Genomic DNA, 115,343 nt, shown 5'->3' with positions numbered 1-115,343 from the left:
CCTGCGCTCCATCGCATAACGCAGTGCGTCGGCCAGCATGCGCTCAGCCGCGCCTGTCGCGACGGCCGCAATATGCAGACGCCCCTTGTCGAGCACCTTCATCGCGGTCTTGAAGCCCACGCCTTCCTTTTCTCCGATGAGATTTTCTGCCGGCACGCGGCAGTTCTCGAAGATCACGTCGCACGTATGCGCGCCTTTCTGACCCATCTTGCGATCGATCCGTCCAAGCGAAAGACCTGCGGTGCCGGCTTCGACAACGAACGCCGAGATCGCGCCCGCGCCCTTGCCCGTCGGGTCCGTGCGCGCCATCACCGTGAAGAGCCCGGCTTCGGGCGCGTTCGTGATGAAGCGCTTGGTGCCGTTCAGCACGTAGTCCCCGCCATCGCGCACGGCCGTGGTCCGAAGCGAAGCGGCGTCCGAGCCGGCTTCCGGTTCGGTCAGACAGAACGAGCCGATCAGTTCGCCCGATGCGAGGCGCGGCAGATACTTTTCCTTTTGCGCCGGCGTTCCGTCGATCACAATGCCGGTTGAGCCGATACCGTTATTGCTGCCGATCGCCGAACGAAACGCGGGCGAAGTCTTGCCGAGTTCCATCGCGGCCAGCACTTCCTCTTCCATTGTGAGGCCGAGGCCGCCGTACTCCTCGGGCAGGCACAGACCAAAGAGGCCGAGGTCTTTCATTTCCTGCAGCAGACCCGGCGGAATCTGGTCGGTTTCCGCGACGAGCTCTTCGCTGGGTACAAGACGTTCCCGAACAAAGCGGCTGATGCTGTCGAGCAGCATGTTCAATGTTTCCTGACTGCGGATCACAGCGTCTCCTCAAGGATGCAGTTTCATCATTCTTCGATCACTTTTTTATTTTAATGTACGGGCTGGGTATATCTGCTGACGCCCGCTCCCCCTCACCGAACAGGAACGCCCCGCATGACTACAACATCGACGCTGCTGCCGCGCTGGACACTGTGGGTGCCGATCGCCGGCTGGATCGTGCTCGCAGCCGCCGCGCTGCTGCCGGGCAACGCCGTGCTGCTCGCGCTCGTCGGCGCCGCGCTGGCGGGTGCGGTCTTCGCGGCCGTCCACCATGCGGAAGTCGTCGCGCATCGCGTGGGCGAACCGTTCGGCACGCTGGTGCTCGCCGTTGCCGTGACCGTCATCGAAGTGGCGCTGATCGTCTCCGTGATGCTGAGCGCCGGCCCCGAGAAAGCGGGCCTTGCGCGCGACACGGTATTTGCCGCGGTGATGATCGTCTGCAACGGAATTGTGGGGATATGTCTGCTTGCCGGCGGGATTCGCCATCGCGAGCAGGATTTCCAGATTCGCGGCGCCAGTGCGGCGCTTGCAGTGCTCGCATCGCTTTCGGTGCTGACACTGGTCATGCCGAATTTCACCAGCGCCGAGGGGCCAGTGCTCACGCCATCGCAACTGGCGTTTGCGGGCGTCTCGTCGCTCGTGCTGTATGGCGTGTTCGTATTCGTGCAGACCGTGCGACATCGCGATTACTTTCTGGCCGACGTCTCCGATGAAAACGTCCATGCCGAACCGCCCAGCGCGCGCATCGCGTTGCTGAGCGCCGGCCTGCTGGTGGTGTGTCTCGTCGCGGTCGTGCTGCTCGCGAAGCTGCTCTCGCCTGCGGTGGAAACAGCGGTGGCCGATGCCGGCCTGCCCAAGGCGGTCGTCGGGATCGTGATTGCGGCGCTCGTGCTGCTGCCGGAAGGACTCGCGGCGGTTCGCGCCGCACGCGCGGACCGCCTGCAGACGAGCCTCAATCTCGCGCTCGGTTCAGCGCTTGCGAGTATCGGGCTCACGATTCCCACCGTCGCGGTCGTGTTTCTGTATATCGGTCAGCCGCTACAGCTCGGCATCGACGGCAAGGAGATGGTGCTGCTCTTCCTGACGCTCGTGGTCGGCACGCTGACGCTCGGCACCGGCCGCACCACGATCCTGCAGGGCGCGGTGCATCTGTCGCTGTTCGCCGCGTGGCTGTTCCTGTCGATTGCGCCTTGAAGATGCGACAGCCATTGAAGCACCCGCGTCAATGGCTGTGCGATCCCTCAGTCGACCGTTTCGGTCCAGTGCGCCGCGATCCATTCGCGGAACAGATTGAGCTTCTGCTGATGCGCGACGCTGTCCGGGTATACGAAGTAATAGCGCGTGCCGGTGGTCAGCACGGCATCGAACGGCCGCACGAGCCGCTTCGCCGCGACGTCCTCGTCGATCAGCGCGAGGTCGCTGATCGCGACGCCAAAACCCTGTAGCGCGGCGTTCGTCGCGAGGTCGAGCGTATCGAAACTGGGACCGTGGTTCGCGTCGATGTCGCGGGCCTCGACGTGATCGAGCCACATCTTCCAGTCGCGATGATCGCGTGTGGGATGCAGCAACGTGTGCCGCGCGAGATCGGCAACACTGCCAAGCGGCTTGTCGTCGAGAAGCTCCGGCGCACAGACGGGCGTCAGCCTTTCTTCGAAGAGCGCCACCGACTGCACGTCCACCCCGGGCGACGAGCCGTAGATGATCGCCGCATCGAACGGCTCCATCTGGAAATCGACGTCGTGCTGCCACGTGGTGGTCACCTGCACGTGCAGGTCGGGATACTCGGCCTGAAACTGCATGATCTTCGGCAGCATCCAGCGCATCACGCAGGTCGGCACCTTCAACGCCAGGTCCGTGCGCTGGCGCGTCAGGCGCAGCGAGATTTCCTCGATCCGCGCGAAGCTCTCCTTGACGGCAGGCAGCAGCGATTCGCCCTCGGCGGTCAGCGTGAGACCTTTTGCATGACGCTTGAAAAGCGGAAAGCCGTAATAGTCTTCCAGCGCGAGAATCTGGCGGCTGACTGCGCCCTGCGTCAGACAGAGGTGATCCGCGGCGCGCGTGAAGCTGCGATGCCGCGCGACAGTTTCGAAAATCTGCAGGGCGTTAAGCGGTGGAAGTCGTCGCATGGCGGGCGCGTTCGGCGTTGGGCTATCAGGAAAATGCATTGCAGCCCGCGTATCGGGTCGATCGGTCGACATGCGTGCCACGCCCGCAGGATACGCCATTCAAAATGCCGACACGACTGGGATATGCGCGCACACGCATGCATTCGTCTCATGGCGACGCTAATCTTCAACTGATAACCTGGCCACGAACTACGCGCGGATCACGTGATCTGGCCGACCGCTACAGCGAGCGCGCACCGCTTTAGTGCCCGGTGTGCGTTTTTTTCGCACCACGACTGACCTTTCCTCATACCTCCCCGCTGCGCGACCGGCGCAGCCGCGCTGGACGTAAACCCGCACATGGCGCTGTATCAATGCGTTCGCGGGATCGCTGCGCGCCGCCACCTGTCGCGCTTCGCCCCCGGTCGCATGAGGATACGTCATGGCTTCCATGCAGAGATTTCGTTTGTTGCGTGATTTTGGCAAACCTAGAGTGCATCAACGCGCCACACCATCGGCTGCGCCGGGTTGCAACGTTCACTACGGGAGAGACGGCCATGCATGACATCAAGAGACGACAGGTAATCAAAACGATTGGTGCAGCAGTAGCAGCGTCCACGCTGCCGATGCCGTTCATCAACGTGAATGCGCAGGAACGCAAGTTTGCCGGCCAGACGCTGCGCCTGCTGACCTGGTCCGACGACACGGGCGCCGCTGCGATGCGCAACATCGCGGCCACGTTCACCGAAAAGACCGGCGCGAAAGTCATCGCCGACCGCGCCGACGGCACCTCGGGCATGGTCGCCAAGACGAAGGCCGCGGGCGACCGCCCGACCTACGACGTGATCACGCTGGCAGGCGTCGGCGCTTCGGGCCTCGGCGACGCGGGCCTGCTCGTCAAGCCCGATCTCAACAAGCTGCCCAATCTCAAGGACGTGCCCGAGCAGTACCGCACGGGCGCGAACGGCTTTGGCGTCGGCTATCTGCTGTGGTCCGACGGCCTGATCTACAACACGTCGACCGTCAAGACGCCGCCGTCATCGTACGAGGCTTTGTGGGACCCCAAGTACAAAGGCCGTATCTTCCTGCCGCCGCCGGAATGGGCCGAAGCGGTCGATCTCGCGATTATCGCGGCCAAACTCGCGGGCGGCTCGCAGCAGAATATCGAGCCGGGCTTCAAGAAGCTCGCGCTGCTGAAAGACCACGTGATGACGCTCGGCGAAAATCCGAATCAGGTGGCTGACCTGTTCCGTACCGGTTCGCTCGACATGGGCGGCATCTATTCGCCGGCGTTTTTCCCGGCTCAGATCCGCAAGCCCGAGTACAAGATGGGCGTCACGTACGGCATGAAGGAAGGCTTCGCGACGCAGTTGATGTTCACGGTGATTCCGAAAGCACACCCCGGCGACATCGACCTGATCCACGCGTTCATCAACCATTCGCTCGACGCCGGCGTGCAAGGTCGCATGGCCGCCGACGTGCTGAACGGCCCGGTGAATTCGAAGGCACAGATTCCGGCCGAAAGCCGCGCGTTCGTGCCAAGCCCGCAACAGATCGCGGAAAAGGCTGTCCTGCACGACGACAAGGCGCTCGCCGTCGTACAACCCGCGTGGATCAAGCGCTACACCGAAATCTTCGCGGCATGACCACGATGCCCGCGCTTTCGTCGCAACGTGCCAACTCCGGCGCACCCGATGCGCCGGACGCCGGCACGGCGGGCGGTCTGCTCGCGCGGGCCCGTCCGTGGATCCTGCTCGCGCCGATCCTCGCGTTTCTCGCGGTGCTGGCGGCTGCCGCGCTCGTCGTGCTGCGGATGAGCTTCGGCACATCCGGCAATGAATGGCACGGCTTCACACTGCAGAACTACGCGGACCTCGCCGACAGCTACTTCCTGAAGTCGTTGTGGCTGACGTTGCGGCTCGCGTTCCAGAGCATGGTGTGCGCCGTGCTGCTGGCGATTCCGGTCGCGCTGGCGATGGCGCGCACCGAATCGCGGCTCGCGCGCCGTCTGCTGCTGGCGGGCGTGCTGCTGCCGCTGCTCGTGAATCTGCTGCTGCAGGGATATGGCTGGCTCGTGATTCTCGGGCCGGCGGGTCTGCTCAATCACGCGTTGATCGCGGGCGGTCTCGTCGACCGTCCTGTGCAGTGGCTCTATCGTGAGCATGGCGTGCTGCTCGGGTTGATCCAGACCGCGTTTCCGCTCGCCGTGCTGCCGCTTTCGAGCGCGATGCGCGCCGTGTCGCGCTCCTATGAAGAAGCCGCCGCCACGCTCGGCGCCACACGCATGCAGACGCTGCGTCACGTGATGTTGCCGCTCGCGATGCCCGGCCTCGTGTCGGGTGCGCTGCTTGTCTTCGCCTACAACGCGAGTGCGTTTGCCGTGCCGCTGCTCCTTGGCGGCCGCCGCGTGCCGATGCTCGCGGTGCTCGTTCACGATCAGGTCGCGCCGCTTCTGAACTGGCCGGCCGCTTCTGCATCGGGCATCGTGCTGATGGTCGCGACGCTCGCCGTGATGGCCATCTCGCAGCGACTCGTGCGCCGCACGCAACGTCTCGAAGAGGAGCCGAAAGCATGAGCACCGTCGCCCGTTCGCGCACGTTCCGTCTGCCGACGACGATGCCGGGCCGTCTCGGCAAGGTGTCGAGCCTGCTGGCCGCAATCGTGCTGTTTCTCGCCGCGCTGCCGATTCTCACGATGATCACGATGTCGTTCAGCGCATCGGACACGCTCGATTTTCCGCCGCACGAATACAGCCTGCAGTGGTATCGCGCGGCATGGCATACGTTCGTCTCGCCCGACGCGAGCGACGTGCTGTCGATGGGCAGCGCGCTCACCACCAGCCTGATCGTCGCAATCGCGACGATGATCATCGCGACACTCGTGTCCGTACCGGCCGCCTACGCGCTGTCACGCTACCGTTTTCGCGGCAAACCGGCGGTCGAACAACTGGTGGCATTGCCGCTCGTCTATCCGCTCGTGATGCTCGGGCTTTCGCTGCTGCTGGTGTTCAACGTGCTGCCGGTCGAACTCGGTGTGTTCAGGCTCATCATCGCGCATGTGATTCTCGCACTGCCGTTCACGGTGAAGAACTGCGCGGCGTCAGTCGCGACGATCGGCCCCGAGTTCGAGGAAGCCGCCTGCGTGCTGGGCGCAAGCCCTCGCCGCGCGCTGATCGATGTCGTGCTGCCGCTGATGAAGCCGGGCATTCTCGCCGGCATGCTGTTCGCGTTCATCATCTCGTTCAACGAATTCACAGTGACGTTTTTCCTCTACGGCATCAATACGATGACGCTGCCCGTATGGCTCTACAGCCGCACCGTGTCGTCGCTCGATCCCACCGTGTTTTCGTTTGCGGTGTTCATCGTCGCAATCGATTTCGCGTTGATCTGGGTGCTCGAAAAACTGATCGGCGACGAAGGTGTCGCGCTCTAACCTGCGCAAGCTTGAGGAATCACCATGACGCATCTGACCTTGCAATCCGTGACGAAGCGCTTCAACGGCTCGAGTGCTGTCGACAGCGTCGACCTCAGCGTGCCCGATGGCAAGCTCGTCTGCTTCCTCGGCCCGTCGGGTTGCGGCAAGACCACGCTGCTGCGGATCATCGCCGGCCTCGAAACGCCGACCTCGGGCAGCGTGATGTTCGCCGGCAAGGACGTCACGCATGTGCCTGCGAACCGGCGCGACTTCGGCATGGTGTTCCAGTCGCTCGCGCTGTTTCCCCATATGAGCGTCGCGGAGAACATCGCGTATCCGTTGCGTCTGCGCAAGATGGACAAGGCCGCGCAGTCGCGCCGCATCGCCGAACTGCTCGAACTGATCCAGCTGCCGCACATGGCGAACCGGCCGGTCACGCAACTCTCCGGCGGCCAGCGCCAGCGTGTGGCGATCGCGCGGGCGATTGCTTCTTCGCCGAAGCTGCTGCTGCTCGACGAACCGCTCTCTGCGCTCGACGCCAAGCTGCGCGAAGCGATGCAGGTTGAAATTCGCCTCTTGCAGCAACGCCTCGGCATAACCACGATCATGGTCACGCACGACCAGCGCGAAGCGATGACGATGGCCGACGAAATCGTCGTGATGGAAAAAGGCCGCATCGCCCAGGTCGGCAAGCCGCTCGATATTTACCGCGACCCGGTGAGCGAATTCGTCGCCGATTTCATCGGCCTCGGCAACATCCTGCCGGTTACGCACGACGGCCGTGGCGGCGTCAGCCTGCCAGGCGGCCAGCAGATCATCGTGGCGAATCCGGCGCGCGTCACTGCTGCGGCCAGCGATGAAATCCGCCTGCTGATCCGCCCCGAGGACGTGTGCGTCAAACCGGCTTCCGGCGAGAAGAGCAGCAATCACCTCGCGGGCACCGTGACATTCATTCGCGACGTGGGCGCCACGCTCGAAGCGACGATCGACTGCGCGGGCTTTACACTCACGGCCGCGACCACACCGCGCGAGACGCCGGGCCTTACGACCGGCATGCCCGTGCTTGCCGAACTGCCTGCACATGCGTGCAAGCTGATTGCAGCCCGCACCACGCATTGACACTTCTACACCAACGTTTTCGACAGAGGAACGACTCATGACCACCCTTCACTCCCTCAACGCACGCGCGCGCCGCATGCTCAAGGCGACGGCTGCGACGCTTGCACTGACCGGCGCCGCGACGCTTTCCGCGTATGCGCCGGCCGCGCACGCCGACGCCATCGACACGATTGCGAAGACCGGCGTGGTGCGCGTCGGCGTTTTCATGGACTACCCGCCGTTCGGTTCGATCGGGCCGGACATGAAGCCGATGGGCTATGACATCGACGTCGCGAACCTGATCGGCAAGGCGCTCAATGCGAAGGTCGAACTGGTTGCCGTCACCGGCGACAACCGGATGGCGTATCTCGCCGACCACAAGGCCGACATGCTGCTCTCCGTCGGCCAGACGCCGGAGCGCGAAAAGGTCATCGACTTCTCGAAGCCGTACGCCCCGTATTACCTCGCCGTGTTCGGGCCGAAAACGCTGAACGTGAAGAACGCGAACGATCTCGCCGGCAAATCGATTTCGGTTGCGCGCGGTACGCTGGAAGACCTGAGCGTCACGAAAATCGCTCCGCCGACCGCGACAATCAAACGTTTCGATGACCCGAACGGCGCAATTTCTGCATTTCTTTCTGGTCAGGTACAGTTGATGGTGGTCGGCAATGACGTGGGCGCGACGATTCTCGCCCGTCACCCCGCAATCGATCCGGAGCAGAAGTTCGCGCTGTTCAGCTCGCCGGATCACGTCGGCCTCAACAAGAACGAGCCGCGCCTGCTGAAGAAGGTCGATGAAACGATCGCAAAGGCACGCCAGGACGGCACGATGAACGCGATTTCGCAGAAGTGGCTGCGCACGCCGCTGCCGGCCGATCTTTAAGCCGATAGCGCAGGCCCGGACCGCTCCTGCCGGACCCGGGCCTCACCAGACGATGACCAGTACCTCATGAGCTACGTGTTCGACTTCAGCGGCTTCGATATGTACGCGGGCATGCTTGCCCGCGGCGTCGGCGTCACCCTTGGGCTCACCGCCGTATCGACGGTGCTGGGCGGACTCATCGGCATTGCGGGTGCGGGCATCAGCATCGGCGGTCCACGCTGGTCGCGCACGGTTGTCGCGGCCTATGTGGAACTCATCCGCAACACGCCGTTCATCGTGCAGCTCTTTTTCATCTTCTTCGGGCTGCCGGGGCTCGGCATTCATATCGACGAGGTTTCGGCCGCGATTCTCGCCATGTCGGTGAATCTCGGCGCGTATGCGGTTGAAATCATTCGCGCCGGTATCGATTCGATTCCGCGCGGTCAGGTGCAGGCCGCGATGGCGCTCGGGCTGCATGGTCGCCAGGTGTTTCGCCATGTCGTGCTGCCACAGGCAATAGCGAACGTCTTTCCCGCGCTGCTAAGCCAGGTGTTGATCGTGATGCTGGGCTCAGCGGTCGTCTCGCAGATTTCCGTGCCCGACCTGACGTATGCCGCGAACTTCATCCAGTCGCGTAATTTCCGCTCGTTCGAAAGTTACGTGATCATCACCGCGACGTATCTGTTCCTTTCCATCGCGTTGCGGCTGCTGATGAACCGTCTTGGCGCGCGCCTCTTTGCGGGCCGCATGCCGCGCTCCACACCAGCGCCGCGCGGTCTCCTGCGTCTTGTCCTTGCATGGCGCACTGCGCGCGCATTGCCTTCGGAGCGTTTGTGATGATGGAATTTACGCTCTGGGACATCGCCCGCAACCTGCTGCTCGCAGCACGCTGGACCGTGCTTCTTTCGTTGATCGCCTTTGTGTGCGGCGGCGTGGTCGGCCTCATCCTGCTTGCCGCACGCGTGTCGCCGCTGCCATGGCTGCGACGCGTCGTGGTGCTTTACGTCGAGCTGTTTCAGGGCACGCCATTGCTGATGCAACTTTTCCTCGCGTTCTTCGGGCTGCCGTTGATGGGCATCGACGTTTCGCCCTGGGTCGCCGCGACTGTCACGCTCACGCTCTATACGAGCGCGTATCTCGCGGATATCTGGCGCGGTTGCGTCGAAGCAGTGCCGCGCGGCCAGTGGGCTGCGGGCGCGAGTCTCGGCATGACGCACACGCAGCAGCTGCGCTATATCGTGTGGCCGCAGGCGCGCAGGATCGCAACGGCGCCGACCGTCGGCTTTCTCGTGCAGGTCGTGAAAAGCACAGCGCTCACGTCGATCATCGGCTTTGTCGAACTCACGAAGACCGGCACGATGATCACCAATGCGGTGTTTCGTCCGTTCCCGATCTACGGCATGGTCGCACTGCTCTACTTTGCGATGTGCTTTCCGCTGACCTGGTATGCGCGTTCGCTGGAACGCAAGGCGCGAGTCGGGCAGCACCGGTAAACGTTCCGCGTCTGCCCGGCGGCATGACTATCCCGCGCGTGCTTGCGCGCTGCTCAGGTGCGGACCGTATCGCTGGCTGACGCGCCAGCCGGCGATGTGGAAACCGTCTGCGCTGTCCGTGGCCCGGTCGAAGGTTCCCCTGGCACCCGACGTTCAGCGTCCGGCCTGCGCCCGGGCGTACCGTCTGCATCGGCCGCTGGCCGACTGGTGTCCTCGCCACCATCGCCGGATGGCGACGACGCGTTGGGTCCATTCGACGGCGTGTGAAGCTGCATGTGCGGTACGGGAATCTCGATCCCCGCCTCGTCCATCTTGCGCTTGAGCCGCGCGTTAAAGGCGCGCGCTACGCTCCACTGCTGTAGCGGCTTCGTTTTGATCTGCGCTTTCACGACCATCCAGTTGGTCTCAAAGCGGTCGAGCCCCCACACTTCGACGGGCCCCAGTATCTCGTTCTTGAGGCGAAAATCCTGCATCAACTCGGCGCCTGCTTCCGTGATCATGCGCGTGACCTCCTCCAGATCAACGGAGAACGGCACCCGCACTTCGAATAGCGCGTTGGCAAAATCGCGCGACAGGTTCTTCACGATCTTGATCTGCGAGAACGGGACGGTGTGTACCGCGCCTTGACCGTCGCGCAGCCGGACCGTGCGAATCGTCAGGTCCATGACAACGCCAGCATGGCCGCCATCGATCTCGATCCAGTCACCGACCGAGATCGTCTCCTCGACAATGATAAAGAGCCCTGTGATCAGATCGGTTACGAGCGTCTTGGCACCGAAACCGACGGCGAGGCCGATCACGCCCGCACCGGCAAGCAGCGGTGTCAGATTGATGCCGAGACTGGCAGCGGCGATGATGGCCGCCAGGCTCGCTACCGTCACGAAAACTGCGTTGCGCACAATCGGCAACATCGTGCGTGCTCGCACGCCAGGATTGAGCGCCTTGTTACGCGAACTGCTCGGGCCCAGTGTTTCAAGAATTGCGGTGTCGATCAGAATCCATATGAACCAGGCCACGAAGACCGTGGCGACGACTGCAACCAGCGCATGTTTGAAAGCGGGTGTGATCGCACTGTGCTTGATCAGGCGCGCAATCGGACCACTCCACAGGTCCAGTTCGAACTGGATGAACGCGACCCACATCAGAAGGATGAACAGCGTGCTCGCGAAGCGCAGGAGTCGCATCAGATGCGGCGCCCTGCGCTGTCTGGGCGTATCTCTTCGACGCGTGAAATGCAGCAGGAGTGCCGACGCGAACAGCGTGAGCACAAGTAACAGCGCACTGAAAAGCGAAAACTGCAATACGTTCCCATCCGCGCCGCGCGCATCGACGATTGCGACAATCGATGCGATTGCGATTACGAGAATCGGGATGTGCCACAGCGAGGCGAGGATATCGAACGCTTCCGTCGCGAGTTTGTGATCACGCCTTCGCGCATACGGGCGATTGCGTATCAGATGCGTGACGGGCCGCCGGTAAGCGAGTGCGAACCAGGCGATGAGGAGGACCGCCGCCACATTGGCGAGGGTCGACACGAGCCCGGAGAGATTCACGCCCAGCAGCTGCGTGACTTCCGGGTTGGCCGTAGCGTCGCCGAGCGCGCCACAGGCGCCGATCGCGAAAAGCGGCCAGAAGCTTCGGGCGAGCAGTTGCTGGACCGCAATACGCCGGTGCGCCGAACTGAAGACCGAGAACACGATCATGCAGATCGCCGAGAAGATTGAACCCACAACGATCGCGTAGGCAATCACGACGCCCAGCGTGCGGCCAAGCGCATCGGGCATTCCACGCACGAACAGCACCACCGCCAGGAACGCGAGGATCCATGGTCCCGCCCGCCGCAATGCGAAGTTCAACAGTTCTATCGACGTCGGATTCGGCTTTAACGTGACGTCCCAGCCATAACGTGCGCGAAGGCGCCGCTGCAGATAAATCAGCAGGCCCGCGCACACACCCCAGACCGAGAGCGTCACGGTCATGCCGCGTAAAACGACGCCGGGCGACTCGCCGCTCTCACCCGACACGATGGCCCGCAGCTCGTTTGCCGCCACTTTGGAACGGGCCACCCAGTAGTGCAGCGGTGTGCGCCCTGCGTTCAGATCCGTCTCGACAGACGCAATGCCTGATGCAATCGCGCCGAGCAGATCGCTGTTGGCCTGTCCGGGCAGCCCGGGCGTCGGCGCCGCGGGCGCGGCACTTTGGGTGCCTTCACGAAGCCCCTTCAAATGGGCGACAAGCGCTTTGCGCTGTGCGTCGTTCTCGAGCGTGCCGATCAGGGTGTCCAGCGAACGTGCGAGTTCAGCCTGGCTGGCGGGCGAAGGTGCCGATGCAGCCTGTGCGGTCGAGGCCGGCTGCGCTGGAGTACCGGTCGCCTTGTTGACGAGGTTTTGCAGCGCAGCGGGTAGCGGCGCGGCTAATGCCGGATTACTGGCCGTCGTAAAGAGTACGAGGCAGCTGACTGCGCTCAGCCACAGGCAGGCACACCAGAGCGCGCGCAACGTGCGTGCGCGCAACAAGCCTGCATGCAAAACAGCGCGAATCCACGGTCTTGCGAAGGCCACGGCATGGCGGGTTTCACATTGCACAAATGCGGTCATGGAGATCCCTTACAAAAGGTCACCCCTGTGAGAGCCGGGTCACGGGCTAACGCTCGCGCGCAACGCCCAGCCGCGGTCTATCTGCGCTTCGTGCCGCCACTACGGACAATTTGTTTGCACCAGCATGAAGCAATGCCCTTCGGCTCTCTCGCACCAGGGTTAGCGTATCAAGCGCCGCCATGTCATCTGCAACGCGGGCCTCGCGTGCGTCGGAGCATCACAAACCCCTGGACCGCCGGGGTCCGGGTCCGCGACGCCGGCTTCGCTGCAACTTTTATTATATTGACTTCGAGCCGTTTCCACGGAACGAATCGCGAGACCAGTTACATAAACGCCGTTGACAGCGGCGCCATCGCCAGTTATGCGATGGCGTTCTGACCGACGTACCTGACACATGGCTTGCCAGCCACGACAACGCGGCGACTCCGCCTTCGATTTCATGCTCAATGACAGACTATCCTCCGCCCCCTATCGTCCTTCTTAATTAGTTGTGTAATCTACTATTTTTAACGAAAAGCCTAAATTTCAACGGATCTTTGCCGACAACCGTTTTGTTGACTACGCATCCAGACCGTCAACGAAGTCTGGAAATATCCGGGCGACATGCCCACTCACTGTCGATCAGGTTACGCATGCAGAAGTTCAATGGCTCGATCAGGTTGAAGGTATACGCGGCTCTCGGGGTCTGCCTGGCGATTATTTTCATCAACGGCGCAATTGGGGCGCGAGGAGCACGCGCGCTCGCGGAACGCACCGAGCGCGGCTATTCCCATGAAACGGTGCCGGTGGAAGACCTCGCGGCAACCCAGATCAACGCGCTCAGAATTCGCATCGCACTCGCAGCGTTGCCAGCCCAGCACGATTCGAACGAACGGAACCAGGCAGAATTACAGATTCGCGAACTGGAAAAGAAACTGATCGATTCATGGACCGACTACTACCCAGGCCGGGTGAGCGACGGTACTGAGCAAACAGTCGCGGACGGGATCGCCTCAGCGCTCAACGCGTTCCGCTCGCTTGTCGACACTACGCTGGCCGATATCAACGCGGGGAATGCTGATGGCGCCGCAGCAACCGTGAACAGGCTCGGCCCCATCAGCGTCAGCCTCTTTGACGGGCTCGAAAAGGATTCCGCCATGCAGAATGCCAGGATCAAGGAATCCAGGCAGAAGAGCGAGGATCTCTATGTTCTGGTGAGGTGTCTCGAATGGGGATCGTTTTTCGTGGGGTTCGTGGTCGTCGTCTGCGCCGCGGCGTATCTCCTGAAGGTGATCCTCGGCCCGCTCAGGTCCGCAGTGCATGTGGCCGAACGCATCGCTGACGGCAAGCTCGACAATGACATTACCATCGCGTCGAACGACGAGTTCGGCAATATGCTGCATGCGCTCAAGACGATGGACCGGCAACTGACCGATGTCGTACGCGGTATCAAGGACTCCAGCGAGTCAATCTCGGTCGCCGCGGGAGAGATCGCCGCCGGCAACACCGATCTCTCGTCTCGCACGGAGCAGCAGGCTGCCTCCCTTGAGGAAACAGCCGCCAGCATGGAACAACTGACGGCGACAGTGCGCCAGAACGCCGAAAACGCGCATCAGGCGACAGCGCTCGCAGCGAGCGCCACTGAAATCGCCAGTGCCGGGAACGCCGTCGTTGGCCGCATGCTGGCGACGATGGGTGACATTTCAACCAGTTCCGCGACGATCAGCGACATCACCACGCTCATCGAAGGCATAGCGTTCCAGACGAATATCCTTGCGCTCAATGCTGCGGTTGAAGCCGCACGCGCGGGCGAGCAAGGTCGCGGCTTTGCCGTTGTCGCGGGCGAGGTGCGGAGTCTCGCCCAGCGCGCGTCAAGTGCGGCGAAGGAGATCAAGGATCTTATCCAGCACTCAGTGGAGACGGTACGCGTCGGATCGGATCAGGCGGGAGAGGTCGGGCGCACGATGGACCAGGTACTGCAGGCCATCAAGCGCGTGGCAGACATCAACGCCGAAATCTCGGCTGCATCCGAAGAACAGCGCCGCGGCATCGAGCAGGTGAATCTTGCGGTCGGTCAGATGGACGAAGTGACGCAACAGAATGCCGCACTGGTCGAAGAGGCCTCAGCGGCGGCCCAATCGCTCGACCAGATGGCCGTGCAGCAGAAACACGCGGTGGCCGTCTTCACGCTCGGCGATCGCAGCATCAACCCAACACTGGCTCTCCACGGTATTGGGGTGGGCTGAACAGGTGGATGACAACGCTTCGCCAGACGGCGAAGCGCGGGCTATCGTCAGGCCCTCGGATGCTCTCCAGCCAGCGTCGCCTTGTAGAGCGTGTCGCTTACGCTCGCAAAAGTACCCGATACGCTTGCGCTGTCGCTCGCGCCACACGCATCGTGAAGTTCGGCATGAAGCTGCTCCCACTCGGCTGCTTCCAGATGGCAGAGCGCCGCAGGCAGGATGACGCTTTCTTCGCGGCCTCTCGCGTACCAGACGAGATTGGCATAGCGGGCCAGGGCCGATGACAACCCGGTCAGCGCCGCGTTGCTGTCGAGCGGGCGCGCGACGTTCGATTCGAGCTCGTCAAGCAGATCGCTTTCCCGGCGGCTCAGCAGCAGAAGTTCATCCACTTCAGCGCAGACTTCTGGCGCGCGGTTCCGAACCCGACTGAAGAGCCGCGTTTCCTTGCAGCGTTGAAGGGGGTGCACGGTCTGTCGTACGTACGTGATCACGGACCGCATGGCTAGCCAGTACGGGTGCAATGCGCCCTCGTCTTCCGCGTGCACAGTGCCCAGAAGACATAGCCATCTATGTAGCAGGCTGGAGAGCCGCTGATACTCGGCCCGCAGTAACTCGACAGCCGGCGTGCGGGCAGGCGCGCACGCCGGCCCGAACATCAGCACGGGAAGCGTTGCATGTTTCAGCAGTTCGTCCGCGGTGGAACCCTGCAATCCGCGAGCGGGATCGTGAGTGACGACGATCGCGTCGCATCCGGCACGCGCGGCCGCATTCAGGATCTCTTCGCCTGCCCCTGCTGTAAAAAGGTTCGCGCCCAGGTAAGGCGCAACCCCGAGCGCCCGTGCGGCGGCGTCCGCGCGGGTCAATGCCTCGCCTGCCGCGTGCTCACCCTGCAATTCCGCAAACGGACTGTCAGGGATGGGCTGCGCATACCAGAAGCTCACGCGGGCGCGCATCGAATGCGCGAGGCAGACCGCCTGGATGGTGGCGCCACAGCTGTGGTCACTCGAATCAATGGATACGCCGAGATGCCGGAACATGGAATTTCTTGTGTATTTACAGTAAACGATTGCAGGCCCAATGGTAGAAAACTATGGCGTCACATTCCCCTCCCGCGCGGAGGGGGGCACGCATACCCTGCGAAGAACAGAATGGGGGGGCTCGACAATCGATTTCCCTCCCCCCCGCGGCAAGTTTTGAGGTGCAGCCAGACCGATGACAAATCAACTACCCGTTGCTAACCCGGAACTGGCCCTCAAGATCTGTCCTCCGCGTGCACCACGACACATGCTCACGCGCACGCGCCTGAGCGCGGAAAGTGGGCGCTTTCGCGAATGTCCGGTGACGATCGTGCAGGCGCCCCCGGGCTTCGGGAAAACGTCACTGCTGATCCAGTGGCGCCACGAATACCTCATGCGCGGCAGCGCAGTGGCGTGGCTCTCGGTTGACGGGCGCGACGATCCGCGGCGCCTGCTCGTGGGTTTGACGCTGGCCGTCCGGACGGGCTCCGGGCGCGCAACCTTCGGCAGACGTCTACTGGAAGGTGGCGCCGCGCCAGACGCGCCACTCGAAGGCGTCACCGCATGGCTTGCCGATGTCGCGCGCACCGCGCTCGACATCGTCCTGATACTCGACGAAGCGGAGCAGTTGCAGCCGGCGAGTCAGGAGGCGCTCGGCCACCTGCTCGACAACCTGCCCGCCAACCTGCGCGTCGTGGTTGCCGCGCGCGGTGGTTACGACAAGGTCATCTCGCGCCTGCGCCCCTACGGTCTTTGCGCGACGGTCGATGCCTCGTCGCTTCGTTTTCGACTCGATGAAACGATCGCGCTGATTGCGAGCCGTTTCGGTGCCGAGGTCGGTGCGGACGCAAGCGCGAGGCTGCACGACATCAGTGAGGGCTGGCCACTCGGCCTGCAACTCGCGCTTTCCGCCATCGCGGATACACAGGATCCCGTCTCCGCCATCGACGCCTTCGCCAGCAGCGCTGGCGGCATTCGCGAACAGTTCGTGATGGCGCTGCTCGAACGGCTCAGCCCCGAAGACGCCGATTTCCTGTCGCGCGTCTCGATCGTCGAGCTCATGCACGCCGATCTCTGCGCAGCGCTCACCGGCATGCCGGACGCAAGGCAACGGCTCTTGCGGCTTGCCAGCGAGACGCCACTTTTTTTCAGTGCACAGGGGCGTGGCGAGTGGTTCCGGCTGCACTCGATGGCTCGCGAGGCGTTGCGCGTGCGCCTGGCCGCACTCCCGGACACGTTACGGCTCGATCTGCACAGGCGTGCGATGCAATGGCTGGCCGACGCGGGCATGATCGAAGCCGCTGCGCGCCACGCCCTCGCATGCGGGGAGACCGAGACCGCCTACGCACTCGCACAGCGCAGCCTCCATGAAGCCTTGACGCAGGGGCGTCTCGTCGACGTGCTCGAATGGCTGGACTGGCTGCCGGAGCCCGTGCTGGACCAGCATCCGCGGATGCGGCTTGCGATTGCGTGGGCGTTGGCGATGAGCGACCGTCATCAGGAAGCGCAGATCCAGGCGCAGGCCATTTCGCGCAGCGCCGAGCCCGAAGAGGCAGTGCAATACGAAGTCGATCTGATCCTGAGCGCGGCGGCCTATTTCGCCGACGAACCCGACCGCGCGGCTCGCATGATGGAGCGTTGGGGCGACACGCCTCCGTCTGAAGACGTCTGGCTGCAACAGGTGCATGCGAACCGGCTTGCCGCGCGGGCAGCGATGCTGGGCGAATACGCCGCATCGCGCCATCTGCTGCGACAAACGCCGCGTGGTGAATCCACGGTCGCCTGCCGCTACGTGAGCCGCTGGCGCGATTACATGACAGGCTTTGGCTATCTGCTCGAAGGACAGATGCTGCTCGCCGAGCGCACCCTGCGCCCTGCGCTCGTCCAGGCGGACGACGACCTTGGCCGGCGACACCCGTTTTCCTGCATGATCGCGGCGCTCCTTGCCGCGACCCGGTTCAAACGCGGCGATTTCGACGAAGCCACTGCGCTGCTGGCTAACCGTCTCGATATCCTGGAGCGGCGCGGCACGCCCGACGCGGTCATCGTGGCGTACCGGACACTTGCACGTATTGCCGCAGCCGCGGGCGCCGACCATCGGGCGCTTGACCTGCTGGGGACGCTTGACGCGATCGGCGCTGCACGCGGCACGCCGCGGCTTTGCGTCGCCAGCCTGACCGAACAGATCCGCCTGCATAGCGGACGCTACCGTGCCGCGACATGCCGGACGCTGGTCGAACGCATCGACCAGATCGTGGCGCGGCACGCGTCGCCCGATGACCTCGTCAAACGTCGCACGCTGTGCCTGCATCAGGACATCGCGCGCGCCTATGCCGACATATCCGCCCAGGACTGGGAGGCCGCCGCACGAAATCTGGCGCGCGCCCAGGCCGGCGCCGAGGCAATGAATCATGGCGCCGTGCGGGTCGACGTGATGACGTTACGGGCTTTCGTCCTCGATAGCTGGGGGAAACCCAACGCCGAACTGCTAAGGGAGGCGACAGGCCTCGGCGAGTCATACGGAATGAAGCTGGTGCCACTCGACCTGCACCCTGCAGTCGCCCGATGGGACGACGTCCCCGGAGGCAATCGTCAAACTCATCCGCACGTCGGGGTGCATCCATCCGCTACAGAGGCCGCCGCACCTGTCGCGGAAGGCGCCGGCGGCCACCGTGCGATCCCCAGCATGACCTTGACGCCGAAGGAGCGCGCGGTGCTGGAATTGCTCACTCGCCACCTCACCAACAAGGAAATCGCGCTCGCCCTCGGAATCGGCCAGGAAACGGTGAAATGGCATTTGAAGAATCTGTTCGTCAAACTCGATGTGACTTCGCGCAAGCAGATTGTTTGTCGCGCACAACTCATGGGTCTGCTTCAGGATACGGCCCGGTTGAGTCCAGAAGCAGCTGAATGAACAGGCAAACCGTGTCAGTGAATCCTGCGCGACATAGTTGATTTTTCAATTAAACTGAAATTCGACACTTTTCCTGACCGCATCCCGGCAAACCCTTAAGGGAAATCCTGACGGTTTTTTCCGGTTCAAAAAAATATAGATGTGAAATCAACCAGTTTTTTGTCACCAATGAACAACACAGCCGGAAGTGGTGGCCATCGCGAAGCGTATGACGTTCGCCCTGAGATGCCTGAAAGCCTTGCGCAGTAAGGGGAAGCGGGCTTTTCCCGGTACTGGAATTACGGGAAACCCACCCCCTCTCCGATGGGGGGGAAAGATGCGATGCGGTTACGTATGCTCTCAATCTAACAGCAGCGCGGATCCACAGGGGCTTGCCGCGGTGCCTCAGATTGACCATCAATACGCCGGAGACCGCATGAAGTTAAAGATTACAGGGGCAGCAGCACTGCTCGCATTTGCAGGTGTCGCACACGCGCAGTCGTCAGTGACGCTGTACGGAACAGTGGACTCGGGTCTGCTGTGGCAAAACACTGCAGCCGCGAATTTTCTCCCGGTCGCTTCAAAGAACCCTAATCTCGGGCACGTTGTCCGCTTGAAGGACGGCGGCATTTACTCCAGCCTCTTCGGCATGAAGGGCACCGAAGACATCGGCGGCGGCTACAAGATCAACTTCCGGCTCCAGGGCTCGTTCGACAGCGGCACCGGCAAGTTCCAGCTGAGCGACACGGCCGGTGCGCCCGCCATGTTCAACCAGATTGCAACGGTAGGCGTATCGGGCGCGTTCGGTAAATTCGACGCCGGTCGCCAGCTTGCACCGATGGCTTACGCCCTCGCAGACACGGACGTGCGCAACGCGTGGTTCTTCGGCAGCGTTCTGACCGCGTGGCTCACGATGAACCAGCAGTCGGGCTGGCCAGGCAACAGCACGAACGGCCAGATCGGTGCGCTGTACGACAGCAATGCGCTCGTCTACAACTCGCCCTCCTTCTATGGCGCATCGGTCGCGCTGGAATATGCTCCGGGCGGTGTGGCCGGTCATTTCCAGGGCGGCACGCGCGAGTCCGCAGTGCTGAAGTATTCGAACTACGGCCTGAATGCCGCTGCCGTCTACTACAACGGGCACGACGCGAGCCCGTACCCGTACCCGACTGCAGGAAACCCGGGCGCGACCCCGATCCCGGCTACGGGCGTGAACAACAACCGCTTCGTCTACTTCGGCGGGAAGTACACGTGGCACGGCCTCTCGGTCTCCGGTTCGTTCAGCAATGGCCGCAACCCGGCGAACGAGAACGGGAACCTCGCGGCGGGCGTCGCCTCGGGCGATTTCGACATGTGGACGGGTGGCATCGGTTATCGTTTCTCGCCTGCACTCGAAGTCACGTCGGGCATCTATTACGTGAAGGACGACAAGCATAACCAGAACCAGTCGGACGCCTACGTGCTGGGTGCCGACTACAGCCTGTCGAAGGCGACGACGCTGTATGGTCAGGTGGGCTACGTTTCCAACCGTGGCACGATGAACCAGACGCTCGTGTACGGCCAGCCGGTCGCGGTGGGCAAGAACACCACCGCTGGCATGATCGGTATCCGCCACTCCTTCTAAGGCTGAACGCCAGCCATCGCATGAAGTGGCGGGTCGTAGATACGCCCTTCTTCGGCATTCAAAGCCGCCTCGTTCGAGGCGGCTTTTTTTCTGTTCCGGATATGCCCGACAACGCCCGGGCGAACGCATCCGCATGCCCTCGCAGCCAGCGCACGAGATGCTTGCGAGTTCAATCAGTGTATGATTTGCGGGCTCTCTGCCACCGGGCGTCGATCGACTGGTCAGGCAACGCAGGGAACGCGCAACTTCCCGCAATCTCACGTTAAATTTTCATGACGAAGACCGATCCGACACCAGATGAATCCCTGACCTATCGGCTCAAGGCGCTTAGCAAGATCGCCGACCGGATGAGCAGCGAGTTGTCCCGCGGGAAACTTGGCCTGCCCATGCCAGAGGCGATGATCATTGGCGTGCTTGGCGCCTTTGGGCCGCAGACAGTCATGGACATCTCACGCCGCTCGAACCTCGACAAAAGTCAGGCAAGCCGCACGACTGAGACATTGATCGGAAAAGGACTGCTGTCGCGCACGGCGAGCGATCAGGATGGTCGCAGCGTCATCATTTCGTTGATGCCGGAAGGACGGAAGATTTTCAGGAAAATTGCCCCGATGGTGGAAAAGCGGGACACAGAACTGTACCGGTGTCTGAGCGAACCGGAGATGGACGCACTGCGATATCTGCTGGACAAGCTTCTCGAATCGCACGGATGGCAAGCCGAATAACGCCTGTCACGCATACCGGCCGGCTGTCCGCGGGTTCACATCTGAACCCGCACTTCACAACGACACTGGCCAGCCGGCAGTAAAGCCGGCTGGCCGTCGAAGTTACTGCGTGCCGAATGCCGGTTTCCCGACCGTCAGCTTGTTGTTCACCGAAGTCACGCCTGCGACTCCACCCGCGATTTCCGCGACCTTCGCAACCTGCGCAGTATCTGCCGCGGTTCCGTTCAGCGTAACAGCGCCGTTCTTCGCCGTGACACTGATATCCCCGGCGCTGATCTCCTTGTGCTTCGAGATGGCCGCATAGATCTTCTTGCGTAACGCGCGATCTGCCTTGCGGCCGGTCGCGGCCGGCGCCGCGCTGGACGCGACCATTGCGGAAGCACCGGCAGGCGCCGCCGCTGCACCGGAAGCCTGGTCGCCCTGCGACCACGCGTTCATGGACACTGCAACGATGCACGTGCCGATCGCCAGCCTGAGTCCCCTGATTTTTTGCATTCACGTCTCCTGTTGTCGTGGGCCGTCGGCCCCGTAGATTGCCGGGCAGGCGCCCGGCGGATTCCGCTTTGACTGGATCAGGCTTTCGCTACCATGACGGGCCGGGTCAGGCCATGAGGTAGTAGTCTTTAAACCTGTCTCTCAACTGGTTCTTGAGGACCTTGCCAGTCGCGCCGAGAGGAAGCGCCTCGATAAATACGACGGCATCGGGCTTCCACCATTTCGCCACCCGACCGTCAAAGAAATCGAGCAGCTCAGCGCTTTCAAGCGCGCTCCCCGGTTGCTTCACGATCAGCAGCAACGGGCGTTCGTCCCACTTCGGGTGCCTCGCGGCAATGCACACTGCGCTCGCCACTTCGGGGTGCAGGCTCGCCACGTTTTCGATGTCGATCGAGCTGATCCATTCGCCGCCGGACTTGATGACGTCCTTGCTGCGGTCGGTGATCTGCATGAAGCCGTCGGCATCGATCTTCGCCACGTCGCCCGTCGGAAACCAGCCGTCGCTTAGCGGCGACGCCTCGTCACAACCGAAATATCCCGTCGTCACCCACGGACCGCGCACCTGCAGGTCGCCCGCCGCGCGGCCGTCCCACGGCAACGCTTCGCCGTCGGGGCCCACGATTCTCATGTCGATGCCAAACACGGCGCGGCCCTGCTTTGCCTGGATCGCATAGCGTTGCTGCGTCGGCAACGACAGGTGATGGCCCTTGAAACTGCAAACCGTGCCGACCGGGCTCAGTTCCGTCATGCCCCACGCGTGCAGGACATCGACGTGATAGCGCTCCTGGAATTCTGTCGTCATGGCAGTCGGGCATGGTGCCCCGCCGACGATCGTGCGGCGCATGGCAGTAAACGTCGAGCCACGCTCGGCCACATGTCGAAGCAGACCCTGCCACACGGTCGGAACACCCGCGGAAAGCGTGACCTGCTCGGCCTCGATCAGCTCATAGAGCGATTTCCCGTCGAGTGCGGGCCCCGGAAATACGAGCTTCGCGCCGACCATGCATGCGATATACGGCAGCCCCCACGCGTTCACGTGGAACATGGGGACGACCGGCAGGATCACGTCGCGTGCCGAGCAGTTCAGCGAGTCGGGCAATGCCGCTGCATAGGTGTGCAGAATCGTCGAACGATGGCTGTACAACACCCCTTTCGGATTTCCGGTGGTGCCTGACGTGTAGCACAGCGACGACGCGGTGTTCTCGTCCAGAAGCGGCCACGTAAAGTCATCGCCGTGCCCGTCGATGAGGTCTTCGTAGCACATCAGCATGCCCGGCAGATCGGGCGTGGCCGGCATGTTCGCGCGATCGGTCATCGCGACGAATACCTTTGGACTCCTGATACGCGGCGCGACGGACTCGATCAGCGGCAGGAACGTCAGGTCGAAGAAGATGACGCGATCGTCAGCGTGATCGATGATGTAGGCGAGCTGATCGACGTGCAGTCGCGGGTTGAGCGTGTGCAGGACAGCACCGGAACCCGACACCGCAAAGTACAGCTCCATGTGACGGTAGCCGTTCCATGCCAGCGTACCGACGCGCTCACCCTCGCCGATGCCGAGGCCAGCAAGTGCATTCGCGAGGCGTCGGGCGCGTTGCGCCAGATCGCGATAGCGATAACGGTGAATGTCGCCTTCGACCCGTCGCGACACGATTTCCTGCTCGCCGTGATGCCGCTCGGCGTGGGTGAGGAGCGAGGCGACCAGCAGCGGCTGCTGCATCATCAATCCATGCATGGGGTACCTTCCTGAATTATCTTGTTCCGCATTGCTGCGCGTGGCACTGCAGAGGCGAAGCCTCGTCGACAGTGAGTTCGAGTGTGCCGCCGACGTTCCGGACGGGAATCTTGTCCAGATTCAGACCGTCCATCCCCGGCATGCAACCGGTCACGACGTTGAAACGCAGGCCGTGCGCGGGGCAACGAAGCAGGTGCCCGTCGAGCTGGCCGCCCGCAAGCGATGCGCCGTTGTGCGGGCACGCGTTTTCGATGGCGTGGAGATCACCTTCGATGTTAAAGATCACGATGCTGCGGCCATCGACGAAAGCAAGCTTGCGCTGTCCTGGCGCGAGTTCATCGGCCGGCCCGACGGGTATCTGGCGCGACATCATCTGTTCTCCTGATCGCCCGTCGAGCGCAACATGGCATCCACGATTGCGCCGGGCGAGTATGCACCTGACAGCGACAGGGCCGAATTGATCACAAAATGCGGCACGCCACTCACGCTGTCAGCCTGCGGGGAATCTGGGCGTGCCATGCTGTCCCCGCGTCGCGCTGCCGCCAGGTGTTCGGCGAGCTCTGCCGCATCGAGGCCGCACGCGAGGCCAATTCGCTCGAGCACGTCCGGGTCGCCAATATCTTCGCCGTCCATGAAGTAGCCGGTGAAGAGGCGGTCGATCAGCGGCGCAGGCGAAAATCCCGCGCCCGTCGCAACGGCCCACGAAACGAGGTCGTGCGCTGCCCGCGTGTTGGGCATCACCTCGATCCTGTCGAACGCCAGCTGGACGCCAGCGGCGTGCGCGGCCTCCTGGACCTGTGCGCGCCGCGCTGCGACCGCGCCAGGACTTCCCAGACGATTCACATAGAACGCCTGATAAGGCACGCCACCTGCCGGCATATCCGGCAGCAACTGATGCGAGTGCCACCGCACCTTGACGGTGACATCCGGGCGCAAGGTGGCGAAGCGGTTGACGGCCGCGTCGAGATTGCGCTTGCCAATCAGGCACCACGGGCAGACAAAATCGAAGTGGACATCGACCGTCAGTGACGCGTTTCTATTGACAGGCGTGCCCTGCTTCGTTGTCCCGTTCATGTCAGAGAAGCTCACGAATCAGGGTTTCTGCCTGCGGCCACTCGCCGTAGCCGGCCGCCGGGTTCAGATGCCCGACCTCGCCGAGGTCGACGAGGCGGCTGCCCCAGTCCGCGGCCATCGCCGCAGCACGATCGAACGCTCCCAGCGGATCGTTGCGGCTGGCGCCCAGAATGCTCGGGAACGGCAACGGCTTGCGCGGATGCGGCAGCCAGCCATTCGCTTCGAGCGCGTCGAGCGTCGGATAGCCGGCGGGCATGGGCATTTCCACGTCCGCGGGCGTCGCGAGCAACGCGCCCTGGATCGGGCGATTGTGGCGCTGCGCCCATTGCACGGTAATCATCACACCGGCGCTATGAGCGACCAGTACGATCGGGCCATCGATCTTCGCGATCGCCTCGTCCAGTGCCGCGACACGCGCCGCACAGCTGAGCTTGTCGTGCTCGAGCGGCGGCACCGAAGCTGCCTTGGGCAGGCGCGCCTGCAACAGCGTCTGCCAGTGTTCGGCGACGTGGTCGCGCAGACCCGGCACGATCAGTACGGTCGGTTCTGTATTGAGAGTCACGATGCGGATCCCTTCAGGTTAGTACGGCCGGTCGCCGACAATGCCCGCGCGGTCCATCTTGCGATGGCACGGCGGGTAATCCATCACTGCGTAGTGCTGTGTGCTGCGGTTGTCCCAGATCGCGATGCTGTTCGGCTTCCAGCGCCAGCGCACCTGGTGCTCCGGGATATACGCCTGGCTGATCAGATAACGCAGCAGTTCGGACGCGCCCGGATTGGCGTCCTGACCGAAACGCACGCGCGCCGGCGTGTGGAAGTTCGTGAAGTGCGTCGTGAACGCATTGACGAACAGAATCTTCTCGCCCGTGTCGGGGTGCGTGCGCACGACCGGATGCTCCGCGTCGGGGTACTGGGCCTTCAGTGCATGGCGCTTCTCGATCGGCATCGCCGCACCGAAACTCGCCTCGATGCTGTGGCGTGCGCGCAAATCGGCGATCTGCTCCTTCACGTGCGCGGGCAGGTTCTCATACGCGAGCACCATGTTTGCCCACATCGTGTCGCCGCCGACGGGCGGACATTCGACGCAGCGCAGCACGGCGCCAAATGGCGGGGCTTCCCGCCACGTGGCGTCCGAGTGCCAGGAATTTTCGTAGCGGTCGTTGGGCTGGTCCGGCGACTTGTAGATACGCACGAGTCCCGGATGCTCAGGGTCGCTGCCCGCAACCGGGTGATCTTCCAGTTCGCCGAAGCGGCGCGCGAAACTGACATGTTCAGCGCGGCTGATGTCCTGATCGCGCAGGAACAGCACGCGATGTTTGACCAGGTTCGCGCGGATCTCGGCGAAGAGCCCATCGTCATGGATCGCATCGGCGAGCTTGACGCCGACCAGTTCAGCGCCGAGGGCGTTGGTGAGTTGTTCGACACGCATGGTGCCCTCCCTAGATAACGAAGACCGACGAGCCCGTCGTCTTGCGCGTTTCGAGATCGCGATGCGCCTGCGCGGCATCCTCGAGCGAGTAACGCTGGTTGATCTCGATCTTGATGCGGCCGGCCGCAACGTGGCCGAACATTGCGGCAGCGAGGTCCGCTTTTTCCGCCGGGTCGGCGATATAGTCGGCGAGCGCCGGACGCGTCAGATACGGCGAGCCTTTCATTGCGAGGATCTGCGGGTTGAATGCAGGGATCGGGCCCGATGCCGTGCCCACGCAAACAATGAGACCACGGCGCTTGACCGAATCCAGCGTGGCTTCGAAGGTGTCCTTGCCGACGCTGTCGAAAACGACGTTGACGCCAATGCCATCGGTCAGCTCGCGCACGCGCCGTGCGACATCTTCATGGCTGTAGTTGATGGTGTAATCGCAGCCATGCGCGCGGGCGACTTCCGCCTTCGCGTCGCTCGACACGGTACCGATCACCGTGACCCCGAGCAGCTTCGCCCATTGCGAGACGATCAGCCCGACGCCGCCAGCGGCCGCGTGCAGCAGGACCGTGTCGCCGGCCTTGAAGTCATAGATGCGTCGCATCAGATACGACGAGGTCAGGCCCCGCATGGTCATGGCTGCAGCCGTTTCGCACGCGATGCTGTCGGGCAGCTTGATGAGCGGTGCGGCCGGGCACAGGCGCTCGGTGCTGTACGCGCCAAGCGTGTTAATGAAGCCGGTGTAGGTGACGCGATCGCCCACCGCAACGTTCGTGACGCCCGCACCCAGCGCTTCGACCACACCGGCTGCTTCCACGCCCATGCCGGCAGGCAGCGGGACCGGATACAGTCCGGAGCGGAAATAGGTATCCGCGAAGTTCAGGCCAACTGCCTCATGGCGCAGGCGAACCTGCCCCGGGCCCGGATCGCCCACTTCAACGTCTTCGTAACGCAAGACCTCAGGGCCACCGGTTTCATGAAAGCGGACTGCTTTCGCCATGATTCGTTCTCCAGGTTGTTTCTTGATCTACTAAAAGGATTGCGCCTGCCGGAGGACCATCGCCTCCCGCCGCAGGCGTCTGTTACTGCATGACGTCCGGGTACTGCCGTGCTCCAGCGCGACGTGGCTAGTGTCCGGCCTGCTCACGCAGTGCGTTCACACAGTCGAGATCGCGCCTGTAACTGCGGCGGCCGATAGCGAACGCGACAGCGGCGAGCAGCGGTGCAAGCGGCACCAGTTGCAGGGCGCCGAGCAGGCCGATGCGGTCTGCGACGATGCCCGTGAGAATCGCCGCCGGTGCGAGGCCCAGCAGGTTGTTCGCGAGTGTCAGCGTGGCGAATGCCGACGCGTGGATCGACGGCGGCGTAAGGTTCGCTACCATCGCACCCGAAGGCCCCGTCGCGCCAGCACAGAAGAACATGCCGCAACCGATCAGGACGAGCTGCACCGGGCCGGCCGGCAGCTGGAAAGCCGTGCCGAGCAGCACGCAGCACAAGAGGCAGTACGCGATCGCGGTCAGCCACTTTCTTTGTGCAACCTTCCTGTTGAGACGGTCGGCCAGATTGCCGCACACGATCATGCCAAGGCCGGTTACCAGCACAAACACCGCGGCACTCATGGCTGCCTTGCCAGGCGCCATACCGTAATAGCGGTTCAGGAAGCTCGGCATCCACGCCCACACGGCCGCCGGTACGAGCAGATGAATACCGCTGCCCACGTAGGCGCAAACGACGGACCGCGTGGAAAACAGCCCCTTCACCAGCGCGCGGAAACTCATGCGCACGCCGAGGTCATCCTTCTTCGCGGCGCTCGACGGTTGCAGTTGCGCCAGTCTTTTCTCGGTGACAACGCAACGATAGACGACCACGAGCACGATACCGAGGCAGGCCATTGCGCCGAACGACCAGCGCCATCCGAGGTGGGTCCCGACGGCACCGCCGATCGCCATGCCCAGCACGGAGCCAAACGCGCCGCCCGCCATGAAGGTACCCGTGAGCGTGGCGCGCAGACGCGCCGGAAAAATACTCAGAACCAGCGCGATGCCCACGCTGCCGTAGGCCGCCTCGCCTATCCCGACGAATGCACGCGCAATCAACATCTCGCCGTAATTCGTCGAGATCGCACAGCCAAGGGTCGCGAGACTCCACAGCGCTGCCATCAGTGCAATGCTCTTGACGCGGCCCCAGCGATCCGCGAGAACCGAAAGCGGAAAGGTCAGCACGCCAACCATCAATGCAACCACGCTGCTGAGCGAACCCAGCTTCGTGTCGGAAAGGTTCCACGCAGACTTGATAAACGGAAAGACTGCGTTCAATACCTGACGCGACATATAGTCGGAAAGCAGCAGACCGATCGTGAGTGCGCAAACCACCCACGCATAGACCGGTATGTCCGACTTCGTTGCCGTTAATTCGCCCGTTGCGGGCTCAGCGTGCTGCAAAAGCATTTTTGTCTCCATCCATCTCTCGGCATCTCTTTCCTTTTGCCCGCAAGGGACCAAAGGGGCCGATATGTGTGTCGCTTCCCGAACCGGGTCCGGGAGCCTCCTTCTCTAACCGCCACCGGCACGATGTCGTGTCGATGGCGGCGCCCCCCTGTTACGCTGCGCGCAACGGCCGGCTCTTCACGCCCGGCTTGCGGTTCGGCGCCATGCCGTTGGCCGCGAGCGTCTCCTCGACGCTCTTGTACTGCACACCGATCTTGTAGATCGCGCGCGCTTCCTTGCCCGTCGCGATCTCGCGACCCAGTTCGCGCGCTACGCGCACGCACTGTTCGATCTGCTGCACCGACGTCATCCGGTTGCCGTGCTGGTCGATGATCGTGTCCTCGATGCCGCAGCGCGGATGCAGACCCATCGCCATCGCCATCATGTTGAACGGCAGGACGTTCTTCAGGAGCGATTCGGCCGTCAGCGTGCCGCCTTCAGGCGCACGATGGACGAAGTTGAAGAAGTTGAACGGGTTCGGGCCGTCGAAGCCGCCACCGATGCCAATCCACGTCAGGTTCAGCGGACCCTTGTAGACGCCCTTGCGCACGAGGCGATCCAGCGTTTCGAGCGCGTGGATGCCGGTGAGCTGGAAGTGTGGCTGGATGCCCGAGGCCTGCAGGCGTCGCAGATGCTCTTCCACCCATGCCGGGCCGGCCGGCACAGTCATTTCGCTATATGCGGTATGGAGAAGCGGGTTCGCCAGCGAAGTGCCTTCAAGGTACTCCGGATACAGCAACTCCATGATGTTCATCTGCGTCGTATTGATCGCGACGGTCACCTGGTCCGGCTTCGGTTCGAGGTCGGCGAGCATGTGGCGCGTGTCGTCGGAAAGCCACTTCGCTGCCTGTCCGTCGTCTTCCGGTGCGAACGAAATCGAGCCACCCACCTGGATGATCATGTCCGGCACGGCTGCGCGCACGCCTGCGATCAGTTCATTGAACTTCGACAGACGCTTGGAGCCCTTGCCGTCCAGTTCACGCACGTGCAGGTGAAGCACCGTTGCGCCTGCGTTGTAGCAGTCGACGGCCTTTTGAATCTGCTCTTCCATCGTCACCGGAATGTCTTCAGGAAAGTCCTCCGGCATCCATTCCGGGCCGTACGGCGCGACGGTGATGACTACCTTTTCCTGATTTTCGGGGTGCAGCGAGTCGTCGAAGAATTGCATCGTTTCCTCCAGATATAGTTGGACTTTCCACCTCCGCGCCAGGGCCATTCTGGACGCGACGGAAAATGAATCAGTGAGGCGAAGATACGGCAATCCACCAAAGCAGTTTTCGTTTTTGGTGACATTGTTTTATGATTCGACGACACTAGGCGTTAACACCAGTCCTGTGCAGACAGGCCGCGCTCCGGCAAAAAAAGGAACAAAATCAGATGCAAACCATGGTGAGATCGTCGTCGATGCACGGCTATTTCGACGTGACGCGACGTCTCGGGCTCAATCCCTATGAACTGGTGCAGGAAGTCGGTCTCGACGCGGTGGCGATGGCGAACCCGGATGACCGGATTCCGGCCGACGGCGCCTGCCGGCTGCTGGAAATAACGGCGGAAAGAGCGTCGTGTCCAACACTCGGGCTACAGATTGCGCAAACGCGCCAGCAGTTCGGTAGTGGAGTTGTCAACATTCTGCTCGCCCACAAGCGCACGCTACGCGACGTGCTGCTGGCCGCTGCCCAATATCGACATCTGCTCAACGAAGCGCTGGGTATTCACGTCGAAACGACCGGCGACACGGTAACGATCCGTGAAGAGCTTGTCGCAGAACCGGGCACGCGGACCGTGCAGGCGATGGAGCTGGCAGTGGGCGTGCTGTCCCGTCACTCCAGCGCGCTGCTCGGCGCCCACTGGAAACCGCACAGTGTGCATTTCACGCATCCGGCGCCGGGTGACCTCGCCTTCCACCGCCGGTTCTTCGGATGCCCGATCACGTTTGAAAGCGACTTCAACGGTTTCGTCTGCTCGACGGAAGATCTGGACTTTCCGAATCCAAATGCGGACCCCGTACTGGTCCGTTACGCGGAAAGTCTCGCCAATCCGCTCAACGCGATGGCGGCCGATTCGATTGCGCTGGAAGTGCGCAAGGCGATTTATCTGCTGTTGCCGCTCAGTCAGGCCTCGGTCGAACTGGTCGCGCGGCAGGTGAACCTGACAGTGCGCACGCTGCAGCGCCAGCTCGATTCGACCGGTTCCAGTTTCTCGGGCATCGTTGAAGAAGTGCGGCGTGACCTCGCCGTGCGCTATCTCCTCAACCCACGCTATCCGATCGGCCGGGTCGCCGCCCTGCTGGGTTACACCAACCAGGGGTCGTTCACGGTCTGGTTCCAGGGGCGCTTTCAGATGACACCCCGTGAATGGCGCAGTCGCCATAGAAGCAGCCCATAGTTCCCGCGGTCAGACCTCCGCCCCCAAAAGGGCCTGCATGGCTCAGGGCCGGTAACATTCACGCCTTTTTTAGCTGTGCGCGAGACGGTGACGGTCGGCTCAGTCCAGTCGAAAGACCTTTACCGTGTTTGTCAGCAACTCGGTCTGCTGGTGCTGCAATTTCACCTGCTCGACGGTGGCCGCAACGTGCGCCGCATTTTCGCGGGTGGCCTCGTCGATGCCGGCAATGTTGTCGCCCACCTGGTCGATGCCCGCACGCTGGGCGTCCGTCGCCTGCGCCATCTCGTGAACGATGGTGGTCAGATGCGTGACACTTTCCAGTATCCCCGCGATGGTGTTGCCCGCACTCTCGACGAGCGTGTTGCCGGTCCGTGCACGATGGACAGATTCGCCGATCAGTGCGCGGATCTCCTTGGCGGCGGCTGCACTGCGCTGCGCCAGAACACGGACTTCTGCCGCTACCACCGCAAACCCGCGCCCCTGCTCCCCGGCCCGGGCGGCCTCGACGGAGGCGTTGAGCGCGAGGATATTCGTCTGAAACGCGATGCCGTCGATCACGCCGATGATGTCCGTGACGCGTTCGCACGAGCGGTAAATCTCGCCCATGGTGTCAATCACGGCATCGATCGCCGCACGCCCCTCGGTTGCGACTTCGCTCGCTGAACCCGCGAGCGCGCGCGCGGAGGTTGCGTGGTCTGCGTTCTCGTGGACACTTTGCTTCAGTTGTTCCATGGCCGCGACGATGCCCTCAAGGGAAGACCGTTGCTGGTCGGTGCGCTCCGAAAGGATCGCATTGCGCTCGCCGATGCTGGCCACAGCCTCCGCGACTTCGCGGGCGCTATTGCGCACCTGCAGCAGCGTCTTGCGAACCATCCCGAGCGTCGAGTAAAAGGAGTCGCCCACGCTGCTGGCAGGGCGGACCGGACACTCACTCAACGTAATGAAGCCGGACTCGCGCCCAATGCCCTGAGCCATCATTTCGAGCTCGCCCGCAATCCGCGCGTCACGCTCCTGGCGCACGGAGATGGCCGCGAGAAACAGCGTCTGGAGCCACAGAAAGGCCCAATGCTGCGCCACCACATCAAGCCCTGTCCGCGGGAACGCATTCACGTCCCAACCCCAGGCCTGGAAATAGTTGAATGCGAGTTGCTGCACGGATATGAATCCCGTGGCGAGCAGAATGACCCGAATGTCGCGGTAAGCGAGCAGCAACGACAGCAGGATGAACACCACGAAGTGAAACTCATCCTGCCCCTTCCCGATGTCGATCATGACGGCCGCGCCGCCCATGAAGGTCATCGCCGAAACCAGTCGGGTAGCCAGATGTCCGGGCATGGCAAACGCGAAGGCCGTCGACAGAAGCGCAAATGGCAGCCCGACTGCACAAGCCGGCCCGAGGTTGTCGAAATGCCAACCGATACCCAGCGAACCCGCGAGCATGATCCAGTTGACGACCGCACAGGCGCGGTCCGTGCGTTTTCGCGCGACCGTGATAGGACTGTTGACACCTGCTGTGCCGCGATCGGCGGTCGGGCTGGAGCGCCGCGGGCTGACGTGGACTTGCGGCCCGGCGATGGCTGCGCCTGTGAGACTGCCTTGCATGACGTATCGACTCCTGAAATTCCGCTAGAGAGGGCGACGGTCGCTGACGACGACACAACCAGCGAACCTATGCGTCCGGGCGGCGAACTGCGCGCCTGTCCGTCACATTTAACGGAAGGCAGCCGCGGACACTGCATAGGGGAATTCCATAAGTTGATATAGCAACTATTTTGCTTGTATAATCAACTTTATTGGTGCCGCAGAGTTTTCGTGCTTTTTGCCCGCTGCAAGCGGGGAAATGGGCAGAGGGCAAGCCCGCCGGGCTCCTGCTTTTCCGCTGGCGTCAGGAAGCAGCCTTTCGAACCGTGCCCTTCGATGTGAGATCCGCCCTGGCTGGGCGTTTTTGCGTCGTCGCCTGTTTGCGTGCAGCAGGTACGCCGGCGTGATCGATGAGATAGACCGAGCGGTCTTTCGCGTCCCTGATCCACGCTGGCGGCCGCGCGTGGCCGCTCCAGGTGGCGCCGGTTTTGGGATCGCGATACCTTGGCGGCCGCTTTGCGGTCGAGGCCACCTCCGCCTTCTCCGCCTGCCTTGTCCTGCTGGGTGGCTTGATCTCTTTCGCGCCCGAGCGGCTGAAATCGACACCCGCACGCATGAGGAGCCTGACCGCCGGTGACTCGTCGGAGGTAACCGGCGTTTTCGCAGCGCGCTTCGAGGCCACTGCCTTTTTTGCGGCCCCCATCGCTTTTGGAGCCACCGCACCCTTGCGTGTCGACGGCTCGCCCAGTTCGTCCGCGGAAATACCAAAGCGCTTCATTTCGAGTCGAATTCTGGCGATCGCAGCCTCGCGTTTCTGGCTTTCCAAAGCCTCCTGTTGCAGCCGCTTTATCTCTGCCTGAATCTCGTCGTAGGACCTCACTGCAGTTCCCCCGCGTTGTTTTAAGTGCCGGAATTATAGGTTTGAATTCGCGATCCGGGTAAAGCCCCCAACGTAGCGATCGTATCGAACCACGTCGACAGGAATTCTGGCCGAAACGTTGATTTATCAACGACATTGAATGGACGGGAGGAATCGGACACCGGACGATAAGCATGGGGCCAAAAACGACCTCAATCATTCCCTTCGCGCCTCGAATCGATCTACCAAACCTGAAATTACCGATTTCATTTCCGAAATCAAAGCGACCCACGCTTCATCGAGATTCCCCAAGCAATCAAAGACTTACAGAAATCACGCGCACATGGCCCAATCCTTGCAGTTGATTAAGCTTGCTTTTGGCACGCGCACGCGCGCACATGCTGGATCGCCTTGACTCATCCGTCACGGCACAGCCTGTCACCGATAAACCCATCTATCCTTTACACGGCAATGACCCACACTGAACGAAAAGACGTAGACACCCGGGCCGTCGCGGCAGCCGGCTCCCACCATGACAAGACTGAAGCGACGCAAAACGGGCGAAGCGCGAACGACCGGGCTCAAGCCGCAGCGAACTGGGCGTGGGCGCGCGATACGGCTCACTATGACTGGATGGATTCGCATGCCCCTTTCTTCGAGCGTTCGTAAGCGTTCCTGAGCCTGCGTATCCAGCGCCTGTTTTCAGAAGTGTGAAGCACTATCAGTCTCCAGCCCTTTTCTGGTTCCTGGCTGGTCCGTTATACGAGAGATGAGACAACTCCACCATGGCCTTTGCACCGATCCGTTCATTGCTGATTGCCAACCGGTCCGAGATCGCGATCCGGGTGATGCGCGCGGCCGCCGAGATGAACATTCGCACCGTCGCGATCTACTCGAAGGAGGACCGGCTCGCGCTGCACCGCTTCAAGGCTGACGAAAGCTATCTGGTCGGCGAAGGCAAGAAGCCCCTTGCAGCCTATCTGGATTTCGAGGACATCCTGCGTGTGGCCCGCAAGGCCAACGTCGACGCGATCCATCCCGGGTACGGCTTTCTCTCCGAGAATCCCGATTTCGCGCAGGCCGTCATCGATGCAGGCATCCGGTGGATGGGTCCGTCGCCCGAGGTCATGCGCACGCTCGGCAACAAGGTCGCGGCGCGCAATGCGGCGATCGCGGCCGGCGTACCGGTCATGCCCGCCACTGCACCGCTTCCGCAAGATCTGGACGAGTGCAAGCGTCTTGCCGCGGGCGTGGGCTTTCCACTGATGCTGAAGGCAAGCTGGGGCGGCGGCGGGCGCGGGATGCGGGTGCTCGAACGCGAACAGGATCTCGAAACCGCGCTGCCCGCGGCCCGACGCGAAGCGCTCGCCGCTTTCGGCAACGACGAGGTATACGTCGAAAAGCTCGTGCGTCACGCGCGCCATGTCGAGGTACAGGTGCTGGGGGACACGCATGGCAACCTCGTCCATCTGTACGAGCGCGACTGCACGGTTCAGCGACGCAACCAGAAGGTCGTCGAACGTGCGCCTGCGCCCTACCTGGACGCCGCAACCCGCGCAAGTCTGTGCGAGTCTGCGTTGCGCCTGATGCGCGCGGTGGGCTACAGCCATGCCGGCACCGTTGAATTCCTGATGGACGCCGACTCCGGCCTGTTCTATTTCATCGAGGTCAATCCCCGCATTCAGGTCGAGCACACGGTGACCGAAATGATCACCGGCGTCGACATCGTGAAGGCGCAGATCCGTATCACCGAAGGTGGCAGGATCGGCATCACCGACGACGAAACCGACGAATCCGGCAACGTCCTTACCCGCGCCGCCGGCGTGCCCGCGCAGGCGGCGATCCCGCTCAATGGTCACGCACTGCAATGCCGGATCACCACCGAAGATCCGGAGAACGGCTTTCTGCCTGACTACGGGCAACTCACGGCCTATCGCAGCGCGGCCGGCTTCGGGGTGCGCCTCGATGCGGGCACGGCGTACGGGGGCGCCGTCATCACCCCCTACTACGATTCGCTGCTGGTCAAGGTGACCACCTGGGCACCCACCGCGGCTGAATCGATCCGCCGTATGGACCGGGCGCTGCGCGAGTTCCGTATCCGCGGCGTGGCTTCGAACCTGCAGTTCCTCGAGAACGTCATCAATTATCCGGCGTTTGGCCGCGGCGAGCTCACCACCCGTTTCATCGATACGACGCCCGAACTGCTGGCCTTCACGAAGCGCCGTGATCGCGCCTCGAAGCTGCTGCGATATCTGGGTGAAGTGACTGTCAACGGGCACGCGGAACTGGTCGGACGGGCACTCCCCGCGTTGCCGCTGGCGAAACCTGTTTTGCCGCGAGTCGACGGCAGCGGGCCGGTGCCCGCCGGCACGCGGGACCGGCTGCGCGAGCTGGGCGCGGAGAAATTCTCACAGTGGATGCTGGACCAGAAGCAGGTGCTGCTGACCGACACCACGATGCGCGATGCGCATCAGTCCCTCTTCGCCACGCGCATGCGCACCGCCGACATGCTGCCCGTCGCGCCGTTCTACGCGCGCGAACTGTCGCAACTGTTCTCGCTCGAATGCTGGGGCGGCGCGACCTTCGACGTCGCGCTGCGCTTTCTGAAGGAGGACCCATGGGAGCGTCTCGCGCAACTGCGCGAACGCGTGCCCAACATCCTCTTCCAGATGCTGTTGCGCGGCTCGAACGCGGTCGGCTATACGAACTACGCGGACAACGTGGTGCGCTTTTTTGTCCAGCAGTCGGCCAGCGCGGGCGTCGACGTTTTCAGGGTGTTCGATTCGCTCAACTGGGTGCGCAACATGCGCGTGGCGATCGACGCGGTATGCGAGAGCGGCGCGCTGTGCGAGGGCGCGATCTGCTATACAGGCGACCTCTTTGACACCTCGCGCGCGAAGTACGACCTCAAGTACTACGTGGACATTGCACGCGAGCTTCAGCGCGCGGGCGTGCACGTGCTGGGCATCAAGGACATGGCCGGCATCTGCCGGCCCCAGGCCGCTGCCGCGCTCGTGAAGGCGCTCAAGGAAGAAACCGGCCTGCCCGTCCACTTTCACACGCACGATACCAGCGGAATTTCAGCCGCCTCGGTGCTGGCCGCGATTGGCGCGGGCTGCGACGCAGTCGACGGCGCACTGGACGCCATGAGCGGGCTCACGTCGCAACCCAATCTGTCCAGTATCGCCGCCGCCCTGTCAGGCAGCGAGCGCGACCCGGGTCTGAACCTCGAACGGATGCACGAAGCGTCGATGTACTGGGAGGGCGTGCGCCGCTACTACGCGCCATTCGAATCGGAGATCCGCGCCGGCACGGCCGATGTATACCGGCACGAGATGCCGGGTGGCCAGTACACGAACCTGCGCGAGCAGGCGCGCTCGCTTGGCATCGAGCATCGCTGGACAGAGGTCTCGCGCGCCTATGCCGACGTCAACCGGATGTTCGGCGACATCGTGAAGGTCACGCCGACCTCGAAGGTGGTCGGCGATATGGCGCTGATGATGGTCGCCAACGACCTGTCGGCGGCCGACGTATGCAACCCGGCCAAAGAGATCGCTTTTCCCGAGTCGGTTGTCTCGCTGTTCAAGGGCGAACTGGGTTTCCCGCCGGATGGCTTTCCGGCAGACCTGTCACGCAAGGCGCTCAAGGCCGAGCCGCCCACGCCCTACCGGCCGGGCGACCAGATTCCGCCCGTCGATCTCGAAGCAGCCCGGGCCGAGGGTGAAGCCGCGTGCGAGCAGCCGCTCGATGACCGCCAGCTCGCGTCATACCTGATGTATCCGAAACAGGCAGTCGAGTACTTCCAGCACGTGCGAACGTACAGCGATACCTCCGTGGTGCCGACGCCCGCCTTCCTGTATGGCCTGCAACCGCAGGAAGAAGCGGCGATCGATATCGATGCGGGCAAGACGCTGCTGGTCACCCTGCAGGGGCAGCACGCCGATGCCGAAGACGGCATGGTCAAGGTGCAGTTCGAACTGAACGGCCAGTCGCGGACCACCCAGGTCGAGCGGCGCGCGACGGCGCAGACCGGAGCCGTTCGCCAGAGCCGGGCCGCCGCAGACCCGTCGAATCCGCTGCATGTAGCCGCGCCGATGCCGGGCTCGGTGGTCACGATCGCCGTGCAGCCGGGCCAGCGCGTCAGCGCCGGCAGCACGCTGCTTGCGCTGGAAGCGATGAAAATGGAAACGCACATTGCCGCCGAGCGCGATTGCGAAATCGCCGAGGTGCGGGTGCAGGCCGGCGATCGCGTTGCCGCCAAGGACCTTCTGATCGTGCTGAAAGACGCCTGAGGAACCGTCGCGCGCCACCAGGCGGGCCCGGCCCGACCGGTGGTGCGCGTGTGCCCTCCCGCCGTGGGAGGGGGCAAGCGCGAACACTCGCATTATTGTTGTGTGTCAGGAGACAACACGACCGCAATCCGCTGACCACGCTGGCGTTTCAACGGCGTTGCAGCGTCCACGCCAACCTCGATTGCGAGGCATGACGGCAGCGTTTTCCCCTGCCGCAACGGTTGCAATTCCGGCCAGCTACGCGCCCCCGCTTGCGGAAGCGCGCGTCATCGGGTTGCACACATCGATTCGACCCGAGGCAATCGTCGGCGCCTGTCGCACCCCGCATCGTGCCGCTTCGTCCGAAGCAGGCCCGGGCCCGACGCGCTGATCGATTCGCGAGTGAGTCCATCCATTCAGTAACAACTATTTGAGAGACAGATGAACGAAATCGGCGGTTACGACTTTGAAGACCTGGAAGCAGGCATGAGCGCCAGCTTTGCGAAAACCATTACGGAGGCGGACATCCTGCTCTTCGCGGCCGCATCGGGCGACATCAACGCAGTTCACATCAACGAGGAGTTCGCGCGGACCACGCCGTTCAAGGGACGCATTGCGCACGGGATGCTGTCCGCCAGCATGATTTCGGCGACCCTCGCCGGGCGCCTGCCCGGCCCGGGCACCGTCTACCTCGGACAGAACCTGCGTTTCAAGGCGCCGGTCCGGGCTGGCGATACCGTGCATGCAACGGTCGCCGTGAAAGAGCTGCAGCCGGAAAAGAGCCGCGTCGTGATGTCGACCGTCTGCACGGTGGCAGGAAAAGTGGTGATCGACGGCGAAGCGGTCGTCATGGCGACGTCCCGTGCGCGGCGTGTGGCCGAATGCGCGGACAGTGCCGGAGAGCCTGCAATCACGAGTGAGTCAATCGAGGCGCAACGATCATGCCGTTAAACGTACCGACCGAATACCTACAGGGATTCATCACGTCCGGTCAGCAGTTCTGGCGCACCATGGCCGGCCTGGATACGAATGGCGCGCCTCTCGACGACGCGTCCGCTGCATTGCAGCCCCTGAAAACGCTCACCGCTCCCGTGGCGCTGCTCGAAGCACATTCGGCGTACTGGCCACAGCTGGCGACAGTCTGGACCCGCACGCTGGCGGGCACGATGGGCGCGGAAACGGAGCCCGTGATTACGCCCGAGCGCGGTGACCGTCGCTTTGCTGCCGAAGACTGGCACAAGAATGCCTGGTATAGCCTCCTCAAGCAGAACTACCTGCTCAACGCACGGTTGCTTGAAGATATCGTCGATGCAGTCGCCACGACCGAGAAAGACAAACGGAAGTTCAAGTTCTTCACGCGCCAGCTCATCGACTCGCTGAGCCCGGCCAATTTCGCTGCGACGAATCCCGAGGCGCTCAAGCTCGCGTTCGAATCCAGCGGCGAGAGCCTGCGTGACGGCTTCACGAACCTGCTTGCCGACATGCAGCGCGGCAACATCTCGATCACGGACGAGTCCGCTTACGAGGTCGGCCACAACGTGGCGGCGTCACAAGGCTCGGTCGTGTTCGAGAACGATCTGTTCCAGTTGATCCAGTACGCTCCGCTCACAGAGAAGGTCGCGAAACGACCGCTTCTGATCGTGCCGCCGTGTATCAACAAGTTCTACATTCTCGATCTGCAGCCTGAAAATTCCTTTGTGCGCTTTGCCTGCGAACAGGGCATGACCGTGTTCATGGTGTCGTGGCGCAATCCGGATGCCACGATGGCGCAAACGACGTGGGACGACTACGTCGAACACGGTGCGTTGACAGCGCTGAACGTTGCGCAGTCAATTACCCGCGCCGACCGTGTCAACGCGGTGGGCTGGTGCGTAGGCGGCACCATTCTGTCGTCGGCCACGGCAATCGCCCGGGCACGCGGTGAAGACAAGGTGGCGAGCCTCACGCTACTCACCACGATGCTGGACTTCGAGGAACCGGGCGAACTGGGCGTCTTCATTGACGAAGCAGGCGTCGCACAACGCGAGAGCGCGATCGGACGTGGCGGCATCTATTCCGGCAAGGAACTCGGGTTCACGTTCCAGACATTGCGGGCAAACGACCTGATCTGGCCGTACGTCATCGGCAATTACCTGAAGGGCAAATCACCGCCGGCATTCGACCTGTTGTACTGGAACGCCGACAGCACGAATCTGCCTGGGCCCATGTACACCTGGTATCTGCGCAACATGTACCTGGAAAACAACCTGCGCAAGCCGGGCCGTTTGACGATGTGCGGCACGCCAGTCGACCTCGGGAATATCGACACTCCGGCCTACGTGCTGGCAACCGAAGAAGATCACATCGTGCCGTGGCGCTCGGCTCATCGATCCACGCAACTGCTTGGCGGGCCGACGCAGTTCGTTCTTGGCGCAAGCGGCCACATCGCGGGCGTCGTCAATCCTGCGTCGAAGAACAAGCGGAGCTTCAAGGTCAGCGATGACTCCACCGCCGATCCGGATGCGTGGCTGGCTTCCGCCGAAACGCGGCCCGGCAGCTGGTGGAACCACTGGATCGAGTGGCTGACGCCCTACGCTGAAGAATCGGTCAAGGCGCGCGTTAAGCCTGGAAACGCCGTTCACAAGCCGGTCGAGCCGGCCCCTGGACGCTATGTGAAAGTACGTACCGCCTAGTTCGCATTCTGGCTGGGACCTGCAAGGCCGCGAAGCGTTTGTCGCTTCGCGGCCTTTTTAGCATCAGACGTTGTCACCCGAACGTGCGGCGTCCGGCAGATCCCGCAGATAGGTACGCCGGCAAAGCATGAACGCCAGCGCTGCAGGAATCGATACGAGTTGCGCAAGCTGAAGCGCGCCAAGCAGGCCGATCCTGTCCGCCAGCACGCCGGTCAGGAACGGACCGGGCGCTGCGCCCATCAGGTTATACGCCAGCGCAAGAATCGCGAGAGCGGTCGCGTGTACGACAGGATTCGCCAGGTTCGCAACCGATGCGCCCGCTGGCCCCCACGGACCGGCTGCCACCAGTGCGCCGAGTGCGATCAGGATGATCTGCGCGTTGCCAGCCGGCAGGCGGAAGGCAATGGAGAGCACCACGCATGACAACAGGCAAAAGCCAATGCCAAACGAGACCTTGCGGGCAGGCGCACCACGGCCCGCCCAGTCGGTCAGCACGCCGCACAGCGTCATCCCGACGCCGCTCAGAATAAACATTCCCGCGGCGGACATCGCCGCCTTCCCCGGCGCCATCCCGTAGTAACGGTTGAGATAACTCGGCATCCAGGCGAGCAGTGAATACAGCGCGAACGACTGAAGCCCGCCGCCGAAGTACGCGCAGATCAGCGCACGCGAGCCGAACACAGCGCGCAGCGTCTCCCCAACGGAAAGACCTGTGCCGGTACCTGTGCGCACAGCCGCGCTCTGGTGAGCGTGGCGCGCGAGCCTGCCCTCCGTGACGGTCAGGCAGTACACGGCGGTCACGACCAGCCCGAAGGCGGCCATCGCGAGAAACGCCTCGCGCCAGCCGTAGTGGGCCGCAATGGAGCCGCCCAGCGCGGTGCCGAGCACTGCGCCGAAAATCCCGGCCGATGTAAAGGCGCCCGCCAGTGTCGCACGCACCTTTGGCGGAAAGACGCTCATGATCACCGCGAGCCCGACGCTGCCGTAGGCCGCCTCGCCCACGCCAACAAAGAACCGCGCGGTCAGCATCTGGCCATAGTTCGCCGCGAACGCGCAGCCCAGTGTCGCGACACTCCATACCACCGCCATCAGCGCGATGCTGCGCGCGCGGCCCCAGCGGTCAGCCAGCAGCGACAACGGCATGGTCAGTATTCCGACCATCAGCGCGACAACGCCGCTCAGGCTGCCGAGTTGCGCATCGCTCAGGGTCCACGCGGCCTTCAGTTGAGGAAATACGGCGCTCAGTACCTGCCGCGACATGTAGTCGGAAAGAAGCAGGCCAAGTACAAGTGCGGTGACGGCCCACGGGTAGGCCCGCGAGCGTGATGATGTACCTGCCAGACCGGTGTTGCCGGTCCCGGATAAATTCAGTCCCATTGAGGATCTCCTCCTGTTGTATATGGCTGTTATGAGCTCTGGTGGGCGGAACGTGCATGCACGCTCTTTTAATGCGGGTATTTCCGGCGCTCCTCCTGATAGCGACTGACGAGCCGGCTTCGTCGGTGCGACGATCAATAAGGCACGTCGCCGATGATGCCGGCGCGTTCCATCTTGCGGTGACACGCGGCGTAGTCCATTACAGCGTAGTGCTGCGTGCAGCGGTTGTCCCAGATTGCAACGCTGTTTCTGGCCCAACGCCAGCGCACCTGATGCTCCGGGATATACGCCTGGCTGATGAGCCACGCCAGCAGCTGGCTGCCTCCCGGGTTGTAGTCCTGTCCGAACCGCACCCGGGCAGCCGTGTGGTAATTCGTAAAGTGCGTAGTGAAGGCGTTGACGAACAGGATCTTCTCGCCGGTATCCGGATGGGTCCGCACCACCGGATGCTCGGCGTCCGGGAACTGCGCCTTCAGCGCGAGGCGTTTCTCGATCGGCATCGCCGCACCGAAGCTCGCCTCGATGCTGTGCCGTGCGCGCAGCTCCGATATCTGCGCCTTGATGCGCGCCGGCAGATTTTCCCAGGCGAGCACCATGTTTGCCCACATGGTGTCGCCACCCAGCGGCGGACACTCCACGCAGCGCAGCACGCAACCGAACGGCGGCGCGTCACGCCACGTGGCGTCGGTGTGCCAGACGTTTTCGTAGCGGTCGTCTGGCTGGTCCGGTGACTTGTAGATGCGCACGAGGCCCGGATGGTCCGGGTCGCTCCTCGCCACCGGATGGTCCTCCAGCTCCCCAAAACGCCGCGCGAACGCGACGTGCTCGGCCCGGGTGAAATCCTGGTCACGCAGGAACAGTACGCGGTGCCTGAGCAGCAGCCCGCGTAGCGCGGCGAAAAGACCATCGTCGTGGATCGCGTCGGCGAGCTTGACGCCGATGATCTCCGCGCCGATGGCACACGTCAGCTGTTCAACACGCATGACCGCCCTCGCAGATTGCATCTATCCAAAGAGCGCATGACATTCTGGATTCCTCAGTTTATTCGACCCTGTCGCGCATTGTGCGTCGCCAATCCGCTGGCAGGAATCAGTCGCCGTTCCGCTTCACATACAGCGACTTGCGTGGCGCCGACAGCACACGCCGGACCATCGGTTCAAAAAACGACAACGGCCGCGTGTCGTAGTCGGTCATGAACGCGGCTGCATCGTATTTCTGGCAAAACTCAGCCGTCCGTTCGAACAGTTCGGGCTCGCTCCTGAATTGCTCCCGAAGGTGGCGGTCCTGACCCAGATGCTGGAAGAAATAGTAGCCCTGGAAAATGCCATGCTTCTCGACCATCCACAGGTTCTCGGGGCTCACAAACGGCTTGAGGATCGCGGCCGCGACGTCAGGATGATTGAAGCTGGCGAGCGTATCGCCGATATCGTGCAGCAGCGCGCACACCACATACTCCTCGTCGCGGCCGTCCCGATGAGCGAGCGTCGCTGTCTGAAGCGAATGCGTCAGACGGTCAACAGGAAATCCGCCGCAGTCTCCTTCGAGCAGTTGCAGGTGCGCCATTACGCGATCGGGTAGCGACTTGGTGAACGTCGAGAATTCAGCGAGGATGAGGGCCCAGTCATCTGCCGTCCCGTTCTCCATATGGCTGAAGGCCGCGCGCGCATCCACGTCGTTTTCACTCATTCGAATCTCCTCGGGGCACCTGACGCCCCTTTTCCTGCATGTTGTTCGAAGCGAGCGCCGTCAGGCGCGGCGCATCAGACTGAAGCTTTGCGCGGAAGGACCGAAGTCCGGCTGGCTGGCAAGGAACATCGCGACTGGAACGACGTCCTCCGGTTCCTTGACCCACTCCTCGTTGAACTGGCATTTGCCGCCGAAGTCGGTCATCGCGGTACGCACCGGTCCGGGAATCAGTTCATTGACGCTGATGTTCGCGTCCTGGAGTTCCAGCGCGAGGGTCTGGGTGAGCAGCCACATACCCGCCTTCGAACTGCCGTAGGCAGATAGACCGGCATTCGGACGCTGCCGCAGTCCCGAGCCCATCAGGATGATCTTGCCCGCCCCGCGCCGGCGCAGATGCGGTATTGCCGCACGCGCGGTATGGAACACGCCCGTGAGGTTCACGTCGATGACCTGCTTCCAGAGTTTCGGATCGGAATGTTCGATCGTCCCGGTCACGGTGCCGACACCTGCATTGGCGACGACGATGTCCACGCCGTCGAACGCCTTGACTGCTCCGGCAAACAAAGCCTCGACGGACTCGTAATCGATGACGTCCGAGGCAATCGCAATTGCCCGCCCGCCCTGTGCGTTGATCAATGCGGCGGTTTCATCGATCTCGCCGCCCGAGCGTGCGCTGCACACGACAGCTGCACCCGCTTTCGCGTAGGCCAGCGCGATGGCGCGTCCGATGCCGCGGCCTGCGCCTGTGATCACAGCGACCTTTCCTCGTAACGCTTTGTCTTCTACCGGATTCATTGAGCTCTCCTGACGCATCGAATGATTTCAGGGAGCTTACCGGTGAGCACTCGCACGGCGGTACTCCTGAAAACCCAGCCCCCCGTCGCTGGGGGGAGCCTTCCCGGTAGCGACGCCGGTAGTCTTTTGCCACGGGCCGGCTCAGCAGTTTCCATCATGCCGGTTCTGGCGTGATCGCAATCTGAAAGGAGCAGTCGTATGACACTGGAAAACAGGATCGCCCTCGTGACGGGCGGTGCGCGAGGTCTCGGCTTGAGCATTGCACTGGCGTACGCGCGTGCGGGCGCCCAGACAATCATTTGCGATATCAACGAAGAGAACCTGAACGCCGCGCGTGAGGAAATCACTGCGGCGGGGAAACACGAATGCGTCGCGAGGATTTGCGACGTATCGTCCAGCGCGCAGGTGGCGGACCTGTTTGCGTGCATCAAGGCCCGCTTTGGCCGGCTGGATGTGCTCGTCAACAACGCGGGAATCGGGCCGATCGGTCCCGAGGATGACGCGCGGCGCAACCGGCACTGGGATTACATGACAACGCCCATGCCCAGACAGGCGCTGGGTTTTACGAGTTCGATGTCAGACGAGCAATGGCACCGCTACTGGGGCGTCAACGTTCATGGCGTGTTCTACTGCACGCGCGAAGCATTGCGGATCATGGAGCCCCGGCGCAGCGGCAAGATCATCAACATTGCGTCGATTGCCGGGATGTCCACGATCAGTGCGCACAGTCCGCACTATTCGGCGACGAAAGGCGCGGTGATCACGTTCACGCGGACCGTGGCGGCGGAAGTGGCCGGCGGGAACATCTACGTGAATGCGATCGCGCCGGGCGGCATCCAGACACCGGACTTCGAGAAATACTTCGTCCGGTCCTCCGAGGAGCAAAAGAACAGGCTGATGCAACTGATCCCGCTCGGCCGCTTCGGCAAGATGGAGGAATACGCGTCGCTTGCCGTCTACCTTGCGTCCGACAATCACTATCTGGTCGGTCAGGTCATCTCGCCCAACGGCGGCGCGGTCTGAGACGCAGCCCGCTCTCGCAGGCCCGGCTCTGTCCGACGTTTCCGCGCGCTCCGGCGACGAACGTCACTGCCAACAACCGCGTGTTTCCCTGACAGAAACGCCGCTGCGGCAGTGTTTCCGCAGCGACGTTTCTGCACCCCCGCACGGCGAAGGTCTTCGCGCCTAACGCGCCGCGTTCGTCGACTTGCGCATCTTCGCGACATCGTCCGGCAGCACAGCGGGCGCGTTGTTGTTCCAGCCCGCCCGGACAAACGTCAGCACATCGGCGATCTGCTGGTCGTTGAGCACCGGCGCGTACTTCGGCATTGGGTACGGCGCCGGAATGCCGCCCACCACCAGGTCACCCGTGCCGTTCAACGTCACGTTGACGAGCGACGACGCGTCTTTCTCCAGCACGTTCGGATTGCCCGCCAGCGGAGCGAGCATCGGCGCGAAGCCCCGTCCGTCGACGCCGTGACAGTGCATGCAATACGCGGCATAAACCTTCGCGCCTGGATCGAACGCCGGACGGTTCAGCGACACCTTCGTCGCCTTCGGGTCATATGCATACTGCGCGCCGCCGTACCCACCCGAAGCCGGTAACGACTTCAGGTACTGCGCCATCGCGGTGACGTCGGTGTCGTTCATCGCCTGCGTGCTGTTATTGATCACGCTCGTCATGGAACCGAACGCCGACGCATGCGCGTTCGCGCCGGTTTTCAGGAACGTCGAGAGATCCTGCTCCGTCCAGCGGCCGAGCCCGACGTTGTGTTCGCCCGTCAGGTTCGCGGCAAACCAGCCGTCGAGCAGGCCGCCCGTCAGAAACGCGCTGCCGCTCTCATCGAGCGCCTTTTCCTGGAACGCAAATCCGCGCGGCGTGTGACACGATCCGCAATGCCCCAGCCCCTGGATCAGATACGCACCGCGATTCCACGCGACGTCCTTGCCCGGCTTGTCCTGATACACGCCGCTCTTCAGAAACACGACGTTCCAGAGTTTCAGCGGCCAGCGCATGTTGAGCGGCCACTTGATATCCGGCTCGCGGTTCGCCTGCTTCACGGGCGCAACGCCGTTCATGAAATACGCGTAGAGCGCGTGCATGTCGTCGTTGTTGACTTTCGCGTACGACGGATAAGGCATCGCCGGATACAGGTTATGGCCGTCCTTCGCGACGCCTTCACGCATCGCGCGCGCGAAGTCTTCCTCGGTATAGCGGCCAATGCCGGTGTCCGGGTCGGGCGTGATGTTCGTCGTGTAGATCTGGCCCATCGGCGTGTTCATCGGCAGACCGCCCGCAAACGGCTTGCCGCGCGGCGCCGAGTGACAGGCAAAGCAGTCGCCGAGCTTCGCCACATATGCGCCGCGTTGAATCAGCGCGTCGTCGGCTGCGTGGGAAAACATCGGCAACGCCAGACCGAGCGCCGCGGATAACGCTTTGAGTGTGATATTCATCGACGTTCTCCGCTCAGGCCGTTTTCAGCTGGCTGCCGACCGGCAGTTGCCGGATCCGCTTGCCCGTCGCTGCAAAAATTGCGTTCGTCAGCGCGGGCATCAGCGCCGCCGTACCCGGTTCGCCGATCCCGCCGGGCGCTTCGGCGCTCTTGACGATGTGCACTTCGATGGGCGGCGTCTGGTCGATGCGCAGCATCCGGTAATCCGTGAAGTTGTTCTGCTCGACGCGCCCATCCTTGATCGTGATTTCGCTGTAGAGCGCGGCCGTGATTGCGAAGATCGCACCGCCCTGGATCTGCGCCTCGACCGTGTCCGGATTCACCACCATGCCGCAATCCACCGCACACACCACGCGCTTGACCGCGACTTCGCCCTTGTCGACGGCTACGTCGACGACCATCGAAAAGAAGCTGCCGAACGCATGCATCACCGAAACGCCGCGCCCCAGACCTTGCGCCACCGGACTGCCCCAGCCGGCCGCCTGGGTTGCGACGTCGAGCACGTTACGCGCGCGCGGCGATTTGCCGAGCAGATCGCGACGATATTTAACGGGATCGATTTTCGCTGTCACCGCGAGTTCGTCCACGAAGCTTTCGACGACGAACGTGCCGCGCGTAGCGCCCACACCGCGCCAGAACGCGGTCGGCACTGCATGCGGCTCCTCACGCACATAGTCGACCAGCTGGTTCGGCAGGTCGTAAGGCAGGTCCGACGCAACTTCAACCGCATCGGGGTCGATCCCGTTCCTGAACGCCGGCGGTGCGAATCGCGCAAGAATCGACGAGCCCACGATGCGGTGCTGCCATGCAACCGGCTTGCCGTTCGCGTCGAGGCCCGCGGAAATTTTGTCGTAGTAGTACGGGCGGTACATGTCGTGCTGGATGTCTTCTTCCCGTGTCCACACGACCTTGACCGGCACGCCAAGCTGCTTGCCGATCTTCAGCGCCTGAGTCGCCATGTCGAACTCGAGCTTGCGCCCGAAGCCGCCGCCAATCAGATGGTTGTGAACGACGATTTTCTCCGCCGGCAGGCCCGTCACGGTCACTGCCGCATCGACGATGCGCGTCGGCACCTGCGTGCCGATCCAGACATCACAACTGTCGGGTCGCACATGGACCGTGCAGTTGACGGGTTCCATCGTCGCGTGCGCGAGGAACGGCTGCTGATAGACGGCATCGACACGCGTCTTCGCGGAGGAGAACGCGCCCGTCACGTCGCCTTCCTTGCGCGCGACCGCACCGGGGCGCTGCGACGCTTTCGCGAGATCGTCGACGATCTGCTGCGTCGAGAGCTGCGCGCCCGCGCCTTCGTTCCATCTGATATCGAGCGCCTGCACGCCACGCTTCGCGGCCCATGTGTGGTCGCCGACCACGGCCACGCCGTTGTCGAACTTCACGACCTGACGCACGCCCGGAATCTTTCGTGCGTTCGTATCGTCGACGCCTGCGAGCGTGCCACCAAATACCGGACACGTGGCAATCGCCGCATAGACCATGTCGGGCACACGTACGTCGAGACCGAACACCGCCGTGCCGTCCACCTTCTCCGGCGAATCGAGGCGCTTCGCGCCGGTGCCGATCAGCTTGAAATCCTTCGGGTTTTTAAGCTGCACGTTTTGCGGCGCCGGCAGTTTCGCGGCGGCATCGACGAGATCGCCGTACGCCACGCTGCGGTTGCTGTCGGGGTGCACGACGTTGCCCGCCTGCGCGTGACAGGTCGCGGGATCGACCTGCCACTGCTGTGCGGCCGCGCTGATCAGGAGCACGCGCGCGGTGGCGCCCGCGCGCCGCATCGGTTCCCAGGCGTACCGGATCGACGTCGAGCCGCCCGTGAGCTGGCCGCCGAGCAGCGGGTCCGTGAAGAGCTTCGCATTGGGTGGCGCGTGATCGATCGTGACGCTGTCGAGCGGCACTTCGAGTTCCTCCGCGATCAGCATCGGAATCGACGTGTACACGCCCTGGCCCATCTCGACCTTCGGAATGATGAGCGAGACCTTGCCGGTCCGGTCGATCTGCACGAACGCATTCGGCGCGAATACGCCGTCCTGCGGCGTCTCGACACCATCGCCGCCGATCACCGATTTGCGTGACGCCTGATCCTGGCTTGCCGCCGGCAGACTGAATCCGAGCAGCAGACCGCCGCCTGCCGCCGCGCCGAACTTGAGAAACGTGCGACGGGACACGCCATGCGATTTTTCACCGCGCGTGCCGTCGTTTTTCGCATCGAGCAATCCTTGCGACATGTCACGCCTCCTTTGCGGCTAACCTGATGGCCGCGCGGATGCGGTTGTACGTGCCACAGCGACAGATGTTGCCTGCCATCGCGGCATCGATATCGGCATCGGACGGGTTGGGGTTCGACGCGAGCAGCGAGGCCGCGGACATCACCTGTCCGGACTGACAGTAGCCGCATTGCACGACATCGATCTGACGCCACGCGGTCTGCACTTTCTTGCCCGCAGGCGTGTCGCCGACGGCTTCGATCGTCGTCACCTTGCGCTCGCCCACCGCCGCGACCGGCAGCACGCACGAGCGGACCGCGACGCCGTCGAGATGGACGGTGCACGCGCCACATTGCGCGATGCCGCAGCCAAACTTGGTGCCAGTCAGCCCGACGAGGTCGCGCAGCACCCAGAGCAACGGCATATCGCCTGGTGCATCGACGGTATGAGTCTGTCCATTTACGGTAAGCGTTGTCATAAGCGACTCCGGATTGTGGGGCTATTGTTCTGGTGTGGAGAGAAATCGCGCTGGCGGGCCGGAATTTATTCCGTCGGCCATTGCTAATACGGGACTATGCTGGTGAACAGCGCGGGGCCTGCGCCAGACATTCAGCGGGACTGCAATGAACGGCAATGAAGGAAGAGGCGAAAAGATTGTAGCGCCGACTGAAATTGCGTGTTGCCTGACGGCGCACCAACGCGTTTACCGGCAAGCTGTCAGAATCGCCGTTGACGAACTGAAAGGAGAGAACGATGAACGAAGCGCGCGCGATTCAATTCCTGAACACCATTCGCAGACCGCTCCTGTCGCTGCACAAGTCGATTCTCGACCACGAGCGCGCGTCGTATGAGAAGGAGTTTGGCCCGACCACGCCGGCGGCGTTTCTTCAGATACTGATCAACGGCTCCGGCTTTCGCTGGATCACGCCGCTCTCGACGCTCATTGCGAACATCGATGAAGTCGTCGACGACAAGGAAGCCACGCCCGCCGACCGGATAGCCGCGGCGGAAGCGGTGATCGCCCTCTTCACGCCCGGCGACCCGAACGCGGTGTTTCTGCCGCGCTATCTGCCGTTGCTGCAGATGAACCCCGACCTGCTACACGCGCACGGTCAGGTCGCGCAGGTACTGCGCGACGCGGCAGGCGCATAGCGCGCCCTCGCATGTGCGGCGTTTGTGTCAGGCAAACGCCGCTCAGGTCGTGCGCCCCGTCAAGACTGCATCGCATGGGGTCCGCGAGTCCCGAATATCCTCACCATTGGTTTTTCAGTCTCAAGCGACGAAAAACCATGCGTTATGTCGCACAAAGCATGCTTTGCTATTGACAACGCCGTCACCATGCCCCTCAAGTTGCGCTGAAGGCCCTTGTTTTAGGGGATTTTATGCATCGCGCGTCCATTTGAACGGTTCGAACGGATCGCTCGTGTAGAAATTCAACCTTATTTGTCGCGATTGTTTCCGCGCAGCGTGCAATCAAAGGTGAGGTTCTGCGGGAGGCCCTTCGACGCGTCGCGTGGGTGGCGCTGCATGGTTCAACGCCGCTTCGCCTGACTGGGACAATGGCTGCCTCCGATCCGTTGCTAGCGCAACGAACGGCTTCGCGGCTTTGCATCGCCAGCTTGACCGACATCGTTCAGCTTGCGCCATAACGTCGTCTTGCTGATGCCGAGCATCTCGCACGCCAGGTCGCGGTCGCCGTTACATGCGTCGAGTGCCGCACGAATCTCGTCGGCCTCCACGCGGCGGCTGCGCTGACGTAACGTCAGGCTCGCGGCTTCACGCGAAGCGCGCTCGAACAGTTCGGGCGCAACCGAACGCAGCACTTCATCCGACAGTTCGCCCGCCTCCGGGTCGCCGAGCTCGACTGCAATCCGTTCAATCACGTTCTGCAGTTCGCGCACGTTGCCGGGCCACGTGTGTTCGCTCAACGGAACATGAACCGCGTGCAGCGCGGCGGCCGCGTCTTCGAGGTTGCGAATCTGACGTGCGAGGCGCGGCTCGCGGCGCGAGGCCTGCACGAGCAGCTCGGCGGCAAGCGGCATGATGTCCGCCTGTCGCTCGCGCAGCGGCGGCAACGCGATGTTGAGGATGTTGATCCGGTAGTACAGATCGGCGCGAAACTCGCCAGCATCGATGCCTTCCGTCAAACCGCGATGCGTCGCCGCGACGATGCGCACATCGATGCGCGTCGGTTCCGTCGAACCCAGGCGCACGACTTCGCGCTCCTGCAACACCCGCAAGAGGCGGCTTTGCAGCGGCAAGGGCATCTCGCCGATTTCGTCGAGAAAGAGCGTGCCGCGATGCGCCGCTTCGATCAGGCCCGCCTTGCCGCCGCGCCGTGCGCCGGTAAACGCGCCCTCTTCATAACCGAAGAGTTCGCTTTCCAGCAGCGCTTCGGGAAACGAGCCGCAATTGATCGCGACGAATGGAAAATCGCGCCGCGCGCTGGCCTGATGGATGCTCTGCGCGACCATCTCCTTGCCCGTGCCGCTTTCGCCGCGAATCAGAACCGTTGCATCCGACTGCGCGTAACGCCGCACGAGGCTCCGTACCCGCTCGATGGCCGCGCATTTGCCGACGATATCGTCGAGCGTGTAGCGCGCCGCGAACTGTTGCGTGCGTTGCCGCGAGCGCAGCGTGCGGTCGAGCCGTTCGACCGCGCGCGATTCCTGGAACGTCAACACGGAGCCGGTCGTGACGCCGTTGTCCGCGAGTGGGCCGCGATGCACGACATAGCTCACGCCGCGCACCGTTTCCAGCGATTCGCCTTCGGCGTCGGGCACCGCATTCGCGATATCGGGCGCAAGATCGAGCAGCAGTTTGCCGGCTGCGGCGGCGGGATCGATACCGAGCGTGAGCGCGAGGCGCTGGTTGATCGCTTCGATGCGACCCTGCGCATCGAGCGCGACGACGCCGTCACGCAGATGCTGCAATACGCTGTCGAGGCGCAGCCGTCGCACCGCTTCGCGCCGCGTGGCCTGCGCCACTTCGAGCGCGTTATCGAAGGCGACGCGCACCGATGCGCGCGAATACAGAAACACCGCGCCCATGCCGGCTTTCGCCGCGAGGTCGGTGACAAGCCCCGGCCCGACCACCGTCTCGACGCCGCGATCGCGCAGATCGAGCACGCACGTCTCCGCGTCCTGCGCGGATTCGTAGGACGCGAACACGACGTCGATGCCATACGCGGAGACGAAGCGGCGCAGCTCGCCTGGCGTTTCTCCGTGCGTGACGAGCGCGACCGACGCGCCATCGCGCCGCGCGCGTGCCAGCGCATGCATGACGTCAAAGCCAGTGGGCGTGACGAGCACAACCGGCACGTTTACGCGCGCCTTCAGATACGTCCCGTTCGATCCGGCGGCAACGACGATGTCGGGCCGGTCTGAGCCGGCCGCCGCGATTTCGTTGACGGCGTCCTCGAAACCCGCCGAGATGAGCCGCAACTCGGCGCGGCCGTCGTACTCGCCGGCGATATCGCGGTACAGGTCGCGCAGCTTGCTGATGCCGATTGCCCACACGCGTGGACGCGGGCCGGACAGGGGAAACGGCGTCATGATCGTTCGGGCTTCGTGGAGGCTGGATTCATCCTTTGATTATGCACCGAACTTTCATCTGTGAAATTCGATATTTCATTTAAGAAATGAGATAGCGCAGAGGCGAACGACCCGTCCCGTGCCCTGCGCGACGTGCATCGGAGCAACGACAGGCGGCCCCGGCAAGTCGCTTGCCGGGGCCGCTATATCTCGCGCTACGCGTTGGAGCCTGAACGAACCGATGCTGAACCGATGCCGAACCGATCCCGCTAGCTGCGGCCCGACGGCAGATACGGCATCGGATCGACCGGCTTGCCGTCGTGACGCAACTCGAACAGCACGGAGACGCGCGTGTTGTTCTCGTTACCCATTTCGGCGATCTGTTGCCCCTGATGCACGACGTCGCCCGTTTTGACGAGGAGCTTGCGGTTGTGCGAGTAGGCCGTCAGAAAGTCCTTGTTGTGCTGGACGATGATAAGGCTGCCGTACTCGTTGAGGCCGGTCCCGGCATACATGACCTTGCCGTCGGCGGCGGCCCGCACGGGGTCGCCCGGCTTGCCCGCGATCTCGATACCACGCGTTTCGCCCGCCTGAAACGGCTCGACGACAGCGCCCTGCGCCGGCCACGCGAGCGCCACGCTCTTCGCGGCGCGTGCGGTCTGCGCTGCCATCTCGCGCGAACCCGCGGAGTTCGACGCTGCGCCCGAAGCGACCGGCTTGCCGTCCGCGGCAACGGTCACCGTCTGCTGCGTCACGATGCGGAGCGTCTGGCCCTTCTTGACGTGCGCCGACGCGCTCAAATGATTCCACGCCAGCAGATCCTTCACGCTGCAATTGTTCTTCTGCGCGATGCGCGCCAGCGTGTCGCCACGTTTGACCCGGTAGTGGGTCGTTTTGGTCGTCGTGACGGTGCGGGTGGCGACCGCATCGCTTGCCGCCTGCTGCACCTGTGCGGCTGCATCGGAAGCCGCTGCGGCAGCCGCCGCAGCCTGCGCACTGGATGCCGCGCTATCCGCCGAAGCGCCCTCTTGCCCCACGTTCGCACAGCCGCTGATCGCCACGGCAACCCACAAACCGGCGAGACCTGTTCTTGTCCTGTCGAAGCGACTTCTCAACATGTTCGACTCCTGCGTCTTTCAGTGGCCCCGCTTTTCGTACGTTGCGCAGAAGGCGTGCTTTCACGTATTAGCGTTTGTGCGTACGGCAACGTGGAAAACTCACATCGTTGTGTCCGCAACCAGCCTGCGCCGGTCCGCACGTGAAGCCGCCATCTCATTCCCGCAACAGGAACACTTTCCTCATACGAAAAGGGCCAGATTCACGATTAAATTTCACGCAGCATTGTAATGGCCGCTTCACAATCTGCGCGCTGCCTGAACAACTCGATACAAATGCTTACGAAGAGAATATTTCGACCGGCTGAAGTCCATATCGCCGCAACCTGTGCGCGAAAAACGGAAATCCACCGGACGTGGGGTGCGATCGTGGCCCCGTGACTCGTCCAGCACGGCGCAGGCGTTCAGGTCAGAAACCTGTCCGTCTGCTGGCACGACCGCCTCTTTCTTAACGGCAGCATGCTCACGAACTTGAGGAAAGGCGTGAATGCATGCGGCTTTGCGCGACGGTGCTAGCTGTAGTACTCGCCCGCGTATTTCACGAAGCCGACTGGGTGATGGGTGAAGTGCAGCACCGGCAGCACAGGATTGCGGTTGTCTTCGGTCGGATAGGCGCTGGCTTCGGAAATGTATTCGCCCTGCACTTCGACCGGCTGTCCAGCCTTGAGGCCCGGAATTTCCTGCGCGAGCCCTTCGTTGTCGCCGAAGCGCACGGCGACGAACACTTCGGTGCCGACAAGATTCTGCTGGCCGCCCTCGAACTTCACGACCGAGTCGATCTTCACGATGAAGTGCTGGTGGTTCGCGCCGTTGTGATGTTCAGGCGCGGCGAAAACGCGTGAGATCGTCCCTTGCACGCAGGCGAGCGGCGCACCCAGCGAATAGACGAAACGATGATGCGGCAGGATCTGCGTGGCGCGGTTGCTCATGACGATCTCCCCAACGTGACGGGCCTGTGCGAACGGCATCATGACGGCATAACAGCGCGTGTTGCGAACCCGTGTATCGGGTCGCGCCACACGCGAAATCGTTTGAGCAGCATTGCGTACGCGAGTTTCAACGCGCGCTCGTCCGCATCGTCATGCGCGCACGATCGTCACGCCCAGCGCCTCGAGCGGCGCGGTGAGCGCAGCGGGCGTGTCCTCCTCGACGACCACCGTGCTCGCAGCGGTAATCTCCGCGATCATGTACGCCGACGCCGCGTTGAGCTTTTCCGCCGACGCCAGCACGATCGTTTCCGCCGCATGCGCCGCGAGCGCGCGCTTCATGTATGCCTCTTCGAGATCGCCGGTGCTGAACCCGGCTTCCGGGTGCACGCCGGTCACGCCCATGAAGTACACGTCCGCGCGAATGTGGCCGAGTGCTTCGAGCGCGGCCGCGCCGACGGCCACCATCGAATGCCGGAACAGCCTGCCGCCGATCAGGATGACTTCGAGTGCGGTGTGCTGCGCGAGTTCGACCGCGACGCTCGGGCTATGCGTGACGATCGTCGCGCGCAGGTCGCGCGGCAGGTGGCGTGCGAGTTGAACGGCTGTCGTGCCGCCGTCGACGATCGCGATCTGTCCGGGGGCGATCATCTGCGCGGCGGCCCGGCCGATTGCGGCTTTGGCCGTCGATTCGATGCCCTGTCGCCCCGCGAAATCCACCGCCGCCGGCGACGACGGCAACGCGCCGCCGTGCACGCGCTGCAGACGCCCATCGCCCGCGAGTTCGCGCAGGTCGCGACGCACCGTGTCCTCCGATACACCGAACGCCGCGCTCAACGTTCTGGCGACCACCTGGCCCTCGCGGGCGAGCATATCGAGGATCAGCTGTTTTCTTTGCGACGTGAGCATGGGAGCGGACTCTTGCTGAAAATTGGACGCACGAAATTACTTGTTATTGCATGAATATGCACGATATCATGAATTTTGCCGGTAGCGAATCCGCATAAGAGGACATTTCATGAACGAAACTGCAGAGCGCGTACGCATCGTCGATGTCGAAGTCCTTTCCGACGACTGGTATGTACTGAAGAAAACGACGTTCGATTTCCAGCGCGCCGACGGCACCTGGCAGCGCCAGAGCCGCGAAACCTACGACCGCGGCAACGGCGCGACGCTGCTGCTGTACGACCCGGATCGACGCACCGTGGTGCTGACGCGCCAGTTCCGGCTGCCCGTTTTCGTCAACGGACACGACGGCATGCTGATCGAGGCGCCGGCCGGACTGCTCGAAGCGGCCTCGCCCGAAATGCGGATTCGCGCCGAGGTCGAAGAGGAGACCGGCTATCGCGTACACGACGTGCGCAAGGTGTTCGAGGCTTACATGAGCCCGGGCTCGGTGACCGAGAAGCTGTACTTCTTCGTCGCGCAGTACGACCCTGCTTCGAAGGTGAGCCGTGGCGGCGGCGTAGCCGGCGAAGGCGAAGACATCGAAGTGCTCGAATACCCGATCGCCGATGCACTGGCGATGGTTCGACGTGGCGAGATCGTCGATGGCAAGACCATCATGTTGTTGCAGTACGCCGCGCTTGAACTCTTCGCGCGTTGAGTTGCGGCTGTCGGGTTCGCTGAGCGCAATGCCTGAACCTGTTAACATCGGCCGCCTGGATTACGCGGTGAAACTGCGGTGGCGGCCAGGAACTTACGTTATCACCACCGGTCAGTTCTACCGGTCCTGCAGCCGTTTTCCGATCGTCTGACCAGCCGGCTTGCGTCGCTCCGCATTGCGCCTGCCGCGCTTCCGTCGCATTTTGCGTTGCCTCGCGCGCCCCTTCGGCAGCGCAGGCAGCATGCGATACGGGCTCCCCTATTCAGCAAACTTCATGCTGGCAGTCACGCGTCGGGCGTGCGTCTGCGTGAGGTCGTTATGGCAACACTTATGCAACAGTCGCAACACCGCTTCATCGAGCTTGATTTTTTTCGTGGGCTTGTGCTCGTCATCATCGTGGTCGATCACATCGGCGGCAGCATCCTGTCGCGATTCACGCTGCACGCATGGGCGCTCTGCGACGCGGCCGAAGTGTTCGTGTTCCTCGGCGGCTTCGCTACGGCGACCGCATACGCCGCACTCGCCGAACGACGCACCGATGCGATCGCCCGCAATCGCTTCCTCAAACGTTCGCTCGAGATTTATCGCGCGTTTCTCGTGACTGCGGGCCTGATGCTGCTCGTGAGCGCAGTGATGCTCGCGTTCAGCGTCGACGCGCCGAATCTGCCGACAAACGATCTTGATGAACTGATCGACGCACCGCTCGCATCGCTCGGCGATATCCTGCTGCTGCGCCGTCAGCCGTATCTGGCATCCGTGCTGCCGATGTACACGTTCTTCGCGCTGATGGTGCCCGTCGCGCTGCCGCTTGCGCGCAGCAAGCCATGGCTGCTGCTCGCGGGCAGCGTCGCGCTGTGGGCCGCCGCGCCGCATCTGGCCGGCTGGCTGCCGGGCGCCGAAGACACGCCATGGGACTTCAACCCGCTCGCGTGGCAGCTGATGTTCGTGCTGGGCGTGATCGCGCGCTGCCAGCCGGTCTACCCGCGCATCACCGCGCATCGCATGGGCTGGCTCGTCACGCTGCTGGCCGCGGGCGTTGTCGCGGCGGCGGCGTATTACAGGCTCGCGATCGAAACCGCCCCGCTCGACGCAAGCTTCAAACAGAATTTGATGTGGCTGCGCGCCGTGAATTTTCTGGCGATCGCATGGCTGGTCGCCAACGTCGTGCGCGTCGGCTGGGCCGGCAAGATCGCGCAGAAGCTGCCTTGGATCAGCCTGATCGGCCGCAAGGGTCTCGTGTGCTTCGTCGCGGGAACCGTGATTTCGCTCGTCGTCGATTCGCTGCTGTACCAGGCAACGGATGGCCTCCTCGACGTCCCGCTCGGTCTCCTCGCCGACGCGATCGCGGTCGGCTCGCTGCTTGTGGTCGCGCATGCGGCGGAGCCGGTTTCGCGCTTCTTTGCGTCGTGCGTGAGCCGTCAGCGAAATCGCACGCGAAGCGTCGCGGGTATCGGGCACACAACGCGTATGGCACGCCCCGCCCCTGCGACTAGCGCACCCAGTCGTTCCACAGCACCATCAGCACGGTCATCAACGCCGGGCCTATAAAGAGCCCGAGCAGGCCGAACGTCTCCGCGCCGCCCAGAATGCCGAACAGCACGAGCAGAAACGGCAACCGCGTCGAGCCACCGATCAGCACCGGGCGCACGAAATGCTCGGCGATAAATACGATGACGAAGCCGACCACCGCAAGGCCGAGCGCGGCTGCGACCGCGCCCTGGGTGAACAGCCAGAGCGCCGCGCCGCAGAACACGATCGGCGCGCAAAACGGCAACATCGCGGCAACGGCCGTCACGAGGCCAAGCAGCGCAGCATGCGGCACGCCGACGAGCGCATAGATAATCCCAAGCAGTGCACCTTCGCCGAGCCCGACCACGACGAGACCCGTGACCGTGCTGCGCACCGCGCTCACCATGCGCTGGATCAGCTGCGCGCCATCCGGGCCGAACGCACGGTGCACGCCCGTGAGGAGCGTACCGGAGAGCTTCGGGCCCGCCTGCAGGATCATGAAGAGCGTCACGAGCATGAAGCCGAACACGACGAGCACGTGCACCGCGCGCGCGCCGAAATGCCGCCCGAAGGTCAGCACGGCCTCGCTGTGCAGGCCCTTCATCGCGGCCGAGCCGCGCAGCGGCAGTTCGAGATTCGTCTGCCACCAGGTGGTGATCTGGGCGACGCCGAACGGCAGATGACTGACGAAGTCCGGCACCGGAATGCCGTTCTCCTGCGCGTCGCGAAACCAGGCAAGAAGATCGTGCGCCTCGGCGAGCGCCTGGGCGATGCCAAGCCCAACCGGTAGCACCACGAGCAGCGAGACCGCCGTCGTGAACACGAGCGCAATGATCGTCGTGCGGCCCTGAAACAGGTTGTGGCCTTCCACGCGTTTGAGCACCGGCCAGAGCGCAATCGCGATCACGATCGCCCAGACCACGGCGGGAATGAACGAGCGCACGATCCACAACGCCAGCAGCACGAGCGCCACGTACAGCACCTGCAGCCCGATCTTCTGGGCTTTCCGGCGGCTGGATTGCGGATCGGGCGATGCGGGCAGACGCTGGTTCATGAGGCCTCAAGGCTGAATGGATAACGGCGCGCGATGCGCTCAAAAGGCACGACGCCTTCCGGCGCGACGCGCGAAGCGATCCTGCATCTTAAAGGATGCCCGGCGCGCGTTCCGGGATGGGCGCGCAGGCGACCCGGCGCCCAATCGGGCACCGGCAATATGTCGCGCCACAAACAACACTGTGTTGCAAAAATATGCCATATCGCGCAGGACGGGCGGCGAGCCGTGTCGTTTCGTCCCGCAAACTGGGAATGACGCCATTGTTGCCATTATTGGAACGGTGTTTCAACGGCTGCACAATGTTCTTCTTGCGCGCGCGGGACTACATTCGGGCACACCCCACAACGGAGCCGACCATGCAGTCCATAGCGTCCCTATCTCTGAGCGGAACAGAAGGCGTGCACATCGATATTCTCGAGCGCTCCGACACGACGCTGGTCATCCGTTGGGTCGAGCCGGGCCGCTGCCACTACGGCGAGCAGCGCTGGCGCCGCCGCTCGGCGCATACCTCGGGCACCTGCGCGCTGTCGCGCAGCAAGATCCGGCGCGGCGACGCCGTCTTCAAGCCGGCCGAGCGCCCCGCGCCTTCGAACGCAGCGGCAATGATCTCCGCCGAAATCCTCGGCAACCTGCTCGACGCCTGATCCGGTTTCATCCCGGCAGCCCGCTCGGGTATTGACTCACGCAGGCAGGCCGATGACGTGGCCACAATATTTTGCCGGTGGCAGGTTCGCCTGCGACTGCGCTTCGACGAGCGCTTCGATGCGCGCCGCGATATCGGCGTCGAACGCAGCAGCTTTCGGCCCCGATGTATCGACGTGCAGCAGCATCTGCTCGCCGGCGGCCACTGGCACACGGCGGGCGTCCGTAAACATCTCCAGATAGATATGCAGCCGCTTCGCGTCGTGCGCGAGCACGCGCACCTCGACGCGCACCGGGGCGCCTTCCTTGATCTCGTGCATATAGTTGACGTGCGCCTCGAGCGTATAGATCGACCGGGCGCGCGCCCGGCGGGTCACATCGTCGAGTCCGATCCGGTCGATCAGCACGTCCGTCGCGTAACTGAAAATCAGCAGATAAAACGCGTCGCGCAAATGGCCGTTGTAGTCCACCCATTCGGCGCGAACCGTGTCGCGATACACAACCAGCGGCGTTTCGTCGGGCATGGGATTGTCCTGTTCCAGTCCGGGCAGAGATGAGTCACCCGTCGGCCACATCGTAAACCGTCGGCGTCATGTGCTGCAGCGAGCCCGGCTTCTTCGCCCTGACCTGCGCGGACGCCAGGAGACGCGCCACCGGCTCGCCCCCATTTGAACCGCGTCCCGGCGGGCGATTGCGGCGAACGGTCGTGTGCGGTACCGTGAGACGGATCGCGCCGCCGGATTGCGGCTCACATGCCGCCGGCCCGGCGCGTCGCGAACTCCACCGCATCGCATCATCCGCGCAACGCTGTTTGGGACGGGACCATGGCAGAAAACGATCCGACGCTATCGATTGCTCCGCAGCAATTCTCCACCGACGTCATGCTCGAAAAATACGCCAAGGGCGACGAGCAGACAGTCGGCGATGTCTACCGGCGCGTCGCGCGCGGCGTGGCGATGGCGGAGCCGGAAGCATTGCGCCCGGTGATCGAGGCCCGCTTCGTCGACAACCTGCTGCACGGCGCGCTCGGCGCCGGCCGCATCATGAGCGCGGCGGGCAGCGGCCTCGCGGCGACGCTCATCAACTGCTTCGTGCAGCCGGTCGGCGACTCGATCCAGGGCGTCGACGACGAAGGCCTGCCCGGTATTTACGTCGCGCTGTTGCAGGCCGCCGAAACCATGCGGCGTGGCGGCGGCGTCGGCTACAACTTTTCCGCGATCCGCCCGCGGGGCGCGCGCGTTCACACCACGAGTTCCTCGGCATCCGGACCATGCAGCTATATGGATGTGTTCGACGCGTCATGTCGCACTGTCGAAAGCGCCGGCTCGCGGCGTGGCGCGCAGATGGCAGTGCTGGATTGCGATCACCCTGACCTCATCGAATTCATCGAAGCCAAGCATTCGAAGGGACGCTGGAACAACTTCAACGTGTCGGTCGCCGTGACGGACGCGTTCATGCGCGCGGTCGAAGCCAATGCGCCGTGGCAACTCGTGCATCGCGCGGAGCCTTCGCCCGCGATGCGCGCGGCGAACGATCTGCGCCAGCGCGAAGACGGCTACTGGATCTACGCCGAGCAACCCGCGCGCGAAATCTGGGACAAGATCATGCGCTCGACGTATGACGTCGCCGAACCGGGCGTCGTGTTCGTGTCGCGCATGAACGAGGACAACAACCTGCGCGCGATCGAAACGATCCGCGCCACGAATCCGTGCGGCGAGCAGCCGCTGCCGGCGTATGGCTGCTGCAACCTGGGGCCGCTCAACCTCACGCGCTTTGTCGTCGATCCGTTTGCGCAGATGCACGGCGGCACGCCTTCGTTCGACTGGGAAGCGCTCGCCGCGCGCACACGCACGCAGGTGCGTTTTCTCGACGACGTGCTCGACGTCACGCTCTGGCCGCTCGACGAACAGCGCGACGAGGCTGCGGCGAAGCGTCGTATCGGCGTCGGCCTCACGGGTCTGGGCGACACACTCGTGATGCTCGGTCTGCGCTACGACGCGCAGGAAGGCCGCGATTTCGCGGCCCATGTCGCGCAGCTGATGCGCGACGAGGCGTACCGCGCGTCGGTCGAACTCGCGCGCGAACGCGGCGCGTTCCCGCTTTTCGATGCAGCACGTTATCTGGAAGAAGGCACGTTCGCCTCGCGCCTGCCCGACGACCTGAAGGATGCGATCCGTCGTCACGGCATTCGCAACAGCCATCTGCTTTCGATCGCGCCGACCGGCACGGTCAGCCTTGCGTTCGCGGACAACGCGTCGAACGGCATCGAGCCCGCGTTCTCGTGGACCTATACGCGCATGAAGATCATGGCCGACGGCAGCCGTCAGCAGTTCGCCGTCGAAGATCACGCGTGGCGGCTCTATCGCGAACTCGGCGGCGACGTCGACGCGCTGCCTGAGTATTTCGTCAGCGCGCTGGCGATGTCCGCGCGCGACCATCTGGAGATGATGGCGGCCGTGCAACCCTTCGTCGATACGTCGATTTCGAAGACGGTGAACGTGCCCGCCGATTATCCGTTCGAGGATTTCGAGAGCCTCTATTTCGACGCGTGGAAGAGCGGCCTCAAAGGGCTTGCCACGTATCGTCCGAACGAGACGCTCGGCGCCGTGCTGAGCGTCTCGCCCACGGAGTCAGCCACGCCCGACGACACGCCCGGTGCGGCGGATCTCGACCCGCTGCGCGTGACGATCGACCATCGCCCGAGAGGGGAACTGCCCGCCATCATCGAGAAGGTCGAGTACCTGACGCAGATCGGCAAGAAGTCGCTCTACGTGGCGGTATCGTTCATCGAGGTCACCGGGCGCATTGCCGGCGAAGACATCACCATCGAGCGCCCGATCGAAATCTTTATTCCGGCCGGCCAGCGCGACGAATCGCAGCAATGGATCACGGCGACGATGCGCTCGCTGTCGCTCGCCGCGCGCGGCGGCTTTATCGCGCGCAACCTGCAGGACATGCGCAAGGTGTCGTGGGATCGCGGCCAGGTTCGGCTCGGCGAAGTGCAACGGCCCGACGGACATCGTTCGCCGCGCTGGCACGACTCGGAAGTCGCGGCGCTCAGCTACGCGATCCAGCAGATCCTGCATCGTCGCGGCTTTCTCGACGCGGACGGCAATCAGGTGCCGTCGCGCCTGCTCGCGCGCCTGCCGCGCGGGCAGATGGTCGACACCACGCATGCAGCCACGGCCAACGCGCGGCACAATGACGTCAGGGAGGACTCCGGCGCTGGTTCCGGCCCGGTTGCTGGCGCACCCGCCGCCGCGCCGACGATGCTCGGCAGCAAGTGCGACTACTGTGGCGCGAACGCCGTCATCCGGAAAGACGGCTGCGATTTTTGTACGGCCTGTGGGGAAATCGGCGCGTGCGGGTAGACGGATTTTCCGCGACCTTGCGACGAATGGCGGTTGTCCCACAGACTGGATTTACCAGACTGTCATCCTGTTCTCTCGGGAGAGCTGTGTTGGGAGATCGCCATGTCCGTATATGTTGATGAAGCGTTCCGGCCGTGCGTAACGGAGTGCGCAACGGTCGCTTTTCGTGTCTGTTTTGATGACCGCGTACAGGTTTTTGAAGTGAGCGCGGAAGCGTTGATGGCCTACTGCGGCGCTGCCAGCAAGCGGCGCGCCGACCTGCTCGTCGCGTTCGAAGACGCGCTCTACGAGATTCTCCGGGTCGCGGAAACCAGAAAGTCCTTCCAGTCGACTCCGGTCAGACTGGGTCTCGAAGAATTCAGGACGGTCCTGCACTAAGGGATTCATTCAACTTCGCGACTGGCTCCGCTGGAGCCAGTCGCTTTCGTGTTGTCCGTTTTGCTCGTTTACGATATATTTTGCTCTATTGTGATCGATTCACGGTTTCGAGCAAGCGCGCAAAACGGAGCAAGACCATGCAGCGAACACGGCAGGACGCGATCGAAGGGCTTCTTCCGGACGAACGGCAACGGCTGATTCTGGCGCGACTTCAGGCGCAGGGCCGCGTGCTCGCCTCCGAACTCGCGACCGAGCTTCAGACTTCCGAACACACCGTGCGCCGCCATCTGCGCGACCTCGCGAGCGCCGGTCACTGCAAGCGGGTCTATGGCGGGGCGATCCTGACCTCGCCTGCCGGCGTGGCGGCCTCGGTCCGGATGCAGGAGGGCGTCGATCGCAAGGCGCGTCTTGCGCGTGTCGCGGCGTCACTTGTCCGGCCGAAGCAGATCGTCTTTCTCGATGCGGGTTCGACCAACGTCGCGATCGCGCAGGCGTTGCCGGACAACGCGGACCTCACCGTCATCACCAACTCGGCGGAAGCGTGCATGCGCATGCAGGAGCGGCCGGGCTTCGACGTGATCCTGATCGGCGGGCGCGTCGGCCGGCGCACCGCGGGCGCGACCGGTGCGACCGCCCTGCTCCAGATCCAGCAGATCCGCGCCGACCTGTGTTTTCTCGGCGCGTGCGCGCTCGACCCCACCGAAGGCATCGCAGCGTTCGAACCCGAAGAGGCCGAACTCAAGCGGGCGATGGTGAAGGCGAGCGGCCAGGTCGCGATCGCATCCACCTCAGAGAAGCTGATGACCGCTGCGCCGTACATCGTCGCGCCGGCTTCCGCGATCGACTTCCTGGTTGTCGAAGCGGATCTTCCGGCCGGGCGTCTCGAAAGCCTCCGGGCCATGTTCGATACCGTGATGGTGGCCACCTCATGAAACCCGTCAACGAACGTATTGCGACGCTGGCGGTGTTCCTCGCCAACGGCTTCGGGATTGGCGCGTGGGCAGTCGAAGTCCCGCGCATCAAGGAAACTCTCGCACTCAGCGACGCCGCGCTCGGTATCGCGCTCTTCGCGTTCGCGCTCGGCGCGATCGTCGCGATGCCGCTCGCCGGTCGGCTCGCGCCGCGCTTTGGCAGCGGCCGCGCGACCGCGATGCTCGGCGTCGCGTTTGTCATGGCACTGCCGCTTCCGGCGCTCATGCCGAATCTCGCGACACTGTGTTTCGTGCTCCTTCTGCTGGGTGCGGCGAACGGCGCGCTCGATGTCTCCATGAACGGACACGCCAGCTCGATCGAGGCGCAATGGCACGCGCCGATCATGTCGTCGTTCCACGCGGCGTGGAGCGCGGGCGGCCTGCTCGGCGCCGCGTCGGGCGGCATGCTTCAGAAGGCAGGGATTGGCGTCGTGGGCGGCCTTGCACTGCCGGACCTCTTCATCGGCGCACTTGTTGCGGGTGCCGCCCTGTTCGCGCTGCGCGACGTCGGCGCGCGTTCGAGCGCGCCCGCCGGCGGATTCGCGTTGCCCGACGCCGGCGTCCTGAAGCTCGCCGCGCTGGCGTTCCTGTGCATGATGGTCGAAGGCGCGGTGGCCGACTGGAGCGCCGTGTACCTGCGCTCGGCGCTCGCCGGCGAGGCCAGCACGGCGGCGCTCGGTTATTCCGCGTTCGCGCTCTCGATGGCGGCCTGCCGTGTGATCGGCGACGTGTCGGTTCATCGTTTCGGACCGGCGCGCGTGGTCGCGACGGGCGGTCTGATCGCTGCCGCCGGCCTCGCGCTCGTGCTGGGCATGCCGAACATCGTGACCGCGTGCGTCGGCTTCGCGATGGTCGGCGTGGGGCTCGCGAATATCGTCCCGGTGATTTTCAGTGCGGCGGGCCGCTCGACACTGACGCCGGCCATCGGCGTATCGATGGCGGCGACGGCCGGATATGCGGGCTTTCTGGTCGGGCCGCCGCTGATCGGCTTCGGCGCGGGCGTGGTCGGTTTGCGGCTTGCGCTCGGGGTGCTCGTCGTCGCCGCGCTTGTGGTCTGTCTCACCGGCGCCCGGGCCGTCAGTCATACGCGGATCGGGGCTGCGGCGAATCAGGTCTAGCGGGCCGCGGCCACGCCCGGGTGGCCGCCAGATCAGATGCGTCGTTCAGGCAGAACGGCTTCAGGGCTCAACGCCGGCGGGGGTTCCGGCCGGCCCGCAGGTCGCAGGCCCGGCGCCTCGCCGGCAGAAATCTTCAACAGAAAGGACAAGGCCGGATTGACGGCAGAATTATCTCAGGTCATCTTTCTGTCGCCGGCATGTAAAACTGACCCGGCAGAATCCCGCACATAACCAGAAAATGCGCAAAACGGGGTATGAGGGTGACCATAAAATACAGGGTGCTGTTTCTCTGTCGGGAGAATTCGTCCCGCAGCATCATGGCCGAGGCGTTGCTACGCGAGCTGGCGGGCGACCGGTTCGAAGCATTCAGCGCGGGTGCAACGCCCGCGGCACGGGTGCATCCGCTTGCCATTGCACAACTGCGGCCAGGCGTATCCGACCTGGCTGTTCTCAGTCCCAAAAGCTGGCACGAGTTCACAGGTGACTGGGCGCCGCGGATGGACCTCGTCATCGCGCTGGACGATTGCGTCGATGGATTCCATGCGCCGGCATTCCCTGGCGAGCCCCGTTCGATTCGCTGGCACTTTGCCGATCCGCTCGCGGAAGGCATGAGCGAAGCCGGTCAGTCACGCGCCTTCGAAAAAGTATTCTGGCAGATCGTGCGCCGCGTCACGGTGTTCATGACTTCGCCGCTTGAAGCGCGGTCGACATCGGGATTCGCGACGAACGTCGCGTCTGTACCCGGCGCAAACGAGATGCTCTGCGCGGGTTAATGCGCCGCGCCGCGTGATGCGGCGCGCGCCTTGATGCCTTCGGCGACACACTGCTATCCGCTCCGCTGCATGGCCTTCGACCTCACGGGGATCTTCATTAGCATTCCAAATTTTCTGTTAATCGTCATCCAAAAAACAAGTGAATAACCGGTTTGCAAGGGGATCACAAATCGCTAAAAATCAATGCAGGAGGCCTTTTTAAAAATTGTTCGCCGCTTTCCAGTCCGGACAAACTGCGCTGCATCAGCCATTCTGGCGTATTTCCTGTCGATAAAAGAAACAGATTGGGTTCTACAATTTTCGCAACGGGCGTGCGCAATCCTGGCACTGCGCGATATCGGCTGGCTGGCGATCGAGCTCGCGCTGCTACCCGAGCAGCGCGACCTCTAAAGCGGGGCTTTTACGACGTCCGGATAGCGTTCCTTTGCTGCCCAGGCGTATTCGTTGATCAAAACAGATGCCGCAGACCGATCTGCACACCCGTTTCATTCTGTCCACGATCGGGCGTCAGGAATGTACCTGTCGTGATACTGGCGCCTGCCATCTTGTACTGCGCGCCCTTGTCATTGTTGAGTCGCGAAACGACGCCATACAGCCGGGTCGTTTTCGAAAGGTCGTAGTTCACGATCGCGCTCATCTGGCTTGCGTCATTGCCGAGCGACGAACTGTCCTTGATATAGGCATATCCAGCGCCCACGGACAGGAACGGACTGAAGCGGTAATCGGCCGAGAGCGACCACGTGGTGTGATAGTCACCCGGCGTGTTGCCGACCGGGCCCGTTGCCGGGTCATACTTGCCTGCGGGATTGGCCAGTGCGTTGCCGGTCGTGGCAGAAATCACATCGTTGGCCCTGAACCAGCCGAGGTAGATTCGCCCCCAGCCATAGTCGACGTTACCGCCCGCCATGATTTCCTGAACACGAAATGAGTTTGTCGCATTGGCTGCGTTCAGGTAGGCGGCGGCGAGATAGACCGGGCCCTGGGTGGATTGCACGCCAATCTGATAGACCGCGTTTCCAGCGAGGGACCCAGGCTGGCCGCCCACGGAATAGTGCGCTTCAAGCTGGGTTCCGAAGAGTCGCGGTGAAATGTAGCTGATGTCGTTGTCGACGCGCGCCTGCCAGTTCGCGAAGTTGTTGAAGCCCGAGCCATACGTGGCCGCGCCAAACGCATCCAGATTTCCACTCCATGCGAACATCGGCGAATTTTGCCGGCCGAACCTGAATTCGCCATAGGGCGCCGCGACGCCCACCCACGCCTGACGGTCGAAGAAGCGATACGGATTCTGCTGCTTTCCCGTCCCCGGATCAAATCCGTTTTCCAGATCAAACGTGGTGCGGTACCCGCCGCCCATATCTTCCGAACCGCGCAAGCCCCAGCGGCTCGTCAACTCGCCGTTATTTCCCAGTACATACAGCGACGTACTCTTTCCGCCCACATTCGCAGACTGATAGCCCGCGAACACATCCATCACCCCGTACAACGTCAGCGACGACTGCGCGTGCACTTCGCCGGCAGCAAGCATGGCTATCGTCGATGTCATTAGTAATGCCAATTTTTTTCTTTTCATCACGTCTCCTGTCGCCTTAAGATTTATTTTGAAACCGGACGGATTACTTTCCCGGTTCGGTAGCCAGCAGTCGCTTGACGACCAGCGCGAGCGGCACCGTGAAGCAGAAGTGGGACATGAAGCCACCAATGATCACGATCGGGTCGTAGTAATTCGGATGATTGTCGGAAGCAATCATGATCGCCACGTGCATCACGATCCAGGCGAGAATCGCGTAAAACAACGCAATGAACGTCGCTTCGTAGCCGCGCCGGCGGAAATACGGCCAGATCAGGGAGAACAGAATGCCCCACGCGCTTGCGAAGACAAAATGAATCCCGGTGCCAAGGAAATATGCCCAGATACCAAGCGACTCCTGCACGGCCTTGCCAAACACGAGACCCGTTGCGTTGCGCGGAATACCCGCGAGCGGCATCAGATGCTGCACGCCGACCCAAACAAGCGCCTCGTAAATCCAGATGATCACAGCGCCCGTCAGGCCGCCGATCACGCCGGCGCGAACGATGGCCTTGATACCCGGTCTGTCCGCACCGTTCACCGACCCCCGCTGGCTCAGTTCGTTACCGCTGACACTAAAGTTGCCGCCCATGTCTACTCTCCTCAAAAGAACCTGCCGGGATGCGGTTGTGCCTCTTCACGAGCCCTTCGCACGACACCCATGTTGGGATACGAAGATATAAATCGCGTCAGTTCGAACCTGGAGCGGGTAAACCAGATACGCGCGGAATCATGGCACCTCTAACCATCGCAGATGGCATCTTTCGGATGGCTTCATAGCGGCTGCGAGCCGCGTCGCATAAAGCGTCACAGGATTCGCGCAGGTGCGCGGCAGTCGCTGGTCCGGCTTCGCAAGCGTCAGCGCGGCATAAAGAAAACAGATGGCGCTGCGATGAAATCGCAAAGCGCCTGTAAAGCGTGGTGCGAGTGCAAGTGCATCGCTATACTGACGATGCTGAAGAAGCGTTCGTCCACGCACAAGACGAACCGGCCATAAGCGGGGCAACGTGGCGTGAGAACTTCATTTGCGCAATCGGCGGACGTGTCACGCATTCCTTGTGCGGCACCCGTCGAGTGTGCTCCATTAATCCAGATCCGCGAGTCGCAGCATTCTCATGAGCAACAAGGATCTTCTTAACCTCGCGCAACTGCGCGCGTTCAGGCTCGTCGCCGAAACAGGCAGCGCAACGCGTGCCGCCGCTGCGCTTTTCCGCGCGCAATCGGCTGTGACACGTTCCGTGCAGGAACTCGAGCTGGCGCTCGGCGAACCGCTCTTCGACCGTGGTCCGTCGGGCATGCTTCCGACGCCTGTCGGCCGGGCCGTCCTTCAGCGATGCGAGCGGATCTTCGCGGAACTGGAAGAGCTCGCACAGTGGTGCTCCGCGCGGCAGGCCCGCAGGCGGCCAACGGCTGAAGGCGCCCTGCCCGCCTATCTGCTCAACACGCGGCGGCTTCAGTTGTTCACTGCGCTGGCGCGTCACCGGCATATGCCGAGTGCCGCGAAGGCCTTCGGCATCAGTCAGCCCGCCGTGAGTACCGCGATCCGCGTGCTGGAAAGCGGCTCCGGATTAAGTCTCTTTCACCGCAGCCCGCGCGGCATTCTGCTGACCGTCGAAGGCGAGACGTTTCTGCTGCATGTGCGTCGCGCGTTGAACGAACTGCGTCACGTGCCCGACGATATCGCCGCGTTGCACGGCAAGATCCAGGGCGCGGTGACGGTCGGCGCGCTGCCGCTCGGACGCACGCTGATCCTGCCGAAGGCGATCGCGCGGATGAGCGCGCAGCATCCCGGCGTGCGGGTCGTTACCGACGAAAGCGCCTATGAAGCGCTGGTCGCAAGCCTGCGCGCGGGCGACGTCGATTTCATCCTCGGTGCACTGCGCGACAACGACGCCAGCAGCGGTTTGAAAAACGAGCGGCTGACTTCGGAGGATATGGTGGTGCTGGCTCGCCGCGGTCACCCGCTTGCAAACGCGCGCGATCTGACGATCACCGACATGCGGGACGCGCAATGGATTCTGCCGCGCAGCAACGCGCCAACACGCGGACTGTTCGAAGCGCAGTTCAAGCGGATGAAGATAAAGCCGCCGATGCCGACCGTCGAGACCGCGGACCTCGCCGTAATTCGCGGGCTGCTGCTCGGTACCGACATGGTGGCGGCGCTATCGGCGCAGCAGTTGCACTACGAAATTCAGTCCGGCCAGCTGGCCGTGCTCGATGCGAAGCTGCACAATACGCGACGCGAAATCGGCTTGACCGTGCGCGCGACGGGTAGTCCGTCGCCGGCTGCACGTGCGTTGATCGATGCGATCCGTCTGTCGGTCGTGGACGTCGCGCGCACGATCGGCGTCGCGCACGTCTGAATGCGGCAGCGAGGGCGTCAGATCAAGCCCGCTCCATGCCATACCGCCGCCTGGCCGCATCGGCCTGTGGTGACGCCAGGAACGACAGCAACGCCTTCGCGGCTTCAGGCCGCCCTGATATCGCGCACACGGCCCCGGAAAAAATCGTAGCGATCTGGATTTCAGGCGGCAGCGGTCCAACGACATCGATGCCCGACACATGCATCAACTCGCTCAACTGCTGGAAACCGAGCTCGACTTCCCCACGCGCCACGAGCGTACCAACCGGGACACCCGGCGGCGCCTGCACAATGCGCGGCGCGATGGTCTCCGCGATGCCCCAGCGTTCGAATAGCCGCGTCAGGTGCACACCGCTCGGCCCCGTCGAATAGCCAATGCTGCGTGCAGCGAGGACCGCATCGCGCATCGCGCGTTCGCTGCCGATATCCGGACGCGGCGCACCGCACGCCACTGCAACCGCCACGCCCGAGCGGGCCACGTCGACACGGCCTTCGGGATCGATCCGGCCCGCTTCGGCGAGCCGGTCGATCGCGTCGCTCGCCAGTACGACGACGTCGAACGGTTCACCTTCCTGAACGCGGCGGATCGCAGCAACGCCGCCCGCCGGTTCGATCGCCACTCGCTGCCCGGTTTGCCGCTCCCAGACTTCGCTGAGTTCGGCGAGCATGCCCCGGGTGGCCATCGAAGAAATACCGGTGATCGCTTCGCGCATGGCGGGACCATTGACCATGTTTGCCGCCCTTTTCAATCGATGTAGCGCAGCCCCGCCTGCCGCAACGGCTCGCGCATGCTATACATGTCCAGTCCAAGCACGCCGGTTGCCAGTTTCGCGCGCTTCTCGTCTTCGTTCGCTTCGCGTGCAATCGCCTTGTCGAGCACCTTGCGCGCCGACGCTGCCGGCACCACGACTACGCCGTCATCGTCCGCGACGACCACGTCGCCCGGGTTCACGAGCGCGCCGGCGCACACCACCGGAATGTTTACCGAGCCGAGCGTCGCCTTGACCGTGCCCTTCGCTGAGATGGCCTTGCTCCACACCGGAAACTGCATCTCTGTCAGCACGCTGATGTCGCGCACGCCGCCATCGATGATGAGCCCGCGCGCACCGCGCGCCTTGAAGCTCGTCGCGAGGAGGTCGCCGAAGTAACCATCGGTGCAGTCCGTCGTGACGGCGGCAACGACGAGGTCGCCTGGCTGGATCTGCTCTGCCGCCACGTGCAGCATCCAGTTGTCGCCTGGTTGCAGCAAAACGGTGACGGCCGTGCCGCCGGCGCGCGCGCCAACGTAAATGGGTCGCATATAGGGCTTGAGCAGACCCGTGCGGCCCATTGCCTCGTGAACAGTCGCGGTGCCGAGCGCGCCGAGCTGTGCGGCCACGTCACCTTCCGCGCGCTGGATGTTGCGATACACAACGCCGAGTTCATACATGATCAGGCTTCCTTCTTTTTCAATGCAGCGTCGAGACGTGGATACACGCGCCGCGCGTTACCCTCGTAAATCTTGTAGCGCGCTTGCGCGTCGATGTGCGCGGCCTCGATATAGCGCTTCGTGTCATCGAAATAGTTGCCCGTCTCCGGATCGATGCCACGCACCGCGCCGATCATTTCGCTCGCGAACAGGATGTTGTCGACGGGAATGACGCGCGTCAGCAGGTCGATGCCCGGCTGGTGATAAACGCACGTATCGAAGAACACGTTGTTGAGCAGATGATCCTTCAGCAGCGGCTTTTTCAGCTCCTGCGCGAGTCCCCGAAAGCGTCCCCAGTGATAGGGCACCGCGCCGCCGCCGTGCGGAATCACAAAGCGCAGTTGCGGAAAATCGCGGAACAGGTCTGACGTGAGGCATTGCATGAACGCGGTCGTATCCGCGTTCAGGTAATGCGCGCCGGTCGTGTGAAAGCACGCGTTGCAACTGGTGCTCACGTGGATCATGGCCGGAATGTCGTACTCGACCATCTTCTCGTAGAGCGGGTACCAGTAGCGGTCCGACAGCGGCGGGCTCGTCCAGTGCCCGCCCGACGGGTCCGGATTGAGATTGATCGCCACGTTGCCGTACGCCTCGACGCACCGGACGAGTTCAGGAATGCAGGTGGCGATATCCACGCCAGGACTTTGCGGCAGCATCGCGGCGGGCACGAAATGATCGGGAAACAGCTGGCTCACCCGAAAGCACAGTTCGTTGCAGATCGCCGCCCACGTGCTGGAGACCTGAAAATCGCCGATGTGGTGCGCCATGAAGCTCGCGCGCGGGCTGAAAATCGTCAGGTCGAGGCCGCGTTCGCGCATCAGCTTCAGCTGGTTGCCTTCGATCGACTCGCGCAGTTCGTCGTCGCCAATCTGCAGTTCCGAGACCTTCGGCATTTCTGACGGACTGCCGATGCCCGCAATCTGGCGGTTGCGCCACGCCTCCAGCGCTTTTGGCGCGGTAGTGTAATGGCCGTGGATATCGATGATCATCGTCGCTCCGGACAACGGTTGTGATTACCGGCGCGCGGTCACGAATGCCACGCGCGCCGCCTTCCTTAGTGTGCAGCGGTGGGCTGCGCGCTCGCTTCGCTGACGCGCGTGCGCTGCGCCAGCAGGATCGCGATTGCAGCCAGCACGGCGGGAACGGCCAGCATCGCGAGGATCGCGCCGAACTGCCAGCCGAGCCCAAGCAGCGCGCCGCCGATCGCCGAGCCAAAGATGCTGCCGAAGCGGCCCATGCCGAGCATCCAGCTGACACCGGTGGCGCGTGCGACCGTCGGGTAACGGCTCGGCGCAAAGGCGTTGAGTCCGGTCTGCGCGCCGCTCATGCAGAAGCCCGCAGCGAAGACCAGCAACGTCAGCGACGACGACAGCGCGCCGATCCACCCCAGCGCGAGCACGCACAGACCGCCGCCCACGTAGGCCGCGCTGATCACGGGCGCCGGACGCACCTTGTCCATCAGGAAGCCAACGCAGATCGCGCCGATCGTTCCGCCGATCTGGAACATCGCGGTCACGTTCGCAGCGGTCGTGACCGTGAGGCCAGCGTCCTTCATCAGCGTCGGCAGCCAGCCGGTCAGCAGATAGATCACGAGCAGACCCATGAAATACGTCACCCACAGCGCGGCCGTCATGAAGCCGTACCCTTGTGAGAACAGCACGCCAATCGGCTTGCGCGTCGGCAGCGGCGGTTCACTGGAGACGAACACTTCGTCCCCGGCAAAACGGGCACCGCTCACGCGACCGAGCACCGCGCCAATCCGCGCCGGCGACGCGCCGCGCACTGCCAGCAGACGTGCCGATTCAGGCAGCAGCCAGATCTGCAGCGGGATCAGTACGAGCGGCAGCGTGCCGCCGAAGATCAGCACCGAGCGCCAGCCGTGCTCCGGAATCAGCCAGCCAGCAGCGAAACCGATCAGCGCAGAGCCCAGATTGAAGCCGGTGAACATGATGGTTATCAGCAGCGCACGTTTGCGCTGCGGTGCGTACTCCGAGAGCAGCGTCGTCGTGTTCGGCATGGCGGCGCCAAGGCCGATGCCTGTCAGCAGACGCAGGACTGCCATTTCCATCGGCGAATGCGTAAACGCCGTTGCGATCGTGAAGACGCCGAACAGAAACACCGAGGTGATCAACACCCACTTGCGTCCGATACGATCCGATGCGGGACCCGCCGCCAGCGCGCCGATCACAAGACCGAGCGGCGCCGCGCTCATCACGAGGCCAAACGTGGGGCGCGAAATACCCCAGTCGTGAATGATCGAGGGCGCGACGAAGCCCATGATGGCCACGTCCATGCCATCCGCCGTGACGATGACAAAGCACAGCGCCACCAGCAGCCACTGGTAGGGCGAAATGGCGCGGGCGTCGATAAACGCCTTGATATCGATGGTTTTTCCACTTGTCATGGCTGTTCTCCTGTCTCCTTCAATCTGGTTTTATGGCGCGACGGCGGTCGTCGTTGTCATGCTTTCCGCCCGTCAGCGCTTCTCTTTTTCCGCACTGTCCCAATCCAGCTTTCCGGCTGCCTTGCCGGCCACGGAATACAGCGCGCCAGGCGCGTTGCGGGTGCGCTGAAACGCTTCCAGCGTTTCGCCGCGCATCGCGGCGTAGATGTGCAGGTTCGATACGCCCGTCACCGCGCCCAGCTTTTCGAGCATGAAGAAGATGACGCCGTAGTGCAGCAGGCCGCGCCAGTCGCGCCGGCGAATCAGGTCGCGCTCTTCACCAGTCAGTCCGGCTGCCTCGAAGCTCGCTTCCGGATCGCGCAGAAACGCCTCGCGATGCGACGGCTCGACCATCCGGTGCAGGTAATCGTTGATCCGGTACGCGCGGACGGCGATTTCGATCGTGAACGGGTACGTGCCTTCCAGCTTCTCGATGCCAGCCAGTTCGCGGGTCATGTGACGCTGGTGACGTTCGATCGCCGCAGGTTCCGTTTCGCCGCCCTCGCCTTCGTAGATGGCGGTCGCGATACCCGCCATCGAAGGCAGGTAGTAGCTGCGATGTGTGCAGACGACGTTCGCCGGCATCGCGCCGCGCATCGTCAGCCACATCACCACTTCCGAACCTTCGTAGCCGCCCAGCGCCGCGTATTCCGCGATCGTCATGCCGGCGAGCTGCTCGGGGTCGCGCTCCAGCAGATCGAGAAAGCGCTGGTCCCATTCCGTGTTGTTGAAACCGGCACGCTCTCCGTGCACCTGATGCGACAGGCCACCGGTTGCGACAATCGCGACCTTCAGGTCTTCCGGATAGCTTTCGATTGCGCGCCGCAGCGCCTGCCCCAGTTTGTAAAAGCGTCGCGCGGAGGGGACCGGCATCTGCAGCACGCCCATCTGCAGCGGCACCAGTTTCACGGGCCATTCGGGCTTGTGCGGGCACAGCATCGAGAGCGGCGAAAAGCAACCGTGATCGAGCGCCTTGTTCTGGAAGAAGGACATGTCGAACTCATCGGCCATAAGCGACGTGCCGATGTGCGCGGCGAGCCCCGGATGGCCGTTGATCGGCGGCAGGTCGCGCGCACCGCCGCCCTCGTCCGCCACGTGCCACTGCGGGCCGACACCCAGCGCGAACGCCGAATAATGGTCGAAGAAAAACGACGTGACGTGATCGTTGTAGATCAGCAGGAGCACGTCGGGTTTGCGGTCGGCGAGCCAGTCGGCAAGCGGCGCGAAATTCTCGAAAATCGGCGCCCAGACGGGGTCGTCGCGCTTGTTCTTGTCGAACGCAAAACCGATGGTGGGTGTGTGCGACGCTGCAATGCCGCCAATGATTCGTGCCATGCCGTACTCCTTAAAACCCATTCATACGTTCGGGCCGATCGACCTGTCGGCCCCGGCGAATTGCCGTGGGCCGCGGAGCGCGCCGTTACGTGTCTGGGGCAGAAGGTAGTCAGACACCCTGTCCGCTGGAAGGGTGGGTTAACGAGATGCAATGACGAAAAGATGCCGTTTCCGGCTGTTCAGGCTGTCGCGCCAGAGAATGGCGATCCGCTCCCAGATCAGGCCCATCAAGGGCTTCAGGCAGTTTCCGGGGCGTTGCGGGACGACGTCCGCCGCGGCTTTGTCGAAACACCAGCCGATAAATAAAACAGATAGACAGGAAATCAAGTCGCAAAAGGCGTGACGCTGGCCGGCGGCGAAGTCTCGCAGGCCAGCGTGGCTGTGTCGACGAATCGTGCGGTGGGGAGGCGACGTGGAGAATATCGCGAGAGTAGTGAGCAGCCGTGACCCGCACGCCTTGCGCGCACGGGTTCAGCTCATCTCGATGAGCGCGGGCCGCCCACCATCACGAAGCGATCGCCACCACGGATCGCCCCGACCGGTGTGGGCGCGGCTTTAACTGGCCGCGTCGTACGCCCAGGTGCCCGCGACGTCGATCTGCGTCTTGACGGAGTTCGCGAGGAAACACGCTTCGTGTGCTGCATGATGCAGATGATGCAACGCGTCGTCGGTGGGCATCTTTTCGCCCTTGAACGTGACGAGCGGTTTCAGCACCACCCGCGCGACGACTTCCTTACCCTCGTCGTTCTTCGCCATCGCGCCTTCGGCTTCGTCGCGATACGCCGCGACCGCATAGCCTTCCTGAGCCGCGATCGACAGAAACCACAACATGTGGCAACTCGATAGCGCAGCCACAAAAGCCTCCTCCGGGTCGACTGCGGCGGGGTCCGAAAACGGCACACGCACGACATGCGGCGAACTCGAAGCAGGCACGACCGCCCCGCCGTCGAACGACCAGCGATGCGCGCGGCTATAGCGATTGTCGGTAAATTTGCTGCCGTTACCGGTCCATTCGACGACTGCGGTGTGTAGTGCCATGTAAACCATCCCCCGGTGTCAGAAAACTGGAGCAGCGACAATGATCAGATCGGCGTGAGTACCGGTTCGCCTGCGAAATGGCGCGTTGCGTTATCGATGAAGTTGCGCACCGTCGCCGCAATTGATTCCGGCGAAGTACCGGCGACATGCGGCGTCAGCACGACGTTCGGCAATGCGATGAGCGCTTCGGGCGGATGCGGCTCGCTTTCGTAGACATCGAGCCCGGCGCCCGCAATCGCGCCCGCCTTCAGTGCCGCCGCGAGCGCGGCCGTATCGACTACGCTTCCGCGCGCTACGTTGACAAGAAAGCCCGTCGGCCCAAGCGCATCGAGCACGGCCCTGTCGATCAGATGCCGGGTCGACGCGCCGCCCGGCGTCGCCACGATGAGGTAATCACTCCAGTGCGCGAGCGCCAGCACGCTCTCGAAGTAGCGGCTCGTCGCGCCGATTCGTGGCTGGCGGTTGTGATAGCCGGTTTCGAGATCGAAACCGGCCGCACGCCGCGCGACCTTCTCGCCGATATTGCCGAGGCCAACGACGCCCAGCCGCTTGCCCGACACCGTTGGACGCATCGGCAACGCATCGCGCCACACGCCGTTACGCGTGGCGAGATCGCGCTGCGGTACGTCCCGCACGACCGCCAGCAGCAGCGCGAAGGCGTGATCGGCGACACAGTCGTCGTTTGCGCCGGCGCCGTTCACCAGCACGATGCCGCGTGCGCGTGCGTGATCGACCGCGATGTTTTCGTAGCCGGCGCCGAGCGCGCTGACGAATTCGAGCTGCGCAAGCCGGTCGAATTCAGCGGCGGTGAGCCCCGTCGTGCCGTTGGTCAGCACGGCCCGGATCGTCTCGCCGTGACGGGCGATGGCCTCAGTGCGCTGCGTGGGCGTGGGTGCGTGGATGAGATCGAACGATGCGGAGATGTCCGCGAGACTGCCCCCGTCGAGGGGAATCAGGACCAGCAAGGAAGGCTTCATGACCCGGCGAGAATTCTGGTTGAAAGACGCTGGTTGAGAAAGCTGTGGCAGGCGAAGTATACCCGCGTCACCCGATCTGGCGGAGGTCGGCTTCTCGCCGGAGCACTCGCGGCGCACAGCCCGAGCTGGCATTCCGGCGACCTTCGTACCCCGTAGCCCACAGGCGGGCCGGCTCCTTTCTTCGCCGATATCGGGACCCCGAAACCGATGCCGGGACGGCCCCAAGCCGCCTCCGAACCTGCATCGCCCGGCGCTTCGATCCCGTCTGCCGCGCTCCATCCGACTGAATAGTCGCTTCCCGAGCTTCTGGCGGCTCCGAACTCGTCTTAAAATAGTCGCACTTTCGACTACGGACGCGTCATGCCGGATAACCTCAGTATGCAAGGTGAATTGCGCGGTCGTCCGCTTGCGAGCGACGACACCGAAATGTTCGAGCTGGCGCCCGTTTCGCTCTGGCTCGAGGATTTCAGCGGCGTGCAGGCGCTCTTCGACGGCTGGAGAGCAGAAGGCATCACCGATCTGCGGGCCTGGTTCGCGGAAGATCTCGCGCGCGTGGCGCAATGTTCGTCCCGTATCCGGGTGATCAAGGTCAACCGGCGCACGCTGACGCAATTCGAGGCGGCCGACCTGAGCGTGCTGACCGACAACCTCGCGAGCGTGTTTCGCGACGACATGCTGAAAACCCATATCGAAGAGCTGTGCCAGCTGTGGGACGGTCAAAATCACTTTGTCAGCAAGACGGTCAACTACACGCTGGGCGGCCGCCGGCTCGATGTGCTCGTGAAGGGCAACGTGCTGCCAGGCCACGAGGCGCGCCTCGACCGCGTGCTGGTGGCGGTCGAGGACATCACCGAACTGGAAGGCGCGCGCCGCCGCATCGTGGATGGCGAACTGTATGCGCGCGGCCTCTTCGAGCATTCGCCGGTATCGCTGTGGGTCGAGGATTTCAGCGCCGTCAAACGCCTGCTGGACGAGGCCCGCGCGGCGGGCATCGTCGATTTCCGCGTGTTTACCGATGTGCATCCGGAGTTTGTCGAGCGCTGCATGCAGGAAATTCACGTCATCGACGTGAACCAGCACACGCTCGAAATGTTCGCGGCACCCGACAAGAAAACGCTGCTCGCGCGCCTGCAGGACGTGTTCCGCGACGACATGCGCCCGCATTTTCGCGAGCAGCTGATCGATCTGTGGGAGAACAAGCTGTTCCAGCAGCGCGAAGTGCTCAACTATTCGCTGGAAGGCAACGAGCTCCACGTTCATCTGCAGTTTTCCGTGCTGCCGGGCCACGAACGCCACTGGGACCTCGTGCTTGTCGCGCTGACCGATATCACCGCGCGCAAGAAAGCCGAAGCCTACCTCGAGTTCCTCGGCAAGCACGACGTGCTGACCAAGTTGCGCAACCGTTCGTTTTATGTCGATGAGCTGAACCGCCTTGAACGCAAGGGGCCGTACCCGGTGACGGTCATCATGGCCGACCTCAATGGCCTGAAACGCATCAACGACCAGCTCGGCCACGCGGCCGGCGACGCACTGCTGCGCCGTGCCGGCGAAGTGCTGGCGAAGGCGCTTGAAACGCCGTTTCACGCGGCGCGGATCGGCGGCGACGAGTTCGCGATCCTGCTGCCCGGCACCGACGAACGCGGCGGCGCCGCGATGATCGACACGATCAGGCAACTCGTCGATTTGAACAACCAGTTCTATCCCGGCTCGACGCTGAGTTTCTCGATGGGTGCGGCGACCTGCCCGCAGGGCGAGCGGATCGAATCCGCCGTGCAGCGCGCGGACCTGCTGATGTACGAAGAGAAGCGCGCGCACTACGCGAACCGGAACGGCGACGCGTCAACGGCCTGAAGCCGCGCGCGCCGCCCTTCAGCGGCGCGCAGTTGCCGTTACGTTTGCGAACCCGGCGCGCGCACCGCTTCGCCATACGTGCTCACGATCCGGCGGTCCTGTTCGGCTACGGAGAACAGCTCCCACTCCAGCCCGTTGACGTCCACACTCTTCGTGTAGCCATCGCAGGCGTCGTCTTCGAAGCCGACATGGCGTAACTGGCCGGCTTTTTCCGGCGTCTCGTTGATCGAAAAGTTGAGCAGATCGGTGCGCCACATGGCGTAGAGCCCGGGCACGACGGCCGTCGGCGGCTGGCCGAGGCGCTCGCTATATTCGGCAATCGATGCGTCAAGACTCGCTACGGCGAGCGCGATGTGAAAACGTTTCATGATGAAGGTCTCCGGTCGAAATAGCGTGACGCCATCGTATCGGTGGTTCGAGACCGTAACCAGTTGCCGGATCATGCTGGTATCAGCGTTACCCGTATCGGGCGTTCACGATGCACGGACACGTGGACGCATCTGCACTGATTCACAGGAAACCGGTCCATGCTGTCTCATGTGTTTATCGGCGTTACCCGCTTCGAGCGCGCGTTCGATTTCTATGGCCCGCTCATGCACGAACTCGGCCTGCAACTGAAGTTTCGCGACGACGCGAGGCCGTGGGCCGGCTGGGTCTCGCCTGACGCGCCGCGTCCGCTCTTTCTGATTGGCGCGCCATTCGACGGTCAGCCGGCCACCTGCGGCAACGGCGCGATGATCGCGCTGCTGGCACGGGACCGCGCCAGCGTGGATCGCGCGCACGCCGCGGCGCTCACGCATGGCGGCGCGTGCGAAGGGCCGCCGGGGCTGCGGCCGGAATATCACGCGCACTACTATGGCGCCTACTTTCGCGACCCGGACGGCAACAAGCTCTGCGTGTGCTGTCACGACGCGCCGGCACAAACATAGCGCCCCTAACACAGCACGCCGTGACATCGGCGCGATGAAGTGCGATGAACGCGCGCCTACGCCGCTGTTACGTGACGCAACGTGGGCGCGGGCACGCGCGGCGGCGGCACATCGAACGTCGTGCGCACGCGCCGCACTTCTTCGACGGGACTGCAACCGAAGAGCCGCTTGAATTCGCGGCTGAACTGTGACGCGCTCTCATACCCGACGCGTGCCGCCGCCGCGCCCGCGTTCAGGTTGTCCTGCACCATCAAAAGACGCGCGTGATGCAGACGCGTTGCCTTCACGTACTGCATCGGCGACGTCGACGTGACCTGCTTGAACTGCGCGTGAAATACCGCGAGGCTCATGCCGGCTTCGCGCGCGAGCATATCGACGTCGAGGTTGCCCTGGTAATCCGCGTGAATGAGGCGCAGCGCTTTCGCGATGCGGCCAAAGTGATGCTGGTGCGTGAGCGCCGCGCGCAGCGCGTCACCCTGCTCGCTCTTCAGCACGCGATAGAAGATCTCCCGCACGATCGATGCGCCCAGAATGCGCGCGTCGAGCGGCGAGACGAGCGCTTCGAGCAGACGCAGCACCGCGTCGCTCAACGGCTGGTCGAGCGCAGTCGAATAGATGCCTTTCGGCTCGATGCGCTGCATGCCGCGCGTGTCGTTCAGCGCCATCAGCAGTTCGGCGATCGTGGTGAGATCGACGCGAATCTTGATCGCGAGGAGCGGTTCTTCCACGCTGGCTTCCGTTTCGCTTTCGAACGGCAGTGGCACCGAGAGCACGAGAAACTGCTGGGCGTCGTAGACGAATACGTCGTCGCCGAGATAACCGCGCTTGCGGCCCTGGCAAACGATGACGATGCACGGTTCGTACATCACGGGCATGCGGGGCGTCGAGCGGTTCGAACGCATGAAACTCACGCCTTCCAGACACGAATGTGTGTAGCCTTCCGCGGGCGCGAGCGTGCCAAGCAACCCGACCATGCGCTTCTGCGCGGGGCTGATGAAGCCGCTACACGTGCCGGTTGCCGGTTGAGTCGAGTTCATGACAGGGACTGTTCAGCTCAGGAGAATAAGGCTCCAAATCTAGCACCAATCCATCGTCAATGTGCACGCCCAGGAGAATCAGGCAAACCTTCAAGACGATCAGGTCTTTCCCCGAATGACGGCGGTCCCTAAGATGGGAACCCTGCCGGCACGCCCGGCACACCATCGGCACTCCCCCTCGACACTTGCTGTCGCGCCTACATTTTTCCTGGAGGTCCTGTGAACACGACTCATGCCTATGCCGCGCTCGACGCCACTTCGAAGCTCGTTCCGTTCGAGCTTCAGCGCCGCGCGCTGCGTGATCACGACGTGCAGATGGACGTGCTGTTCTGCGGAGTGTGTCACTCCGACCTGCATACAGCGCGCAATGAATGGAAGAACACGGTGTATCCGGCCGTGCCGGGTCACGAGATCGTCGGCCGCGTGACGGCCGTCGGTCCGCAGGTTTCGAAATACGCGGTGGGCGATCTGGTGGGCGTCGGCTGTCTGGTCGATTCGTGCCGCACGTGTCCGAGTTGCAAGGAAGGTCTCGAGCAGTATTGCGAGGTCGGCTTTGTCGGCACATATAACGGCGCAGATCGCGAAACCGGCGAGAACACGTACGGCGGTTATTCAACGGCGCTCGTCGTCGATGAAGCGTTTGTGCTGACCGTGCCGGAGAATCTCGATCCCGCAGGCGTCGCGCCGCTGCTGTGTGCGGGCATCACCACGTATTCGCCGCTGCGTCAGTGGGGTGCGGGTCCGGGCAGGAAGGTCGGTATCGTGGGCCTGGGCGGCCTCGGCCACATGGGCGTGAAGCTCGCGCATGCGATGGGCGCACACGTCGTGCTGTTCACCACATCCGCGTCGAAGATCGAAGACGCGAAACGCCTCGGTGCCGACGAAGTCGTGATTTCGAAGAACGCGGACGAGATGGAAGCGCATACGAACAGCTTCGACCTGATCGTCAACACGGTGGCCGCGCAGCACGACCTGAACCCGTTCATCAACCTGTTGAAACGCGACGGCACGATGACGCTGGTTGGCGCACCGGAGCACGATCACCCGTCGCCGCAGGTGTTCAACCTGATCATGAAGCGCCGCCGTCTTGCGGGTTCGCTGATTGGCGGCATCGCGGAAACGCAGGAAATGCTCGACTTCTGTGGCAAGCATGGCATCACCTCCGACATCGAGATGATCCCGATGCACAAGATCAACGACGCGTATGAACGCATGCTGAAGAGCGATGTGAAATACCGCTTCGTGATCGATATCGATTCGATGCGCAAGTAAGCACGCCGCCGAAGCGGAGTCTTGCAGTTCGATGCAGGCCGCGCGGTCCGATCGCGCGGCCTGCTGCTTTCCGGCGCTCATGCCTGAGCGCATGACGTCGTTGTCCCTTCGCGTTCAAAACGCGCGTGATGCATCCGCGTCACGTCCCTGTCGTTAGCACTTCAATACTGCTTCTCCTGAATCCAGGAGGAACAGGCAAATCGTCCGGAGCCTCAGCCATTCCCTGAAGCACGGCAGGTCCGTACGATATAAACAACTGCCCGAGCATCCGTATTGCGTCACACGGCTGGCCTTTGGCACGTCTCTAGTCCGTCCTTGACGAGGAGATTGCCCGTGATCGATCGTATTCAGGCGATGCGCACTTTTACCCGCATCGTAGATACCAACAGCTTTACCCGCGCGGCCCAGTCGCTCGACATGCCGCGTGCCACTGTCACCACGATTGTCCAGAATCTCGAAGCGCTGCTCGGCACACAACTGCTCGTGCGCACGACACGGCGTCTCAGCCTGACCGTCGAAGGCGCGGCGTACTATGAACGTTGTGCGCAGATTCTTGCCGACATCGACGAAATGGAAGCGAGCCTGCATCAGGCCACCGACCGGCTCAGCGGCCGTCTGCGCGTCGAGATGCCGGGCGCGGTGGCCACGGCGCTCGTGCTGCCCGCGCTCGACGATTTTCATACGCGCTATCCGAACGTCGACCTCACGATCGGCGTGAGCAACCGGCCGGTGGATCTCGTCGGCGAAGCGGTGGATTGCAGTATCCAGCTGGGCGCGCTACCCGACTCGGGTCTCGCCGCACGCCGCCTCGGCACGCTCGAGCACGTCACGTGCGCGAGCCCGGCGTATATCGAACGCTACGGCATGCCGACGAGCCTCGATGAGTTCGACAGCCACGTCGCGGTCAATTGCATGTCGGCGCATAACGGCCGCGCGGTGGACTTCGATTTTGAAGTTGGCGGCAAGGCACTCAACGTGAAGGTGAACGGCTTCGTGAAAGTGACCGACGAGCTCGCGTATCTGACGTGCGGCCTGCGCGGGCTCGGCTTGATCCAGCCCGCGCGGATCGCGGCGCAACCATATCTCGACTCGGGCCAGTTGCGCGAAGTCCTGCCGCAATGGAAGCCTTCGCCGATGCCGGTATCGGTCGCGTATGTGAAGAACCGTCAGGTGTCGCCACGCGTGCGCGCATTCGTCGACTGGCTCGCCGATCTGTTCGAACGCACGGAGCACGCAAGCGAGGACATGTCGCGCGTACGTCAACTCCTGCGCGGCGTATATCCCGACGAAGTGAGGTAATCAAGAATACGGTGGCCGCGCGCATGGCGGCCAGCCGAAGGCATGAAACGCGGTCGCTTTAACGAAAGATGTCTCTCGCAATGACCGGACTGCTGCATGCGCAGGCAGTCCGGCGTTTTACGGCAATTACGACTCTTCCGACCACGCGTTGTTTTCGCGCGCCATCAATGCCGACGAAGCCGCCGGCCCGAACGTTCCAGCCGTGTAATTGCGCGGCTTGTCGCCCGAACGCTTCCACCCTTCGATGATCGGCTCGACCCATGCCCACGCGGCTTCGAGTTCGTCGCGACGCATGAAGTGCGTAAGGCGGCCACGGACCACGTCGATCAGGAGGCGCTCGTACGCTTCCGCGCGACGCTCGGTGAATGCCTGTTCGAGATCGAGATTCAGGTTCACCGGCAGCATCTTGAGGCCACTGCCCGGCTCTTTTGCGAGCATCTGCAACTGGATCGACTCGGCCGGCTGCAACTGGATCACGAGACGGTTGCCATAGTTGCGCGGCCCCGCGGGAATAATCGCGAACGGCAGGTCGGCAAACTCGATAACGATCTCCGACACCTTCTTCTGCATCCGCTTGCCGGTGCGCAAATAAAACGGCACGTTCGCCCAGCGCCAGTTGTTGATATGCGCGCGCAACGCGACGAACGTTTCCGCGCGGCTGTCGGCCGGCACGTTGTCTTCCTGCAGATATCCCTTCACCGGCTCACCGCCGACCGCGCCCGCGGTGTACTGGCCACGCACCGTGTCGCGGGCGATGTCTTCGTCGGTCATGCGACGCAGCGAGCGCAGCACCTTCAGCTTTTCGTCGCGCACAGCGTCAGGATCGAGCGACACCGGCGGCTCCATCGCGACGATGCACAGCAACTGCAGCAGGTGGTTCTGCACCATGTCACGCAGCGCGCCGGTTTCGTCGTAGAAGCCCGCGCGGCTGCCCACGCCGACGTTTTCCGCCACCGTGATCTGCACGCTCTTGATGTACGGCGCCTGCCACAACGGTCCAAAAATCGCGTTGCCAAAGCGCAGCACCATCAGGTTCTGCACCGTTTCCTTGCCGAGATAATGGTCGATGCGATAGATCTGCGTTTCCGCGAAGTGCTGGCCCACCGAATTGTTGATCGCCTGTGCCGAAGCCAGATCGTGACCCAGCGGCTTTTCGAGCACGACACGCGAATGTTCGTCGACGAGGCCCACGGCCGCGAGGTTGTCGCAAATCGTCGTGAAGAGCGCGGGCGCGGTGGCAAGATAGAACACGCGACGCACGCCGGGGCGTGACACTTCGGCAAGACACGCGTAGTCGGCGGCGGAATCGACGTCGATGCGCACGTATTCGAATAGCGACAGGAATTTGTCCCACGACACCGGGTCGAGCGCCTTGTGTTCGACGAACGGCTTCGAATGCTCTTCCATGAACCCGAGATATTCGTCGCGTGTCCAGTTTTTACGGCCGATCGCCAGAATGCGCGTGTTCGCGGGCAGATTGCAGTGCTGATGCGCCATGTACAGCGCAGGCAACAACTTGCGGGCCGACAGGTCGCCGCCGCCCCCGAAGATGATCATGTCGAGCGGCAAATCGGGCGAGGCGTGGGTAGTCTGGGTCGTCATAGTGCAATGCACCGGTAAGAATGTCGGTCAGAAGCAGAAAAACGCACGGCACGCCGGGCGTTTTTTCGCGAACGCCTATGTTGCAACGTTTTGAGATTGTTTGCACGCGCGGCGCGCCGCGGCCGTGGTCGCTGATCCACGATCTGGCTTGCGCTCCTTGCGATCCAGGCGAGAGGCGGAAGAATCGCAGGCACGCGGCGCGAAAGCTTTGTCAGCCGTCGCTTAACGCGGCCCGTGCGACGCGGCAGGCGGCCAGATCCCACGCCGCGCAGCCGACCGTCTTGAACACGACAGGCGTGCCGCCCGCAACGGGAGACGTGTTTTTTGCCAGCACGGAAGCAATCGCCGTCACCGCGTTCCAGTCGACGCCGGCCTGGATGTAATCGCCGGCTTCGTGCTTCGCGCCCGCAAGATCGTCGACGAAAAGCGCGCTTCCGAGCACGGTGCGCGCGCCGATTTCCACCGCATCCGGCGTGAACGCGCCGACGCCGATCACGAGCCGGTCCGCGCGCGGCGCTTCGTCGTAGACCGCGATCTTGCTGGTGGTCAGCGTGATCACAAGATCGACGGAATCCGGCACGTCCGTGTCCAGCGCTGTCTGCACGCGTGGTGCCGCCGCGCGATGCGCGTCGCAGAACGCTTCCGCGCGCGCCGCGGAACTGCCGCGCACGCGAATGAGCGCATCCGGAAACAGCTCCGCGATGGCTTCCAGATGATTGCCCGATTGCGTGCCCGCGCCGATCAGCAGAACATCGCGCGGTGCGGCGGGCAGAAACGTCTGGATGCCGAGCATCGTCATCGCGGCGGTGCGGCGGCCGGTGACCGTCGGGCCGTCGAGGATGAAGCGTGTTTCGCCCGTATCGGCGTCGCTTGCCATCACCTGGCCGTGAATGGTCGGCAACGCGCGTGTGCGGTTCGTCGGGCACACGTTCACAAGCTTGTGAATCGCGAGATCGGGCGCGGTGGCCGGCATCGACAGCATCACGCCGCCCGCGTTCAACGGCACGACGAGCCGCTCAGGGCTCGCGATGCGGCCCTGCGCGTAGTCCGCCGCGGCCACTTTCAGTGCATCGACGAGCGACGCGTACGGCGTAAGCCGCGCGGTCTGCGCGGCATCGAAAATGCGGGTCGTCATACTCGTGGGGTCCTTTGCTTCGAAGCATGCGGCGCGTTAGCGCACCAGAAAGCCGTAGGTCAGCGGGTCACGTTCGTCGATGATCCAGTTCGCGAAGCCGCAGATATAGGCATCGCCGGCAATCTCCGGGATGACGGCGTCGAAGCGGTCGAGTTTCGTTTCGGACAGCACGCGTCCGCGAAAAATCGTGCCGATCACCGATTCGTTGACGAGCGTTTCGTCGCGACCGAGCTGGCCGCGCAGATACAGTTGCGCGACGCGCCCGCCCGTTCCGGAACCCGTCGGCGAACGGTCCACTTCACGGTCCGCGAACACGCAGCAGTTTGCCTGCGTCGAGCCGGCGAAGCGCGGTTCGTTGTCGATGATCGTGCCGTAGATATGATTGATCTCGGGGATGTGCGGATGCTCGACCTTGAACGCCGCGTTCGCCGCGCACTTCACTTCCGCGCCGAACTGGATCAGGCGCTCGACCTCGGCTTCGCGCACCGCGAGGCCGAACGGCTTGCCGGACGTGTAGAAATAAAACGCGCCGCCAAACGCGATGTCGCCCGTGACTTCGCCGAACGTCGGCGTGTTCACCGTTACGTCGCGCTGCCAGATGAACGACGGCACGTTGACGAAGCGCACACCGCCCGCATGATCGCCATCCCATTCGACGAACGCTTCGATGAAGCCGCACGGCGCGTCGATACCGACACGCGTCTCCGGCTCCGTGCGCTCGATCCAGCCAAGGGAAACAGCGGCCGTGGCGAGCGCGATCACGCCATGGCCGCAATGGTCGCTGTAGCCCTCGTTGTGAACGAAGATGATGCCGAAGTCGGCGCCCTCGCTTACCGGCTCGGTCAGATAGCCGCCGTACATGTCGGCGTGGCCGCGCGGCTCGAACATCAGCGCGCGGCGCAGCGGTTCGCCATGTTCCTTCAACCACGCACGGCGCTCGACAATCGTCTTGCCCGGAATCTTCGGCAGTCCACTTGTGACGATCCGGAACGGCTCGCCGCCGGTATGAACTTCAACGGTGCTGATCACACGATTCAACTTCATGATGCAACGGCACTCCTCTTTGCGATCAACGCCTGTCCAGCTGTCATCCTGCTCTCCTCCAACTTTTTCGATGTATCAAAACTGCCGCGTGAACGTGCGGCTTCAATCCGGCGTCGCGCCCGGTGCGCGAGTCGACTGGATCAGGAACAGCAGGTCGCCTGTCTCGATCGCACACGGCGGATCTTCATAAAACGACCGTACGCGCCCGTCGCGCGCAAGGCCGATCACCAGCGCGCCTGGCACCGCGTTGCTCTGGCATCCCACTTCGTAGGGCTGTGCAAACCGTTCCACCAGATTCACGCGCCCGCGCGACGACAGCAGATCGTTGACGAACGGCACGATGTACGTGCTGCTGACGGCGTCGGCCATCAACAGACCGCCGATCTTCGTCGACGAGATGATGACGTCAGCGCCGGCCTGACGCAATTGTCGCTGAAACGTCTGCTCCTGGATGCGCACGACGATCTTCGTTTCCGGCGCCACGCTGCGCACGGTCAGCGTCAGCAGGATCGCGGTGGCGTCTTCCTGCACGGCGACGATCACGGCTTTCGCCTGTCGCGCATGCACCTGTTGAAGCAGATCTTCCCGCGACGGATCGCCGAGCAGCCCCGCCACGCCGAGCGCGGTCGCGGCTTCGAGCGCGTGTTGCTGCGAATCGATCACCACGATCGAATCCGGATGGACGCCGCTTTCGAGCAGTTCGCGCACCGCCACCGATCCGCTCAGGCCAAAGCCGCACACGACGATATGATCGCGCAACCTTCTTTGCAGGCGTTTCATGCGGTATTCCTCGATGACGCGTTGAATGACGAACTGGTACGCGGTGCCCAGAAAGATAAACCAGATGATGATGCGAATCGGCACGATGAAGAACGCATCGATGAGCCGCGCGCGGTCTGTGACGGGCACGATGTCGCCGTAACCGACCGTCGCGACGGTGACCATCGTGAAGTACATCAGATCGATGATGCCGAGCACTTCCCTGTGTGCATCGCGCAGGCCGTCGCGATCGAGATACAGCACGACGAACGCGAGCACGCAGAGCGCCACGACGAGATAGAGCCGCAACATGAGCACGCGTTGCGGCGAAGCAGCCGGGCGCGTGAAGAGCGTACGGGCGCGCGGCGGCATCCACGTGCGACGGGCACGTCGCGGCAGACGGAAGCGGGATGGTTTGCGTCGCTCTTCGGACACGCGGCGCTCCAGAACCATGGGGAAAACTGATTCTACGACGACTGCCGGCCAATACGGTGAACGCAGGGCCGGATCGCTGCACACGATTCCATTCTGCCCGCGACTGGCGAGGTGTGGTTCCCCGGAAATCGCGGCCAGTCGCGACCGCTATTGATCGCTCGATTCCTGGTTTTTATTCTCGTCGAACATGGCGCGGCAGCCGGGGCTCAACTCCGACAGGTGCTGCTTCATACAGGCGATGATCTTCTCCCGGTTGGGGATTTCGGCCTTGCAGAAATGGAGGGCGTCGCCGCGACAGGCTTTGTGCTGCTGCTCGCTCGATGCCGCGGCGGCCGTATCCGCAGCACACAGCGAAGCAGCCAGCAGGGACGCACCAAGGCTCAGCAGGATGGATTGTCGATTCATGTTCTCGTCTCCTGATTCCTGATGACGGCTCACGCCGGGCGTCTGCCTGACGTGATGTAGCGCTGGTAGCAGGATCCGGACCCGATTCCGCCGCGTACCCGACCGTCAGCGTCGATCGCCCGGACGACGTATAATGGTTAACACCTAGGTATTAACCATTAATCACTCGATCATGTCCACCCAGTCTGTTTCTTCCCGTTCCACCCCTGCATCGCGCACTGCGCCTTCCTCGTTCAAGGCTGCGTTTCTGAGTTTCGCCCAGGACATGTGGCATTCATACATGCGCCACAGCCAGTACGAAATGCAGCTTTCCTCCGGCAATCCGCATCGTCTGCCGCAGGACATCGCCCGCCAGGGCCGCCGCACCAGCCAGCGCTAGACAACGCGGGCGGCGCGGCCGCTCACGTCAGCGGCCCGAACCGGGCGCCTGAGCGTCAGGCCACGCCCCGCATAGAACCGTTTCACCGTCTCGAACGGCAGCCACACGTCCGCCTGAAACGGCGCCACACCCGACGGGTTGTGAAACCACACGCCACGCTCGTCCCTGCCGTGCAGCAGGATCAGATGTCCGCCGCGCGTTTCGTTATGCCGCTCCGGATACCGGATTTCGGGGCTGACGGAGGCGATCGCCAGCGTGTCGGCATCGATACGCGCGGCAATTTCCTCGATGCCGATCTGCGGCAGTACCTCCACCTGCAACCCGAACGCCTGCGCAGTCCACTGCGCAAACGGACGGTAAATCAGGCCGTCGACGCCGCCATCGTTGCGCATCCGATACACCTCGTGGCGCAACGCCTCGTCCAGCATGGCCGCCCGGGACGGATGCCCGATTCCCCAAAAGTCCAGCGCCGATTCAAGACAGGTCAACCCGCACAGGCGCTTCGCCCAGAACCGGTAGCGCTCCGGTTCCGTAAAACCACAACCGCGCCAGCCGGGGTCGTCGCAGGGATCGGCGGCGTCCTCGACAATCGCGCGCACCCATTCCGGACTGCCCCATTGCGTGTAATACGGCACATCCGCATGGCGTAAAGCCATTCCCGTTTTTTCATCCACTCGCATCATTCCCGTAATTCAATAGCGGATTACCCCATATTAAGCGCCGCCTTACATCCTTTATGATCCCGCCCGGGATGACGGGCTGGCCGGGCGCGCCGCCACAAGCGGCACGTCCACCGTAATCCACAAACGGAATCCAGATCAATAACCGCAGGAAACCATGAAAATCATTAAAACAGCAGGCGCGCTGGGCGGCGCAGTCATTGCACTCGCTTCACAACAGGCTTTCGCGCAAAGCTCGGTCACGCTGTACGGTGTCGCGGACGTGAGCGTCCGTTATCTGACCAACACCAATGCCAGTAACGATAACCGTCTTTACATGACGAACGGCGCTGTCACGAACAGCCGCTGGGGCGTGAAGGGCTCGGAAGACCTCGGCGGCGGCCTGAAGGCGATCTTCCGCCTTGAAAGCGGCGTCAACCTGCAGGACGGTTCGTTCGCGGACACCGGCCGCATGTTCAATCGCGCCGCTTACGTCGGTCTCGACAGCAAGTACGGCACGGTCACGCTGGGTCGCCAGAAGACGCCGCTCTTCGACATCCTCGCCGATGTCTACGATCCGCTGACGGTCGGTAACTACTTCGAAAACGCATGGCTGCCGGTCGCGCTCGGCGCAGGCCTGTATGCGGACAACGCGATCAAGTATTCGGGCACGTTCAGTGGCCTGAGCGTCGAGGCGATGTATTCGTTCGGCACGAACTACGAATCGACGGGCGCAGGCGGCTTCTCCGGCCAGATTCCGGGTCACATGGGCGCGGGCAACATGTACGGCCTGACGGTTTCGTACGTGATGGGCCCCGTCAGCGTTGCAGCCGGCGCGCAGCAGAACAGCGATAACTCGAACCACAAGCAGACGGTCTTCAACGCGAACATGGTCTACGCGTTCAGCACGGCCAGGGTCTACATCGGCTACCTGCATTCGAAGGACGATACGGGCTTTGTCGACAGCGTCCTCGCGCAGCAGAACCTCGTGCCGGGCGTCGACATCCTGAAGGGCTCGGGCCGCAAGGACGACGGTCCGTTCGCGGGCGTGACGTGGCAGGCAACGCCGGCGCTCGCGCTGACGGGCGCGGCCTACTACGACCACATGAACGACGCGGCCATCGGCGGCGGCCAGCTCGGCAGCGGCAACCGCTACACGCTGGTCGCACTGGCTGAGTACGCGCTGTCGAAGCGTACGGAAGTCTATGGCACGATCGACTTCAACAAGGTGTCGGGTGCCGCCGACGTCGAACTGCCGGGCCGCGACAACCAGACCGGCATCGCAATCGGTCTGCGCACGATCTTCTGATGGAGGCCGCGGCGCGCGTGCCATCGAGGCGCGCACGCTGCGGTAACGCCAGCCCGGTCGTTTGTATCGCTTCGCGACCGGGCTGGCGCGCAGCGCGTCACAACATGCTGCGCGGCCGCTTCATCGTCCCGTCGAAAAACCGTTGCAGGCGGAATTCCGCCAGATCGAGCGACGGCCTGCCTTCGTCGATCCACTCCGCCAGCAGCTTGCCGACAATCGGTCCCATCGCGAAACCGTGGCCGCAAAAGCCCGTCGCGATCGTGAGGCCGCGCACGTCTGAAGGCGCATCGATGACGGGAATACCGTCGGGCAGCACGTCGATGAGACCGGCCCACGCCTCGGTAATCTGGGCATCTTTCAATGCGGGGAACAAGGCCTTGAGCTTGCCGAGCGCACGCGGTGCATGACTGCGCTCGGGCTGCGGCTGCGGATCGCGCGGATGCAGCACCCGCTCCGCGTCTGCGACGCCGCCGGGCAGACGCTCGCGCAGATCGCGCAACAGCGCGCCGTTCAGATGGAAGCTGAATTTCTCGCGCTGCTTCCACAGTTCGGGCAAAAACCATTTCAGCGCCCGCACATGGCCGAACGTCATGTCGACGTCGACCTGCATGTCGTCGGCGAGATTGATCATGCCGTTCGCCCGCTGGCGGATGCCGAGGCCGTGGCCCCAGAACGTCGACGCCGTCACCTGCGGCAGCACGTTCGTGCGCATGCAGGTACCGCGTACCGCCTGCTGCGGCAGTTCGAGGCCGAGCGTTTTCAGGAGCCGCCAGCTGCTCGCGCCGGCCGCGCAGATCAGGCGCGACGTGCGGATCGTGCCGCGTTCGGTTACCACGTCCGTAATCGCGCCCGCTGCCCGTTCGATCGCCACCACGCCGCATCCTTCGAAAAAGCGCGCGCCGCCTTCCATCGCGCGCGCGGCGAACGCCGGCGCGACGCGGCGCGGTTCGGCCTGACCGTCGGTCGGCGTGTAGAGGCCGCCCAGCACCGTGCCCTGCATGCCGTGCACGTGCGTGTCGATCTGCGCGCGGTTAAGAACACGGGTGTCGAGCCCGTACTGACGCGCGACGTCGGTCCATTGCTGGAACGATACCCAGTCGCTTTCGTCGCTCGCGACGTACATGCAGCCGCCCTGCCGCCACTCCAGGTCGAAACCGAGCTCGCGTTCGAGCTGTTCCCACAGCCGCATGCCGGCCATCATCAGCGGCACTTCGGCGGCTTCGCGTCCCTGCTGGCGCACGAATCCCCATGCACGCGACGACTGTTGGCCCGAGATCCGCGACTTGTCGAGCACGACCGCCTTCAGCCCGCGCGCCGCGAGGTAATACGCCGCGGCGCAACCCATGATGCCGGCGCCGGCAATCACGACGTCGGCTTCGGTGGGAAAGGGTTCATCGGCGCGGGTCAGCCCGGCGTGCAGCGGATAGGTTGTCGTCATCGTCTGGTCAGGAGAATAAGGCGTGCGGCGGCATCTTCGCAGGCGCGCCACCTGGCCGCAACCCTGAACCCACACCGGCGTGGGCTTCACGATCCGCCCGGCACACCCGGCAAACGCGCGCCCGCACCGCCGGTCATGACAAAAACGGCGGCTGAACATTACATTTATGCGATTTAGATACTTTCATCGGTAAAATAGCGCGCTTGACCGGCCGATCCCGATACCCGGCAAGGGCGCGCAGACTCCCGAAACGCCCCGATTTGCGCGGTGTCCGACGATAGCGGATACTCACAGGCCGGCAGCCTGGCGGTCGAAGTAACGCGTCTGAAGTAAAGTGGACGAGCCTGACAGTTTCAGGCCGGCCCGTTCGTCCGCGCCGTATCCGCACCGTAATGCCGCCGGATGGTCCGGCACCCGTAGCGTCCTCATCCAGTCACGACAACTCATATCGACGGACACGCACGCAGTATGGCCAACGAAGCAACTTCCCCGGACTCCATCGCCGTCGCCGAGCGCGTGCGCGAGCTGATGAGCCGGCACGGCATTGGCAAGCGCCAGCAGACGACCGAACTGTGCCGGATCCTCGATCTGAGCTTTTCGCAGGGGCACCGCAAGCTGCGCGGCAACAGCCCGTGGACGCTCTCGCAGATCAAGAAAGTCGCTGAAGCCTTCGGCGAGCCGGCCGCGCAACTGTTCGGCGCGCAGTCGCTCGATCCGGGTATGGTCGGCGCGATCGCGCAGGAAGCGGTGTTCTCGATCGGCGCGATCGACCTGGCGTGCACCGCATGGGTCGGCGCCGCGCTCGAGCCGGGTAGCCGCCCGGAGTTCATCGCGTTTTCGAAGCTGGGGCAATGGCGCGTCGTGCGACACGACGGTGCGCTCTATCAGAACGGGTTCGAGGTACACAAGATCGAGATCTACCCGCGGCGCGCGGAGACGGACAAGCCGCTGATCGCGGTCGTCGACGACGACGCGTCGTCCGCCGACAACCTGCGCGACTATCTGGAGCAGAGCGGCTTTGGCGCAGCGGCGTTCTACGGCCTCACCGCGTTCACCGAGGCGCTGCAGACCCAGGTGTTCGACGGCGTCGTGATCGACTGGCTGTTCGGCACGCAGACATCCGCGCTGGCGATCCGCGCGGTGCGTGGCTCGGAGAATCCGGACGCGCCGATTTTCGTGCTCACGGGCGAACTGCTGACAGGCAAAGCCAGCGAATCGGAAATCAGCGAGGTGATCCGCAACTTCGACGTCGCGTGTTACGAAAAGCCTGCGCGCATGGCGATTCTCGTCGCCGATCTGTCGAAGCGCCTGAACCGCATCTAGTCCGGTCGCTGAATGACCGCTGCGCGGCCCGCCCGCGTCACACGGTGTGACGTGCGGCCAGCGCGCGCTGCACGGCGGCACGCAACTCCTCGAAGTGAACCGGTTTCGACAGACAGTCGAAGAACGGCCCGCGCGCATCGGCGTCTGGCGCATCGGCGCTGACCGCGATCACGGGCGCATGACCCGCGGGCGCATCGCGCGCGGCGAACGCTTCGACAAACGCGTAGCCGTCCTTTCCCGGCATCGACAGATCGAGCAGGATCACGTCGCAGCGATGCGTGTCGAGCCAGAAGAGCGCGGCATCCACGGTCGCGCATGAGGCCGCGTCGCAATGCATGTGTGCGACCATTTCGCTCAGCGATTCGCGCACGAGCGGGTTGTCGTCGACGATCAGCACGCGGGCCGGCGCACCTTCGGCGACTGCACGGGCTGCGGCATCCGGCGTCCGCGCGCCCGCCACAGAAACGACCGGGATCGCCACCCGAAACGTCGTGCCTTCACCCACGCGGCTCTCGACGTGAATGCTGCCGCCAAACAGGTCGACAAGCCCCTTCACGATCGACAGGCCCATGCCCGCGCCTTCAAACCGCCGCGCGCGCGAAGCGTCGAGCTGCGTGAATTCCCTGAAGATCTGCGGAATCTGCTCCTCGGGCACGCCGGGCCCCGTATCGCTGACGAAGATCGACAGCAGCGTCGGTCCCTGCACGAGTTGCAGGCGCACGCCGCCCTTCTCCGTATAGCGGATTGCGTTCGTGACGAGGTTGTTCACGATCTGCCGGATGCGATGCGGGTCCGACTCGACAGGCCCGGCCAGTCCCCCCGCGTCGCTGTCGAACGCGAGGCCTTTCGCGCTCGCGGCTGGGGCGTTCTGGTCGGCAATCGAGCTGATCAGCTCGCGCGGATCGAACTGTTCGTGTCGCAATTCGAGCCGGCCCGCGCCGAGACGTGCGTAATCGGTCAGATCCTTCATCTGCGCTTCGAGTTGCCGCGCCGCGGTTTCGAGCCGGCGGATCACCTTGCGATCGGCTTCCGAATGAAAGTTGAAGCCGAGCAGTTCGATCGACGACACGATTGCATGTAGCGGCGTGCGCAACTCGTGACTGATCATGCCGAGGAACGTGTCTTTCGCGAGACTCGATTCGCGCGCGGCTCGACTCGCCTGGTGTTCCGCGGCGAGCGCGGCGTGCTGCTGACGGATCAGACGCGTACGGCGATAGCCGTTCAGCACGAGCAGCACCGTCGCCGCCGACGAAAGCAGCAGCAGCACCATGCCCGCCGCGAACAGCAGACGCCGCTTGGCAAGGAAATCGTGATTCATCGCCTCGCGATCGGAGACGTCCGCATCGCGACGGCTGAGCGCGAGATCGTTGACCTCGTCCCAGTGCGCGCGCAACGCGCTCACGACCCGGTCGACGCGGCCCGGATCATGTTCCAGCGCCTCGATGTCCGGATCGAGCAGATCGAGGAGCGCCGTGATCTTCTGGATTTCGTCCTTCTGGCGTGCCGCGAGCGCGGGGCGTGATGCGAGCATGCGCGTCGAGCCGGCCATCACGTTCAGCTTCGACTGGAGCACCTGATAGCTCAGCTGAAGCGCGGCGTAATCGCGGTCGGCGCCGGTCCGGTAGAGCAGCAGCTGCGTCTGGAAACGCGAATACGCGATCTGCAGCTGCGCGGCGTCCCAGTAGAAACCGTCGTAGGTGCCGGTTGTCTGAAGCGTGACGCGCGGATTGAGCAGGTTGGCGTAGAGAAAATAGCCTACCGCCGCGATCGGCGGCGCGAGCGCGGTCAGCCAGATCACGACGAACAGGAAGCGCCGCCACGAACGCCCGGGCACGGGCATTTCATCCGGCGGCGGCGTGTTCATTTGACGACGATCGACTTGATCTGCCATGCGAATTTCGCGTCGCCCACCGCGCCCTGAAGCTCTGCCGGGAACGCGTCGCGCGGATAGATGAGGAAGAGCGGCCCGAAATCGCTGACTTTCAGACGCTTGCCGTTCATGCTGTGCGCGAGGATCACGCCGTATTTCGCTGCATCGGTGACGGGCACCGTGCAGGTGTAATCATCCAGCGTATGGATTTCCAGCATCGTGCCACGCGCGCCCACCTTCGCGAGAACGTCCGACAGCGACGGACCCGTGAACGTGGATTTCGGCGTCCATGCCGTGGATGTCGTGATTGAATGCGCCGGCAGCGCCAGCAGTTCTGCTTCCGGGAAATGGAAAACGGAGTGCGCGGCGTCGTTCGTCTGTGTGATCGCGCCCCTGACGTCGAGGGTCAACGGCGCAGCGCATGCGGAGCGTGCGACAGCAGCGAGGACAAGGAAGGCCCACAGCAGGGCTTTCGGGTAACGCATGGTCAACGATCCTTTTGTCTTTTTATGGTTCCGGCGCGAACCCAGCGGGTTTGCAGAACCACCGGCATCACGTCGCCGCATGATAACCAAAAAGAGATAACCAGGGCACTCGCATGGTGCCCCCGAAAGCGAGCCAGCCCCCTGGACGTTCGCAGACCCTGCGTCGCACCAGCCAGATTCGCTAGTGGTCGGCGTGAAGGGACTGGAAATGCAGGTGCGCGCCGCCGCGCGATCAGGCTGCCGCGCTCACTGCATGCGCGCGGCGCAGGCGTTCGCGGCTGTTGCTCAGATGCATCCGCATCGCGGCACGCGCGTCGTCCGCATCCTGACGCTCGATCGCGCGATAGATCTGCTCGTGCTCGTTCAGCACGTTGCGCAGATGCTCGATGTGATCCAGCTCGGCAATCTCGGCAGACCCCAGCCGCGTGCGCGGGCTCACCGCGCGACCCAGCTGGCTCAGCACATCGAAGAAGTAACGATTGCCGCTTGCCCGCGCGATCTGCAAATGAAATTCGATGTCATGCGCAAGCACGTCCGTGTTGCCGCGTTCGAGCTCAGCGCCGAAGCGGTCGAGCGCGCTGCGAATCTGCTGGAGATGCTGCAGCGTACGCCGCCCCGCCGCCAGCGCGGCCGAAGCCGACTCGACGTCGATCCGGAACTCGATGATGGCCATGACGTCGAGCATGCTCGAAAGATCCGCTGCGGGAAGCTGCATCCGCTCCTCGTTCTCCGGCTCCCGCACGAACGTGCCGATGCCGTGGCGTGTCTCGACCACGTTCGCCGCCTGCAGCCGTGAGATCGCCTCGCGCACCACGGAGCGGCTCACGTTGAGCTGCTTCATCATCTCCACCTCGGTGGGAATCCTGTCTCCGGGCCTCAAGGCCCCGCGCCGGATCTCGTCGGAGAGGGTGGCCACTACCTTTTCAGTCAGGCTCGTCATCGCTGGTTTGCTGGCTGGTCTACACAAAATTGAAGTGTCACGCTCGAAAGACGTCATCTGACGTCTTCGCTATCGGCCATCATAGCGCCCGCATCGCGCAATGGCGATGCCCCTGCCGCAATCGACTCGCCATTCAGGCGCGAAACGTCTCCGACCGACACCTCATCGAACGCTGGCTTGGCAGCGTTGTCGGACAACGTATAATCAAAAGACAACACCGAAAACGACAGTGCATCTATCAGGAGTGATTCTATGTCCACGTCCCCGACCGTGGCGCCCCAACGCGCGCGCGGCAGCCTTGCGGACCTCGTGGTGAACTACGTGAAGGAGCAGGTCGCGTCGCAGGTCCTCAAACCGGGTGACCAGCTGCCCACCGAGGCGGCCTTGATGTCGCTGCTCGGCGTCAGCCGCACCGTCGTGCGCGAAGCGATTTCGCGCCTTCAGGCGAGTGCCGTCATCGAGACGCGGCACGGCATCGGCAGTTTCGTGCTGGAACCGCGTCACCAGCCGCTCGGCCTCGACATGGTCCCCGCGACGACGCTGAACGACCTGCTGTCCGTGCTTGAACTGCGCATCAGCCTGGAAACGGAATGCGCGGGTCTCGCCGCACAGCGCGCGAAAGAGCAGGACATCGCGAACATCCGCGCCGCCCTCGACGCCATCGAGGAGACGAGCCGGGCAGACGGCGACAGCACCGCCGCGGATTTGCGCTTCCACGTCTCGGTGGCGCGCGCCACAGGCAACCGGTATTTCGTCGACATCCTGACGCAGATGGGCGCGGCGCTGATTCCGCGTCACCGCATCGATTCGCCGGGTATCGCCCAGAGCGATCCGGCGGCGTACATGGCGCGCGTCAATATCGAACACGAAAGCATTCTGGACGCGATCACCCGGCGCGACCCGGAAGGCGCGCGGGCCGCGATGCGGATGCATCTGACGAGCAGCCGCGAACGCGTGCGCCGCGCAAGCCCGATGCCGGAAGAAAACGCGGAAGGCCTTGCCTGACCTGTCCAGCAATCTCACACAAGCGGCCACTGGCCGCTTTTTTTACGCGTGCGCGCCACCGGTTGCGTGACGGGAAACGGATCGTGGCGCTCATTGCGCCCAGGGCTCACGGACCAAAATAAATCGACATCGGTCATCAGATCACAAACAGGAATTAACCCGATGCCACCGTCCGTCACACCCAATAAATCCTTATTTTACAAGCCTTATAGCTCATATAACAGGGTAAACACTACATTGGAAATTACAGCACCAAAAGAGTAGACTGTCATCAGACAACTAACGACGTACCTGCGCACGGCACCTCTACCGTGACCCGCCCGCGTCCCGTTGCGTTCTGTTGGGCCGCCACACCGCCCGAAACTGGAGACGTTCTTGACATCTGCTCTCGCCACTGCGACCGGCCCGCTGGATTCAGCGGTCTCCAAGGTCAAACGGCACATACTCCCGCTCTTTCTCGTGATGTTCATCGCGAACTACATCGACCGCGTGAACATCGGCTTCGTGAACGCGCACATGCAGACGGATCTGGGCATCGGCGCGGCTGCCTACGGGCTCGGCAGCGGCCTCTTCTTCGTCGGCTATGCGCTGTTCGAAGTGCCGTCCAACGTGCTGATGCAGAAGTACGGCGCGCGCGCCTGGCTCACGCGCATCATGGGCACGTGGGGCATCGTGGCCGCCGCGATGGCGTTCGTGTGGAACGACACGTCGTTCTACGTGCTGCGCTTCCTGCTGGGTGTCGCCGAAGCCGGGTTCTTCCCGGGTGTCGTTTTCTACTTCACGCAATGGCTGCCGCAAAAGGAACGCGGCAAGGCCGTCGCGGTTTTCCTCTCGGGCTCGGCGCTCGCGTCGGTGCTGTCCGGCCCGGTTACCGGCGCCCTCCTTTCGATCCGGGGCTTCGGACTGCACGGCTGGCAGTGGATGTTTCTCATCGAAGGCGGCTTTTCGGTCGTGCTGTGCGGCGTCAGCTGGATGCTGCTGAAGTCGCGCATCAGTGATGCCACCTGGCTCACGGCCGACGAGCGGAAGACTCTCGCCACGTCGATCGCCGCCGAGCAGGCCGAGCGCGACGCCCAGGGCGCCGCCCGCCTGCCGGTAGCGAAGCTGCTGAAAGATCCGCAGATCCTGTTGTTCTGCTTCCTGTACTTCGCGATTCAACTGACGATTTACGCCGCCACGTTCTGGCTTCCGACGATTATCCGGAAGATGGGCGGTCTGTCCGATTTCGAAGTGGGTCTTTTCAATGCGATCCCCTGGCTGATTGCGATGTTCGCGATGTACTGCTTTGCGGTACTGTCGGCAAAATGGCGCTTCCAGCAGGCATGGCTCGCGGCAGCGCTCGTGATTGCCGCGTGCGGCCTGTTCGCCTCGACGTCGGGCAATCCGGTTCTGTCGTTTGTCGCAATCTGCTTTTCCGCTATCGGGTTCAAGGCCGCTGCATCGCTCTTCTGGCCGATCCCGCAGGGTTATCTCGATGCCCGTGTGGCGGCCGGCGTGATCGCGCTCATCAACTCGGTCGGCAATCTCGGAGGATTCTTTGCACCCGCCGCGTTTGGCTACCTCCAGCAGCACACCGGCTCGATTACCGGTGGCCTGTACGGGCTGGGCGTGGCGTCGCTCATCGCGGCGGCAGCCGGCTTCCTTGCCCGCAACCGTCTCGTGAATCGCGACGCGCCGGCAGATATCGTCCACAGCAAGGCACACTGACCGCCCTCGGCGGATGTTCAATACACAACCGGCTGACTCTCGCCAGCCGGCTTCGCAAACCTGACAGGTCCAACGCTCATGTCCACTCCTTCCCTGCAATCGAACGCCACGCCCAAAGTTATCGAACTGCGCGTCGTGCCAGTCGCCGGCCGCGACAGCATGCTGCTGAACCTGAGCGGCGCGCACGGTCCGTTCTTCACGCGTAACGTGGTCATCCTGCGCGACAGCGCGGGCAACACCGGCGTGGGTGAGGTCCCCGGCGGCGAGAGCATCCGCAAGACCATCGACGATGCACGCGCGCTGGTCGTCGGCCAGTCGATCGGCAATCTGCAGGCTGTGCTGAACAAGGTGCGCACCCAGTTCGCCGACCGGGACGCAGGCGGACGCGGGCTGCAGACGTTCGATCTGCGCACGACCATTCACGCAGTCACCGCCCTCGAAGCCGCCCTGCTCGACCTGCTCGGACAGCATCTGGGCGTGCCTGTCGCCGCGTTGCTCGGCGAAGGCCAGCAGCGCGACGAAGTCGAAATGCTCGGCTATCTGTTCTATATCGGCGACCGCAAAAAGACCGACCTGCCGTATGCAGGCGGCGCGGAAGGCCGCGACGACTGGGAGCGCGTACGCACCGAAGAAGCGATGACGCCCGAAGCGGTGGTGCGCCTCGCCGAGGCTGCACAGGCGCGCTACGGCTTTAACGACTTCAAGCTGAAAGGCGGCGTGCTCGCGGGCGACGCCGAAATCGAAGCGGTGACTGCACTCGCGGAGCGCTTCCCCAACGCCCGCGTCACGCTCGATCCGAATGGCGCATGGTCGCTCGCGGAAGCGATCCGTCTTTGCCGCGACCAGCACGATGTGCTCGCGTACGCCGAAGATCCATGCGGCGCGGAGAACGGCTATTCGGGCCGCGAAGTCATGGCCGAATTCCGTCGCGCGACCGGTTTGCCGACGGCCACCAACATGATCGCCACCGACTGGCGCCAGATGGGTCACGCGATCCAGTTGCAATCCGTCGACATTCCGCTTGCCGATCCGCACTTCTGGACCATGCAGGGCTCGGTGCGTGTGGCGCAGATGTGCAACGAGTGGGGCCTGACCTGGGGTTCGCACTCGAACAACCACTTCGATATTTCTCTCGCGATGTTCACGCAGGTCGCGGCCGCCGCACCCGGCAAGATCACCGCCATCGACACGCACTGGATCTGGCAGGACGGGCAGTTCCTGACGCGCAACCCACTGCAGATCGTCGGCGGCAAGGTAAAGGTTCCGGAAAAGGCAGGCCTCGGCGTCGAACTCGATATGGACGCGCTCGAAAAAGCGCACGCGCTGTACCAGCAGCACGGCCTCGGCGCGCGTGATGACGGCATCGCCATGCAATATCTGATTCCGAACTGGAAGTTCGACAACAAGCGGCCCTGCCTCGTGCGCTGAGCCAGACGTTCCCCCGGCAGCGGCCCCACTCGCGGTTCGGATCACGCGCGTCCAGAACCCGATTCTGGCATCGCGGGTGGCAATCTGAATCCATCTGCCGTTGTCTGCCGTATATCGGTCAGGGCAGCGCAATGATGCGTGGCCTGCTGGGGGACCGGGATGAAACACACGCTACGTTTTGCCGCTGCTGCCCTGATACGGGCAGCATCCAGCGCCTTTGCAGCGAACGTGACCCCTGGCATGGGTCCGCTTGCTGCAAAGGCGCTGTCATTTTCACGGCCGGCTCGCGACTGACGTCCATACCCTGTATCCGGGCGTCGCCAGACCCTCGTTCATCAGGCCCTCCGGATACGCTGCTTGCGCCTCGCCGCTGTGCAAGCCGGTCAGCCTGTAGCGGTGCCTGAAACCTCGACGCTGATACCTCACGCGCCGGCCCGTTGGAGATACATCATGCAAAACGTGACGCTGAAAGTGGTCCTGGTTTGTTCCGCCGCTGCCTCACTCTTTGCGAGCACTACGACGTTCGCGCAGGGCGGAGGGAACGGCAACGGCGGCAGTGGCGGTGGCGGCTCGCATGGCGCGGCGACCGCCGGCATGACCTACCACAGCGAGCCCGTGAACAGCCCGTGGAATCAGGACCCTTCACGCATGAGCCAGCGCGGAGGGATGGCCGATGACAGCATGCCCGGCATGATGCCCGACACCAACGCGATGCCTGCGAAGCCGGTGCAATGACCCCTGCATGCACGTAACGACTGCAGGACATTGCCCAACGTGCGGCCCGGCAATTTTTGCCGTCTGCGAGACGCTGTCTGCAATTCGTCAAATTGCCCGCAGAATCCGCTTCGTTTCGCCGGATTGGATAGATGGGTGAGCGGCTAGACTTCTTTTCATGGAGCGAATCCTTGCGCCATCGACGCGGTCCCCTCCGCGTTGCGTTGAACCGTACCGTTGACCGTTTTTCCAGTAGTGGTTGTAGATGCATCGGCACTTGCAGTTCGTGGATGAAGTGCATTTAATAAAAGTATCTGGCGTTTGCAGCACGCAACACTAGAAGGACCGGATGTCAGCAACACGCAGTCGAAGTAGCAACAACAGCGTTATATGTGATGGCGATACACCGGCGGGCTTCCACGAGCCCGCACGGCTTTCCATCCTGTCGAGCCCTGTTCCCCTGTGGGACAGGGCTTTTTTTTGTCGTCGGGCGCCAGTTGCAGCGGATACATTCCTGCGCCGTACGCTTTAAGTCTGTCTTAATTGTCGGCGATCATCATGCCTCTACGGACTGAGGTCCGAGACCGCCCGTTCGATGTTCAACGCATTACCGGCGGGACCCTGCATTACCGAGGAAGCGAGGAAGGTTCAAACGATCATGTCTGGAAAATCGCACACCCGCAAACATTCGCAACCGGCCATGTCGCCGCTGTTGCGCGCGCTCACGTTTAGCCGGGCCGCCCACGAGCCTGTGACACAGGCCATGCTGCTGCAGTGTTATACCGGCCTCGACGCATTCCGCCGCGGTCACGGCTCGCGAGCGCTGTTCACGACGCTCGGCCGGCAACTGCTCGTTGCTGACGAACTGTGTCACCTCGGCTTCGAACGCAACGACCGGATGGCGATCCAGGAAGCACACGCTGCGATGATGCAGATCGATGCGGTCGCGCGCGAGAATGGTGTGTGGGTGATGAGCGATGCCGATTACGCGTGGCTATGTTTTGCGCTCGACGTGTTTGCACGCCAGCTGGCGGCTGCGTCGCTCGAAAACATCGCGATGGCCGAAGCGAAAATGCTCGAAGGATTGCTCACGGCTGGACGTCTTCCGGCGCTCGCGGAAGCGTCGTAGCAACGACGCGTTCCGCGGCTTGCCGGCTGTTCGCCGGCGCGCTTTCGCTCAATGGCCGGGCGTGCCGGTTTCCAGCGGCGCTGGCGCGGCCAGCTCGGGGCGCGATGCCTGCTTGATCAGCAACGCGACGCACGAAATCACGCCGGCCAGTGCGACCACCGCGAAAATGCCCTCGAACGAGAAATGTCGACGGCTCAGCTCTGCAACGAGGAAGGACCCGGCGATGCCGCCAAAGCGGCCCACGCCCAGCATCCACGCGACGCCGGTGCCCCGGCCCTGGGTCGGATAGAACGCCGCGGCGAGCGCGGGCATCGACGATTGCGCGGTATTCATCAACACGCCCGCCACGAATACCGTCAGCACCAGCAAGCCGACGTTGCCCACTGCCTGTCCGATGCAATAGACGCTCACTGCCGTGAGCGCGTAGCACACGGCGATGATCCGGTTTGCGTTGAAGCGGTCCATCAACAGGCCGCATACGACTGCGCCCACGCCACCGAGCGGGAACAGCGCCGAAATCAGCGTCGCGCGCTGCGGGTTCAGGCCGGCCTCTTTCAGCAGGATCGGCATCCAGTTGATCGATGCGTAGAAAATCACGAGGCCCATGAAGTACGTGAGCCACAGCATCACCGTGCCGACGATATACGAACGCGACAGCACGAGCCCCGCACCGCTCTTCCCCGCCACCTGTGGCGCCTGCTCGGTCATCACGAACGAGCCTGCCTCAGCCGCCGCGCTGGAAATACGCGCAAGCACCGCACGGATCTTTTCGACAGGATGGTTCTTCGCCACCATGTAGCGCACGGATTCGGGCAGCTTGAGCAGCAACGCCAGCGCGAGCAGCAAAGGCGTCACGCCACCCAGCATCAGCACGGCGCGCCATCCGAAGTGCGGAATCAGCCACGCTGCCAGAAAGCCGCCACATGCCGCGCCGAGCGGAAAGCCGCAGAACATCAGGTTGATGACCGTCGCGCGCCGGTGGTCCGGGCAGAACTCGCCCATCATCGTGACGGCGTTGGGCATCGCCGCGCCAAGACCGATGCCGGTTACGAAGCGCAGGACAGTCAATTGCTGGATGTCGGTCGAGAACGCCGAACCGAGACATGCCACGCCAAAGAGAATGACCGCGCCAGTCAGCAACAGACGCCGTCCCAGCCGGTCCGAGAGCGGTCCCGATACGAGCGCGCCACACGCGAGGCCGAACAGCGCCGCGCTCAACACAGGCGCGAGTGCCGGCTTGCTGATGTTCCACTCCGTGATCAGCGAAGGCGCAATAAAGCCGATCGCCGCGGTGTCGAAACCGTCGAGCAGCACGATCACGAAGCACATGAAGAAAATGAGCCACTGAAATCCCGAGAACGGGTGCGCATTGATAAACGTCTGCACGTTGACGGCAGTGTTTCGATTCACGTCTCATCCCCTGTGTGTCGACAGCGTGTTGGCGCCGTCGACGTTACGATTCTGAACGGCGGGCAAGCGTCACACCCTACCCACACCGGCCGCATGCTGGCTATTCGGGCCTTCACCGGGTTGGCCGGCGGGTGGACTGGAATCAGCACTTTCATCGGCTCATCCCTTCGAAATTGTTCGCCGTAAGAACACGAATTCTATTATTGAACAACAAGGGATTGTAGGGAGGCATCTGATTGACGGTCAACGCGGGATAACCCGATCGAGCAGCACGTTGTGAACGCCCGGTTTCGCGCTGCGGCGCTGCGGCGTTGCTGTGAGCGCCCAAGGATTGCTTCCGCACATGACACGCACTGTTGTCTCCTGCCCCCTTACTCGTCTCACGCGCTGGCTGCACAATCGTGTTGCAGGATCGTGCGGGTTGAGGCTGGACGACCGGCGTCTCGTCGCGCGAACGCCGACGCTTTGGCGCAAACGTGAACACCATGAAGGACACTGCGAATGCTGAACCGGGACTCCATCAACTCGGGCGCCTATCTCGACAGCTTCGATTCGCTGCCTCGCGAGATACTCTGGACGCAGGCACGCATTGACGCTTCGCTGGCGCAGACCATGGCGCGCCGCCCGGAAGGCAGCGACGTCTGGGTGTTCGCCTATGGCTCGCTGATGTGGAATCCGATCTCGCGCTACGACGCCCGGCGCGTTTCGACGCTGCATGGCTGGCACCGAAGCTTCTGTCTGCGCATCACCGCGGCGCGTGGAAGCCCCGAAAATCCTGGCAGAATGCTCTCGCTCGAGGCAGGCGGCAATACGCAGGGCGTCGCCATTCGCCTGTGTCAGGCGACGCTTGAGGAAGAACTGCGAATTCTCTGGACCCGCGAGATGGTCACGGGCGCCTATCTGCCGACATGGGCGCCAATCACACTCGACGATGGCACGCGTACATCCGCGATCGCGTTCGTGGCCGATCCCACCCAATCGCAATACGAAGCCGATGTCGGCACCGCGACAATCGCGCCGCTCATGGCCGTGGCGACCGGTTCATTCGGCACGAACGCGGAGTACGTGTTCAAACTGCAATGGGCGCTCGCGGAATGCGGCATGAACGATCCGTATGTCGATGAGATCGCGAGTGAAATCACGCGGCTTTGCGGCGTGAAACATGAAGATGCGCGCGAGTCTCGCGGAGCATCCGGCGAGACTGCGATCTAGCGAGACTGAGTGCGCGGCGGCGCTTCAGGCAACTGGCGTGGTCGCGTCAATGCTGCACGGCATGCCCTGCAGCGGCCGGGGGCGTTCAAGCCATTGCGTCGATGCCCGTCGTTTTTTTGGCCTTCTGCGTTTCCTTGAGCGCCGCGAGTTCGCGCTTGACCATCTCACGCACCTGCTCCATCACCTTGGCGCGCTGTTCTGGCGTCATCGCCTTCAGGTCTTTTTCCGTAATTCCGAGCTTCGCCAGAATCTGCTTCTCCATTTGCTGGGACGGTGTGCCTGTGATGTAGTCGGTCAGCTCGGAAAGCAGTTCCTGGAACGAAGGCTTGTTCGATGAGGTGCCTGTCGCCGGAGAGCCCAACTGACTGCCTTGAGTCGCACCGCCAATGCCGCCAGCCCCGTTCACCGTATTCGAGTATTGCATGGTCCTAAACCCCCGTTTTCTTGTTCAAGTCTAAGGATGGATTCAAGCGGCACACTATTACAACGTCGTTACGATGTCATGTTTTTCCCGGGCCTCCACATAGTGGAGCCTTCCATGCGCCTTCAGGCTGCAACGCGAGTGGTAGGGCCCACGCATTACTGGCAAAGCGAGAACGCCTCGCGCGCCGCGATATCGCCATTGCCGTAAATGCCCGCGACGGTGCAATCGTCCGCGACGCATTCGAACGTCGAATCGCCGAACGTCAACACGAAGTGCCGCAAGCCACCTTCGAGCGAAAACGCCGGGCCCCACGAGTCGGCCACGAGCGATGAACACCTGACCTCATGTGCGCTATAACCGCGCAGACCTTTTGACGCGAGAAAGTGGGCGGGCAGATCGGCATCGCGTGGCGGGCCGAACTGGTGAAACGCGGCCGACATGAATGCGACGACGCAGAATGGATCGTCGTCGCTAAACGGACCGAAGCGCTCGAAGTCCGCTTCTGCGATGCGATAGACAATCGCGACGAGCCGCTCATTGGCCAGCACGAACGGCGCGCTGTTATCGCGATCGGGATGGGGAATGTCGTCCATCAGGACGACCTGATCCTGCTCGCTGGTTTGCGGTGCGTGGCTCATCGGTTGTTTCGGTGCTCCGTGACGGGTTCATGCAGTCCATCGCCAGGGCGCAGACAAAGCCACCGGAAAACGCTGCGCCGTAGAGTGTAAAGGAATCCGGCTGCGTCGCATCTGCATGCAATTTCGCATGCACTATGGCGAACCTGTGTTGAATGGGTTGCGCGTGCCGGTCACCAGCGCCAGCGCACACCTGCATCCCCCGCGACAATGCTGCGATGTTCGCCGTTCACGTTCGTCGTATAGCCCGCGTTCGCAAAGACGCTGCCGCGCGCACTGACTTTCGCGACGATGCCGAGCTGAAACTGCGCGGACGTCGCCGATACGCTCACCGGAATCACCGTGTTGCCCGCGAACGTCACGCTATCCGTGCCGCCGAAGGTGTGCCACAGGTTCACACGCAGATACGGTTGCCAGGCCGTACCCGCGGCGTCGAAGCGGCCGGCGAGCCGCACGCCAAGCCTGCCCGTGAGACCGCTTGCGGCATGAAACGACACGGTCGAAATGCCGTCGTCGAGATCGCTGATCGACGTGTGCTGCCAGATCAGTTGCGCTTGCGGCTCGATGGCGACGACCGACGACAGCGCAACAGGCAAGCCGCCTTCGATCGAAGCACTGACCGTATGCCCGTGCGTCGTCGCGCCGATGCCCTCGTTCGACGACGGATCGAGGGTGAGCGTGCTGCCGGCCAGGACAGCATCCGTGTACCAGCCACCAGGACCGATGTGCGTCCAGTAGCCGCCGATGCTGTAAGCGTTGATCGCGAGGTGTCCGGCGGCGAAATCCGGAAACCCGAGCGCGAGGCCGCTTACGTCGCCGTCGGCACGCGCGGCGCCCACGAAGAACCCATAGTGATTGCGATGACCGTTCGCGGTGAGATCCGCGTACACGTCGTGCCCGACCTGCACACCGCCAATCCCGCCACTGAACTCCGGATCGACTCCGCCGCCGTTCTGCTGCGTCGCGTGTTCGCCCCATACGCGCGCCCACGCGGCCGGCAGCGCGCCCGTCTCGCCTAGCAAGGACTGCTCACCCTGCCGGTCGTGGAACGTGCCGATCTGCGCGAGGCCGAGTTCGCGCGTCAACGCCGGCATCCCGGCGTAGACAGGCACTTCCATCCGGTAAAGCGGCACAGCCGTGGAGCCCGTCGGCGGGGGCGCCGGCAACGAGGGCGTGCCCTCGCTGGCCTGAGGCGTTGGAGTTGGAGTTGGAGTTGGAGTTGGAGTTGGAGTTGGAGTTGGGGTTGGGGTTGGGGTTGGGGTCGTAGTTGAAGTCGTAGCCGGCGCAACAGGCGCAGGCGGGAGACTCGAACGCAGATACCAGTTATCCGCGGTTCCGGCGCTCACGCCGCCCTTGAACAGGTAATACACGTAGGCGCCGGCGACGAGCGGCTTCGGCAACGTGAACGCACCTGCGGTTGTCGTCGCGCCATTCGTTGCCTGTACAAGCAGAATGCCGTCCATGACGGTCAATCCGCCCAGCCCGCCGAGATTCGTCACGCCGAGCGTCGTGTTGCCCGAGCCCGTGCCCTGCACGATCACGAGCCGGTCGGCAGGCGAGTTGTCCGCGCCCAGCACCGTCTGCAATAACAGCCGGCCGTTGTTGCCGGTGTAGTTGCCGTTCACCACCAGTGCATCGGTCGTACTCGTGCCGCCGTTCGTGAGATCGATCGTGCCCGCGTTGTTGACGTTGACAAGGTGTCCCGCGACCGCCGGCATGATCGAAGGATCCCCCAGACCGCCGGCGTACAGCGTGCTGGTCGCATCGAGGTTGAGTGTACCTGTCTGCGTGCCGCTGTCGCCGAGTGTCAGCCCGTTACTGTCGAGCGTGAGCTGGCTGCCGTTCGTCACGTTGACCGTCTCCCAGTTGATGAACCGGCTGAGGCCGCTCGCCTGCGTGTGATCGAACGTCACGACATCGTTGCCGGGGCCGCCATCGAACGACGGCACGCCCGCGAGGTTGGTATCGGTCAGCGACGTCAGCGTCGCGGCGTCGTTGCCGGCATCCATGCGTATAAAGCCCTGGATCGTGCCCGCGCTCCAGTTGAGCGTGTCGTTACCGACATCCAGGAAGATGGCCCGACCGCCGCCACCCACAAGGTTGCCGGTATTGTTGACCACGAGGTTGATTGGCCCGTTCGACGCGATCGCCTCGGTCGTTGCAGACGTCAGCGTGCCGCTGTTGTTGACCGTCGCATCGACACCTGCGAACGACAGCGTGACGTTTCGCGCCGAGATCGTGCCGGCGTTGGTAAACGTACCGCCGCCGTTTCCATCGACACCGTTGGCCTGTTCGCTCACGATGCTCGCGCCCGCGACGTTATTGAACGTCACCTTGCCCACGACGAACACGCCGAGCGCGCCCGGCCCGCGCGCGATGATGGATCCGCTGTTCGTGATCGCGCCAGGCGTCGGATCCTCCGAGTTGATGCCGTGCGCGTTCGCGCCGGTCGTCGTGATCGTGCCGTTGTTCGTGATCACGTTGTTGCCCGGCGCGGTACCTGCGCGCGCCAGCATGCCGAACGCGTTGTCGCCAGCGGTCGCGATCGAGCCGTTGTTGACGAGCATGTCGTTGATCGAGAATGTCGCCATGCCGGCGGATCCCGCGCCGGTGGTGGCGAGCGAGCCATCATTCGTTAGCGTACTGCCGCCCGCATTCGCGACATCGGCCATTGCGTGGGCACTCGGGCCGCCCGTCTGGATGACACCGGCGGTGTCGTTGAGCAAGGTGGACGCTGCTGCGCTCGTGAACAGTCCGGAACCGCTGTTTCCACCGACGACGATCAGCCCGCGATTGATCAGGGTGTTCTGGCCGACGCCGCTACCCTGAGCCGCTATGCCGTTGAACGTGTCGCCGGTTACACGCAGGGTGCCGAGATTCGTCACGCTGCTCTGGTCGGATACCGCAATGGCGGTTGCACCTGCCACATCGAGTTCGGCGTTGGGCAACACGTTCACCGTGACGTCCGTGCTGCCGGGCACGGCAGTAACCGGTGTGTTCGCAGGATTCGGCGTGCCTGTGCCGCAGGTGACTGTCTGCCCGCTGACGGGCGATGTGACGTTGCATGCGGCCAGCGCGTAATGGAACGGGACCAGCGCGGATGTCCCGAATGCAATGGTGACGGCGTTGACGAGCCTGGCGGGTACAAAGATCGGACGTGCACGACACATGCGCCCCTCCCTTATACGGCATGGAAACCCGTTCGCTGTTCCGGATCGCGACAACCAGCGATACATATGCGCCGGTCGCGACGTTGCTGCCATGTCACTGGATAGTTCTGGCCGGCGACTCGTACCGGCGTATTGGCCAATAATAGACATAGGAATGCCGAAAGGCGAACCGCCGTAGCGGGTGGCAGCGGTGCGCCTCATGTTGCCGATAAAACCGTCCAGCCGTTCGATTCCCGTACCCGTTCCTTTCCGAATAAAAAAGGCCCCTGCACCGTTACCGGTGGAGGGGCGAGTCCCATGTCAAAGGAGGTGTCATAGAGGAGACGGATTGATCGTACCTTCGCGCGGAACGCCCGCCAACGAACGGTTTCGTATATCCATATCGCCACGCGATACGGTGCGAAATGCGACGTGGTGCAGCGCGACGCAGGGTGCCTCGCGTATATCGTTAGCATAAAAAACACGTTCGCAGTAACGCCCAGGATCACTAACATGGCGGATCAGTCGGGCTTGTCCGGCCTGCACGCGCAGCCCGCCGTGCAGCGCATGCAGCCGCAACGCAAGGAGCACCGCATTGACCCGCTTCAATCACACCCGGGGGCCTCTCATCGTCGGTATCGGGGGCACGACGCGCGCTGGATCGTCGACCGAACGTGCCCTGCGCATCGCGCTTTCTGGCGCTGAAAGCGCCGGTGCGCGTACGCATCTGTTCGGCGGGGCGTTTCTGCACAGCCTGCCGCACTACGCGCCGGAAAGCGCCACGCTAACCCGCGAGCAGCGCGAACTGATCGAGGCCGTGCGCGAGGCCGATGCCGTCATCATCGCGACGCCGGGCTATCACGGCGGCGTCTCCGGGCTCGTCAAGAACGCCCTCGATACGCTAGAAGCGCTGCGCACTGACGAACGTCCTTACCTGGATGGCCGCGCGGTCGGGTGCATCGTCACCGCCTACGGCTGGCAGGCGACCGGGTCGGTGCTGGGTTCGCTGCGCTCGATCATCCACGCATTGCGCGGCTGGCCGACGCCCCTTGGCGCCGGCATCAATACGCTCGAAACCCGCTTCGAGACGGAAGACACCTGCTCCGATCCGAAGGCCGCTGAACAGCTCGCGACCGTGGGCACTCAGGCGGCAACGTTCGCACTGGCGTTCGGCGCACGACGACCCTCGGCACCCGCACCGCTCGACGAGCAGGAAAACGCTGCGGCAAGGCCCCTGCGCGCCGCTAACGTGCTGTCGCTTGCCAACTGACCCGAACCGGCCCGCGCGGGGTTTACGACGCCGCGCCGGGCGTCTTCCCGGGCCGCCGGCCCTCGCTGGCACAGCGTGTGCTATCACACATAAGGCGGGCCGCTCGCCGGGCTATGCGTATGCCACGCAACATACGGAGGGCGCATGCGCGCAGCATAGTGTGATCACGCGCATACGACACCGCCACATCCCGATCACCGATGACCGTTCGAGGCCACCCCTGATTTGCTTGCGACGAAAGATTGGTTCACTCGCTACGCGGCACGGCCTACGCTTGTCCCTGCCCGCCCAATGATCGATCGTCGCACTTCGCGTGAGCTGAAGACGCAAGCGGGCACGATCACCGGCAAGACCATGAACCGACTCATTCACTACAAAGGCTACGAGGTTGCGACGGCAGCACAGCGCCTCCCCAACGGCCTCTTCGCCGCCAACCTGACCATCGAGAAAGCCACGGCGACACCCAGTCATGCCTGGTCGTTCGATGCCCTCGACTACTTTTTCGACGAGGAACACGCACTCGCCTACGCGTTCCGGTGGGGACGCCTGTGGATCGACTCGCACCGGTAAAAGTCAGCGAGGGGCATGCGGGCCAGCGGCCACGGGTCGCTTCGACCCGCGTTTTCGGGCGTTGTGACAGAATAAGCGCCATGTCCGTCTGCCCGCCTCGCCGCCATGTCCGACACCCTGACAGATGCTGCCGAAGATCACGCCCTGCGCCACTGGACCTTCCTTGACCCGACACATGTCAGGATCGGCTCCGAGGCACACAAGCAGATGTTCTGCCGCATGCTGCTGGAGACACACAATCCCTACCGGCCAGCGGTCCTCGACTGGCCGCCCCTTCCGCCCGACGCGCTTCACCGGCTCGTTTCGCTTCCCATCTGGGATATCGCCGTTCAAACCGAAGGGCGCGCCTCGATCCGCGTCGCCACCTATGCTGCGCAACTGAGCGATCCGCTGCTGCGCGAAGCGATCGAAATGGACGCCGCCGAGGAAGCGCGCCACAAGGTCGTGCTGTCGAAGCTGGTTGCGGCCTACGGCATCGAACTCGCGCCCGAACCCGACTATCCCGCGCCGCGCGATGCCGAATGGGCATGGATGTTCACCGGCTACAGCGAGTGCATCGACAGCTTCTTCGCGTTTGGCCTCTTTCGTTCGGCGCAGCTGTCGGGCTATTTCCCCGAGTCACTCGTCGAAACGTTCGAGCCGGTCATCCAGGAAGAAGCGCGGCATATCCTCTTCTTCATGAACTGGGTGGCGTGGCACCGCCGCACGATGCCATGGTGGCGCAGGCCATGGCATTCGGTGCGCGTCGGGGCGATCTGGTTCAAGCTCGTGTGGGATCGCGTGGCGATCGCGAAAGGCATCGACGCGAACGGCGTGGCGCACGATTCGAATTTTCTGGCGTCTAACGGTCGCACGCTCGGCAAAAAGCTGACCACGCGCGAACTTGTCGAGTTGTGCCTTGCCGAAAACGAACGGCGCATGGCCGGCTACGACGCCCGGCTGGTGCGGCCCACGCTCGTACCGTGCCTCGCGCGCCTCGCGTTGCGCTTCCTGAAGTAACGACACAGGGCGGCCGCCACCCGGCACGGCGAGCGGCGAGCGCCGCCACATCTCTGGAGACAGCATGACATGGACGGTCGATGAACAACTCGCGCTGACGGCTACTGAGGCCGTCGCCGCCATCCAGCAGGGACGCATCGCCGCCACCGACTACATCGCGACGCTGCTGGCCCGCGCGGCCGCCCTGTCGACGCTGAACGCGCTGACGGCACTCAACATGGATGGCGCGCTCGACGCCGCAAGACGTATCGATGCGCTGTCCACCGCCGAAAGAACCCGCCTGCCGCTTGCCGGCCTGCCGGTCGTCATCAAGGACAACATCAACACGGTGGGGTTGCAGACATCGGCGGCCACACCTGCGCTCGAGAATTTCGTGCCGTCCACCAACGCGCCTTCCGTACAGCGGCTCATCGACGCTGGCGCCATTGTGCTTGGCAAGGCCAACATGCACGAACTGGCGTTCGGCATCACCAGCACGAATCTGGCGTCGCACGCGGGACCCGTGCGCAATCCGTACGATCCATCGCTGATTCCTGGCGGCTCATCGGGCGGCACCGCAGTCGCCGTCGCCGCACGGATCGCGCCCGCCGGCCTCGGCACCGACACCGGCGGCTCAACGCGTATTCCGGCTGCGCTTACCGGCACGGCGGGCTTTCGTCCTTCGGTGGGTAACGGCGGCGCCGCGCGCCGCTATCACGACACACTCGCGGTCGTGCCGATCAGCCGCACGCGCGACACGGTTGGTCCGATGGCACGCACCGTCGCTGATATCGCGTTGCTCGACGGCGTCATCACGGGCGACTCCACGTTGCCCGCCGTCTCGCTCGCGGGCCTGCGCATCGGCCTGCCCGCGCCGCTCTGGGCAGGCCTGGAACGCGCGCTAGAAAGCGTCGCGCGTGGCGCCGTGAAGCGTCTCGCGGCCGCGGGCGTGGTCTTCGTTGAAGTCGCGATGCCCGATCTGCTCGAACTGAACGACAGGATCAGTTCGCCCGTCGCGCTGCACGAACCCGTCGACGACGTCCCGGCGTGGCTCGTCACCAACCACGCGCCCGTCAGGACCGTGGTGGATATCGCCGCGCGCATTGCATGCCCGGACGTGCGCAGCGCGTACGACGCGATCATCGCCGACGTGTTCGCCGGTCAATACGACGCGGCGATGAACACGTGGCGCCCGCAGCTTCAGCAGTTGTACGACACAACGTTCAGCACACAGCAGATCGATGCCCTGCTCTTTCCCACCACGATTCTCGCAGCCGTGCCCATCGACGACATCAACGGCTCCTCGACGGTGACGATCGACGGCGGCGAAGCGCTCGATGAAATGGCCGCGTTCCTGCGCAATACCGATCCGGCCAGCAACGCAGGCATCCCGGGCCTGTCCCTGCCCGCGGGCATGACAGGCGACGGTCGTCCCGTCGGCCTCGAACTGGATGGCCCGACCGGCAGCGACCGGCGGCTGCTTGCCATCGGCATCGCGCTCGAACAGCTGCTGGGACCCCTCGCGGCACCTACGTTATAGCCGCACGGCGTGAACCCGGGCGTTCACATGTGGACGCTATAATCGCTGCGTTCCGGCTACAGCGGTCCCGCCCCGCGTGAATAGCGCGATGCGGGCCGGAGTGCCGCCTGTCGCCATGTCTACCGAAACCATGCAATTTCGCCCGATTCCGACGTTCACCCGCAAGCGCCTCTCCGACGTCGTGTCGGACCAGATCAAGGCGCTGATCTCGGAAGGCGCGCTGCGCCCGGGCGACCGTCTGCCTGCCGAACGCGATCTCGCGGCGCAACTCGGCGTATCGCGCCCTTCACTGCGCGAAGCGCTGATCCGGCTCGAAGCCGACGGTTACATCGAAATGACCGGACGCGGCGGCTTTGTGGTGGTCGACATAACGGCCGCGGTGATTTCAAAGCCGCTCGCTGAACTGCTGCTGCAGAACGCGCGCACGCGCTCCGACATCCTTGAGCTCAGGCAGGGCCTCGAATCGATCGCAACCGTCTATGCGACCGAACGCGCGACACCCGAAGATCTCGCCGCAATCAGTACCGCCTTCGAAGCGCTAAAAGCCTGCGCGCTGTCATCCGACCGGACGCATCTCGCCGATCTCGACGCCGCGTTTCATCTTGCAATCGCCGACTCGACGCACAACGTCGCACTCGCACACGTGATGCACGGCATCCACACGCTGATCCGCGAATCGATGCGTCAATCGCACCGGCTCATCGACTACGACGATGCGATGGAACAGCAGCTCCTCGACCAGCATCAGGCCATCTACGACGCGATCATTGCACGCGAACCGCAGAAGGCGCGCAGCGCCGCCGAGCAGCATCTGACATACGTACGGGCACTTTACGAACGGCATGCTGCGCAGCCGCGCCCCACAACTGAAGGGAATTGACGTCCGATGCGCCTCGCGCTCTACACTTTCTTCAGCGTGGTGCTGGCCGCGACCGGCAGCGGCTGCGCGACACTCGCCGCGGCTGACCCGAATGCGCTGTGGCATATCGTAGACGGCCAGTGCGTGATGTCGATGCAGTCGTCGGGCACACCCGGCTTCTGTACCCGCGTCGATCTGAAGGCGCATTACGCGATTCTCAAGGACATCAACGGCGCGTCGCAGTATCTGCTGATTCCCACTGAGCGCGTGATGGGAATCGAAAGTCCGCAGATTCTTGCCGACGACGCGCCGCCATACTGGTCCGAAGCGTGGGGCGCCCGCACCTACGTTCAAAAAGCCGTCAGGCAGGATCTGGGCGACGAACAACTCGGGCTGGAAATCAACTCTCCGTATCGCCGTTCGCAGTCGCAGCTGCACATCCATATCGACTGCATGCGCAACGACGTAATCGAAAAGCTCGCGCGGCATCGCGGCAACACGCCCGGCAAATGGCACTGGGACACGATCGACGGAAACCGCTACCGCGTCATGCGTGTCACTTCGATTGAGGGAGCCGACGATCCGTTCA

Annotated in this window: 100 protein-coding genes (2 of these 100 only partly in view); 47 read left to right on the top strand and 53 right to left on the bottom strand. The window is 63.4% G+C overall.

What is annotated here, in order from left to right; all coding sequences use genetic code 11:
* Positions 1-810: the 5' portion of an acyl-CoA dehydrogenase family protein gene (locus tag LPA36_RS11475; protein ID WP_228876474.1), read on the bottom strand. 345 nt of this gene lie to the left of the window's left edge; 810 of the gene's 1,155 nt are visible here — the first part of the coding sequence; its start codon is at positions 808-810; the stop codon falls past the left edge of the window.
* A gap of 114 nt (positions 811-924) precedes the next feature.
* On the opposite strand from LPA36_RS11475, the gene LPA36_RS11470 reads away from it, so the two are divergent.
* Complete coding sequence (locus LPA36_RS11470; protein WP_228876472.1) at positions 925-2,004, top strand: calcium:proton antiporter; 1,080 nt, start codon at positions 925-927, stop codon at positions 2,002-2,004.
* Positions 2,005-2,051: 47 nt separating this feature from the next.
* On the opposite strand, the gene LPA36_RS11465 is transcribed toward LPA36_RS11470, so the two are convergent.
* On the bottom strand, positions 2,052-2,936 hold the full coding sequence (locus LPA36_RS11465) for a LysR substrate-binding domain-containing protein (protein WP_228876471.1): 885 nt from the start codon (positions 2,934-2,936) through the stop codon (positions 2,052-2,054).
* A gap of 536 nt (positions 2,937-3,472) precedes the next feature.
* Here LPA36_RS11465 and LPA36_RS11460 point away from each other — a divergent pair.
* The 7 genes from LPA36_RS11460 to LPA36_RS11430 all read left to right on the top strand — a co-directional run bounded on the left by LPA36_RS11460 (position 3,473) and on the right by LPA36_RS11430 (position 9,782).
* The gene (locus LPA36_RS11460) at positions 3,473-4,561 is read left to right on the top strand and encodes an ABC transporter substrate-binding protein (protein WP_228876470.1); all 1,089 of its coding nucleotides are present in this window, start codon (positions 3,473-3,475) and stop codon (positions 4,559-4,561) included.
* A complete protein-coding gene (locus LPA36_RS11455) occupies positions 4,558-5,490 on the top strand; it encodes an ABC transporter permease (protein WP_228876468.1) in 933 nt (310 codons plus the stop codon). Before LPA36_RS11460 ends, LPA36_RS11455 begins: the two co-directional genes overlap by 4 nt.
* A complete protein-coding gene (locus tag LPA36_RS11450; RefSeq protein ID WP_228876466.1) occupies positions 5,487-6,347 on the top strand; it encodes an ABC transporter permease in 861 nt (286 codons plus the stop codon). The genes LPA36_RS11455 and LPA36_RS11450 overlap by 4 nt, the downstream gene beginning before the upstream one ends.
* Positions 6,348-6,371: 24 nt before the next feature.
* Positions 6,372-7,448: an ABC transporter ATP-binding protein gene (locus LPA36_RS11445; protein WP_228876465.1), complete on the top strand. Its 1,077-nt coding sequence runs from the start codon at positions 6,372-6,374 to the stop codon at positions 7,446-7,448.
* A 37-nt stretch (positions 7,449-7,485) separates the two neighbouring features.
* Entirely contained in the window at positions 7,486-8,310 is an 825-nt protein-coding gene (locus LPA36_RS11440; protein ID WP_407674255.1) for a transporter substrate-binding domain-containing protein, read from the top strand.
* 66 nt (positions 8,311-8,376) lie between these two features.
* A complete protein-coding gene (locus LPA36_RS11435; RefSeq protein WP_228876463.1) occupies positions 8,377-9,126 on the top strand; it encodes an amino acid ABC transporter permease in 750 nt (249 codons plus the stop codon).
* A complete protein-coding gene (locus LPA36_RS11430; protein WP_228876461.1) occupies positions 9,126-9,782 on the top strand; it encodes an amino acid ABC transporter permease in 657 nt (218 codons plus the stop codon). Before LPA36_RS11435 ends, LPA36_RS11430 begins: the two co-directional genes overlap by 1 nt.
* Before the next feature lie 53 nt (positions 9,783-9,835).
* Here LPA36_RS11430 and LPA36_RS11425 read toward each other — a convergent pair whose 3' ends face one another.
* The gene (locus LPA36_RS11425) at positions 9,836-12,256 is read right to left on the bottom strand and encodes a mechanosensitive ion channel family protein (RefSeq protein WP_407674262.1); all 2,421 of its coding nucleotides are present in this window, start codon (positions 12,254-12,256) and stop codon (positions 9,836-9,838) included.
* Positions 12,257-13,011: 755 nt separating this feature from the next.
* Between LPA36_RS11425 and LPA36_RS29435 the strand changes: the two genes are divergently transcribed.
* Positions 13,012-14,604, top strand: coding sequence for a methyl-accepting chemotaxis protein (locus tag LPA36_RS29435; protein WP_267478566.1), 1,593 nt, complete (start codon positions 13,012-13,014; stop codon positions 14,602-14,604).
* A 47-nt stretch (positions 14,605-14,651) separates the two neighbouring features.
* Here LPA36_RS29435 and LPA36_RS11410 read toward each other — a convergent pair whose 3' ends face one another.
* Positions 14,652-15,638 carry a universal stress protein gene (locus LPA36_RS11410; RefSeq protein WP_228876459.1) on the bottom strand — a complete coding sequence of 329 codons (987 nt, stop codon included), beginning with the start codon at positions 15,636-15,638 and terminating at the stop codon, positions 14,652-14,654.
* A 175-nt stretch (positions 15,639-15,813) separates the two neighbouring features.
* Here LPA36_RS11410 and LPA36_RS11405 point away from each other — a divergent pair, with 175 nt between their 5' ends.
* The 3 genes from LPA36_RS11405 to LPA36_RS11395 all read left to right on the top strand — a co-directional run bounded on the left by LPA36_RS11405 (position 15,814) and on the right by LPA36_RS11395 (position 20,856).
* Positions 15,814-18,531: a LuxR C-terminal-related transcriptional regulator gene (locus LPA36_RS11405; RefSeq protein ID WP_228876458.1), complete on the top strand. Its 2,718-nt coding sequence runs from the start codon at positions 15,814-15,816 to the stop codon at positions 18,529-18,531.
* 415 nt (positions 18,532-18,946) lie between these two features.
* The gene (locus LPA36_RS11400; RefSeq protein WP_228876456.1) at positions 18,947-20,134 is read left to right on the top strand and encodes a porin; all 1,188 of its coding nucleotides are present in this window, start codon (positions 18,947-18,949) and stop codon (positions 20,132-20,134) included.
* A gap of 272 nt (positions 20,135-20,406) precedes the next feature.
* Positions 20,407-20,856, top strand: coding sequence for a MarR family winged helix-turn-helix transcriptional regulator (locus LPA36_RS11395; RefSeq protein WP_228876455.1), 450 nt, complete (start codon positions 20,407-20,409; stop codon positions 20,854-20,856).
* Between the two features lie 102 nt (positions 20,857-20,958).
* Here LPA36_RS11395 and LPA36_RS11390 read toward each other — a convergent pair whose 3' ends face one another.
* From LPA36_RS11390 to LPA36_RS11350, 9 genes are all read right to left on the bottom strand, one after another.
* On the bottom strand, positions 20,959-21,351 hold the full coding sequence (locus tag LPA36_RS11390) for a BON domain-containing protein (RefSeq protein ID WP_228876453.1): 393 nt from the start codon (positions 21,349-21,351) through the stop codon (positions 20,959-20,961).
* 106 nt (positions 21,352-21,457) lie between these two features.
* Positions 21,458-23,086 (bottom strand): 3-(methylthio)propionyl-CoA ligase, encoded by a 1,629-nt coding sequence (locus LPA36_RS11385; RefSeq protein WP_228876452.1) that lies wholly within the window; start codon positions 23,084-23,086, stop codon positions 21,458-21,460.
* Between the two features lie 16 nt (positions 23,087-23,102).
* On the bottom strand, positions 23,103-23,456 hold the full coding sequence (locus LPA36_RS11380) for a Rieske (2Fe-2S) protein (protein WP_228876555.1): 354 nt from the start codon (positions 23,454-23,456) through the stop codon (positions 23,103-23,105).
* Positions 23,456-24,160, bottom strand: a complete 705-nt coding sequence (locus LPA36_RS11375; protein WP_228876450.1) for a DsbA family oxidoreductase — start codon at positions 24,158-24,160, stop codon at positions 23,456-23,458. The genes LPA36_RS11380 and LPA36_RS11375 overlap by 1 nt, the downstream gene beginning before the upstream one ends.
* 1 nt (position 24,161) lies before the next feature.
* The gene (locus LPA36_RS11370; protein WP_228876448.1) at positions 24,162-24,722 is read right to left on the bottom strand and encodes an RBBP9/YdeN family alpha/beta hydrolase; all 561 of its coding nucleotides are present in this window, start codon (positions 24,720-24,722) and stop codon (positions 24,162-24,164) included.
* A gap of 18 nt (positions 24,723-24,740) precedes the next feature.
* Positions 24,741-25,589, bottom strand: a complete 849-nt coding sequence (locus LPA36_RS11365) for a TauD/TfdA dioxygenase family protein (protein ID WP_228876447.1) — start codon at positions 25,587-25,589, stop codon at positions 24,741-24,743.
* 10 nt (positions 25,590-25,599) lie between these two features.
* Positions 25,600-26,580 (bottom strand): quinone oxidoreductase family protein, encoded by a 981-nt coding sequence (locus LPA36_RS11360; RefSeq protein WP_228876445.1) that lies wholly within the window; start codon positions 26,578-26,580, stop codon positions 25,600-25,602.
* A 127-nt stretch (positions 26,581-26,707) separates the two neighbouring features.
* Positions 26,708-28,027 (bottom strand): MFS transporter, encoded by a 1,320-nt coding sequence (locus LPA36_RS11355; protein WP_228876444.1) that lies wholly within the window; start codon positions 28,025-28,027, stop codon positions 26,708-26,710.
* Between the two features lie 151 nt (positions 28,028-28,178).
* A complete protein-coding gene (locus LPA36_RS11350; RefSeq protein WP_228876443.1) occupies positions 28,179-29,234 on the bottom strand; it encodes a BKACE family enzyme in 1,056 nt (351 codons plus the stop codon).
* A gap of 209 nt (positions 29,235-29,443) precedes the next feature.
* On the opposite strand from LPA36_RS11350, the gene LPA36_RS11345 reads away from it, so the two are divergent.
* Entirely contained in the window at positions 29,444-30,451 is a 1,008-nt protein-coding gene (locus tag LPA36_RS11345; RefSeq protein ID WP_228876441.1) for an AraC family transcriptional regulator, read from the top strand.
* Positions 30,452-30,550: 99 nt separating this feature from the next.
* On the opposite strand, the gene LPA36_RS11340 is transcribed toward LPA36_RS11345, so the two are convergent.
* Positions 30,551-32,053, bottom strand: coding sequence for a methyl-accepting chemotaxis protein (locus LPA36_RS11340; RefSeq protein WP_228876440.1), 1,503 nt, complete (start codon positions 32,051-32,053; stop codon positions 30,551-30,553).
* A 283-nt stretch (positions 32,054-32,336) separates the two neighbouring features.
* The gene (locus LPA36_RS11335) at positions 32,337-32,912 is read right to left on the bottom strand and encodes an H-NS family nucleoid-associated regulatory protein (RefSeq protein WP_228876439.1); all 576 of its coding nucleotides are present in this window, start codon (positions 32,910-32,912) and stop codon (positions 32,337-32,339) included.
* Positions 32,913-33,676: 764 nt separating this feature from the next.
* Here LPA36_RS11335 and LPA36_RS11330 point away from each other — a divergent pair.
* From LPA36_RS11330 to LPA36_RS11320, 3 genes are all read left to right on the top strand, one after another.
* On the top strand, positions 33,677-37,183 hold the full coding sequence (locus LPA36_RS11330; RefSeq protein ID WP_228876438.1) for a pyruvate carboxylase: 3,507 nt from the start codon (positions 33,677-33,679) through the stop codon (positions 37,181-37,183).
* Between the two features lie 420 nt (positions 37,184-37,603).
* Complete coding sequence (locus LPA36_RS11325) at positions 37,604-38,113, top strand: MaoC family dehydratase (protein ID WP_228876437.1); 510 nt, start codon at positions 37,604-37,606, stop codon at positions 38,111-38,113.
* Positions 38,104-39,834 (top strand): PHA/PHB synthase family protein, encoded by a 1,731-nt coding sequence (locus LPA36_RS11320; RefSeq protein ID WP_228876436.1) that lies wholly within the window; start codon positions 38,104-38,106, stop codon positions 39,832-39,834. Before LPA36_RS11325 ends, LPA36_RS11320 begins: the two co-directional genes overlap by 10 nt.
* Positions 39,835-39,897: 63 nt before the next feature.
* On the opposite strand, the gene LPA36_RS11315 is transcribed toward LPA36_RS11320, so the two are convergent.
* The 4 genes from LPA36_RS11315 to LPA36_RS11300 form a co-directional block, all read right to left on the bottom strand.
* Positions 39,898-41,211 carry an MFS transporter gene (locus LPA36_RS11315; RefSeq protein ID WP_228876435.1) on the bottom strand — a complete coding sequence of 438 codons (1,314 nt, stop codon included), beginning with the start codon at positions 41,209-41,211 and terminating at the stop codon, positions 39,898-39,900.
* 134 nt (positions 41,212-41,345) lie between these two features.
* Positions 41,346-42,194 carry a TauD/TfdA dioxygenase family protein gene (locus tag LPA36_RS11310; protein ID WP_228876434.1) on the bottom strand — a complete coding sequence of 283 codons (849 nt, stop codon included), beginning with the start codon at positions 42,192-42,194 and terminating at the stop codon, positions 41,346-41,348.
* Between the two features lie 106 nt (positions 42,195-42,300).
* Positions 42,301-42,897 (bottom strand): HD domain-containing protein, encoded by a 597-nt coding sequence (locus LPA36_RS11305; RefSeq protein ID WP_228876433.1) that lies wholly within the window; start codon positions 42,895-42,897, stop codon positions 42,301-42,303.
* A 60-nt stretch (positions 42,898-42,957) separates the two neighbouring features.
* On the bottom strand, positions 42,958-43,692 hold the full coding sequence (locus LPA36_RS11300) for an SDR family NAD(P)-dependent oxidoreductase (RefSeq protein ID WP_228876431.1): 735 nt from the start codon (positions 43,690-43,692) through the stop codon (positions 42,958-42,960).
* A 198-nt stretch (positions 43,693-43,890) separates the two neighbouring features.
* Between LPA36_RS11300 and LPA36_RS11295 the strand changes: the two genes are divergently transcribed.
* Positions 43,891-44,715 (top strand): SDR family NAD(P)-dependent oxidoreductase, encoded by an 825-nt coding sequence (locus LPA36_RS11295; RefSeq protein WP_228876430.1) that lies wholly within the window; start codon positions 43,891-43,893, stop codon positions 44,713-44,715.
* Between the two features lie 162 nt (positions 44,716-44,877).
* Here LPA36_RS11295 and LPA36_RS11290 read toward each other — a convergent pair whose 3' ends face one another.
* From LPA36_RS11290 to LPA36_RS11280, 3 genes are read right to left on the bottom strand one after another with little or no spacing between them, the layout of a single operon-like run.
* A complete protein-coding gene (locus LPA36_RS11290; protein ID WP_228876428.1) occupies positions 44,878-46,146 on the bottom strand; it encodes a c-type cytochrome in 1,269 nt (422 codons plus the stop codon).
* Positions 46,147-46,159: 13 nt separating this feature from the next.
* Positions 46,160-48,388: a xanthine dehydrogenase family protein molybdopterin-binding subunit gene (locus LPA36_RS11285; RefSeq protein WP_228876426.1), complete on the bottom strand. Its 2,229-nt coding sequence runs from the start codon at positions 48,386-48,388 to the stop codon at positions 46,160-46,162.
* 1 nt (position 48,389) lies between these two features.
* The gene (locus LPA36_RS11280; protein WP_228876424.1) at positions 48,390-48,845 is read right to left on the bottom strand and encodes a (2Fe-2S)-binding protein; all 456 of its coding nucleotides are present in this window, start codon (positions 48,843-48,845) and stop codon (positions 48,390-48,392) included.
* Positions 48,846-49,120: 275 nt separating this feature from the next.
* On the opposite strand from LPA36_RS11280, the gene LPA36_RS11275 reads away from it, so the two are divergent.
* A complete protein-coding gene (locus LPA36_RS11275) occupies positions 49,121-49,519 on the top strand; it encodes a hypothetical protein (protein WP_228876423.1) in 399 nt (132 codons plus the stop codon).
* A gap of 428 nt (positions 49,520-49,947) precedes the next feature.
* Here the strand turns inward: LPA36_RS11275 and prpR are convergent, their stop codons facing one another.
* The 4 genes from prpR to LPA36_RS11255 all read right to left on the bottom strand — a co-directional run bounded on the left by prpR (position 49,948) and on the right by LPA36_RS11255 (position 54,850).
* Positions 49,948-51,921 carry a propionate catabolism operon regulatory protein PrpR gene (gene prpR, locus LPA36_RS11270; protein ID WP_228876421.1) on the bottom strand — a complete coding sequence of 658 codons (1,974 nt, stop codon included), beginning with the start codon at positions 51,919-51,921 and terminating at the stop codon, positions 49,948-49,950.
* Positions 51,922-52,169: 248 nt separating this feature from the next.
* Positions 52,170-53,018, bottom strand: a complete 849-nt coding sequence (locus LPA36_RS11265; protein ID WP_228876419.1) for a peptidoglycan DD-metalloendopeptidase family protein — start codon at positions 53,016-53,018, stop codon at positions 52,170-52,172.
* A 509-nt stretch (positions 53,019-53,527) separates the two neighbouring features.
* Positions 53,528-53,944, bottom strand: coding sequence for a DUF3465 domain-containing protein (locus LPA36_RS11260; RefSeq protein ID WP_228876417.1), 417 nt, complete (start codon positions 53,942-53,944; stop codon positions 53,528-53,530).
* 150 nt (positions 53,945-54,094) lie between these two features.
* Positions 54,095-54,850 carry a DeoR/GlpR family DNA-binding transcription regulator gene (locus LPA36_RS11255; protein WP_228876416.1) on the bottom strand — a complete coding sequence of 252 codons (756 nt, stop codon included), beginning with the start codon at positions 54,848-54,850 and terminating at the stop codon, positions 54,095-54,097.
* A 109-nt stretch (positions 54,851-54,959) separates the two neighbouring features.
* On the opposite strand from LPA36_RS11255, the gene LPA36_RS11250 reads away from it, so the two are divergent.
* Together LPA36_RS11250 and LPA36_RS11245 are read left to right on the top strand one after the other, a co-directional pair.
* A complete protein-coding gene (locus LPA36_RS11250; protein WP_228876414.1) occupies positions 54,960-55,547 on the top strand; it encodes an NUDIX domain-containing protein in 588 nt (195 codons plus the stop codon).
* A gap of 330 nt (positions 55,548-55,877) precedes the next feature.
* Positions 55,878-57,095, top strand: coding sequence for an OpgC domain-containing protein (locus tag LPA36_RS11245; RefSeq protein ID WP_228876412.1), 1,218 nt, complete (start codon positions 55,878-55,880; stop codon positions 57,093-57,095).
* Here the strand turns inward: LPA36_RS11245 and LPA36_RS11240 are convergent.
* Positions 57,037-58,110 carry an AI-2E family transporter gene (locus LPA36_RS11240; RefSeq protein ID WP_228876407.1) on the bottom strand — a complete coding sequence of 358 codons (1,074 nt, stop codon included), beginning with the start codon at positions 58,108-58,110 and terminating at the stop codon, positions 57,037-57,039. The genes LPA36_RS11245 and LPA36_RS11240 overlap by 59 nt on opposite strands.
* Before the next feature lie 356 nt (positions 58,111-58,466).
* Between LPA36_RS11240 and LPA36_RS11235 the strand changes: the two genes are divergently transcribed.
* Positions 58,467-58,754 (top strand): DUF3331 domain-containing protein, encoded by a 288-nt coding sequence (locus LPA36_RS11235; protein WP_228876406.1) that lies wholly within the window; start codon positions 58,467-58,469, stop codon positions 58,752-58,754.
* Positions 58,755-58,790: 36 nt separating this feature from the next.
* Here LPA36_RS11235 and LPA36_RS11230 read toward each other — a convergent pair whose 3' ends face one another.
* Positions 58,791-59,276, bottom strand: a complete 486-nt coding sequence (locus tag LPA36_RS11230; protein WP_228876405.1) for a thioesterase family protein — start codon at positions 59,274-59,276, stop codon at positions 58,791-58,793.
* A gap of 300 nt (positions 59,277-59,576) precedes the next feature.
* Here LPA36_RS11230 and LPA36_RS11225 point away from each other — a divergent pair, with 300 nt between their 5' ends.
* The 6 genes from LPA36_RS11225 (at position 59,577) to LPA36_RS11200 (ending at position 65,753) form a co-directional block, all read left to right on the top strand.
* Positions 59,577-62,123: an adenosylcobalamin-dependent ribonucleoside-diphosphate reductase gene (locus LPA36_RS11225; protein ID WP_228876404.1), complete on the top strand. Its 2,547-nt coding sequence runs from the start codon at positions 59,577-59,579 to the stop codon at positions 62,121-62,123.
* A 102-nt stretch (positions 62,124-62,225) separates the two neighbouring features.
* Positions 62,226-62,501, top strand: a complete 276-nt coding sequence (locus LPA36_RS11220) for a DUF1488 domain-containing protein (protein ID WP_228876403.1) — start codon at positions 62,226-62,228, stop codon at positions 62,499-62,501.
* A 137-nt stretch (positions 62,502-62,638) separates the two neighbouring features.
* The gene (locus LPA36_RS11215) at positions 62,639-63,433 is read left to right on the top strand and encodes a DeoR/GlpR family DNA-binding transcription regulator (protein ID WP_228876402.1); all 795 of its coding nucleotides are present in this window, start codon (positions 62,639-62,641) and stop codon (positions 63,431-63,433) included.
* Positions 63,430-64,590 (top strand): MFS transporter, encoded by a 1,161-nt coding sequence (locus LPA36_RS11210; protein WP_228876400.1) that lies wholly within the window; start codon positions 63,430-63,432, stop codon positions 64,588-64,590. Before LPA36_RS11215 ends, LPA36_RS11210 begins: the two co-directional genes overlap by 4 nt.
* 260 nt (positions 64,591-64,850) lie before the next feature.
* Complete coding sequence (locus tag LPA36_RS11205; protein WP_228876554.1) at positions 64,851-65,363, top strand: arsenate reductase ArsC; 513 nt, start codon at positions 64,851-64,853, stop codon at positions 65,361-65,363.
* Positions 65,364-65,546: 183 nt separating this feature from the next.
* Positions 65,547-65,753, top strand: a complete 207-nt coding sequence (locus LPA36_RS11200; protein WP_228876399.1) for a hypothetical protein — start codon at positions 65,547-65,549, stop codon at positions 65,751-65,753.
* A gap of 58 nt (positions 65,754-65,811) precedes the next feature.
* Here the strand turns inward: LPA36_RS11200 and LPA36_RS11195 are convergent, their stop codons facing one another.
* Positions 65,812-66,906 carry a porin gene (locus LPA36_RS11195; RefSeq protein ID WP_228876398.1) on the bottom strand — a complete coding sequence of 365 codons (1,095 nt, stop codon included), beginning with the start codon at positions 66,904-66,906 and terminating at the stop codon, positions 65,812-65,814.
* Positions 66,907-66,976: 70 nt separating this feature from the next.
* Entirely contained in the window at positions 66,977-67,522 is a 546-nt protein-coding gene (locus LPA36_RS11190; RefSeq protein ID WP_228876397.1) for a hypothetical protein, read from the bottom strand.
* 523 nt (positions 67,523-68,045) lie between these two features.
* On the opposite strand from LPA36_RS11190, the gene LPA36_RS11185 reads away from it, so the two are divergent.
* Positions 68,046-69,293, top strand: a complete 1,248-nt coding sequence (locus LPA36_RS11185) for a LysR family transcriptional regulator (RefSeq protein WP_228876396.1) — start codon at positions 68,046-68,048, stop codon at positions 69,291-69,293.
* A gap of 22 nt (positions 69,294-69,315) precedes the next feature.
* Here the strand turns inward: LPA36_RS11185 and LPA36_RS11180 are convergent, their stop codons facing one another.
* The 7 genes from LPA36_RS11180 to LPA36_RS11150 all read right to left on the bottom strand — a co-directional run bounded on the left by LPA36_RS11180 (position 69,316) and on the right by LPA36_RS11150 (position 76,553).
* On the bottom strand, positions 69,316-70,023 hold the full coding sequence (locus LPA36_RS11180) for a substrate-binding domain-containing protein (RefSeq protein WP_228876392.1): 708 nt from the start codon (positions 70,021-70,023) through the stop codon (positions 69,316-69,318).
* Positions 70,024-70,037: 14 nt separating this feature from the next.
* Positions 70,038-70,721, bottom strand: coding sequence for a 4-carboxy-4-hydroxy-2-oxoadipate aldolase/oxaloacetate decarboxylase (gene ligK / locus LPA36_RS11175; RefSeq protein ID WP_228876391.1), 684 nt, complete (start codon positions 70,719-70,721; stop codon positions 70,038-70,040).
* Between the two features lie 2 nt (positions 70,722-70,723).
* Complete coding sequence (locus LPA36_RS11170) at positions 70,724-71,749, bottom strand: amidohydrolase family protein (protein ID WP_228876390.1); 1,026 nt, start codon at positions 71,747-71,749, stop codon at positions 70,724-70,726.
* Positions 71,750-71,814: 65 nt separating this feature from the next.
* Positions 71,815-73,164 (bottom strand): MFS transporter, encoded by a 1,350-nt coding sequence (locus tag LPA36_RS11165; RefSeq protein ID WP_228876388.1) that lies wholly within the window; start codon positions 73,162-73,164, stop codon positions 71,815-71,817.
* 72 nt (positions 73,165-73,236) lie between these two features.
* Positions 73,237-74,538 carry a gallate dioxygenase gene (locus LPA36_RS11160; protein WP_228876387.1) on the bottom strand — a complete coding sequence of 434 codons (1,302 nt, stop codon included), beginning with the start codon at positions 74,536-74,538 and terminating at the stop codon, positions 73,237-73,239.
* A gap of 555 nt (positions 74,539-75,093) precedes the next feature.
* The gene (locus LPA36_RS11155; protein ID WP_228876385.1) at positions 75,094-75,576 is read right to left on the bottom strand and encodes an OsmC family protein; all 483 of its coding nucleotides are present in this window, start codon (positions 75,574-75,576) and stop codon (positions 75,094-75,096) included.
* A 44-nt stretch (positions 75,577-75,620) separates the two neighbouring features.
* Positions 75,621-76,553, bottom strand: coding sequence for a 2-hydroxyacid dehydrogenase (locus tag LPA36_RS11150; RefSeq protein ID WP_228876383.1), 933 nt, complete (start codon positions 76,551-76,553; stop codon positions 75,621-75,623).
* A gap of 378 nt (positions 76,554-76,931) precedes the next feature.
* On the opposite strand from LPA36_RS11150, the gene LPA36_RS11145 reads away from it, so the two are divergent.
* A complete protein-coding gene (locus LPA36_RS11145) occupies positions 76,932-78,404 on the top strand; it encodes a sensor domain-containing diguanylate cyclase (RefSeq protein ID WP_228876381.1) in 1,473 nt (490 codons plus the stop codon).
* A 38-nt stretch (positions 78,405-78,442) separates the two neighbouring features.
* Here LPA36_RS11145 and LPA36_RS11140 read toward each other — a convergent pair whose 3' ends face one another.
* On the bottom strand, positions 78,443-78,772 hold the full coding sequence (locus LPA36_RS11140; protein WP_228876380.1) for a VOC family protein: 330 nt from the start codon (positions 78,770-78,772) through the stop codon (positions 78,443-78,445).
* 159 nt (positions 78,773-78,931) lie between these two features.
* Here LPA36_RS11140 and LPA36_RS11135 point away from each other — a divergent pair, with 159 nt between their 5' ends.
* Positions 78,932-79,333 carry a VOC family protein gene (locus tag LPA36_RS11135; RefSeq protein ID WP_228876379.1) on the top strand — a complete coding sequence of 134 codons (402 nt, stop codon included), beginning with the start codon at positions 78,932-78,934 and terminating at the stop codon, positions 79,331-79,333.
* 56 nt (positions 79,334-79,389) lie between these two features.
* Here LPA36_RS11135 and LPA36_RS11130 read toward each other — a convergent pair whose 3' ends face one another.
* Positions 79,390-80,370, bottom strand: a complete 981-nt coding sequence (locus LPA36_RS11130; protein ID WP_228876371.1) for an AraC family transcriptional regulator — start codon at positions 80,368-80,370, stop codon at positions 79,390-79,392.
* Between the two features lie 219 nt (positions 80,371-80,589).
* Here LPA36_RS11130 and LPA36_RS11125 point away from each other — a divergent pair, with 219 nt between their 5' ends.
* Complete coding sequence (locus LPA36_RS11125) at positions 80,590-81,642, top strand: NAD(P)-dependent alcohol dehydrogenase (protein ID WP_228876370.1); 1,053 nt, start codon at positions 80,590-80,592, stop codon at positions 81,640-81,642.
* Between the two features lie 333 nt (positions 81,643-81,975).
* Positions 81,976-82,941 (top strand): LysR family transcriptional regulator, encoded by a 966-nt coding sequence (locus tag LPA36_RS11120; RefSeq protein WP_228876368.1) that lies wholly within the window; start codon positions 81,976-81,978, stop codon positions 82,939-82,941.
* 126 nt (positions 82,942-83,067) lie between these two features.
* Here LPA36_RS11120 and zwf read toward each other — a convergent pair whose 3' ends face one another.
* The 5 genes from zwf to LPA36_RS11095 all read right to left on the bottom strand — a co-directional run bounded on the left by zwf (position 83,068) and on the right by LPA36_RS11095 (position 88,321).
* Positions 83,068-84,543 (bottom strand): glucose-6-phosphate dehydrogenase, encoded by a 1,476-nt coding sequence (zwf, locus tag LPA36_RS11115; protein WP_228876367.1) that lies wholly within the window; start codon positions 84,541-84,543, stop codon positions 83,068-83,070.
* 211 nt (positions 84,544-84,754) lie between these two features.
* A complete protein-coding gene (gene lhpI / locus LPA36_RS11110) occupies positions 84,755-85,678 on the bottom strand; it encodes a bifunctional Delta(1)-pyrroline-2-carboxylate/Delta(1)-piperideine-2-carboxylate reductase (protein WP_228876365.1) in 924 nt (307 codons plus the stop codon).
* Between the two features lie 36 nt (positions 85,679-85,714).
* A complete protein-coding gene (gene lhpH / locus LPA36_RS11105; RefSeq protein WP_228876359.1) occupies positions 85,715-86,722 on the bottom strand; it encodes a trans-3-hydroxy-L-proline dehydratase in 1,008 nt (335 codons plus the stop codon).
* A gap of 102 nt (positions 86,723-86,824) precedes the next feature.
* Entirely contained in the window at positions 86,825-87,916 is a 1,092-nt protein-coding gene (locus tag LPA36_RS11100) for a potassium channel family protein (RefSeq protein WP_228876358.1), read from the bottom strand.
* A gap of 147 nt (positions 87,917-88,063) precedes the next feature.
* Positions 88,064-88,321, bottom strand: a complete 258-nt coding sequence (locus LPA36_RS11095) for a hypothetical protein (protein ID WP_228876357.1) — start codon at positions 88,319-88,321, stop codon at positions 88,064-88,066.
* Between the two features lie 172 nt (positions 88,322-88,493).
* Between LPA36_RS11095 and LPA36_RS11090 the strand changes: the two genes are divergently transcribed.
* A complete protein-coding gene (locus LPA36_RS11090; RefSeq protein ID WP_228876356.1) occupies positions 88,494-88,700 on the top strand; it encodes a hypothetical protein in 207 nt (68 codons plus the stop codon).
* Here the strand turns inward: LPA36_RS11090 and LPA36_RS11085 are convergent.
* On the bottom strand, positions 88,697-89,356 hold the full coding sequence (locus tag LPA36_RS11085; protein WP_228876352.1) for a C39 family peptidase: 660 nt from the start codon (positions 89,354-89,356) through the stop codon (positions 88,697-88,699). The two genes, LPA36_RS11090 and LPA36_RS11085, sit on opposite strands and share 4 nt — an antisense overlap.
* Positions 89,357-89,537: 181 nt before the next feature.
* On the opposite strand from LPA36_RS11085, the gene LPA36_RS11080 reads away from it, so the two are divergent.
* Positions 89,538-90,668: a porin gene (locus tag LPA36_RS11080; protein WP_228876350.1), complete on the top strand. Its 1,131-nt coding sequence runs from the start codon at positions 89,538-89,540 to the stop codon at positions 90,666-90,668.
* Positions 90,669-90,765: 97 nt separating this feature from the next.
* Here the strand turns inward: LPA36_RS11080 and LPA36_RS11075 are convergent, their stop codons facing one another.
* Positions 90,766-92,106: an NAD(P)/FAD-dependent oxidoreductase gene (locus LPA36_RS11075; protein ID WP_228876349.1), complete on the bottom strand. Its 1,341-nt coding sequence runs from the start codon at positions 92,104-92,106 to the stop codon at positions 90,766-90,768.
* Positions 92,107-92,574: 468 nt separating this feature from the next.
* Here LPA36_RS11075 and LPA36_RS11070 point away from each other — a divergent pair, with 468 nt between their 5' ends.
* Positions 92,575-93,429 (top strand): helix-turn-helix domain-containing protein, encoded by an 855-nt coding sequence (locus LPA36_RS11070; protein ID WP_228876347.1) that lies wholly within the window; start codon positions 92,575-92,577, stop codon positions 93,427-93,429.
* A gap of 37 nt (positions 93,430-93,466) precedes the next feature.
* On the opposite strand, the gene LPA36_RS11065 is transcribed toward LPA36_RS11070, so the two are convergent.
* From LPA36_RS11065 to LPA36_RS11055, 3 genes are all read right to left on the bottom strand, one after another.
* The gene (locus LPA36_RS11065) at positions 93,467-95,320 is read right to left on the bottom strand and encodes an ATP-binding response regulator (protein WP_407674252.1); all 1,854 of its coding nucleotides are present in this window, start codon (positions 95,318-95,320) and stop codon (positions 93,467-93,469) included.
* The gene (locus LPA36_RS11060) at positions 95,290-95,784 is read right to left on the bottom strand and encodes a molybdopterin-dependent oxidoreductase (protein WP_228876346.1); all 495 of its coding nucleotides are present in this window, start codon (positions 95,782-95,784) and stop codon (positions 95,290-95,292) included. The genes LPA36_RS11065 and LPA36_RS11060 overlap by 31 nt, the downstream gene beginning before the upstream one ends.
* Positions 95,785-96,016: 232 nt before the next feature.
* A complete protein-coding gene (locus LPA36_RS11055; RefSeq protein WP_228876344.1) occupies positions 96,017-96,724 on the bottom strand; it encodes a FadR/GntR family transcriptional regulator in 708 nt (235 codons plus the stop codon).
* A gap of 252 nt (positions 96,725-96,976) precedes the next feature.
* Between LPA36_RS11055 and LPA36_RS11050 the strand changes: the two genes are divergently transcribed.
* The 5 genes from LPA36_RS11050 (at position 96,977) to LPA36_RS11030 (ending at position 102,707) form a co-directional block, all read left to right on the top strand.
* Positions 96,977-97,729, top strand: a complete 753-nt coding sequence (locus tag LPA36_RS11050; protein ID WP_228876342.1) for a FadR/GntR family transcriptional regulator — start codon at positions 96,977-96,979, stop codon at positions 97,727-97,729.
* Positions 97,730-98,104: 375 nt separating this feature from the next.
* Complete coding sequence (locus LPA36_RS11045) at positions 98,105-99,436, top strand: MFS transporter (protein ID WP_228876340.1); 1,332 nt, start codon at positions 98,105-98,107, stop codon at positions 99,434-99,436.
* A 78-nt stretch (positions 99,437-99,514) separates the two neighbouring features.
* Positions 99,515-100,864 (top strand): glucarate dehydratase, encoded by a 1,350-nt coding sequence (gudD, locus tag LPA36_RS11040; protein WP_228876338.1) that lies wholly within the window; start codon positions 99,515-99,517, stop codon positions 100,862-100,864.
* Between the two features lie 450 nt (positions 100,865-101,314).
* Positions 101,315-101,599 (top strand): hypothetical protein, encoded by a 285-nt coding sequence (locus tag LPA36_RS11035; RefSeq protein WP_228876336.1) that lies wholly within the window; start codon positions 101,315-101,317, stop codon positions 101,597-101,599.
* Positions 101,600-102,236: 637 nt separating this feature from the next.
* A complete protein-coding gene (locus LPA36_RS11030; RefSeq protein WP_228876335.1) occupies positions 102,237-102,707 on the top strand; it encodes a hypothetical protein in 471 nt (156 codons plus the stop codon).
* A 48-nt stretch (positions 102,708-102,755) separates the two neighbouring features.
* Here LPA36_RS11030 and LPA36_RS11025 read toward each other — a convergent pair whose 3' ends face one another.
* Positions 102,756-104,117 (bottom strand): MFS transporter, encoded by a 1,362-nt coding sequence (locus LPA36_RS11025; protein WP_228876333.1) that lies wholly within the window; start codon positions 104,115-104,117, stop codon positions 102,756-102,758.
* Between the two features lie 501 nt (positions 104,118-104,618).
* On the opposite strand from LPA36_RS11025, the gene LPA36_RS11020 reads away from it, so the two are divergent.
* Positions 104,619-105,329: a gamma-glutamylcyclotransferase gene (locus LPA36_RS11020; RefSeq protein ID WP_228876331.1), complete on the top strand. Its 711-nt coding sequence runs from the start codon at positions 104,619-104,621 to the stop codon at positions 105,327-105,329.
* Positions 105,330-105,414: 85 nt separating this feature from the next.
* On the opposite strand, the gene LPA36_RS11015 is transcribed toward LPA36_RS11020, so the two are convergent.
* The 3 genes from LPA36_RS11015 to LPA36_RS11005 all read right to left on the bottom strand — a co-directional run bounded on the left by LPA36_RS11015 (position 105,415) and on the right by LPA36_RS11005 (position 109,558).
* Positions 105,415-105,753: a hypothetical protein gene (locus LPA36_RS11015; RefSeq protein WP_228876328.1), complete on the bottom strand. Its 339-nt coding sequence runs from the start codon at positions 105,751-105,753 to the stop codon at positions 105,415-105,417.
* A 155-nt stretch (positions 105,754-105,908) separates the two neighbouring features.
* Positions 105,909-106,391 (bottom strand): hypothetical protein, encoded by a 483-nt coding sequence (locus LPA36_RS11010; RefSeq protein ID WP_228876326.1) that lies wholly within the window; start codon positions 106,389-106,391, stop codon positions 105,909-105,911.
* Between the two features lie 170 nt (positions 106,392-106,561).
* A complete protein-coding gene (locus LPA36_RS11005) occupies positions 106,562-109,558 on the bottom strand; it encodes an autotransporter family protein (protein ID WP_228876322.1) in 2,997 nt (998 codons plus the stop codon).
* A 574-nt stretch (positions 109,559-110,132) separates the two neighbouring features.
* Between LPA36_RS11005 and LPA36_RS11000 the strand changes: the two genes are divergently transcribed.
* The 6 genes from LPA36_RS11000 to LPA36_RS10975 all read left to right on the top strand — a co-directional run.
* The gene (locus LPA36_RS11000; RefSeq protein WP_228876320.1) at positions 110,133-110,807 is read left to right on the top strand and encodes an NADPH-dependent FMN reductase; all 675 of its coding nucleotides are present in this window, start codon (positions 110,133-110,135) and stop codon (positions 110,805-110,807) included.
* Between the two features lie 354 nt (positions 110,808-111,161).
* On the top strand, positions 111,162-111,377 hold the full coding sequence (locus tag LPA36_RS10995; protein WP_228876551.1) for a transcriptional regulator: 216 nt from the start codon (positions 111,162-111,164) through the stop codon (positions 111,375-111,377).
* A gap of 105 nt (positions 111,378-111,482) precedes the next feature.
* Complete coding sequence (locus LPA36_RS10990; protein WP_228876318.1) at positions 111,483-112,376, top strand: ferritin-like domain-containing protein; 894 nt, start codon at positions 111,483-111,485, stop codon at positions 112,374-112,376.
* A gap of 64 nt (positions 112,377-112,440) precedes the next feature.
* Positions 112,441-113,895 (top strand): indoleacetamide hydrolase, encoded by a 1,455-nt coding sequence (iaaH, locus tag LPA36_RS10985; RefSeq protein ID WP_228876316.1) that lies wholly within the window; start codon positions 112,441-112,443, stop codon positions 113,893-113,895.
* Positions 113,896-114,025: 130 nt separating this feature from the next.
* The gene (locus LPA36_RS10980; protein ID WP_228876549.1) at positions 114,026-114,775 is read left to right on the top strand and encodes a FadR/GntR family transcriptional regulator; all 750 of its coding nucleotides are present in this window, start codon (positions 114,026-114,028) and stop codon (positions 114,773-114,775) included.
* A 6-nt stretch (positions 114,776-114,781) separates the two neighbouring features.
* Positions 114,782-115,343: the 5' portion of a CDP-diacylglycerol diphosphatase gene (locus LPA36_RS10975; protein ID WP_228876315.1), read on the top strand. The gene runs 188 nt beyond the window's last position; 562 of the gene's 750 nt are visible here — the first part of the coding sequence; the start codon lies at positions 114,782-114,784; its stop codon lies off the right edge, out of view.

Source organism: Paraburkholderia saeva (genome assembly GCF_907164555.1).
GTDB classification, from domain to species: Bacteria; Pseudomonadota; Gammaproteobacteria; order Burkholderiales; family Burkholderiaceae; genus Paraburkholderia; species Paraburkholderia saeva.
Note: the sequence above shows the minus strand (reverse complement) of the source record. Positions and strands in the feature narration are given on the sequence as shown.

What these genes read in the sequence shown, in the direction of transcription:
- LPA36_RS11470 (WP_228876472.1), top strand. Translation starts at nt 925, where the DNA reads ATGACTACAACATCGACGCTGCTGCCGCGCTGGACACTGTGGGTGCCG.
- LPA36_RS11465 (WP_228876471.1), bottom strand. Translation starts at nt 2,936, where the DNA reads ATGCGACGACTTCCACCGCTTAACGCCCTGCAGATTTTCGAAACTGTC.
- LPA36_RS11460 (WP_228876470.1), top strand. Translation starts at nt 3,473, where the DNA reads ATGCATGACATCAAGAGACGACAGGTAATCAAAACGATTGGTGCAGCA.
- LPA36_RS11455 (WP_228876468.1), top strand. Translation starts at nt 4,558, where the DNA reads ATGACCACGATGCCCGCGCTTTCGTCGCAACGTGCCAACTCCGGCGCA.
- LPA36_RS11450 (WP_228876466.1), top strand. Translation starts at nt 5,487, where the DNA reads ATGAGCACCGTCGCCCGTTCGCGCACGTTCCGTCTGCCGACGACGATG.
- LPA36_RS11445 (WP_228876465.1), top strand. Translation starts at nt 6,372, where the DNA reads ATGACGCATCTGACCTTGCAATCCGTGACGAAGCGCTTCAACGGCTCG.
- LPA36_RS11440 (WP_407674255.1), top strand. Translation starts at nt 7,486, where the DNA reads ATGACCACCCTTCACTCCCTCAACGCACGCGCGCGCCGCATGCTCAAG.
- LPA36_RS11435 (WP_228876463.1), top strand. Translation starts at nt 8,377, where the DNA reads ATGAGCTACGTGTTCGACTTCAGCGGCTTCGATATGTACGCGGGCATG.
- LPA36_RS11430 (WP_228876461.1), top strand. Translation starts at nt 9,126, where the DNA reads ATGATGGAATTTACGCTCTGGGACATCGCCCGCAACCTGCTGCTCGCA.
- LPA36_RS29435 (WP_267478566.1), top strand. Translation starts at nt 13,012, where the DNA reads ATGCAGAAGTTCAATGGCTCGATCAGGTTGAAGGTATACGCGGCTCTC.
- LPA36_RS11410 (WP_228876459.1), bottom strand. Translation starts at nt 15,638, where the DNA reads ATGTTCCGGCATCTCGGCGTATCCATTGATTCGAGTGACCACAGCTGT.
- LPA36_RS11405 (WP_228876458.1), top strand. Translation starts at nt 15,814, where the DNA reads ATGACAAATCAACTACCCGTTGCTAACCCGGAACTGGCCCTCAAGATC.
- LPA36_RS11400 (WP_228876456.1), top strand. Translation starts at nt 18,947, where the DNA reads ATGAAGTTAAAGATTACAGGGGCAGCAGCACTGCTCGCATTTGCAGGT.
- LPA36_RS11395 (WP_228876455.1), top strand. Translation starts at nt 20,407, where the DNA reads ATGACGAAGACCGATCCGACACCAGATGAATCCCTGACCTATCGGCTC.
- LPA36_RS11390 (WP_228876453.1), bottom strand. Translation starts at nt 21,351, where the DNA reads ATGCAAAAAATCAGGGGACTCAGGCTGGCGATCGGCACGTGCATCGTT.
- LPA36_RS11385 (WP_228876452.1), bottom strand. Translation starts at nt 23,086, where the DNA reads ATGCATGGATTGATGATGCAGCAGCCGCTGCTGGTCGCCTCGCTCCTC.
- LPA36_RS11380 (WP_228876555.1), bottom strand. Translation starts at nt 23,456, where the DNA reads ATGTCGCGCCAGATACCCGTCGGGCCGGCCGATGAACTCGCGCCAGGA.
- LPA36_RS11375 (WP_228876450.1), bottom strand. Translation starts at nt 24,160, where the DNA reads ATGAACGGGACAACGAAGCAGGGCACGCCTGTCAATAGAAACGCGTCA.
- LPA36_RS11365 (WP_228876447.1), bottom strand. Translation starts at nt 25,589, where the DNA reads ATGCGTGTCGAACAACTCACCAACGCCCTCGGCGCTGAACTGGTCGGC.
- LPA36_RS11360 (WP_228876445.1), bottom strand. Translation starts at nt 26,580, where the DNA reads ATGGCGAAAGCAGTCCGCTTTCATGAAACCGGTGGCCCTGAGGTCTTG.
- LPA36_RS11355 (WP_228876444.1), bottom strand. Translation starts at nt 28,027, where the DNA reads ATGCTTTTGCAGCACGCTGAGCCCGCAACGGGCGAATTAACGGCAACG.
- LPA36_RS11350 (WP_228876443.1), bottom strand. Translation starts at nt 29,234, where the DNA reads ATGCAATTCTTCGACGACTCGCTGCACCCCGAAAATCAGGAAAAGGTA.
- LPA36_RS11345 (WP_228876441.1), top strand. Translation starts at nt 29,444, where the DNA reads ATGCAAACCATGGTGAGATCGTCGTCGATGCACGGCTATTTCGACGTG.
- LPA36_RS11340 (WP_228876440.1), bottom strand. Translation starts at nt 32,053, where the DNA reads ATGCAAGGCAGTCTCACAGGCGCAGCCATCGCCGGGCCGCAAGTCCAC.
- LPA36_RS11330 (WP_228876438.1), top strand. Translation starts at nt 33,677, where the DNA reads ATGGCCTTTGCACCGATCCGTTCATTGCTGATTGCCAACCGGTCCGAG.
- LPA36_RS11325 (WP_228876437.1), top strand. Translation starts at nt 37,604, where the DNA reads ATGAACGAAATCGGCGGTTACGACTTTGAAGACCTGGAAGCAGGCATG.
- LPA36_RS11320 (WP_228876436.1), top strand. Translation starts at nt 38,104, where the DNA reads ATGCCGTTAAACGTACCGACCGAATACCTACAGGGATTCATCACGTCC.
- LPA36_RS11315 (WP_228876435.1), bottom strand. Translation starts at nt 41,211, where the DNA reads ATGGGACTGAATTTATCCGGGACCGGCAACACCGGTCTGGCAGGTACA.
- LPA36_RS11310 (WP_228876434.1), bottom strand. Translation starts at nt 42,194, where the DNA reads ATGCGTGTTGAACAGCTGACGTGTGCCATCGGCGCGGAGATCATCGGC.
- LPA36_RS11305 (WP_228876433.1), bottom strand. Translation starts at nt 42,897, where the DNA reads ATGAGTGAAAACGACGTGGATGCGCGCGCGGCCTTCAGCCATATGGAG.
- LPA36_RS11300 (WP_228876431.1), bottom strand. Translation starts at nt 43,692, where the DNA reads ATGAATCCGGTAGAAGACAAAGCGTTACGAGGAAAGGTCGCTGTGATC.
- LPA36_RS11295 (WP_228876430.1), top strand. Translation starts at nt 43,891, where the DNA reads ATGACACTGGAAAACAGGATCGCCCTCGTGACGGGCGGTGCGCGAGGT.
- LPA36_RS11290 (WP_228876428.1), bottom strand. Translation starts at nt 46,146, where the DNA reads ATGAATATCACACTCAAAGCGTTATCCGCGGCGCTCGGTCTGGCGTTG.
- LPA36_RS11285 (WP_228876426.1), bottom strand. Translation starts at nt 48,388, where the DNA reads ATGTCGCAAGGATTGCTCGATGCGAAAAACGACGGCACGCGCGGTGAA.
- LPA36_RS11280 (WP_228876424.1), bottom strand. Translation starts at nt 48,845, where the DNA reads ATGACAACGCTTACCGTAAATGGACAGACTCATACCGTCGATGCACCA.
- LPA36_RS11275 (WP_228876423.1), top strand. Translation starts at nt 49,121, where the DNA reads ATGAACGAAGCGCGCGCGATTCAATTCCTGAACACCATTCGCAGACCG.
- prpR (WP_228876421.1), bottom strand. Translation starts at nt 51,921, where the DNA reads ATGACGCCGTTTCCCCTGTCCGGCCCGCGTCCACGCGTGTGGGCAATC.
- LPA36_RS11265 (WP_228876419.1), bottom strand. Translation starts at nt 53,018, where the DNA reads ATGTTGAGAAGTCGCTTCGACAGGACAAGAACAGGTCTCGCCGGTTTG.
- LPA36_RS11260 (WP_228876417.1), bottom strand. Translation starts at nt 53,944, where the DNA reads ATGAGCAACCGCGCCACGCAGATCCTGCCGCATCATCGTTTCGTCTAT.
- LPA36_RS11255 (WP_228876416.1), bottom strand. Translation starts at nt 54,850, where the DNA reads ATGCTCACGTCGCAAAGAAAACAGCTGATCCTCGATATGCTCGCCCGC.
- LPA36_RS11250 (WP_228876414.1), top strand. Translation starts at nt 54,960, where the DNA reads ATGAACGAAACTGCAGAGCGCGTACGCATCGTCGATGTCGAAGTCCTT.
- LPA36_RS11245 (WP_228876412.1), top strand. Translation starts at nt 55,878, where the DNA reads ATGCAACAGTCGCAACACCGCTTCATCGAGCTTGATTTTTTTCGTGGG.
- LPA36_RS11240 (WP_228876407.1), bottom strand. Translation starts at nt 58,110, where the DNA reads ATGAACCAGCGTCTGCCCGCATCGCCCGATCCGCAATCCAGCCGCCGG.
- LPA36_RS11235 (WP_228876406.1), top strand. Translation starts at nt 58,467, where the DNA reads ATGCAGTCCATAGCGTCCCTATCTCTGAGCGGAACAGAAGGCGTGCAC.
- LPA36_RS11230 (WP_228876405.1), bottom strand. Translation starts at nt 59,276, where the DNA reads ATGCCCGACGAAACGCCGCTGGTTGTGTATCGCGACACGGTTCGCGCC.
- LPA36_RS11225 (WP_228876404.1), top strand. Translation starts at nt 59,577, where the DNA reads ATGGCAGAAAACGATCCGACGCTATCGATTGCTCCGCAGCAATTCTCC.
- LPA36_RS11220 (WP_228876403.1), top strand. Translation starts at nt 62,226, where the DNA reads ATGTCCGTATATGTTGATGAAGCGTTCCGGCCGTGCGTAACGGAGTGC.
- LPA36_RS11215 (WP_228876402.1), top strand. Translation starts at nt 62,639, where the DNA reads ATGCAGCGAACACGGCAGGACGCGATCGAAGGGCTTCTTCCGGACGAA.
- LPA36_RS11210 (WP_228876400.1), top strand. Translation starts at nt 63,430, where the DNA reads ATGAAACCCGTCAACGAACGTATTGCGACGCTGGCGGTGTTCCTCGCC.
- LPA36_RS11200 (WP_228876399.1), top strand. Translation starts at nt 65,547, where the DNA reads ATGCAGGAGGCCTTTTTAAAAATTGTTCGCCGCTTTCCAGTCCGGACA.
- LPA36_RS11195 (WP_228876398.1), bottom strand. Translation starts at nt 66,906, where the DNA reads ATGACATCGACGATAGCCATGCTTGCTGCCGGCGAAGTGCACGCGCAG.
- LPA36_RS11190 (WP_228876397.1), bottom strand. Translation starts at nt 67,522, where the DNA reads ATGGGCGGCAACTTTAGTGTCAGCGGTAACGAACTGAGCCAGCGGGGG.
- LPA36_RS11185 (WP_228876396.1), top strand. Translation starts at nt 68,046, where the DNA reads ATGAGCAACAAGGATCTTCTTAACCTCGCGCAACTGCGCGCGTTCAGG.
- LPA36_RS11180 (WP_228876392.1), bottom strand. Translation starts at nt 70,023, where the DNA reads ATGGTCAATGGTCCCGCCATGCGCGAAGCGATCACCGGTATTTCTTCG.
- ligK (WP_228876391.1), bottom strand. Translation starts at nt 70,721, where the DNA reads ATGTATGAACTCGGCGTTGTGTATCGCAACATCCAGCGCGCGGAAGGT.
- LPA36_RS11170 (WP_228876390.1), bottom strand. Translation starts at nt 71,749, where the DNA reads ATGATCATCGATATCCACGGCCATTACACTACCGCGCCAAAAGCGCTG.
- LPA36_RS11165 (WP_228876388.1), bottom strand. Translation starts at nt 73,164, where the DNA reads ATGACAAGTGGAAAAACCATCGATATCAAGGCGTTTATCGACGCCCGC.
- LPA36_RS11160 (WP_228876387.1), bottom strand. Translation starts at nt 74,538, where the DNA reads ATGGCACGAATCATTGGCGGCATTGCAGCGTCGCACACACCCACCATC.
- LPA36_RS11155 (WP_228876385.1), bottom strand. Translation starts at nt 75,576, where the DNA reads ATGGCACTACACACCGCAGTCGTCGAATGGACCGGTAACGGCAGCAAA.
- LPA36_RS11150 (WP_228876383.1), bottom strand. Translation starts at nt 76,553, where the DNA reads ATGAAGCCTTCCTTGCTGGTCCTGATTCCCCTCGACGGGGGCAGTCTC.
- LPA36_RS11145 (WP_228876381.1), top strand. Translation starts at nt 76,932, where the DNA reads ATGCAAGGTGAATTGCGCGGTCGTCCGCTTGCGAGCGACGACACCGAA.
- LPA36_RS11140 (WP_228876380.1), bottom strand. Translation starts at nt 78,772, where the DNA reads ATGAAACGTTTTCACATCGCGCTCGCCGTAGCGAGTCTTGACGCATCG.
- LPA36_RS11135 (WP_228876379.1), top strand. Translation starts at nt 78,932, where the DNA reads ATGCTGTCTCATGTGTTTATCGGCGTTACCCGCTTCGAGCGCGCGTTC.
- LPA36_RS11130 (WP_228876371.1), bottom strand. Translation starts at nt 80,370, where the DNA reads ATGAACTCGACTCAACCGGCAACCGGCACGTGTAGCGGCTTCATCAGC.
- zwf (WP_228876367.1), bottom strand. Translation starts at nt 84,543, where the DNA reads ATGACGACCCAGACTACCCACGCCTCGCCCGATTTGCCGCTCGACATG.
- lhpI (WP_228876365.1), bottom strand. Translation starts at nt 85,678, where the DNA reads ATGACGACCCGCATTTTCGATGCCGCGCAGACCGCGCGGCTTACGCCG.
- lhpH (WP_228876359.1), bottom strand. Translation starts at nt 86,722, where the DNA reads ATGAAGTTGAATCGTGTGATCAGCACCGTTGAAGTTCATACCGGCGGC.
- LPA36_RS11095 (WP_228876357.1), bottom strand. Translation starts at nt 88,321, where the DNA reads ATGAATCGACAATCCATCCTGCTGAGCCTTGGTGCGTCCCTGCTGGCT.
- LPA36_RS11090 (WP_228876356.1), top strand. Translation starts at nt 88,494, where the DNA reads ATGTCCACCCAGTCTGTTTCTTCCCGTTCCACCCCTGCATCGCGCACT.
- LPA36_RS11085 (WP_228876352.1), bottom strand. Translation starts at nt 89,356, where the DNA reads ATGGCTTTACGCCATGCGGATGTGCCGTATTACACGCAATGGGGCAGT.
- LPA36_RS11080 (WP_228876350.1), top strand. Translation starts at nt 89,538, where the DNA reads ATGAAAATCATTAAAACAGCAGGCGCGCTGGGCGGCGCAGTCATTGCA.
- LPA36_RS11075 (WP_228876349.1), bottom strand. Translation starts at nt 92,106, where the DNA reads ATGACGACAACCTATCCGCTGCACGCCGGGCTGACCCGCGCCGATGAA.
- LPA36_RS11070 (WP_228876347.1), top strand. Translation starts at nt 92,575, where the DNA reads ATGGCCAACGAAGCAACTTCCCCGGACTCCATCGCCGTCGCCGAGCGC.
- LPA36_RS11065 (WP_407674252.1), bottom strand. Translation starts at nt 95,320, where the DNA reads ATGGCAGATCAAGTCGATCGTCGTCAAATGAACACGCCGCCGCCGGAT.
- LPA36_RS11060 (WP_228876346.1), bottom strand. Translation starts at nt 95,784, where the DNA reads ATGCGTTACCCGAAAGCCCTGCTGTGGGCCTTCCTTGTCCTCGCTGCT.
- LPA36_RS11055 (WP_228876344.1), bottom strand. Translation starts at nt 96,724, where the DNA reads ATGACGAGCCTGACTGAAAAGGTAGTGGCCACCCTCTCCGACGAGATC.
- LPA36_RS11050 (WP_228876342.1), top strand. Translation starts at nt 96,977, where the DNA reads ATGTCCACGTCCCCGACCGTGGCGCCCCAACGCGCGCGCGGCAGCCTT.
- gudD (WP_228876338.1), top strand. Translation starts at nt 99,515, where the DNA reads ATGTCCACTCCTTCCCTGCAATCGAACGCCACGCCCAAAGTTATCGAA.
- LPA36_RS11035 (WP_228876336.1), top strand. Translation starts at nt 101,315, where the DNA reads ATGCAAAACGTGACGCTGAAAGTGGTCCTGGTTTGTTCCGCCGCTGCC.
- LPA36_RS11030 (WP_228876335.1), top strand. Translation starts at nt 102,237, where the DNA reads ATGTCTGGAAAATCGCACACCCGCAAACATTCGCAACCGGCCATGTCG.
- LPA36_RS11020 (WP_228876331.1), top strand. Translation starts at nt 104,619, where the DNA reads ATGCTGAACCGGGACTCCATCAACTCGGGCGCCTATCTCGACAGCTTC.
- LPA36_RS11015 (WP_228876328.1), bottom strand. Translation starts at nt 105,753, where the DNA reads ATGCAATACTCGAATACGGTGAACGGGGCTGGCGGCATTGGCGGTGCG.
- LPA36_RS11010 (WP_228876326.1), bottom strand. Translation starts at nt 106,391, where the DNA reads ATGAGCCACGCACCGCAAACCAGCGAGCAGGATCAGGTCGTCCTGATG.
- LPA36_RS11005 (WP_228876322.1), bottom strand. Translation starts at nt 109,558, where the DNA reads ATGTGTCGTGCACGTCCGATCTTTGTACCCGCCAGGCTCGTCAACGCC.
- LPA36_RS10995 (WP_228876551.1), top strand. Translation starts at nt 111,162, where the DNA reads ATGAACCGACTCATTCACTACAAAGGCTACGAGGTTGCGACGGCAGCA.
- LPA36_RS10990 (WP_228876318.1), top strand. Translation starts at nt 111,483, where the DNA reads ATGTCCGACACCCTGACAGATGCTGCCGAAGATCACGCCCTGCGCCAC.
- iaaH (WP_228876316.1), top strand. Translation starts at nt 112,441, where the DNA reads ATGACATGGACGGTCGATGAACAACTCGCGCTGACGGCTACTGAGGCC.
- LPA36_RS10980 (WP_228876549.1), top strand. Translation starts at nt 114,026, where the DNA reads ATGCAATTTCGCCCGATTCCGACGTTCACCCGCAAGCGCCTCTCCGAC.